Source organism: Enterobacteriaceae bacterium ESL0689 (genome assembly GCA_029433525.1).
Taxonomy (GTDB): Bacteria; Pseudomonadota; Gammaproteobacteria; order Enterobacterales; family Enterobacteriaceae; genus JAQTIF01.
In genome coordinates this window covers 1,903,160-2,018,502 of the sequence record JAQTIF010000001.1, presented here as the reverse complement: position 1 = coordinate 2,018,502, position 115,343 = coordinate 1,903,160, and the positions used below count along the sequence as shown (strand labels likewise).

Sequence of the window (115,343 nt, the reverse complement as noted above, 5' to 3'; positions counted from 1 at the left end):
CTTTCGGTCTGCATCATATTCTGGTCGCGCTGATTCGCTTTACTGAAGCAGGTGGTACCATGGATGTGTGCGGTCATAGTGTCAGCGGCGCACTGACTATTTTTCAGGCGCAATTAAGCTGCCCACAAAATCACGGTTTTTCAGAAAGCGCAACCCGCTTTCTTTCACAAGGAAAAATGCCAGCATTTCTTGGCGGTCTGCCTGGCGCAGCACTGGCGATGTATCACTGTGCCCGCCCGGAAAATCGCCCTAAAATTAAGGGATTAATTATTTCCGGAGTCATTGCCTGTGTGATCGGTGGCACCACTGAACCGCTGGAATTTTTATTCCTGTTTGTTGCACCGGTGCTATATGTCATTCATGCGTTACTGACAGGCCTCGGTTTTACCGTTATGGCGATGCTGGGGGTCACGATTGGTAACACGGATGGCAATCTTATCGACTTCGTGGTATTTGGCGTATTGCATGGTTTATCAACACGCTGGTATCTGGTTCCGCTGGTTGCTGCGATCTGGTTTGCGGTGTATTACTCTATTTTCCGCTTCGCCATTACACGCTTTAATCTGAAAACACCGGGACGCGAGATTGAAAACAACGCGACGGCTGAGAAAACCACCGTCAATAATACCAGTAAGTCCGGTTATGACGTTGTGGCAATCCTTGCTGCACTGGGTGGTGCGGAGAATATCATCTCTCTTGATAACTGTATTACCCGTTTGCGTCTGTCAGTACATGACATGAGTAAAGTCGATAGCGCTGCACTGAAAGCCCATCGTGCTATTGGTGTGGTACAACTGAATCAGCACAATCTACAGGTCGTTATCGGTCCTCAGGTGCAATCAGTGAAAGATGAGATGGCCGTATTAATGAATATCGTTCAGCAATAAACCTGATGCTCTCCCTGCGGGGAGAGCGACAGATTTGAGGAAATTAAGATGTTTGATTTTTCAACACCTGTCGATCGCCATGGCACCTGGTGTACGCAATGGGATTATGTTGCCGACCGATTTGGCGCCCCGGATCTTCTTCCTTTCACTATCTCTGACATGGATTTCACTACCGCGCCCTGCATTATCGACGCAATGAGCCAGCGTCTGACACATGGCGTTTTCGGCTATAGTCGCTGGAAAAATGATGATTTCCTCGATGCCATTGCGTACTGGTATCGTACTCGTTTTCATACCATCATTGACCCGCAGGCTATCGTCTATGGCCCATCGGTCATTTATATGGTGTCAGAAATGATCCGCCAGTGGTCAAAGGCGGGCGACGGTATTGTCATACATACCCCCGCGTATGACGCCTTTTACAAAACAATTACCAGCAATCAACGGCATATTGCGGCTGTCCCACTCATCCAGCGCGATCAGCAATGGTATTGTGATATGGATAAACTTGAGCAAGTGCTGGCGCAGCCACAGAATACTATTTTGCTGTTATGTAACCCACAGAATCCAACCGGGAAAGTATGGTGTCGTGAAGAGCTTGATACGATGTCCCGCTTATGCGAAAAGCATGGCGTGAAAGTGATCAGTGATGAAATTCATATGGATATGGTCTGGGGAACACATCAGCATACACCGTGGAGCCATGTCGCACGTGGTACCTGGGCATTATTTACGTCAGCGTCGAAAAGTTTCAATATTTCTGCGCTGACCGGTGCTTATGGTCTGATCAATGATCTTACTGCGCGTGAAGCTTATCTGACGGCGTTGAAGAACCGTGATGCGCTCTCTTCACCTTCGGTACCCGCACTGGTCGCCCATATTGCCGCTTACCGTAAAGGGGCTCCCTGGCTTGATGCCTTGCGACTCTATTTAGAAGATAATATGCGTTATATTGCTGACAGACTTAACCACGCCTTTCCGCAACTGAACTGGCAACCCCCACAAGCGACGTATCTGGCGTGGATCGATTTGCGTCCATTGCGCGTTAATGATCATGCACTACAGAAAAATCTTATTGAAGAGCAGAAAATCGCTATTATGCCCGGCTATACCTATGGCGAAGAAGGCGCGGGTTTTGTGCGTCTGAACGCAGGTTGTCCTCGTGTGAAGCTGGAAAAAGGTATTGATGGGTTAATTGCCGCCTTACGAACACACTGGTCATAATCTGCCTGTTTTCGCACATTCCGTGAAGAGTGTGCGAAAACAATTCGCTTTCTTCTGTGGATACCAGCAAACATATATTCTATGACCCGATAAAGAATAAGCCTTATTTTTATAATAGCGTCCATTCCCCCCGGCGTTACTGGCACTGTTCGGCGCAATATCGCTTCAGTTATCTGATTAAAAATTAACAGACAACCTCCGGCCACATCTGTGTCCCTGTGAAACCAGCTAAAAAGTCTGACATTGATCAAAAACAAAAAAAATCTGTGAGAAAGGTGTAATTATACTGCGCTCGTTACTGGTCGCTGACTGGCATTGCCAGCTAAGTTTCCACTATACCACCACAAAAAGGAGGGAGTATGATAATCACTTATGATCGCAACCGCAATCCCATTACCAATGGTAGCCAGGTGATGATTAATGGTACCGGCGGAACAGGCCGAATCATTGCCATACATAGTGACGGACTAACTGCAGCACAATTACGTCGCAGCAAAACCGTCGAAATAGAAGGTCATGAAGGTAAATTTGAACCTGTGGAACTCATCCGCCTAGGGCTTCATTAACTGGCAGAATGCCGTTCCGACGGCATTCCAATGTGTTCTTCTTTTCACTTATAACTTATCTGTAATTGTTATTCAATAAGACTATTAAAAACAAGTAACTGTATAATTTAAATAACATTACAGTAATGGTAAAGATATATGCTCTTATATGAACAAGAACATGTATGTTTATAATATTTGACCTTTTCATATCATATCGATCACATTCATTTTTTAATGTAAAAACAATATTGCATATTTTTAATCGCATGGCTGAATGAGTCAATAATGTCATCATTGACTCGGTCACACTAAAGCGCCATGCACTAATAATGAACTATTTTTGATACGCTGATGTTAGGTGAATTGTCTTATTTCAGACCTGTCAGACTCTGAGATTGGTTCCAGTAATGATATTTTTCTCTTAGAAGGGCATTGCCAGTTTAAGCAAATAGCGTTACTCTTCCAACTATATTATCGAACTTCTGTTTTAGCTATTATTAATTGTATCGGGTAGCATAAATTCATTAGTGAAATGAATTTATCTGATCAAGCATGTTACATTCAGACCAACAGAAAGGTTAATCGACATTGAACTATTCACATACTAAGCAGTTCCAATTGTATCAAGATAATATGACTGAACCAGGGTGATGCCTTTAAGATTCAATCCCATCGTGGTTCGAGAGAACAAGACCGATATGCCAGCCAAAGCATACCCGTGTTATTTCAGGTATAAAAAATGGAAACACAAATGACTGTTCAGGATTATTTATTAAAATTTCGCAAAATTAGCTCTCCTGATAATCTCGAGAAAGTTTTTGATTATCTTAACGACTCCCTGATTGATAGCACAGAAATTGTTAATATGTATCGCGCTGCTGATCATCGCCGGGCAGAACTGGCTTGCGGTGGGAAGTTATTCGATATTGGCCAGGTGCCTAAAGCCGCCTGGCGCTATGTAAAATAAGCCTTATCAGCACTTATGCTACGCTATCTCTCGTATATGCGGTACCTTATTTGTCGATTCCTGATTGATGATACCAGCACTATGGAGGGCGAGTTCATATTCACGACAGCTATAATAGCGCCAGAGAGCTATACCTGACGATCGGTTTTTTTCAGTGGTGAAGAATATTATCAGTACACTATATTACCCAGGCTAACTGGCTATCTATTATATTATTCCTGAATTGCACTATTAACTATCGTACCCGTCTTCAGTATGTTGCTCATGTATATCACTCTACTGCTCTCCGTAGCCATACTGATAGCGCTCAACCAGTCTGAACACCGACAGCGTGGAGAAACCGCAGGGTACAGGTTGTACGTAAGGATTTCGAGTATAGCTCAGAGCCAGAATAACAAGTAAAATGGCCTGATGGACCAAGCTCTGAGTACGCTGTATGTATTAAATATATCTTCATCATTCAGCCTCCGATCTGCTCGTTATGACCGACAAATCAAGACTGAGCGGAAAAAAGGCGGTTATGAAAGCGTTGTATACTCTCCCGACAGTATCATCAGTGAAAGCGATTTATCCCGGCAGAGGTTGAAAAATAATCTTACTGTTAATCTATTGTTATCAATATTCATTTATTTGATAATATTCTGGCTCGCAGTCAGGTGGGGATTTCAACCTCTTTTCGGGAACCAGCATATCTCAGTGATCGGAGAAACAAGGAAAGCTAACATCCTCGTCATTTGCAGTATAATGGAAATAAGTGCCTGTCCCATCAAACATTGCCGGCACAAAGCGCGTCTGGATGCTGATAACACAGAGAAAACTCAGTGTGTATGTCAATGGACATGATCCATCAGCAATGTAGCAGGTCAATCCTTATGGATCAGGCGCTAACTGTTTTTTCTGTTTCAGGGCGGATGATGACTGATTATTTACTACTTTTTATTGGAACCATCTTTGTTAATAACTTCGTGCTGGTGAAGTTTCTTGGTTTGTGCCCGTTTATGGGCGTTTCTAAAAAACTGGAAACGGCTATCGGCATGGGATTAGCCACCACGTTTGTCATGACAGCAGGTTCTGTCTGCGCCTGGGTGATTGATAACTGGCTGCTGATACCGTTAAATCTGGCCTATTTACGTACACTGGCCTTTATTATGGTCATCGCGGTCGTGGTGCAGTTGACTGAGATGATCGTGCATAAAACCAGCCCGATGCTGTATCGTCTGTTAGGTATCTTTTTACCCTTGATCACCACTAACTGTGCGGTACTCGGTGTCACAATTTTAAATGTTAATCTCGGACATAATTTTTTGCAGTCGACGCTATATGGCTTTTCCGCAGCACTCGGTTTCTCGCTGGTCATGGTTCTGTTCGCAGCGATGCGTGAACGCCTGGCTGCCGCAGATATTCCCGCCCCCTTTCGCGGTAACGCTATTTCGCTAATCACTGCAAGCTTAATGTCGCTGGCATTTATGGGTTTTAATGGTCTGGTAAAATTGTAAAAATGAGTACTATCTGGATAGCTATCTTCGCCATGAGCTTGCCTGGTTTAATTTTTGGTTTGTTGCTGGGATATGCTTCCCGTCGTTTTGCGGTGACAGAGGATCCTGTTGTTGAAAACATTGATAAACTTCTTCCGCAAAGTCAATGTGGGCAGTGTGGCTATCCGGGCTGTCGGCCCTATGCGGAAGCTATCAGTCATCAGGGGGAGAAGATCAACTGTTGTACGCCAGGCGGGGAAGCGGTAATGCTAAAAATCGCTGACTTATTAAACCTCCCTCCGCTATATGAGGACAATCATCATGAAGCATTACCAGAACCGGTACTGGCACGGATTGATGAATATCACTGTATCGGCTGCGCAAAATGCCTCCAGGCTTGCCCTGTTGATGCCATTATCGGTGCTCCACATGTCATGCATACGGTAATGCATGATCTCTGTACCGGCTGTCAGCTTTGCATTGCTCCCTGCCCAACGCAGTGTATCACGCTGGTTCCAGTTGCAGTGACACCGGCTACCTGGAAGTGGGATCTGGGTACGGTTCCACGCCATCAGATGGCGGTGAAACACCATGTTTAAACGATTTTCTGCTGCCAGAAAAAAAGCTGAAATCCATGATTTCAAAGGTGGCATTCATCCACCCGACATGAAAAGCCAGTCTAACGGTACACCATTGCGTCATGCCTCACTACCGCAGCATTTTGTTATCCCCTTAAAGCAACACAGGGGGACGGAGGGTGAAGTCTGTGTCCATCCGGGCGATCATGTATTACGTGGTCAGCCGCTCACCCTTGGCTGGGGGAAGATGTTGCCGGTTCATGCGCCAACATCCGGGATTATCAGCGCCATTGAGCCACGCACCAGTATGCACCCTTCTGCACTGGCGGAATTATGCGTTATCATGGAAGCGGATGGTGAAGATAACTGGATCGAACGTGACGAGTGGCATGATTATGATACTAAAAGTCGCGAAACGCTTATCGAACGTATCCATCAGTTTGGCATCGCCGGGCTGGGGGGAGCCGGATTTCCGAGTGCAGGTAAATTGCGCGCTGGCGGTGATAAAATCACAACATTAATCATTAATGCCGCCGAGTGCGAACCTTATATTACGGCAGATGATCGTTTGATGCGGGATTGCGCGGCGCAGGTTATTGACGGCGTTCGCATTCTTGCTCATATTTTACAACCACAACAGGTGCTGATTGGGATTGAGGATAATAAACCACAGGCCATCGCTATGTTGCAGGCAGTGCCCAGTCAGGTCGACGGTATCGAGCTACGGATCATTCCGACAAAATATCCTTCCGGTGGTGCGAGACAGCTCACTCAAATACTCACCGGTAAAAAGGTCCCACATGGCGGTCGCTCTTCCGATATTGGTGTTCTGATGCACAATGTCGGCACCGCTTATGCGATAAAGCGCGCGATTATCGATGGCGAACCGCTGACTGAGCGTGTCGTGACATTAACCGGTGAAGCAATAACGCGACCCGGAAATGTCTGGGCACGACTGGGGACGCCAGTGGAGCATCTGCTGAAAGAAGCCGGTTTTTGTCCGACAAGCGGGCAAATGGTGATTATGGGGGGGCCGCTGATGGGGTTCACCCTGCCTTCTACTGATATTCCAGTCACCAAAGTCACTAACTGCCTGCTGGCACCTTCAGCACATGAAATGGCGCCAGCTGAAAAACAGCAGGGCTGTATTCGCTGTAGTGCCTGTGCTGATGTCTGCCCGGCCAGTTTACTGCCACAACAGTTATACTGGTTCAGTCAGGGTCAACAATATGATAAGGCGATAAGCTATCATCTGGCGGACTGTATTGAGTGTGGTGCCTGTGCCTGGGTTTGTCCTGGCCATATCCCGCTGGTGCAATATTTTCGCCAGGCAAAAGCTGAAATTGCAGCAATTCGCACTGAACAACAACGAGCAACAGAAGCGAGAGCCCGTTTTGAGGCTCGCCAGGCTCGTCTGGCGCGGGATAAACATGCCCGGGCTGAACGCCATAAGCAATCTGTCATACAACCCACGGTCAAAGATCAGGATGCCATTCAGGCTGCACTGAAGCGTATTCGTCAAAAACAGCAGGCTGCGGCCCAGTCCGGAGTGATTCAGAATGCTATTCCTGTCGATAATCGTCACACTATGACAGACGCTGTGATACCCACTGCATCCTCCGCCGATCTTCGCCCAGCGACTCAGGAAGTCGTTGATCCACGCAAAGCGGCCGTCGATGCGGCCATTGCCCGGGCAAAGGCACGAAAAGCAGCGCAACAATCTGTCAATTCTCCTGCCCCTTGTGACGGGAATCGAAAAGCCGCGGTTGCCGAAGCCATCGCCCGCGTTCAGGCCAGGAAAGCTGCCCGGCCAGTCATCAATGAGGATTAAATGGTTTTCAGAATCGCAAGCGCCCCTTATCTTCACAATCAGCACCAGATATCGCATATCATGCGGCTGGTTCTCCTTGCTACTTTGCCTGGTATCGCGGTTCAAACCTGGTTTTTTGGCTGGGGCAGCGTGTTACAACTCATGCTGGCAGCCCTAACCGCCTGGGGAACAGAAGCGCTGATGCTTAAATTGCGTAAAAAGAGCATTCGCGCGACACTGGCAGATAATTCAGCACTGTTAACCGGCATATTACTGGCTATCAGCATTCCCCCTCTCTCCCCCTGGTGGATGGTCATCTCCGGTACAGCATTTGCTGTGATTATTGCCAAGCAATTATATGGTGGGCTGGGTCACAATCCGTTTAATCCGGCGATGATTGGTTACGTTGTCCTGCTGATTTCTTTTCCGCTGCAGATGACCAGCTGGTTACCTCCCCACGAAATTGCGGCTATCAGCCCCGGCTTTATTGAGAGCTGGCAGATAATTTTCACCGGCCATTCCGTCACCGGTAGCGATATGAATACGCTACGCCTGGGAATCGATGGCATCAGTCAGGCAACGCCGCTCGATACGCTGAAAACCTCGCTTCATGCCGGTCGTGAAATAACAGAGATTATGCAGTACCCGATCTATCATGGTGCATTCGCCGCACAAGGCTGGCAATGGGTCAATATGGCATACCTGGCAGGTGGCCTTTTTCTGCTATGGCAGCGAACGATTCAGTGGCATATTCCTGCCAGCTTCCTGGCGAGTCTTGTGCTCTGTGCCACCCTGGGTTGGCTATATTCACCACACCATCTCGCCTCCCCGCAACTTCACTTGTTTTGTGGAGCGACGATGCTGGGCGCTTTTTTTATTCTGACCGATCCCGTCACCGCCCCGACAACACGATCAGGACGTTTAATATTCGGTGTTCTGGCCGGTTTACTGGTCTGGCTCATCCGTAGCTTTGGTGGTTATCCTGATGGTGTGGCCTTCGCGGTATTACTGGTGAATATGGCGGTTCCGTTAATCGATTACTATACGCGCCCACGTCTTTGTGGCGACATGGAGCGGCGATAATGTTAAAAAACATACGCCAATACGGCATCACGCTGGCACTCTTTGCCGCCGGTTCCGCTGGTTTAACTGCCGCCGTCAATATGTTGACTCAATCACCGATTCAGCAACAGGCCGCAAACCAGCAACGCGCATTATTCAGCCAGATTATCCCGGCTCACATTTATAATAATGATCTCTTAAAAAGCTGTTATCTGGTCACAACACCACTTCTTGGTAAAGGGCAGCATAAGATCTGGATCGCCAGAGATAATACGATACCGGTTGGCGTAGTGATGGAAGCAACGGCACCTGATGGCTATGCAGGTGCTATCCAGCTGCTGGTGGCCGCTGATATGAAAGGCACAATACTCGGTGTCCGGGTGACAGAGCATCATGAAACACCGGGACTAGGCGATAAAATTGAATTACGTCGCTCTGACTGGATAAACCAGTTTGCGGGGAAGACGGTTAATCGCTCCGCTGACCCGCACTGGGCGGTTAAAAAAGAGGGAGGCGATTTTGATCAATTCACCGGCGCGACGATTACCCCACGTGCCGTCGTCAATGCCGTTAAACGTGCCGGCTTATACGCCGGAACACTATCCCAGCCCCATCCTGATTTTGTTACCTGTGGAGCGTAAATAATGTCTGAAGCCAGAGAGGTCATCAGTCAGGGACTGTGGAAAAACAACTCCGCACTGGTACAACTGTTAGGCATGTGTCCCCTGCTTGCCGTCACTTCCACAGCCACCAATGCCTTGGGGCTCGGACTGGCGACAACATTAGTTCTGACACTCACCAATCTGGTGATTTCCTGTCTGCGTCACTGGACGCCAGAGGGGATCCGCATTCCCATTTACGTCATGGTCATCGCCTGTGTTGTCAGTATGGTACAGATGCTGATGAATGCCTGGGCATTGGGTTTATATCAATCGCTGGGCATTTTTATCCCCCTGATTGTCACTAACTGTATTGTCATCGGGCGTGCAGAAGTTTTTGCCTCAAAAACCGGGCCTTTGTTATCCGCACTGGATGGGTTTGCCACCGGGCTGGGGGCGACCTGTGCTATGTTTATTCTGGGAGCGATGCGGGAAATCATCGGTAACGGTACCCTGTTCGATGGCGCAGACAGCCTGTTGGGTCACTGGGCCAGGATATTACGAATTGAAGTTTTTCACACTGATACCCCCTTTTTGCTGGCGATGCTACCACCGGGAGCGTTTATTGGTCTTGGCATGACGCTGGCGATAAAATATCTCATTGATCAACGAATTAAACAGCATTCTGCAAAGCAAGCGAAGATCAACGTCTCCGTTTCAGCGAAAATGACAGGAAAAAACGGCAATGAATAAGAGCAAACGTCTGGAAATACTGATCCGACTGCGTGATGCCAATCCGCATCCGACAACGGAACTCCATTACACTTCACCCTTTGAATTATTGATAGCGGTTCTGCTTTCTGCTCAGGCAACCGATGTCAGTGTCAATAAAGCCACCGCCAGGCTCTGGCCGGTGGCCAATACCCCTGAATCGATGCTGGCGCTGGGTGTCGAAGGGGTGAAATCGTATATCCGGACAATTGGTTTGTATAACAGCAAAGCAGAAAACGTCATTAAGACCTGTCAGCTTCTCCTCGAACGCCATAATGGCGAAGTGCCGGAAGATCGCGCCGCGCTGGAAGCATTGCCGGGTGTCGGGCGCAAAACCGCTAACGTGGTGTTAAATACCGCTTTTGGCTGGCCAACCATCGCGGTCGATACCCATATTTTTCGTGTTTGCAACCGCACAGGGTTTGCCCCTGGAAAAAACGTTGAACAAGTGGAAGAGAAGCTTCTGAAAGTGGTGCCTGCTGAATTTAAGGTTAACTGCCATCACTGGTTGATTCTGCTGGGACGCTATACCTGCATTGCCAGAAAACCGCGTTGTGGCTCCTGTCTGATTGAAGACTTGTGCGAATTCAAACATAAAGTCTATCCATAGCCGCCCAGGCAGACCTCTGTTTTTTTAGCCGGCTAAGTTTGTGGTGATTCTTTAAGCAAAAAAAGTTTTTTTTCACTATGACATCATTCAGGCAATAAAATGTATACTTATTGTTAATAACAATTAAATCAATTAATTTATTTTGTTAAAAATAATCATATATATTTGATATTGAATATAATTTTTAACATCTAATCTATGTTTTTTTGTTTGTAAAAGATCATAATTTGATAAGAATCTGAAAAAAAGTTTAAAGGTTATTAATCTCTGGTGCATCGATGAACAATTCTGCCCTCTTCAATTGTAAAAAATTATTTCTATGTTATTGCCTCAGAGAGCAGGATAGTGAACATTATCCGCCGCTTTTCCTTCCAGAATAACTATAAGTGGCGATTTTCTTAACGTGCGCCCTGAATTAGCCCCATAAATATGGGACAAAAAAAGAGGTTTATGTGTCAACTGCGAACAAAAAAACAACCGAAAGTGTAAGTCTTAACGCATTCAAGCAACCAAGATCGTTCTATCTGATCTTCTCGATAGAATTATGGGAGCGTTTTGGTTTCTATGGTTTACAAGGGATCATGGCTGTTTACCTTGTAAAACAACTCAATATGTCGGAAGCGGATTCCATTACTCTCTTTTCCTCCTTTAGTGCGTTGGTTTACGGCCTTGTCGCAGTTGGCGGCTGGTTAGGCGATAAAGTCCTTGGCACAAAACGTGTCATCATGTTGGGGACGATCGTACTGGCCATCGGTTATGCGTTTGTTGCCTATTCAAGCCATAACACCCATATCGTTTATATGGGTATGGCGACCATCGCTGTCGGTAACGGCTTATTTAAAGCGAATCCCTCTTCTTTGTTATCTACCTGTTATGCCAAAGACGACCCGCGTCTTGATGGTGCATTTACTATGTACTACATGGCGATTAACATTGGTTCATTCTTTTCGATGCTGGCAACCCCCTGGCTGGCGAACAGATATGGCTGGAGCATCGCTTTCTCCCTGAGTGTTATCGGTATGTTGATAACACTGGTCAACTTTATATTCTGCCGGAATTGGGTGAAAGAGTATGGCTCAAAACCCGACTTTGCCCCGCTTCATACCGGTAAGTTACTGGCAACACTCGCTGGGATAATCATTCTGATTGGCATCGCCACCTGGCTACTACATAACCAGAGTATCGCTCGTATAGCACTGGCTATCATTGCACTGGTTATCGTCGTTGTCTTTATCAAAGAAGCTGCCGCCATGCATGGCCCGGCGCGACGTAAAATGATCGTGGCCTTCATTATGATGATGCAGGCTATTGTCTTTTTTGTGCTTTATAGTCAGATGCCCACTTCACTCAACTTCTTTGCCATCCGCAATGTAGAGCATACTATTCTGGGTATCCAGTTTCAGCCCGAACAGTTCCAGGCGCTCAATCCCTTCTGGATTATGATCGGTAGCCCTATCCTGGCTGCTATCTATAACAAGATGGGCGATCGCCTGCCGATGCCGCATAAATTTGCCATCGGTATGGCACTTTGCTCTATGGCCTTTTTTGTGCTGCCACTAGGGGCAAAATTTGCGACTGATGCTGGTATCGTCTCTGTTAACTGGTTAATTTTAAGCTACGCATTACAGAGTATCGGTGAGCTGATGATTTCAGGTTTAGGTCTGGCCATGATTGCCCAGCTGGTTCCACAACGTCTGATGGGCTTTATCATGGGCAGCTGGTTTCTGACGAATGCGGGTGCCGCTATCATCGCAGGCAATGTCGCTAATCTGATGGCTGTTCCGAATAATGTCACCGATCCTTTGCAGTCTCTGGCAGTCTATGGGCATGTCTTCCTGCAAATCGGTATCGTCACTGCCATTATCGCGGTATTGATGTTTATTATCGCGCCAAAACTGAATCGTATGACTCAGAAATAAGCCGCTGCCTGTACCCTGTGTAAAATCTGATGTCAGTCGCCGTATATCGCACGGCGACTGGCAAATCGATAATTGTCTTTCCGCTATATCCCCCTCCCCGCTAACGAATATCTGTCTCTTCCAAATTCGCTGCTATTTTTGTCGCTTCTTTTTTATCGCTAAGGCGGCTACTATGACTAAAACTACCGCTATGAGGAGTGACTGATGAAACTGTTCTATACACCCGGTGCTTGTTCCCTTGCTTCACATATTACCCTGCGTGAAAGCGGCCTCGATTTCACACTACAACGTGTCGATCTGGCGAATAAATGTCTGGAAAATGGTAGTGACTATCTGCAGATCAATCCGAAGGGACAGGTTCCAGCACTGTTGCTTGATGACGAAACACTTCTCACTGAAGGGGTCGCGATTATGCAATATATTGCAGACAGTGTCCCGGATCGTCAGCTACTGGCACCGGTTGGAGTGATGACCCGTTATCACACTCTGGCGTGGCTAAATTATATCGCCACTGAGCTCCATAAAGGATTTTCTCCCCTTTTTCACCCGGATACGCCCGCAGAATATAAAGCACTGGTTAGTCAGCAACTGGAGAATAAACTGCAATATATTAATGCGGCGTTACAGGATAAACAGTGGATCAATGGATATCGCTTCACCATTGCCGATGGTTATCTGTTTACCATACTGCGCTGGGCTGATGCGATGAAACTGATCAAGGCTGACTATCACAATATTGATCGCTGGATGAAACAGGTTGCTGCCCGCCCTGCCGTTGCAGCAGCACTGGATGCTGAAAATCAGTAGAATATGCCAGCTGGTATTGAGATCATCAAACCGCTGGTTTCTGGTGGAAAAGCAGATAACTGCCGTTGCCCGGAAAACAACCTTAACCGGGCAACAGACTGTTTAGATTTGTGTCGCGTGAAACCATTGTGTCGGTTGCGCAATGCGATCCTGGGCAGCGACAATTTGCAGCTCATATTCCTGCATCGTTTTTGTCGTCAGCATAATCTCATATACCGCCGCCGTCACATGTTCCAGCGCTTCACGCAGACTTGCCCCCTGGAGCAATTTAACCAGCAGTAAGCCGCTGGTGACATCCCCGACGCCAACTGGCTGACGTTGACCAAAATCGACCAACGGCCGACTGATATGCCAGGCCTCAGCGTCAGTGACTAAAAGCATTTCAAAACGATCCTTGTCCATCCCGGCACACGCAAGATGCTTCACCAGCACTATCTCTGGACCCTGTGCAATCAGCTCACGCGCGGCAGAAACCGCATCGGTAACAGAAGCCACCGGATGACCACACAGAATCTCCAGCTCAATCAGATTGGGGGCGATGATATCACTGGCGGGGAGTGCATAACGGACATGAAAATCAGCAACACCGGGAGCAACAATACATCCTTTCTCCGGATGCCCCATGACAGGATCACAAAAATATTTCGCCGCCGGATTAACCGCTTTTACCTGACGAACAATATCCAGAATACGTTCGCCCTGCTCAGCCGATCCCAGATAGCCACTTAACACCGCATCACAACGCTGAAGCTGATCAATATCCGCAATCCCCTGAACAATGTCAGTAAGATGTTCTGGCGGCATCACACAGCCGGTCCATTTTCCGTATTGGGTATGATTAGAGAACTGTACCGTATTCAGCGGCCAGACATTGGCACCGAGGCGGCGCATAGGAAATACAGCAGCACTGTTGCCAGCATGGCCAAATACCACATGAGACTGAATAGCAAGAATATCGATCATTGGGGACACCTGATACCAGAAAACAGGGATATCTTTGATATCCCTAAAATTTTACATAGTCACTTCCAGCAAACCAGACAGTAATTTTTCTTACCACGACGGAGTAAAGTGTAGTGGCCAAACAAGCGGTCTGTCTCATTAAATAGATACTCTGGATCAGCCTGTTTTTCGCCATTGACGGTGACGGCGTTAGCGATAACGGCCTTCCGCGCCTGTCCGCGGGAGGGTTGCAATTCAGAATCAACCAGCACCTGCAGAAGATCCGCTGTTTTTTCCGCTTCGATTATCGGCATACCATCCTGAGCCAGCTGGGCAAAGTCCGTCTCCTGCAGATCGCTCAAATGACCGTTAAACAAACTTTCGGTAATACGTTGTGCCGCGGCCAGCCCCTCTTCACCATGTACCAGGCGCGTCACCTGTTCCGCCAGCACATATTGCGCACGCGGTGCTTTACCACTATTTCTGTCCTCTTCTTCCAGTGCCGCGATCGCGTCAATGCTCATGAAAGTGAAAAACCTGAGGAAACGGTAAACATCGGCATCGGCGGTATTAATCCAGAACTGGTAGAATTTATAAGGACTGGTTTTTTTCGGGTCCAGCCAGACAGCACCGCCTTCGGTTTTACCGAATTTAGTCCCATCCGCTTTAGTAATTAATGGCACCGTCAAACCAAATACCTGATTCTGATGTAAACGGCGGGTCAGATCGATCCCCGAAGTGATATTCCCCCACTGATCGGAACCACCAATCTGCAATACCACATTATGACGCTTATTCAGACAGGCGAAATCATACCCTTGTAACAGGTTATAAGAGAATTCAGTAAAGGAGATACCTTGATCATCGCGATTCAGACGCTGTCTGACCGCCTCTTTATTAATCATCTGGTTAACAGAGAAGTGTTTTCCGATATCCCGCAGGAAAGTCAGCACATTCATGCTGCCAAACCAGTCATAGTTATTAGCCATGATAGCGGCATTGTCGCCACAGGTGAAATCGAGGAACGGCGTCACCTGCTGACGAATTTTATCCACCCACTCCTGTACTGTACTTTCGGTATTCAGTTTGCGTTCAACGGCTTTGAAGCTGGGATCGCCAATCAGACCTGTCGCCCCGCCGACCAGCGCCACCGGTTGATGTCCTGCCATCTGGAAACGTTTCAGGCATAGCAAGGGAACAAGATGCCCCAAATGCAAGCTATCAGCGGTAGGATCGAAGCCACAATAAAGGGCGATTGGCCCTTGCGCCAGACGCTCTGCTAGCGCGTTCTCATCCGTGACCTGGGCTATCAACCCCCGCTCCTGCAATTGTTTAATCAGGTTACTGCTTGCCATCAAAGTCTCCATGAATCAAACGACTTCGTTTTTGTCGAATGCAAAATAAAGTCGCGATGTAAAATAGTTGACATAGAATAAAGCGCCAGCCCACTCTGCACCAGCGTTTAACATAACAAATTTGGTGAATTACGGTGCCAGCCGATCAATTTTCCATACATCATTATCGCGCTGATACAAAAAGCGATCATGCAGGCGATGTTCGCCCCCCTGCCAGAACTCTATCTGTTCAATACAGACACGGAATCCCCCCCAGAAGCTCGGTAGCGGGATCTCGCCTTGCCGGAATTTCTGCTTCAGTTCAAGAAACTTGCTTTCGAGAAGAGAGCGGGCAGACACCGGGCTTGACTGTCGGGAAACCCATGCGGCAATCTGACTATCGCGGGGACGGCTGTGGAAATATTTGACCACTTCCAGCGCTGACAGACGTTCTGCTTTTCCTGCGACGATCACCTGACGCTCCAGCATATGCCAGGGAAAAAGCAAACTGACGCGCGGGTTATCAGCAATCTGCCGGGCCTTACGACTCCCCAGATTGGTATAAAACACCAGTCCTTTTTCATCGTAGTGTTTCAGTAAAACGATACGCTGTGAGGGTTGAGCTTGTTCATCAACCGTGGCAACCACCATCGCCGTGGGATCAGCCAGCCGGGCTTCACACGCTTGTCTGAGCCAGCGCTCAAACAACACTAAGGGTTCAGCGGGAAGATCCCGACGACGCAATCCTTCGCGGGTGTACTCCCGACGCAGGGATGCGATTTGCTGCAATTCGTTATCATCAGACATAGCGAGTGAAAAAAAGTGTCATCAATGATCTCATTGTGCGCTACCGGAATATAAATCTCAACGACAAGTCATCGGTAATGATGAATCGCTTATCGGGTCAATTGAGGTTATTCAGGGCGCGGATTAGCAGGGAAAATAGCCCCCAGGACAGAAGCTTCCGTCGCTCCTGTCACTGCCGGCAGATTGCCCGGTAACCCAGAGAGCGTCCGCCATGCCAGCCAGGCGAAGGCCAGTGCTTCCATGTCATCACCATTAACACCTTCGCTATCTGTGGTCACAACATCGGTTTCCGCCAGCAGTGCCGCCAGGCGAGACATCAGCAGTGGATTATGCGCACCACCACCACAAACCAGCAGGCGTTGACAACCGCCATGATAATGTACCTGATCAGCGATAGTCACTGCAGTCAGCTCCACCAGGGTTGCCTGAACATCCTGTGGGCGCAGCTCAGGATAACGCGCCAGATGCCCCTGTAACCAGCGGATATTAAAATACTCGCGTCCTGTACTTTTCGGTGCTGGCAAGGCAAACCACGGATCGCCCAGCATAGATTGCAATAAAGGGTACGACACTTTGCCCTGATAAGCCCATTGTGCATCCTGGTCATAATTTTTACCGCATTGTTGCCAGATCCATGTATCCATTAACATATTGCCAGGACCGGTGTCATAACCTCGTACCGGTTCGCCGGGAAACAGCAGCGATAGATTGGCAATTCCGCCGATATTTAAGACAATCCGTCGTTCATTGGGGTGCGCTAATAACGCATGATGAAAGGCGGGAACCAGGGGTGCTCCCTGGCCACCCAGCGCCATATCACGGCGGCGAAAATCGCCGACCACAGTCACACCTGTACGAGCAACGATCTGATTATTATCACCAAGTTGTAACGTATTTGCCTTCTCCCCCAGCGGCTCATGCCATACCGTCTGACCATGACAACCGATCGCAATAATATCCGCTGGTTGTAAATTTTGCCGTGCCATTAACGCCAGCACGGCTTCCGCGAATAATCGCCCCAGTGATACATCCAGATAGCCGAGTTGCGATAAGGTGAGCGACTGCCCCTGACAAATCGCCAAAATAGCTTCTTTCAGCTGCACCGGCATGGGATGCGACAGCGCAGCCCGCTGAACAACCGTGTTTTCATTCACCGTGGCGAGGACAACATCAACACCATCAAGACTGGTCCCAGACATAACGCCGATAAAATAACCAGATAGCATACCGTTTCTGCACTCCATGAGTTGGGTCTTTTTTCACTCCATCATAAATGAAGGTGCAATGCTATGCTGTTATCCTTTTTTTGGCTCACAGACAAGAAAAAGCGCCGGTGTTTATCTCAGGTTGAGGTGCCCTTTATTACTCTCTTATTATGATCATAATAATAAAGTTATGTGTACCAACAACGGACAAATCCCCTTATAATTGAGATGACGAGCAGTTAACAAAATTGGCTTTAACGAAGGGGTTTCATAAATGATTTTACGTGTTTTGGCTCTCTCTATGATTAGTCTGTCACTTGCAGGATGTGTTAACGACAGCGACCTTGCTGGTGATGTTTACTCCGCGTCGGAAGCCAAACAGGTACGAAACGTTACCTATGGCACTATCGTTAATATTAAAAAGGTTAAAATCCAAAGCGACGATAAAAACGATGCACTGGGTGCCATCGGTGGCGCGGTTCTCGGTGGTTTTCTGGGACATACCATTGGCAGCGGAACCGGGCGTTCACTGGCGACTGCCGCAGGCGCAGTTGCGGGTGGGCTAACCGGTCAGAACGTCCAGGGCGCGATGAACCGGTCACAAGGGCTCGAACTGGAAATCCGCAAAGATGATGGCAACACCATTATCGTTGTGCAGAAACAAGGGGAATATACCTACTCTGTGGGTCAGCGTGTAGCCATTGCTGGCAATCGCGAACGTGTCACCGTCTCTCCCCGCTAACTTTTTGTTCAAGCGGCCATGACGGCCGCTATTGTCCCGTTTCGTGAGTGCTCAATCTTTTGGATGGAGATTAAGGATATTTTTTTCCAGTCTATGAACCAGATTGAGCATGTTTTCTACCTCTTGTGCTGAAATACCAGACAGGATTTCTTCGCGGGTTTTATTGATGACCTCTTCCATCTCCTTAATCAACGGTTCAGCCTTTTCCATTAACAAAATACGTTTCGCCCGGCGATCATTTGCACATATTTGACGAGATATGAGACCTTTCGCTTCCAGCTGATCTAATGTACGCACTAATGAAGGTTGTTCAATACCAATCGCTTTTGCCAGTTGAATTTGTGACTGTTCAGGAGGCAATTGATGGATATTATGCAACGTTACCCAGTGTGTTTGCGTTAATGCCAGAGGTTTTAAGCGCTGGTCAATCAACGCACGCCAAATGCGTACTAAACGTACCAGATCAGAACCAAGTGGTGATTCCAATTTCGTCTCCTTATAATTATCTTACTAAGTTGTTACCCTGGTTATAATGATTGTGCAACATTTAAAGTACCAAAACAAATCAATTATTAGATTCAGGCAAACTAAAACAATAGTTTACAATTTATTGTCATATTTTAATTTAAAATTTCGGCTGGCGAGACCAGAAAAGGTTAATTTGCTCAAACCGAGGGGGCGCTTCCGGGGCTTATGACAGCAGGGTCTAAAGAAGCGCTATCGCGGCTCTTTATATCCCTGAGACCACGCGGAGTACGGGTTCCTGGCGGACATGAATATTCTCCAGTCCGCAATGAAAGCGTTATTGTCACCTGACAAAACAGCCTTCATCATCGATGCCAGTGACAGCATTAAACAGAGACAGAATGACGGAGAATTTTATTACTGTTATTAATATCACTGGCGATGTTGAATAAAAAACGCTGTATTTATAGCGGTTATCGTGTATATGCCGCATCATCCTGCCAGTCTGAATCAGATGTTATTGTCCCGTAACAAAAATGATTTAGAGTATAGTATCATGTTGTAACAAACTATTTGTTTATTTATTACGCTATTGTGTCTCTTTTCGCCAATAGCTCCCCGTGAAAGCGGGTGATAAAAAGGAGTGAAAAAATGCGATTACTTCATACAATGTTGCGCGTTGGTGATCTGCAACGTTCCATCCAATTTTATACCGATGTACTGGGCATGAAGTTACTGCGTACCAGTGAAAACCCGGAGTATAAATATTCACTGGCCTTTCTAGGCTATGGTGAAGAAAGTGACACTACCGTTATCGAACTGACTTATAACTGGGGAGTAGATAAATATGATCACGGCAACGCCTATGGGCATATTGCGTTAAGCGTAGAAAATGCCGCCACCGCCTGTGACCGTATTCGTCAAAATGGTGGTCGCGTTACCCGTGAAGCAGGGCCGGTTAAGGGAGGATCTACCGTTATTGCGTTTATTGAAGATCCGGATGGTTATAAAATCGAACTGATTGAAGCGAAAGATGCCGGTAAAGGTCTCGGTCACTAATTGGTTTCAGACACGCATCAACCGCCATTGTTTTCGCTCCGCTACTGCAAGGCGGAGCGAAATTTGCCATAATGACCGCCATTTTTTTTAGCTAAGAGAATCTCATGTCCGAAAACGTGCAACTTAATGGTCTGTGCGACCGTTTTCGTGGTTTCTATCCTGTAGTCATTGATGTAGAGACTGCCGGATTTAATCCCCGGACAGACGCTCTGCTTGAGATCGCAGCTATTACGCTGAAAATGGATGACCAGGGCTGGCTGATGCCCAATGAAACATTACATTTCCATATAGAGCCGTTCGCAGGCGCGAATTTGCAGCCTGAAGCCCTGGCCTTTAACGGTATTAATCCGCACGATCCTGATCGTGGTGCGGTAAGCGAATATCATGCTCTGCATGCTATTTTCAAGACAATCCGCAAAGGAATGCAATCTCATCACTGCCATCGCGCCATTATGGTTGCGCATAATGCTAAATTCGATCATGGCTTTATGATGTCTGCGGCCGAACGTGCGGGGCTGAAGCGTAATCCCTTTCATCCTTTTACCACGTTTGATACCGCGACACTCAGCGGCCTGGTTTTCGGCCAGACGGTATTATCCAGAGCCTGCCTTGCCGCGGGTATGACGTTTGACAGTGAACAGGCGCATTCTGCCCGCTATGATACCGAACAGACAGCGCAACTATTTTGTGAAATGGTGAATCGCTGGAAACGCCTGGGAGGCTGGCCAGTACCACTGGCAGAGTAAAAAATAGCACTGTTCCATAATCAGAAACCGTTCAGAACAACGCTAGCAACATGCCCCAGCGGCCAGGGGCATGTGTTGTTACGCAGCGTCTGAAATAACAGATGAATGACCGGCGAATGCCGCAATCTGCAGAGTGCTTAGCCAGCGAAAAGCCGTTATCTGTCGGCTGACTCGTTACTCTGATTTGGGTTCATCGCTCTTATATTTAGCCGCTGCCTGCTGAATGAGCGGCAGCAGTTCTCCGCGCTGAAACATTTCAAGCACAATATCACATCCCCCTATCAACTCTCCCTCCACCCAGAGCTGCGGGAAAGTGGGCCAGTTGGCATATTTTGGCAATTCAGCACGGATATCAGGGTTCTGTAATATATCAACATAGGCAAAACGCTCACCACACGCTGACAATGCCTGCACCGCCTGAGCGGAAAAACCACAGGCGGGTAGCTTGGGTGATCCTTTCATATACAACAGAATCGGATTCTCAGCGATTTGACGTTGAATTTTCTCTATAGTCATACTCATTACCGTACTTCCTTAACTTTTATAACTTTTATGTGACAGTGTTCTGCTATTGTAGCGCTCTCAACCACAGACAGATAGTGGCTTTATCCGTCCACTTATTTAAATCCTGAGGCGTCATGTGACATGGCGTGGCGGAGACAAATTTACTTTATTTTTCATAATGAATAATAGCTTGATCGCGGTAGAGTTTTTTCATTTATCATGGCTTAAAAAACCAGTCAGAGATAAAATCTATTAACTTTTCTGGTTTTTATGTTTTAAAATTACCCATATTTTCCTGTATACCATCAGATATACAGGTATGCCCCTTAACAGGAGACGACGCAGTGGCGCAGCTATATAAAATCACGATATCATTCTGTGTATTACTGTTTAGCGCGCTCTCCGTCACACCACTGGCACTGGCTTCAGGGCAGACACCACCTGCAGCTTCATCAAAAAGCCCTCAGACTAAAAATATCAGTGATCGAAAAACACGCCTTAACAGTAAGCAGGCTAAAGCTCCCCGCGCGCAAGTGGCTAAAACGTCAGTGAATAAAACCAGCGCCGCCCTGTCAAAAGAGCGTCAGACTAAACGCACCAGCGAGCAGAAAAGTCAGGCCAGGCAGAGTACAAAACCTCTCGCTGCCCGCCAGACTGCAAAGATCACCAATCAATGCCCACAACGTAAAGGCGATAAAAAACAGTGTGCGAAGTCGGCAAAAGCATCGGCAAAACCGATGCCAGTGGCGATGAATAACGCGCGAAAAAAATGTGCTTCTCGTAAAGGTCAGAACACCAATTGCAAAACAACCCGCGAAAAATCACCATTGACATTATCAGCTGCACATAAAGCGCGTGTTCAGAAAGCCCAGACGATCGCCATGTCAAAGCTGATGGGGCAGATTGGTAAACCGTATCGCTGGGGAGGCACGTCTCCACAAACGGGTTTTGATTGCAGTGGACTGATTTATTACGCCTATAAAGATCTGGTAAAAATTCGCATCCCGCGGACCGCGAATGAAATGTATCATCTGGATGATGCCAGACCGGTGGAACGCAGTGAGTTACAGAGTGGCGATTTGGTCTTTTTCCGCACCCAAAACCGTGGTGTTGCTGATCATGTTGGTGTCTATGTCGGCAATGGCAAATTTATTCAGTCACCGCGTTCAGGCCGCGATATTCAGATAACGTCGCTAAGCGAGGATTACTGGACTCGTCATTATGTCGGTGCCCGCCGCGTGATGACCCCCAAAAATCTCCGCTGATGGACAGGCTCTTATCCCTGTCAGAAAAGAGGAAAGTCATCTGCTGCCCAAAAACCACAAAACGACTTTCCCTTATCAAATAAGATCAGTGCAGTACCGCAATCAGCCCGACCGTCACGATAAGCCCCAGAACGATAACCGTTGTTGTTAACGAAAGCTTTAAATCTGTATCCATCATTTTCCTCTGGCGATTCTTATATCAAAAAACAGGTCTTCTTATTCTGGCACAACAATGAGTAAAAATCTTATGAGATTACCGATGATATCGCCTTTAGCACTTTCCCTTTTCTGTAAGATCAGACAAAATTCACTAAGAGTATGAGTCTATCGACCTGTGATCCCTTCCTGTTGTTCTGCGTCGTTGCCGCGACGCGATGTCTGTATAAAGACAAGTATTTAGCAGACAATCTGATCAAGGTCTGGAGTGAGAAGTAATGGCGACTATTAAAGATGTTGCGAAACGCGCGAACGTTTCAACTACGACAGTTTCACATGTCATCAACAAAACACGTTTCGTTGCTGAAGAGACTCGCAACGCTGTCTGGAAAGCGATCAAAGATCTACACTATTCTCCCAGCGCAGTAGCACGGAGCCTGAAAGTTAACCATACCAAATCCATCGGCCTGTTGGCGACCAGTAGTGAAGCAGCCTATTTTGCAGAAATTATCGAAGCAATAGAAAAGAATTGTTTCCAGAAAGGCTACACGCTGATTCTGGGTAACGCCTGGAACGATCCGGAAAAACAACGCGCCTACCTCTCGATGATGGCACAGAAACGTGTCGATGGTTTGCTGGTTATGTGTTCAGAATACCCACAACCGGTGCTGAAAATGCTGGAAGAGTATCGTCATATCCCTATGGTGGTCATGGACTGGGGGGAATCGAAAGCTGATTTTACCGATTCAGTGATTGATAACGCTTTCGAAGGTGGCTATATGGCAGGACGTTATCTGATCGAACGTGGTCATCGCGAAATTGGGGTGATCTCGGGATCGCTGGAACGTAATACCGGTGCCGGGCGGCTGGCGGGTTTTATAAAAGCGATGGAAGAGGCACAGATTACGATCCCCGATAGCTGGATTGTGCAGGGTGACTTCGAACCCGAATCCGGTTATCAGGCAATGCAGCAGATTCTGAACCAGTCACATCGACCCACCGCTATTTTCTGTGGCGGTGATATTATGGCAATGGGCGCTATTTGTGCCGCGGATGAACTGGGCCTGCGCGTACCCCAGGATATCTCGCTGATTGGCTATGATAACGTGCGCAACGCCCGCTACTTCAGTCCATCACTGACGACCATTCACCAGCCAAAAGATTCGCTGGGTGAAGCGGCGTTCAATATGCTACTGGATCGTATCGTCAATAAGCGTGAAATATCACAGTCGATAGAAGTTCATCCCCGTCTGATCGAGCGCCGTTCCGTTATTGATGGCCCATTTATCGATTATCGCCGCTAAACCTGCCTCCCGTGTCGGTTATTCCGGCACGGATCTTCCGCAATCAGTTAGATGTGTTAATGAATAGTAATTTTTTTGATAATGTATTTTTATTGAAAGCAGGATATCAGCATCCTATACTGAATCCAGCAGGTGGTAATCAGAATATTTATTGATACGGAAAAACTGTGTTAATTCCACTATGGATGGCTTTTGTAGAAAGGCTCCTGCTTTTCTTTTTCCTGCACCAGATGGCAATTTCATGAATTTTCTCACCAGATATTAAAGATGTTCATATTGTTCGCCTGTTTTGAATACCTGGATGTAATGGAGATATTATGAGTTCCTCATGTATAGAAAAAGTAGAAGTGCCACATGATAACTGGTATCGGATTGCAACTGAATTGCTTGCCTGTGCCAATATTGAAATCAATGGTTCCTCTCCGGCTGATTTGCAGATTAAAAACCCGTCTTTTTTTAAGCGTGTTTTACAGGAGGGATCGCTGGGATTAGGTGAAAGTTATATGGATGGCTGGTGGGATTGCGAGCGGCTGGATATCTTCTTTCACCAGGTTTTGCACGCGGGACTGGAAAATCAGTTACCTCATCACTTCAAAGATACCTTACGTATCGCGGGCGCACGCCTGTTTAACCTGCAAAGCAGAAAACGCGCGTGGATCGTCGGGAAAGAGCATTATGATCTCGGCAATGATCTTTTCAGCCGCATGCTCGATCCTTATTTACAATATTCGTGTGGCTACTGGAAAGAAGCGTGCTCCCTGGAGCAGGCACAACTGGCAAAATTAGATCTTATTTGTCGCAAACTGCAACTGAAGCCCGGTATGCGAGTGCTGGATATTGGTTGTGGCTGGGGGGGACTGGCCTGTTATATAGCGAAAAATTATCATGTCAGTGTCGTCGGCGTCACTATCTCTGCCGAACAACAAAAAATGGCGCAGCAACGCTGTGAAGGACTGGATGTCACTATCCTGTTACAGGACTATCGCGATTTAGAGGATTGTTTTGACCGTATTGTTTCTGTCGGAATGTTTGAGCATGTTGGCCCCAAAAATTATGCGGCTTATTTTGATATTGTCGACCGCAATCTGAAGGCTGATGGTCTGTTTTTACTGCATACCATCGGCTCTAAAAAAACCGACCTTAACGTCGATCCGTGGATCAACAAATATATTTTCCCGAACGGTTGCTTACCTTCAGTGCGACAAATTGCTCAGGCCAGTGAATCACATTTTGTCATGGAAGACTGGCACAATATGGGGGCTGATTACGATACGACATTGATGTCCTGGTATCAGCGCTTCCTGGCAAGCTGGCCGGTGATTGCCAGACACTATTCAGAACGGTTTAAGCGCATGTTTAGTTATTACCTCAATGCCTGTGCGGGGGCTTTTCGCGCACGCGATATCCAGCTCTGGCAGATTGTTTTTTCGCGCGGTGTGGAAAACGGGATCCGTGTCGCTCGTTGAGGACAGAGGCACTATCGGCGAGATATCAAATGATTTTTACCATTAACAGCGGAAATCAAATGAATGATTTCCGCTTTCTCTTGTTGATGCCCGCGACAACAGCACTGATAATCCTGGCTGCTGCTACGCCTTTTCTCGTGCTGCCAGCACCCGTTCCACCGTGTCAACCACCGCCTGAGTCTGAGGATCAATCTCAATATTGACACGACTGCCTATCTTTTTCGTGCCCAGTGTTGTCCGTTGCAATGTTTCAGGAATTAGGTGAACACAAAAACGTGTTGCAGTCACTTCACCGACGGTCAGACTGATCCCATCTACTGCGATAAAACCTTTATAAATAATGTATTTCATCAGAGCAGGGTTCTGAACTTTAAACCAAATCTGATGATTATTTTCTGAAGTCATTATTCTGGCAATTTCTGCTGTCGTCATAATATGACCTGACATCAAATGACCGCCAATCTCATCGCTGAATGTCGCCGCACGCTCAACATTGATCTCGTCCCCCTGCTGGAGTTCACCAAGATTAGTAACACGCAACGTCTCTCTCATCAAATCAAAACTGACATGCAAACCATCAATATCAGTCACCGTCAGGCAACAGCCATTATGTGCCACCGATGCCCCGGTCTTCAGTCCTTCAAGCATCGATTCTGGTAGTTCCACGACATGCGTGCGGAAATCAGGTTTCTCATCAATTGATATAACTTTAGCGATCCCCTGTACAATACCCGTAAACATGTTTTACTCCCGCAGGCCGTTACGCCCTACTCTTCATATTCTCTTGACTGGCAACAATAACAGCTGATAACGCAGGTTGCCAGCAGACATTACCGCCAGCAATTTTTTACTGGCTTAATGATATATCCTCGCTACAATAGCCCCGAATATTTTATCATTCTTCCTTTTGCTGCTACCCATAGCGGCTTTTTTAGTCTAAGCGCCTGGCCCACCAGGTTATTAACGCAGCCAGTCTGGACACGGATAGCGCAGAGAAACCGCAGCGTACAGGGAGTACGTGAAGATTTCGGACTCTACCCAGGGATAAAATGGCAAGTAAAATAGCCTGATGGGCCAGGCGCTAAAAATAACAACCAGAGAAAGGTGTACACGTGCAGAAGTATTTTATTGAAGCGCGACAGCTATTAGCACTCGCTATTCCAGTCATCCTCGCTCAGATCGCTCAAACCTCAATGGGATTCGTTGATACCGTGATGGCTGGTGGTTACAGCGCAACTGATATGGCGGCGGTAGCCATTGGCACGTCTATCTGGATGCCCGCTATTCTGTTCGCTCATGGTTTACTACTGGCACTGACGCCTGTTATTGCTCAGCTCAACGGTTCCGGGCGACGTGATAAAATTGCGCATCAGGTGCATCAGGGGTTCTGGCTGGCGGGATTTGCCTCACTGCTGGTGATGGTGGTGCTGTGGAATGCCCATTTTATTATCAAATTACAACATGGTGTCGAACCTGCTCTTGCCGATAAAACGATCGGCTATCTTCGTGCGCTATTATGGGGGGCGCCGGGCTATCTGTTCTTTCAAACTGCCCGTAATCAGTGTGAGGGACTTGCCAACACGAAGCCCGGAATGATCACCGGATTTATCGGTCTGCTGGTTAATATTCCTGTTAATTATATTTTTATCTATGGCCATTTTGGTATGCCGAAACTGGGTGGGGTTGGTTGCGGGGTGGCAACGGCATCCGTTTACTGGGTGATGTTCTTTTGTCTGTTTTTCTGGATGCGTCGTGCCCGCTCTATGCGTGATATCCGCAGTCATGAAAAATTCAGCAAACCCGATTTTAGTGTCCTGAAACGACTGGTTCAGTTAGGGCTACCTATTGCACTGGCGCTTTTTTTCGAAATTACGCTCTTCGCGGTGGTTGCGCTACTGGTTTCGCCTCTGGGAATTGTTGATGTCGCCGGTCACCAGATAGCACTAAACTTCAGCTCACTGATGTTTGTATTACCACTGTCCCTGGCGGCGGCAGTCACTATTCGTGTCGGATTCTGTCTTGGACAAAGGTCGACACAGGGGGCGCAGGTTGCTGCCATAACCGGGCTGGCCGTCGGTATTGGCATGGCGATAATTTCGGCTGTTTTCACTATTTTACTGCGCAAACAAATCGCCCTGTTATATAACGACACACCGGAAGTTATTACTCTGGCTTCTCATCTGATGTTACTGGCGGCGCTATATCAGATTTCCGATTCTATACAGGTGATTGGCAGTGGGATCTTACGGGGATATAAAGATACCCGTTCGATCTTTTTTATTACTCTTATCTCCTATTGGGCAGTCGGATTACCGGTCGGATATCTGCTCGCCCTGACCGATGTCATTGTTCCGCGTATGGGACCTGCTGGCTTCTGGTGTGGTTTTATTGTTGGCTTAACCATTGCGGCCATCCTGATGATGCTACGCATGCGTTTTCTGCAGCGCCAGCCTGCGGCTATTATTTTGCAGCGTGCAGCACACTAACTACCCTGTCACAATATCGCCTCATGATCGCGGAGAGTGCGATCATGAGGCTGATAACATGATTGATTAATATCAGATTGACAGCACTCAAAATAGCGCGTTTGTCAGGCACGATGCGATTTTGGCCTGTCGCAGCAGACCTTGTATCAGAAGAACACACAACAGTGACTGCCAGGGCGATAAAATAACAGCAATATGCATAAAACTTCTTCACTTGTGCGTATTCTGCCACAAAAGTCGGTTTTAACTCTTGCCACAACCTTTCCGGCTCGCTAATATGCGTCCCCGTTGTCACTACAATATTGCGTTCATAGCTCAGTTGGTTAGAGCACCACCTTGACATGGTGGGGGTCGTTGGTTCGAGTCCAATTGAACGCACCATTGTGCGTCCGTAGCTCAGTTGGTTAGAGCACCACCTTGACATGGTGGGGGTCGGTGGTTCGAGTCCACTCGGACGCACCATTTTTCACCACACAATACTTCACGCTCACAACAGGGATAATTTATTCATTCCCGACAGTATCCGGTTCGCTTCCCGCTGAATATTCTTTATTAGCATAAAGTCACATATCGCCTGCGAGCCTGCCTTTGCAAAGAAAAAGCACCTCAGGCCGACATCCTTGTCTGGTGCGATAAACAATTACTGCGAAGCTGATTTTGTCATTATCTTCTGCATAGTGACGATCAAGGCCGTACGTGCCTGCTCTTTCATTGCTTCACGTCTGAGAAACTGACTACGATGCTTGCTTTTGACCTCTTCAATATTTTTCTTTCTCTCCTGCGGCGGTAGTTTATACCAACCGTTACGATACTTTTCACCGCCGACTTCCAGCCACAATCCCGCATAACTGGTTTTTACCTTTTCACTTTTAATATGATGATCTGAATCTATCGCATAAATTTCATTGATATCAGCATACTGTAAAAAAGCATATAGCAGAGAGAGCAACAGATTCTTTGGCCTGGCCCCCTGTAACTCTTTTGTTAATACTTTAATATCATCATTAGTGATATCCTTTCCTCTTTGTAGACCACCGATATAGGCATGATGATCTTCTGTACAGGAAAAGCAGATACTATAAACACGTTTCTTATCGTGGCGCATCAGCAGCATCAGTTCGCCTTCCTGTTGAAAAGGTGAAGCCAGCAATCTGATCTCAATATCTGTCCCATTTTTCAAAGGGATATCTGCTATGTTCACGCCATATTGTTTCATATTGAACAACTGCTGTAATACCGGCGCAGAAAACCTTTTTTCCAGAAACTGCAAAGCACCATAAGCAATATCTAACTTTGTTTTTTTTGATATTGTCTTATTCAGATAGGGTATAAAGGGTTTATCCTGAAACCGATCCAGTCCTTCGGTAGCCGCAGTGAGTCTGGCACACAGATAGCTTTCACAAAGCATCTGATATTCTTTATATTTTTTTCCTTTCAGAGGAATTTCACGACATTTACGTAATACCTTTTTATAGGCAGATTTAGCCTGAATAATATATTTATTATTTTTTCGCCAGGCTTTGAAGGTTTTTATCGCTGTTTGCGTCATGGTTCAGGATCATAGCAGTCAATTATGACTCATATGATATCATAAGCGCTTACATGTTCCCGATAAAATCATGTTTTTAAAAAAATCATTCTATATCAATTTATTATCTTACCTTATCCCAGCAAAGCGTCTGTTATGCTGGCATACGGCAGTGACTGATGACGCAATCGCCTTACCGGCCATTGAGTGGGCTTTTTTCCTTATCGCAAAACCGGTTTCAGCCGGGCTATTTCGCGGGTTATATCGATTAACCGGGAACCGGTTATGTGCTTTATTTTTTCTCAGAATGAAATAATTTTTATTCATAAAATGAGAGTAAAAATTGTTTACTGAGTGACTGTATTGCTCATGATTTTTCCAGAAACCGTCTCTTTTCATGCGTTATTTAAACAAATATAACCTAGTGATATCATTTAATTAACATAATTATCTGCAACAGCAATGTCTGGTGGTTAAGGATTGCTTGATGAATCGATATGTATTTTAATATATTTCGATAATATTCAGTATTCGAGAACTCCCATGCCAGATTTAAGCCGTTTTTTCTCCATATCCAGGGTTATCATCCTCTGTCTAAGCCTGTTTACCGGCCATGCGCTGGCCAGCCGTACTGTTGTCGATCAAATTGGTCGTGAAGTCACACTTCCTGACACGGTGACACGGGTGGTCGTGCTACAACATCAGACGCTAAATCTCCTGGTGCAGCTTAACGCGGCGGATCATATTGTCGGCGTGCTGAATAGCTGGAAAAAGCAGCTCGGGCCCGATTTTGTCCGTTTTATGCCAGAAATAGAACAACTGCCCACCCCTGGTGATTTAACCCAGGTCAATATTGAAAGCCTGCTGGGATTGCGCCCCCAGGTGGTATTTGTCGCGAATTACGCACCACAGGCAATGATCGAACAGATTAACAACGCCGGGATCCCGGTCGTAGCTATCTCACTACGCCAGGATGCCGCTAATGAAAAAACCAAAATAAATCCGCTCATGGCCGATGAAGAGCAGGCTTACAATGAGGGACTCAAACAGGGGATCCGGCTGATTGGCGACGTCGTTAATCGTAAGGATGAAGCCGAAAATCTTATCCGCTACACTTTTCAGGCACGACAGTTAGCCAACGCGCCTGTGGCAGATATCCCCGAGGATCAGCGCGTGCGCGTCTATATGGCTAACCCCGATCTTAATACTTACGGTTCAGGCAAATATACTGGCCTGATGATGAAACATGCAGGTGCGCTGAATGTGGCTGCTGCCTCAATCAAAGGGGCAGCTCAGGTCTCGATCGAGCAGATCTTACAGTGGAACCCTCAGGTTATTTTTGTCCAGCATCGCTATCCACAGGTCATCAGTCAGATTAAAAACGATCCTCAGTGGCAGCACATTGATGCGGTAAAAAACCATCGTATCTGGCTGATGCCGGAGTATGCCAAAGCCTGGGGCTACCCCATGCCAGAAGCGCTCGCGATCGGCGAATTGTGGATGGCGAAAAAGCTCTACCCTGCCCGCTATCATGACGTGGATGTCGATGCCAAAGTACAGGATTATTATCAACGTTTTTATCGCATAAAGTGGTCAACCGATGCCCGGTAATCACCACCCACTTCTGATGCAAAGTGGACTGGCGCTGTTGACATTATTTATCGCCACAACCTCGCTCTGTATTGGCCAGTATCACCTGAGTCTGAGTGAGGTTTTCTTTCAGCTTAAGTCTTATGCGGCGATTGATAGCATCGCGGGCCAGGTGATCTGGTCGGTGCGTCTGCCACGGGTGATCATGGCGCTGTTAGCCGGCGGCGCATTAGGATTGTGTGGCGCGACCTTACAAGGTGTTTTTCACAATCCGCTGGTCGACCCTCATATTATTGGCGTGACCTCGGGATCAGCATTTGGTGGCACCCTGGCTATCCTGCTGGGGCTAAGTATGCCATTAATGATGACGATAATTTTTGGTTTTGGTCTGCTGGCACTGATACTGGTCTGGCTAATCGCCACACTTCAGGGGCGCGAGAGCCGTCTGATATTAATTCTCTCCGGCATTATTCTGAGTGGTTTTTTCTCCGCGCTGGTCAGCCTGATACAGTATCTGGCCGACAATGAAGAAACGCTGCCCAATATCGTTTTCTGGCTACTGGGCAGTTTCGCGACCGCGAACTGGTACAAAGTCTCGGTGATGGCACCACCGGTTATTATTGCTGCTGGCGTTTTATTTAAACTGCGCTGGCGTATTAATCTGCTAGCCCTCGAGGATAAAGATGCGCGTAGCCTCGGCGTCCCCGTCAATGGATTACGCCGTGGTGTCCTGATCTGTTGTGCGGTACTGGTCGCAGCTCAAGTGGCAGTCAGTGGCAGTATCGCGTGGACCGGACTGGTTATCCCTCATCTGGCCAGACTGCTGACAGGTTCTGATCACCGACATCTGCTACCAACCGCTTTCTGGCTAGGGGGCGGGTTTATGATCATCGCAGATAATCTCGCTCGCTCACTGACACAAGCAGAAATCCCTGTCGGGATCATAACTGCACTATTTGGTACTCCACTGTTTGCCGGATTACTCATTTATACTCGTCGCAGGAGTCGCATCTGATGGCACCATCACTTCGCGTGGAAAAACTCCTTTTCGGTTATCGCCAGCCACTCTTTACCGCACTCAGTCTGCAGTGCCAGCCGGGAGAAATCTGGGCGATAATCGGGGCTAATGGCAAAGGGAAAAGCACTTTGTTCCATACGTTAACCGGGATACAGCCGCCATTAGGCGGTGAGTTTTATCAGCAGGGCGGCATCGCTATTGTGCCACAGACCTTTCGTCCGACTTTTGACTGGCGGGTACAGGATGTCGTATTAATGGGGCGCGCTCGCCATATTGGTCTGTTTGCGCAACCGGACAAGACCGATGAGCAACACGCTCTGGACGCGCTCTCTCAGCTGGGGATTGCCCATCTTGCCGCTCAGCGATTTGCTTCGCTTTCTGGTGGTCAGCAACAGTTAGCGTTGATCGCCCGTGCCCTGGTGGGAGAAAACCAGAACATCCTGCTGGACGAACCCTGTTCGGCGCTGGATCTGGCTAATCAGCAAGTTGCTATGCAGCTCATCAGCGATCTGGCCTGTTGTCAGTCTCGTACCGTGCTGTTTAGTACCCATGATCCCAGCCATGCACTACAGGTTGCCAGTCATACGTTGTTGCTGTTACCTGATGGGGAATGGCTGGCAGGGCACTCTGCGCAGGTACTCAGCGAAGCAAATTTATACCGCGCTTATGGGTTACCGGTATACAAAATTTATCCTCCCGGCTCCTCGCTGCCGCTGCTGGCCCCCCAGTTCACGATCCGTCGCTGACAGACAAAAAACCTGCCTGCTGCAGATAGTGCTGACCAATAGAGCCGAGGATAAAACGACATAATTGCTGTGCTTCGTGACTCTTTTCAACCATCGTTAGCTGGTAATCTGCCTGAATATTCCAGGGAGATGGGATAACAAGGGTACGTAGATCGTCAGCGGCCAGCATCTGACGGGCATAGTGCGCGTAGCCAATAAATAGATCGGCGAGATCGGCACGTATCAGCCATGCTCCGGCAGTTTCTCCCGGCGGTATCCGGAGGGAGTATCGGCCACCAACCCGTTGCTGCGCACGTGCGATCATGGCTTTCCCCTGGCCAGGAAAAGCGGCTTCAATTCGGGCAAACAGTTGCCAGCTATAGTCGCCCGCCGGGTCACAACCGGGAGTCGATGTTGCCAGACGCCATTGCGGATTATTAAGGAGTGTCAGCCAGTCAGCCTGATCAGTGGTGACATGGCGGCGTACAGTCAGCATCAATTGATTGCGGGCAAACGAGTGGCACACTCCCGCCAGCCCCGCCTGTTGTAATGCCTGCGGATGCTGACTATTGGCGGAGGCAAAAACAGAACAGCGCATTCCGGCTTCGATTTGCTCACGCAATAGCCCTGCCGGGCCAAAATGCGCCTCGACCAGAATACCGGTTTGCTGCGAGAAATGCGCCAGTAGCGGTGTGAAAGCGCCTTTCAGGCTCCCCGCTGCCAGCAAAACAACTGCTGCGGTCATAAGAATGCTTATTCCCTATCAAATATCAGACACCCAGGTGAGTCAGAGGGTGAGAAATCGCTTTCATCCTCGCTGTTTTAGTCTGCTCAGAGGGCACGATTTTATCATTATTCAGCCAGCTATTTTTTATCTTATCCGCTCATATTTGCGACTAAATTTATCGGCTGGCGAAAAAATGTCTTACACACTACTCTTTAACTTGTTTTTACAAGTTAATGCATTTTCCTTTTCCGCCCCAGCATCGTATAATGCGTAAAAAATATTTCTTGAATGGTTTCAGCACATTGGTGTGGACAACAAACAACGACATAACAGACAGACGCTTTTCGTGGGCTGAGCAACCGGCATATTTTCTTCTGCGCTTACTATTGCTATCACCTGATCCGGGTATATGGCATAACAATCTTAATAATATCGATTTGATTCTGCGGTGCTGCATCTGCGGATCGGAATTTCCCTGTTTTTCACAACTTAAAGACGAAAATTTTCATGAAAAAGACCAAAATTGTTTGTACTATCGGTCCGAAAACCGAATCTGAAGAGATGCTTTCCAGGATGCTGGATGCGGGCATGAATGTCATGCGTCTGAACTTCTCTCATGGTGATTATGCTGAACACGGTCAGCGCATTCAAAATCTGCGTAACGTGGTAAGCAAAACGGGTAAAAACGCCGCTATTTTACTCGATACTAAGGGACCAGAAATTCGTACCATCAAACTGGAAGGGGGTAATGACGTCTCCCTGAAAGCCGGACAAACTTTTACCTTCACAACCGACAAATCAGTCATCGGTAACAACGAAATTGTCGCCGTAACCTATGAAGGATTCCCACAGGACCTCACCCCGGGTAATACTGTTCTGGTCGACGACGGCCTGATCGGCATGGAAGTTATCTCTATTGAGGGGAATAAGGTTATTTGTCGCGTTTTAAACAATGGCGAACTCGGCGAAAACAAAGGTGTTAACCTGCCAGGTGTCTCCATTGCGCTCCCTGCCCTGGCTGAGAAAGACAAGCAGGACCTGATTTTCGGCTGCAAACAAAATGTCGATTTTGTTGCGGCTTCTTTTATCCGCAAACGTTCTGATGTAGAAGAGATCCGCGAATTTCTGAAAACCCACGGTGGCGAACATATCCAGATCATTTCCAAGATAGAAAATCAGGAAGGATTAAACAATTTCGATGAGATCCTTGAAGCATCTGACGGCATTATGGTTGCCCGTGGTGATATGGGGGTTGAAATACCGGTTGAGGAAGTTATCTTCGCCCAGAAGATGATCATCGATAAATGTGTCTGTGCGCGTAAAGTCGTGATTACCGCAACACAAATGCTGGATTCGATGATTAAAAACCCACGTCCTACCCGTGCGGAAGCCGGTGACGTCGCGAATGCGATCCTCGATGGCACGGATGCAGTCATGCTGTCTGGCGAATCGGCAAAAGGTAAATACCCACTCGAAGCCGTGACGATTATGGCAACGATCTGTGAGCGTACTGATCGGGTGATGACCAGTCGGCTGAACTATGCGAACGATAACCGGAAGATGCGTATTACGGAAGCGGTGTGCCTCGGTGCGGTAGAAACGGCGGAGAAGCTGGAAGCGCCATTAATTATTGTGGCCACTCAGGGCGGAAAATCTGCACGCGCAGTACGTAAATATTTCCCCGAATCCATCATTCTGGCATTGACCAGCAACGCGACCACCGCCCGTCAGTTAGAACTCAGTAAAGGTGTGGTGCCACAACTGATAGAGCCATTATCATCCACTGATGATTTTTACGTTCTGGGTAAGAAAGTGGCATTGCAAAGTGGTTTAGCACATGCAGGCGATACCGTTGTTATGGTATCAGGTGCGCTGGTTCCGAGTGGAACAACGAATACAACATCAGTGCACGTGCTGTAATAATTTATCAGCTAATTTTATTTTCAGGCGTCTTATAAGACGCCTTTTCATAGCTGACATTAATAAAAATGCAAATCGGAATTTACTATTTAATAATAGATTATTTAAGATTAATCCGATGAAAGCTAACTGTTTTCACACAAGTTTTTTACCTGCATAAAAAATTCGCTGGTTCTTTGAGCGAACAAGCAAAATTAAGCAAATCAGAATAAAAAAATATTCTCATCCCAAAAAAGTTTGTGTAATACTTGTAACGCTACATGGAGATTAACTCAATCTAGAGGGTATTTATAATGAATCGTACTAAACTGGTACTGGGCGCAGTAATTCTGGGTTCTACTCTGCTGGCTGGTTGCTCCAGCAATGCAAAAATCGATCAGCTGTCTTCTGACGTTCAGACTCTGAACACCAAAGTTGATCAAATGAGCAACGACGTAAGCGCACTCCGCTCTGACGTTCAGGCTGCTAAAGATGACGCAGCTCGCGCTAATCAGCGTCTGGACAACCAGGCTACTAAATATCGTAAGTAATAGTGCCTGGGTAATGAAAATGGCGCGCCGATGTGCGCCATTTTTTTTATCTCATTGATCATCGGACAACTGGTTTTATCCCGTCGTTAGTGTGCTTTTGGTACTGAAACCGTTACCGGATAACCTGCACGCCTGGCAAGCGCTTTTTTCAGTTGTTCACTATCTGTCGCCTTATCTGCGGCAAATTGATCGAATGTTCCCGGAAGTTTGTAGGAGAGCGTACGGGTATCACTGATTTCATCCTGCGATAAAGGCCGATGTACCTCTACATAGTGTCTGCCATCAGGTTCAATCGCAAATTTTACTGGCTGATTAATCACTCGCACCGGGGTTCCGATGCTCACCTGGTCAAATAACGCCTGAATATCAGCACTGTTCATCCGCATACAGCCGGAGCTGGCTCTCAGTCCAACACTGTCCGGCGCGTTAGTACCATGGATCAGGTACTCACCATTTCCATACGCCAGGCGTAACGCATATTGTCCTAATGGATTATTGGCTCCAGCAGGTATTATGGCGGGCAGTATTATCCCCTGCGCTCGTGAACGCTCACGGATACCGGTCGATGGCGTCCAGGCAGGATGACGAATTTTCTGCCCGATATAGGTTGTCATTTCGGGTGTTTCCAGCCCTGACTGACCGATCCCTAAGGGATATACCTGAACCTGATTTTTTGCTGGTGGAAAATAATACAACCGAAGTTCAGCCAGGTTAACGACTATACCTTCACGCGGACTATCAGGTAATAACATCTGAGCCGGAATGAATACCGATGTGCCCGGCTTTGGCTGTCGCGGTGCCAGATTATCATTCGCTTCCAGAATCAGCATCGCCGCTGTATCAAAACGACGCGCGATCGCCTGCAGGTTACGGTCATTTTCCTGCACGACCCAGAATTGATTCTGGCCAATGAGCCTGCTATTTTCCGAAGGTAGCGGGTAATTCACCGCCTGTGCACCATTAGGGACGAAAAAAGACATCAGTAAGATCGTCGTGATGAGAGATATGCATTTCATACAAACTTTCCTTCTTTTACTCATAAAGATGCCCGACTCTGCGGTCAGGTCAACAAGTGTAGTACACCTCCTTTTTTCTGCGCCCGGGTGCAGCCAGCCTGAACACGGACAACCTCAGAGCATTTTAATCGCGGGAGAAGAGTGATGGCGTTGCGAGGATACATGAAGTATCTCCGGCAACACAGACCACAATGCTGCCGGAGTTTAAAAACACAACCAATAAAATAACAAGCTGAAAAATAACACGTGTAACGTTTAATACTTAATTTTTCTGTAGATAAACAGGACAACTAATGCACCGATAACGGCAACGATCAGGCTACCAAAATTAAAACCATTGACTTTACCAAAACCAAAGAACGTACTAATCCAGCCACCAACAACGGCCCCGACAATACCCAGAAGGATCGTCACAATGCAGCCACTCATATCTTCACCTTCACCAGGCGAGATCCACTTCGCCAGAATGCCAGCAATAAAACCAAAAATAATCCAGGAAATAATACCCATCGTTCAATCCACCTTTTCATTATTCGCAATAATATCCATAAGATATATTGCGCCAGTAAAATATTTTCTGTCCTGCAATCTGAGTATAGTTGCTATTATTCATGACTGCCGTCATGTGGGGTGTAGATTGGCATGATCGGTCGATATGGCGATGTGATCGATAAAGGGATGACAGCGATGATTCAGCGCTTCTCCCACCCGGCGTGATTGGCGCAGCCAACCCGGACAGCGCGCAGAAACCTCAGCGTACAGAGGAGGATCTCGCGCACTGTCCTGCGCTACAATTAGCCTGATGGGTCAGGCAGTTATGTCACTATTTCCAGCAACGCCTGTAACGGATGACGAACAATGCAATGATCAATCCGTTTAACCTGACTGCGGCAGGAGTATCCGGTGGTCAGACACCGATGTCGCGGTAAACGCTGGAGTGCCTGTTGCCAGGAGAGAGAATAAATATTCAGCGAATGGCGATGATTTTTGACTTCATGACCGTAAGTTCCTGCCATGCCACAGCACCCTACCCTGACATTTTCCAGTCTGGCACCAAAGTGGGCAAATATCCCGGCCCACTGGCTTGATGCAACGGGCAGTGCCGTGGCTTCAGTACAATGCCCCAGCAGATACCACGTCTCACCAGGGTTATTCTGCGCAGGAATCTCTGGCAATATCCGGGATAACCATTCATGTACCAGCATAACCTCGAAATTGCCGCGTTTATCACCCAGGATTTGATGATATTCATCACGATAACACAGCACCAGCGCCGGATCGACACCCACCATCGGTATTCCCAGCTGTGCCACACGGTTGAGAAATTCGGCTGTTTTTTGTGCTGTTCGCGCAAAGCGTGATAAGAAACCTTTGATATGCTGCGCCTTACCATTAGGCGAGAAAGGCAGCAGCACCGGCTGATAGCCTATCCGGGTAATCAGCGAAATAAAATCAGCGACCACCTGGGCATCGTAATAACTGGTAAATGGATCCTGTACCACCAGCACTATTTTCGCTTTCTGTGCCGCATTCAGTGTTTTTAGCTGCTCAACAGAGATATGTGCTGACGGATGGTCTGCCAGTTGTTGCTTTAATGAAGGCGAGGAGAGGAGCGGCAGATCGACCATACCAATAGACTTTTCTGACAGCTTACGTATCCACGACTGGTGAATAAAAAAATTGCTGATTTTCGGGGCATAAGCCATCAATGGCGCATATGACTCCACCGATGCCACGACATAGTCACGCAGTGGTCGCCAATAGCGGCTGTGATAAAGCTGTAGAAAGCGTGAACGGAACTCTGGCACATCAATTTTAACCGGGCACTGTGTCGAACAGGCTTTACAAGCCAGACAGCCAGACATAGCCTCTTTGACCTCATGGGAAAAATCATACTCTCCCCGCCAGGCATGCCAGCTATGACGCATGCGCGCTATCAGTGTCTGTAGAGGACGCGGACTTGCGACGAGCTCTTGCTCGAGATGATTCAGATCGACGCCACTATCAGCCAGTAAACGTAACCATTCACGTACCAGCGCTGCACGCCCTTTCGGTGAGTGGATCCGGTGTCCACTCACTTTCATTGATGGGCACATCGGGCTTTGTCGATCAAAATTAAAACACAGGCCATTACCATTGCAGGTCATCGCACCACGCCAGGCGCTTCGTATGGCAATCGGGATCTGGCGATCCCAGGTACCCCGTTTCACGGCATCCACTTTCATCAGCGGAGCATCAACCCCTTCTGGCGGGCAAATCTTACCCGGATTAAGACGGTTGTGCGGATCAAATGCCGCTTTGATTTTACGCAACTCCTGATAAAGCACCTCGCCAAAAAAGGCCGGACTATACTGTGCGCGATAGCCCTTACCATGTTCGCCCCATAATACGCCGCCATAACGCATCGTCAGCGCGACCACCTGATCAGAGATCTGCTGCATCAACGCCTCTTGTTGAGGATCACACATATCCAGCGCCGGGCGGACATGCAAGACCCCTGCATCAACGTGACCAAACATGCCATAACTCAGGCCGTGCTGATCGAGCAAGGCGCGAAATTCTGCAATATAATCAGCCAGATGTTCCGGTGGAACACAAGTATCCTCGACAAAAGGGATCGGTTTTGCCAGACCTTTGGCGTTCCCCAAAAGCCCGACGGCCTTTTTACGCATCGCATAGATCCGCTCAATGCCCTCAGGGTCACGACAGATCTGCCAGCCAATCACCTCCGCTTCATTCGCTGTAATCAGCGCATCCAGACGCTGACATAACTCCGCTACCTGGGACTCAATCAGCGCACTATCATCACCCGCAAATTCGACAATGTTCAATCCCAGCATGGTTTTATCCGGGACATCGGTAATCAATTCACTGACCGAATGCCAGACAATATCCTCACGCGCCAGATTAAGCACTTTTGAATCGACAGTTTCCACTGACAACGCTCTAGCCTCGACCAGAAACGGCGCATTACGTAACGCGGAATCAAATGAATTGTATTTGATATTAACCAGCTGACGCACCTTTGGTAAGCGGGTGATATCGAGACGAGCCCCGGTAATAAAGGCCAGCGTCCCTTCTGAGCCGGTTAAAATGCGCGTCAGATCGAACTGGCTCATATCATCATTAAAGACATGGCGCAAATCATAACCGCTCAGAAAGCGATTAAGTCTGGGGAATTTATCGGTAATCAGCTGACGTTGCGTCTTACAGCGCTGATATACCGTGCGATAGATTTGCCCGATAACCGATGGTTGCTGACCCTGTTTTTCGGCCAGTGCCACTGGCATGGCATGAGTATCAAGAATATCGCCGCTCAGTAAGACGGCACGCACTCCCAGAACATGATCCGATGTTTTGCCATACACCAGTGACCCTTGCCCACAGGCATCGGTATTGATCATTCCTCCCAGCGTCGCACGGTTACTGGTTGACAATTCAGGAGCAAAAAAGTAGCCATAAGGTTTCAGATATTGATTGAGCTGATCTTTAATCACCCCCGCTTCCACCCGTACCCATCCCTCTTGCGGATTGATTTCCAGTATTCGATTCATATAGCGGGACATATCAACAATGATCCCCCCATTGAGCGACTGCCCATTGGTGCCTGTTCCACCACCACGCGGAGTAAAGATCAGCGAGCGAAAGCGCTCTTGTGCGGCAATACGGGTCAGCAGCACAATATCGTCGGTCGACCGGGGAAATAAAATGGCCTCCGGCAATAATTGATAAATACTGTTATCGGTTGCCATCGTGAGCCTGTCGGCATAACTGATCGACGTATCCCCGGTAAACCCTTGTTGTTTCAGTGCCTGTAAAAAACTTAATACCTGCGGTGTAACGCCTGGTGCCTGAGCTATTTTTGGGATCATCATGCCTGACCCTGCCTGATTATGTTGTATAATATTGATAAATAAGCTGTTATCGATATATCATTTACTGCATTGTAAAATCATATATAAAATCAATTTATTAATCGCCGGGCAAGAAGTATGGGATTTTTATATCGCTGTCAGTTATCTCATTATTTTTTGCCCATCTTCGTTGTGCAAACAGGGCTGTGTACAGGGTATACCATATTTCTTTTATCTCTACCCCTGCTTTAGCGCCTGGAGGGCCAGGCGCTAAAGCAGGGGCAATAAATTACTGATATTATTATTGGCTCAGGATCGTTACACTACATTGTCATTTTACCACGAAGGAAAGGTAAATTTTCGCTATGACTTATACGCGCCAGTTCTGGAATATACCGCAGATATTACTGTCACTTCTGCTTTTATCCTTGATGATTATCTCTTGCCTATGGATTATTCAGCCCTTTATTCTGTCATTTGCCTGGGCTGGTGCTGTGGTTATCGTCACCTGGCCCGTTCTGCTTCGCCTGCAACGTCTTCTGTTTGGTAAACGATCCCTCGCGGTTATCATGATGACGCTGTTGTTGTTTTTATTATTTATCATTCCCATTGCATTACTGGTCAATAGTGCCGTGGACAATGGCATACCGCTGATAAAATCGATCACCAGCGGTCACTTTATCCCACCGGATCTCGCCTGGTTGAAGAGTATCCCGCTGTTTGGCGATAATCTCTATAGCGCCTGGCATAATTTGCTGGATTTAGGCGGAGCGACCATTATCACTAAAGTGCGTCCCTATCTCGGCACCACCACCACCTGGTTCATCAATCAGGCCGCCCATATTGGTAAATTGCTGGTGTCCTGCGGCCTGATGTTAATATTTAGTGCTCTTCTGTACTGGCAAGGCGAAAAAGTGGCCTATGGCATTCGTTATTTCGCGACACGTCTGGCGGCAAAACGCGGTGATGCTGCGGTGATCCTTGCGGGTCAGGCAATCAGAGCGGTCGCACTCGGTGTGGTGATCACTGCCTTCGCACAGGCGGTATTAGGAGGTATCGGTCTGGCGATAAGTGGTGTCCCTTATGCCACTTTGCTGACGGCGTTGATGATTTTCACCTGTCTGCTGCAACTGGGGCCTTTACTGGTATTAGTGCCCTCGATTTTCTGGCTCTACTGGAGTGGCGATACGACCTGGGGTACGGTACTGCTGGTATGGAGTGGTGTGGTGGCCATGATGGATAGCGTTATCCGCCCGGTTCTGATCCGCATGGGCGCTGATCTGCCAATAATCCTTATCCTCTCCGGTGTTATCGGTGGGCTGATTGCTTTTGGCATGATCGGCCTGTTTATTGGCCCGGTACTGCTTGCTGTCTCCTGGCGTTTATTCGACGCATGGGTGCGTGAAGTGCCACCGCCCCCGCTGGATACCCGTGAACTGCTGGCGGAACTGAACAGTTCTGATGATCAGTAACACCGATAGCCAAAAATAAACGCACACACCCAGGCAGGCTTACTTTATTCTTCGAGCCTGCCAGAATTTTTTATGCCAGTAGGCATTATCCAGTGATGAGCGGGTGACACCCTGACGGGTTGATGCATGGATAAACTGGCCTTCAGTATAATAAATCCCGACATGCAAGCCACTTTCACCAGAGCCGGTTTTGAAAAATACCAGATCACCCGGCAATAACTCACTTTTCTCAACTCTGATGCCCACTTCCGCCAGTCGGCGTGCGTCGCGTGGTAATGGCAGGGAAAATTTATCATGAAAAGTGACGACCACGAACCCGGAACAGTCCACACCGCGTAATGACATACCGCCATAACGATAGGGCACTCCCCGCCAGACCCGAAGTTGTTCATTCAGGTTAGTTATCACGATAATGGGATCAGCCAGCCGGGGATCAGGTGAGCGATCCCGGTGATGGCCACAAGCTGAAAGGAAAAGCGCTACCAGCAATACAAACCCCAACCGCATTTCAGAAACTCCTGTTATTTATCACTCACTGGAAGTGGTCGCTGTCCTTAATGGCGCTTTGTCCTGTTGTAATGCCACCAGCATAAGATGCCCGGCAACCTCAATACGCTGAAAAGGGATCCCATAGGCCAGGGTTAAATTTTCGCGGGTCATCACCACAGATGTCTGACCACAAGCGACGGTTTTTCCACGACAGATCAGCCAGCATTCATCGGCATGTTGTAACGTATGATTAAGATCGTGGCTACTCATCACCACCGTGATCCCGGCAGCACACAATTCACTCAATAGCGGGTCAAGCGCTGCCTGTTGCGCGACATCAAGGCTATTCATTGGCTCATCCAGTAACAGAAGTTGTCCTGCCGGGTTAGCCTGAGGATGTATCTGTAAAATGACGGCCGCCAGCCGCACCCGCTGCCATTCACCACCAGAGATACGGTTAACCTGATGATGGAGCTTATGACTGAGCCCCAGTTTTTTTGTGATGTTGAGAAGCAGCTCCTCTGAGCCATTTTGCCAGTGTAAGGAGAGATAATGCCAGACCGGCATGGCGAAAGGGGGAACTTGTTGCTGGCAAAGATAGGCGCGATGTCGTGCCAAATCCGGCACTGGCCATTGTTCCAGCAAGCGATCATTAAACAGAATACGCCCGGCACCGCGAGTCAGTCCCGCCATTCGCATCAGCAATGTGCTCTTTCCTGCCCCATTGGGGCCGACCAGATGGATCATCTTGCCCGTTTGTAGCTGCGCACAAAATGGTGCCAGCCGATCTTTTTCTGCAACATCATTTAACTGCATTAACAATGACATATTACTGGCGTTCCCTTCATCATCAATCACCGTATTATGCATGCGCTGATTTTAATAATAACCAGATAAAAACCGGTGCTCCCAGTGTGGCGGTGACGACCCCGATGGGTAACTCTGCCGCTGATAGTGTCAGACGCGCAATAATATCTGCCATTAATAATCCACTGGCTCCGGTTAACATACAGGCGGGAAGAAGAACCCGATGATCACTTAAGCCACATAAGCGCAAGATGTGTGGTACCACCAGGCCGATAAAACCAATGGCTCCCGCCAGCGCCACGCTGACCCCAATCAACCAGCCGGTTGCTATCACCAGCACTCTTTGCCATAGCCACAAAGGTAAGCCTAACTGTCGGGCAGATACTTCGCCCAGCACCAGAAGATTCAGTGGCTGTGATTGCAGCGATCCCCAAATAAGTACCGGGATTAACGCGAGCATCAGCCATAATTGTTGCCAGTCAACACCGCCAAATCCCCCCATCATCCAGTACATAAGCTGACGCAAATCAAATGATGTTGAGAAGTAGATAGCCCAGGTCATCAGCGCACTACAGATAATTCCCAGCGCTACCCCGGCCAGTAACAAACGACTGGTTGACAGATGCTGGCGAGCAAAACGGAGTAAAATAAAGGTGATGATCAAGGCACCTGCAATCGCACTCAATCCCATTGCCCAATCGGGCAAGTGACCGTTACCCAATAATACAGCGGCAATGACACCGACCCCCGCACCGTTAGATACCCCCAACAGTCCCGGTTCTGCCAGTGGATTTTCAAACAGTGCCTGCATAATCGCTCCTGAAAGCGCGAGTGCTGCCCCGACCAGTAATACAGCAATCGTGCGTGGCAGACGAATTTGCCAGATAAAGAGTTGTCCTTTCATTCCCCCCCACTGTTGTGGCGCAATCCATTGTTCTCCCGCACAGAGGCTAACGGTGGTCATCATTAATAGTAATAGCAATAATGCTACCAGCCAGCGTCGGCTATAGCGTTGTTGAGTTTTAGCAAAAATTAACATGATTTCTACGATAAGAAAAAGGCCGAATACACGGCCTTTTTTATTTAGTTCAGATCATTTCTCTCTGGGAGTAGCATTTTCGACACGGCTTTTTAGCTTCTGACCGGGCCTGAAGGTCACCACACGCCTGGCAGTAATAGGGATATCTTCCCCTGTTTTCGGGTTACGACCCGGGCGTTGATTTTTATCACGCAAATCGAAGTTACCAAACCCAGAAAGTTTTACCTGTTCTCCATTTTCCAGGGCCAGACGGATCTCTTCGAAAAACAACTCCACCAGTTCTTTGACATCCCGCTTGCTAAGTCCAAGCTTATCAAACAGATATTCTGACATTTCAGCTTTTGTAAGCGCCATAGGCTTAATCCCTCAATGATGCCTGGAATCGTTCTTTTAATGCCGCCACACATTTAGCAACAGTAGCGGCAATCTCCTCTTCCTCGAGTGTACGGTTGACATCCTGCAGAATGAGACTGATCGCAAGGCTCTTCGTGCCGTGGGCAATCCCATTGCCGCGGTACACATCGAATAAGTTTACGTCAACTATATGATCTACGCCAATTTTCTTACATTCATTTAAAATATCCGTAGCAGGCACATTTTCTGCGACAACAACCGCTATATCACGACGGTTAGCAGGAAAACGAGAAATCTCGCGCGCTTCGGGTACTATGCGGTCTGCAAGCTTATCCCATTCCAGTTCGAACGCTAACGTGCGTCCGTTCAGACTGAGTTGACGCTCCAGTTCCGGGTGAATAACGCCAATAAAGCCAATACGCTCATTTTGCAGATAAATTGCGGCTGATTGTCCTGGATGCAGCGCGTTGTTGGCCTCTGCACGAAATTCTATATCAGACAATTTACCCGTTAAATCAAGTATCGACTCCAGATCACCTTTTAAATCATAGAAGTCAACTGTCTCTTTTGCCAGGTTCCAGTGCTCTTCATAACGATTACCGCAAATCACGCCCCCCAGCATCATATCCTGGCGAATTCCTAACGGTGCCTGACTATCCGGCACAAAACGCAGACCACTTTCAAAAACACGCACACGATTTTGCTGACGATTCTGATTATAAATGACAGTCCCCAGTAATCCGGTCAACAAAGACAGGCGCATTGTTGACATCTCACTGCTGATAGGATTTGGCAAAACAAGCGCTTGTTCACCACAATGAAGAAGCTGCTGTATTTTCGGATCAACAAAGCTATAGGTGATCACTTCCTGGTAGCCTTTGTCAACGAGCATCGTTTTCACCCGCCGCAGTGACAAACGGGCTTCACGATGGCTGCCCATTACCAGATTGGCCTGGACAGGAACATCGGGAATATTGTTATAACCATATATACGGGCAACTTCCTCGATAAGATCTTCTTCGATCGCGATATCGAAACGCCAGCCCGGTGTGACCACCTGCCACTGGCTGTGACCTGCGGTTACCTCACAACCCAACCGACTCAGAATATCACTGACCTGAGCATCATCAATATGATGGCCAAGCACCCGATCCAGTTTATGACGACGCAGGGTTATCGTTGCCGCTGTTGGCAGCGTCGCCTGATGGCTGACATCAATAATCGGCCCTGCCACACCACCACAGATATCAATCAGTAAACGGGTGGCACGTTCCATCGCCAGATACTGCAAATGTGGATCAACGCCGCGTTCATAACGATGGGACGCGTCAGTGTGTAAACTATGACGGCGGGCACGTCCGGTGATCGCCAGAGGGCTGAAGAAGGCAGACTCCAGCAAGACATTCTGTGTCTGATGATTAACACCAGAGTACTCACCACCAAAAATTCCCGCCATTGCCAGTGCTTTTTGATGATCAGCGATCACCAGTGTATCGCTATCCAGTTTAGCTTCTGAACCATCGAGTAACGTCAGCGTTTCATCCTGTTGTGCCATCCGTACTACGATCCCGCCATCAATCCGATCATAGTCGAAAGCGTGCATTGGTTGCCCAAGTTCAAGCAGCACATAGTTTGTCACGTCAACAACGGCATCGATGGAGCGAATACCACAACGCCGTAGTTTTTCTTTCATCCACAATGGGGTCGCTACATTAACGTTAATACCTTTAACTATCCGGCCAAGATATCGGGGACAGGCATCGGGGGCTTCAACCACCACTGGCAACGTATCGCTAACGGTTGCAACAACGGGAACGATATCAGGTTGATTCAGTGTTGCTTTATTCAGTACGGCGACATCACGGGCAACACCCATAATACTTAAGCAATCAGTCCGGTTTGGCGTCACGCTAATTTCGATAGTCCGATCATCTAACTGTAAGTATTCACGAATATCAGTACCTATCGGTGCGTCTACTGGCAACTCAATAATGCCATTATGATCATCGGAAATAGCCAGCTCAGAGTATGAACACAACATGCCTTCAGAGGGTTCACCGCGCAATTTCGCCGCTTTAATTTTAAAATCACCCGGCAGAATTGCACCGATGGTTGCGACAGCCACTTTCAGACCCTGTCGGCAATTCGGCGCGCCGCAGACAATATTTAATAAACGCTCGCCACCGGTATTCACTTTCGTGACGCGCAATTTGTCAGCATTTGGATGCGGGCCACATTCGACCACTTCACCAACCACCACACCATTGAAACTACCGGCAACGGGCTCAACACTGTCAACCTCAAGCCCGGCCATGGTTATCTGATTAGCCAGTTCCTCACTACTGATCGCTGGGTTGACCCATTCGCGTAACCACAGTTCACTGAATTTCATTATTCTGCCCTACCCTTATTTAAACTGTTTGAGGAAACGCAAATCATTTTCGAAGAACGCACGTAAATCATTCACGCCATAGCGCAACATTGTCAGACGCTCCATTCCCATCCCGAAAGCAAAGCCAGAATAGATTTCCGGATCAATACCAACATTGCGCAAGACATTCGGGTGAACCATGCCACAACCAAGCACCTCCAGCCATTTACCATTTTTACCCATGACGTCAACTTCTGCTGATGGTTCGGTAAACGGAAAATAAGAGGGACGAAAACGGATCTGCAAATCTTCTTCAAAAAAATTAACCAGGAAGTCGTGTAGCGTTCCTTTCAGATTAGTAAAATTGATATTGGTATCAATAATAAGACCTTCCATCTGATGGAACATCGGCGTGTGGGTCTGATCATAGTCATTACGATAAACCCTTCCTGGCGCAATAATACGAATGGGCGGCTTTTGATTCTCCATCGTCCGTATCTGCACACCGGAAGTCTGAGTGCGTAGCAGACGGGTAGCATCAAACCAAAAAGTATCATGATCAGCCCGTGCCGGGTGATGACGTGGAATATTTAATGCGTCAAAATTATGATAATCATCTTCAATTTCCGGCCCGGTGACGACACTAAAGCCAAGTTCACCGAAGAAATTTTCAATTCGCTCAATAGTACGGTTCACGGGGTGGAGGCCACCGTTCTCAATTCGCCGTCCAGGCAAAGAGATATCAATCGTCTCGGCAGCCAGTCGTGCATTTAATGCGGCCGTTTCGAGAGCGTTTTTCCGTATATTCAATGCCTGCTGAACCTGTTCTTTCGCGGCATTGATAACGGCGCCTGCGGCCGGACGTTCTTCGGCTGGCAATTCACGTAACGTTGTCATCTGTAGGGTTAATTGTCCCTTTTTACCCAGATATTCCACGCGAACATCATCCAGCATGGCAACATCTGATGCCTTATTAATGGCTGCTTTGGCACTGGCAACCAGATCTGCGAGATTTGACATGATTATCCTCATTATATCGATGCAGATACATCGGCTAGAGTTATAGCTTTATTTTATAATTTCTAAACAGTGATACGAAAAAAGCCTCCATTCCGGGAGGCTTTGTGGCGCTATTTTCTGTTTCTTCTTTCACGCATTTGCCTCCTGTATTCAGGTGCCAGAGTAAAAAGAGAAGCGGAAAAGAGCAGCAATCATGCTTGCATTACCTTAGTCCGATACGAAATGTTATTTCTGTCTTAACAGCACATCTCAATCGCGGTTAATATATTGACGATATCAGAACGATAAAGGGGGGAACTCATCCCCCACTTTATCACTGACTTATGCCAGCGCAGCTTTCGCTTTTTCGACCAGTGCAGTAAATGCAACTTTGTCAAATACAGCGATATCAGCCAGGATCTTACGGTCAATTTCAATGGAAGCCTTTTTCAGGCCATTGATAAATTTACTGTAAGAGACACCATTCTGCCGTGCTGCGGCGTTGATACGCGCAATCCATAATTGACGGAATTGACGTTTTCTCTGACGACGGTCACGATAAGCGTATTGACCGGCTTTGATAACTGCCTGAAAAGCAACGCGGTAAACACGAGAACGCGCACCGTAGTAGCCTTTGGCTTGTTTCAAAATTTTCTTATGACGTGCACGGGCAACCACACCACGTTTTACGCGAGCCATATATGCTCTCCTGTCTCTATTCTAATTAAAAAGGAAAAAGTGAACGATTTATGCGTATGGCAGACACGCAATAACCAGGCCCAGGTCGCCTTTAGACACCATAGCTTTTGGACGCAGATGACGTTTACGTTTAGTCGACTTTTTAGTCAGAATGTGACGCAGGTTAGCATGCTTATGCTTAAAACCACCTTTACCGGTTTTTTTAAAGCGCTTAGCAGCACCGCGTACTGTCTTAATCTTTGGCATTGTAATGATTTCCACTTCGCATTGTTAATAAATGAAACTAAGGCGAGCAAAACCTGATCAATTGGCAGGTTTTGCTGCTTGAGCGCCTTACTGTTTCTTCTTAGGGGCGAGCACCATGATCATCTGGCGGCCTTCGATCTTCACCGGAAAGGATTCGACCACCGCCAATTCACTCAAATCGTCACGAATGCGATTAAGCATTTCTATGCCAATCTGTTGATGCGCCATCTCACGACCACGGAATCGTAGTGTGATCTTGGCTTTATCACCCTCTTCCAGAAAACGAACCAGGCTGCGGAGTTTTACCTGATAGTCGCCTTCATCAGTACCAGGCCGGAATTTAATTTCCTTAACCTGAATAACTTTTTGCTTTTTCTTCTGTTCCTTAGAAGATTTGCTCTTTTCATAGAGGAACTTGCCATAATCCATAATTCGGCAAACTGGCGGCTCGGCGTTAGGGCTGATTTCGACTAAGTCTACTCCCGCTTCTTCAGCTTTTTCCAGAGCATCTCTTAGACTCACAATACCAAGCTGCTCGCCATCCAGACCTGTCAAGCGAACTTCCTGCGCGCGAATTTCGCCATTAATACGATTTGGACGCGCCGTTTGAACTCTTTTTCCGCCTTTAATACCTTATTCCTCCAGTTGTTGAAGACTGCGGCTGCGAATTTCTTGTTGCAGCTTTTCGAGCACTTCATTTACGTCCAGGCTGCCGAGATCTTTACCACGACGGGTACGTACAGCCACCTTGCCAGCCTCAACTTCTTTGTCGCCACAAACCAGCATATAGGGAACATGACGTAAAGTGTGCTCGCGAATTTTAAAGCCAATCTTCTCATTTCTCAAGTCTGCTTTTACGCGAATACCCGCATTTTGGAATTGCTGAGTTAATTCATTGACATATTCAGACTGAGCGTCGGTAATATTCATGATCACCACTTGTACAGGTGCCAGCCAGGTCGGGAAAGATCCCGCAAACTCTTCCGTCAGAATACCAATGAAGCGCTCCATCGATCCCAGAATGGCACGATGAATCATAACCGGTATCTGACGTTCATTATTTTCACCAATATAAGAAGCGTTCAGACGAGATGGCAACGAAAAATCCAGTTGAACCGTACCACACTGCCATGCCCGGTTGAGGCAATCATATAGGGTAAACTCAATTTTGGGACCATAAAATGCTCCTTCACCCGGTTGATACTCAAAGGAAATATTATTTTCCTCCAGTGCGGCAGCCAAATCTGCCTCAGCACGATCCCAAATCTCATCACTACCGATCCGTTTTTCCGGGCGCGTGGAGAGTTTGACAACAATTTTTTCAAAACCAAAAGTACTATACATATCATAGACCATACGAATACAGGCGTTAACTTCACTACGCACCTGCTCTTCCGTACAGAAGATATGGGCATCATCTTGGGTAAAACCACGAACACGCATCAAACCATGCAACGCACCTGACGGCTCATTACGATGGCAGCTCCCGAATTCCGCCATCCGCAAAGGCAGATCCCGATAGGATTTCAGCCCCTGGTTAAAAATCTGTACATGACCCGGGCAATTCATCGGTTTGATACAATATTCACGATTTTCAGAAGCGGTGGTGAACATCGCATCTTTGTAGTTATCCCAATGACCGGTCTTCTCCCACAAGACGCGATCCATCATAAATGGACCTTTAACTTCCTGATACTGATACTCTTTGAGTTTAGAACGCACAAAGGTTTCCAGTTCACGGAAAACCGTCCAGCCATCGTTATGCCAGAACACCATCCCGGGCGCTTCTTCCTGCATATGATATAGATCAAGCTGTTTGCCAATTTTGCGGTGATCACGCTTGGCGGCTTCCTCCAGCCGCTGCAGATAGCTATTAAGCGACTTTTTATCTGCCCATGCCGTACCATAAATACGTTGTAACATTTTGTTATTACTATCGCCACGCCAGTAGGCACCCGCCGTTTTCATCAGCTTAAAATGATGGCAGAAATGCATATCAGGCACATGCGGCCCACGGCACATGTCAATATATTCCTGATGATGATATAAACCGGGTCGATCATCACGAGCAATATTTTCATCAAGGATAGCGACTTTATAGCTTTCACCACGTTGCACAAAGGTATCCCGCGCTTCTTGCCAGCTGACTTTCTTTTTGATGACATCATAATTAGTCTCAGCAAGTTCATGCATCCGTTTTTCAAGCGTGTCGATATCTTCCTGAGTCAGCGTATGATCGAGATCGATATCGTAATAAAAACCATTCTCAATAACCGGGCCAATCGCCATTCGGGTATCTGGCCACAGTTGTTTAATGGCATGACCTAGCAGGTGTGCGCAAGAGTGACGAATAATTTCCAGACCTTCATCATTTTTAGCCGTGATAATAGTCAGTGTGGCATCGTTGTCGATAAGATCACAGGCATCAACCAGTTGACCATTGACTCGTCCAGCGATAGTGGCTTTTGCCAGCCCTGCGCCGATACTCTGCGCGACATCCAGTGGGCTAACGGGGTGATCAAAATGGCGCTGACTGCCATCAGGAAGCGTAATTACGGGCATTTCATATCCTTAATTTGCAGTGGTGCCCCATACGAAAGAGCACATGCAAAAGAGCACAATAAAAAATATCAACACGTTCTGTTTCAGTTTTCGCTTTACTCTGCGAAATACAAGAATCCTTTGTTATACCAGCCTATTCCTGCCTGCAACGACCCGTTGATAACATCGGCATTTAGTTTACACATCATTAGTGCGTGATAAAAGACAGAATAAAATAAGCGCCTGACCCATAAGGTGTTGAGTCCGGACACGGACAACGCGGAGAAACCGCAGTGTACAGGACATACCTGAAGATTTCCCAGCATAGCCTGACGGGCCAGGCTCTGAATGGTAACGATAATACACCGGGTCAGACAAGGATCGCTGTAAGGTGTGAGACTAGCCAGAAGTGACCGCTTTCACTCTATCATCTGACCGATAAAAGTCATCAGGTCGCATTCAACGACCTGATATCCATTACATCTTATAACCCAGTGACATGGTAGTACGGCGATCCGTATGGCTGGACGCAGCAGCCGGCGGTTCAGAGTTCCAGGTCAGGTTATAAGCCACACGCAGAGAAAAATGCTCATTCAGCGCAACATGCAGTGCGCTTTCTGAATTCAGCGTTGTATCTTCTGCGGCCAGTACTGAAACCCCCTGAATGAATTTGGTATTATCGGTCATCTGCCATACCCAGGTTCCCGAACCATAACCCAGTGCCTGAGTATTATGACCTTCATTATTAATATATTCGTCATAACGTATCCCAGGACCGAATTCCAGACGCAGACTATGAATCGGACCATTCATAATCTGGCGACCATAACCCGCCGTCAGGTAATCACGCTGCTGATAACCGTTATAGCGATCAGATAACCAGTTTGCCTGACCAAACAGATAATTGTTATCGGCCAGATTATAACGATTACGGCCACCCACGCTGTATTTCTCTGAAGAACGATGGTTATCAGACGATGTGTTACTGGCATTACCCCACAATGACCACGCGGTTATATCACCATACCAGGTCAGCGTAGTATCCGCAGTTAATGAAGAACTTTTCGTATTTCCCGACTGTGCCAGATAACCAGCATTAACACTGCCCTCAAAATCTTTTTTAGCCGTCGAAGGGTCATCCATAGTAGTAAACACAGAATCATCGGCCAGGACATACGCTGACACAACAAGCCCTGCCGTCAGCAATACTACTCCAGGTGCTGTCTTTAGAAAATTCATTTAAATTAAAGTCCGTGCAACAAGAAGAGAGGCCCTGTAGGGGCGGACCTTTCATAAGGAGAGCGATATAAACAACCTGCACGATGTTTGATCAACGTCATCAGAGTGCAACTTCACTACATTTCCTGACTGCTTTTGTATATGACTGCCCTAATGAAATTAGCTAAATTATAAAAAAGCGCGATTGACATAGCAATATATTACTATTGATTTTTTTACATAAAATGACCCAGCAAATAAATTTTACTTCGTCGTCATAAAAGTGATCGGTTGTTAATAAGCACCTGGCTCGACAGGCGTTGCTGACGCGGTCAGTCCAGACACGAACGGCGCGGAGCCCCCCAGCGAACAGGTAGCCGATGAGGATGGCAACCACTGCCGAACGCCAGAATGGCACGCGAAATAACCTGATCGGCCAGGCGCTAAGTGATATCGCCGCTGATCGCTTTCGCTAAAAAGTGCCATGCTTAAAACAATCGTCCATCCTGTATCATGGAGGCTTCGGCATGAATAAAATTTATACCTTAACACTCGCCCCTTCACTTGATAGTTCAACCACGACACCACAAATCTATCCTGAAGGTAAACTTCGCTGCAGCACGCCGGTTTTTGAGCCGGGTGGTGGTGGTATTAATGTTGCGCGAGCGATCATGTTTCTTGGCGCTCAGGCGACAGCCATTTTTCCGGTGGGGGGCGCTACCGGTGCTTATCTTATGACACTCCTGAGTCATGAACAGGTCCCTGTCGAAACCATCAAAACCCAGGACTGGACACGACAAAATCTGCATGTACAAATCAGTTCCAGCGGCGAGCAATACCGTTTTGTCATGCCCGGAGCGACGTTAACCGATGATGAATTTCGACTGATTGAAGAAAAAATCCTCGCGATCCCCGCCGGTTCGCTGTTAGTGATCAGCGGAAGTCTGCCGCCAGGTGTTAGCATTAACCAGCTGATCCAGCTGATAAAAAATGCCCAGCAGCAGCAGATCCGCTGTATTATTGACAGTTCCGGCGAAGCGCTCGCGGCCACACTTGAGATCGGTAACATTGAACTGATCAAACCTAACCAGAAAGAGTTGAGCGCGCTGGTACAACGTGACCTCAGTCAACCCGATGACGTTCGCCAGGCAGCACAAGCGCTGATTCACTCCGGAAAAGTACGTCGGGTGGTGGTCTCGCTGGGTCCACAAGGCGCGCTGGGTTGTGATGCCAGCGATTGTGTTCAGGTTGTTCCACCGCCGATGAAGTCTCAAAGTACTGTTGGCGCGGGAGACAGCATGGTTGGAGCGATGACACTACGACTGGCAGAACATGCTTCTCTGGAAGATATGGTGCGTTTCGGCGTTGCCGCAGGCAGTGCCGCGACCATCAATCAGGGAACACGCCTGTGCTCACGGGAAAATACGCAAAAAATCTATGCTTATCTATGCGATCAATAAAGTGCCGTTCTCTCTGTTGCACAGAGAGAACCCTCTTTATTATGATGATATGGAGCGAGATTGCCGCAGAAACCTTCTCCGTTAAACCATCTGCACACCGCGCAGACGAAACTGAATCGTCATCGTAATACTTCCCGGACTGCCGGGTTTATATCGCCATTTACGCAACGCGATTTTGACTTCCCGCTCAAACATATTGGCAGGCTGTGCGGAGAGAATTTGCACACTGCCCATATCCACACGCCCGTCGGCCATCACCATAAATCGAACTCTGACATCCCCCTCTATATGCAATGCTTGCGCCCGGGATGGATAGACGGGTTCACTACGACTCAGCGCCAGCGGACCACCAGATTCACTGTCGGCTGATTTCCCCTTGACCAGCTGAGTATTCGATGCGGAACCGGACGGCATTCCTGCGGGCTGTGCATCGCCCTTTTCAAATGGCGAAGGGATCAGCGATTCTGCCGGCTGAATATCCCGCTTAGGTTGCTCAACCTTCTCCGGCGGCTGCTTTTTGGGTTTCGGTTTCGGTTTCGGCTTAGGTTTTGGCTTCGGTGCCGGATTGTGGATAACAACAGGCGCTTCTTTCGGCGGCTCTGGTACGACTTCCGGTTCGGGTTCAGGCTCTGGCGCTACAGCCGGTTGTGACGCTTGTGGCGACACCCGCTCAGCGGGCGCCACCATCGTTATCTCAATCGCAGAAGAAGAGGAAGATGGCCGCTCAATCACCTGATGTACCGAGGTATAAAGCAACCCTGCCACAACAGCGCTATGGATCGCCACAGATAGCAATGCTGGCCACGGGAAACGGCGAGGTAGATCAAGAGGCATTGTAGACATAATCGCTTATATAAAAATGGTGATGATTTGATTTTAAATGCAAATAGCAATCATATTCAATAAGACGGGCTTAGCGACAGGATAATTTGTGCTATTAACAGGAAAATCAGAGACAACGTGCTGTGTTAAGCCATAATGCATGTCTTTACATTGCAGTCGACAACGTATTCACTTAACATAATTTCACTGTATATGGCTCAGGCAAGGAGCTTTACCGTGTTTTATGTTATCTACGCTGAAGACAGCGCCCACTCTCTGGAAAAACGCTTATCAGTACGCCCTGCACACGTGGCACGTTTACAACAATTACGTGATGAAGGGCGTTTATTGACCTCAGGTCCCCTGCCTGCAATTGACAGCAATGAACCAGGTATAGCTGGTTTTAGTGGCTCAATAATCATCGCAGAGTTTGAGTCGCTGGCGGCAGCACAAGCGTGGGCGAATGATGACCCTTATTTTGCGGCGGGAGTCTATCAGCGCGTTTCCGTCAAACCCTATAAAAAAGTTTTTTGAAACTCATCTCTTTTCGTAAAACAACAGCGGCAATACAGGAGTGGCTATTGTGCTTATTATCCTGCTTTGTGTCAGTAAACAGTAAAGCGTCATGTTAGCATTTTATCAGTATTTTTCTGATGGTGAGGAGCCGTATGTTACGACGCGACTGCGCCTCCAGCCAGCGGGATCGACGGCGGCTTATCTGTCTTAACATGCGCCAGCGGCTAACTTCGGTTCTGCTATGCTTCATTTCTGTTACGACTCATCAGGTGAAAAACGGCGCCATTATACTCCGGAAATTTCGACCAACCCAGTCGACACGCTGTTTTTATTTACCCGATGAAAGTGGATGCATAAATTCACTGACAGCGATATTCAACAGGATCCTTCATATATGATGACCTTTTATATGCTTATAAATGGGATGGTCATTCTCGGCTACTGGCTACTTATTGCCGCAGTGACATTACGCATATTAATGAAGCGACGCAGTGTCACCTCTGCTATGGCATGGTTATTAGTGATTTATATTATTCCGTTACTGGGAATTATCGCTTATCTCTCTTTTGGTGAATTACATCTTGGCAAACGGCGGGCGGAACGGGCGAGAGCAATGTGGCCCTCCACCGCGAAATGGCTCAGCGAACTGAAATCGTGCAAACATATTTTTGCCCGTGACAACAGCCCGGTCGCTAAATCATTATTCAGACTCTGTGAACATCGTCAGGGTATCCCGGGATTGAAAGGTAATCAACTTCAGTTACTGACTGCCTCCGATGATGTCATGCAGGCGCTGATTGAGGATATTCAGTCAGCCCGCCACAACATCGAAATAGTGTTTTATATCTGGCAACCTGGCGGTATGGCAGATGACGTCGCTAACGCATTGATCGCCGCTGCGCAGCGCGGTATACACTGCCGCCTGATGCTGGATTCAGCCGGTAGCGTGACCTTTTTCCGCAGCCCGTGGGTATCAAAAATGCGTCATGCTGGCGTTGAAGTCGTTGAAGCGCTAAAGGTAAATCTATGGCGTGTTTTTCTGCGTCGCATGGATTTACGTCAGCATCGCAAAATGATTATGATCGATAACTATATTGCTTATACCGGCAGTATGAATATGGTCGATCCTCGTTTTTTCAAACAAAATGCGGGTGTCGGTCAGTGGGTTGATCTAATGGCGCGCATGGAAGGCCCGGTAACGACCGCGATGGGCATCATCTACTCCTGTGACTGGGAAATAGAGACCGGTCAACATATTTTACCGCCGTTGCCGGACAGCAGTATCATGCCTTTTGCACAAGCCAACGGCCATACTATTCATACGATTGCCTCTGGTCCCGGCTACCCGGAAGATCTGATTCATCAGGCGCTGCTTACCGCGGTCTATGCCGCCAGTCATCGTCTGATTATGACCACACCTTATTTCGTCCCCAGCGATGACCTGCTTCATGCCATCTGTACTGCCGCCGAACGTGGTGTCGATGTCAGCATTATTCTTCCCCGTAAAAACGACTCACTGTTGGTCGACTGGGCCAGTCGCTCCTTTTTTACTGAACTACTGGCTGCAGGTGTCAAAATTTATCAATTTGAAGGCGGACTGCTTCATACCAAAAGTGTGCTGGTCGATGACGAATTGAGCATGATTGGTACTGTTAATCTCGATATGCGCAGCCTGTGGCTTAATTTTGAAATCACCCTGGTTATCGACGATAGCGGATTCGGTAGCGCCCTGAAGGATATTCAGGGTAATTATATTTCACGCTCACACAGGCTGGATGCGCATATATGGGGAAAACGCCCTTTCTGGCAGCGACTTGTCGAGCGACTGTTTTACTTCTTTAGTCCATTCCTGTAAAACGTAGCGGGCAAACAGTTGATCAATGGTAATGAGCACAATGGATTTAAATAACCGCCTGACCGAAGATGAAACGCTTGAGCAGGCTTATGATATTTTTCTCGAACTGGCAGCGGATAATCTCGAACCGGCCGATATCATCCTTTTTAATCTTCAGTTTGAAGAGCGCGGTGGCGCTGAATTATTTGATCCGGCCCCGGACTGGCAAGACCATGTTGATTACGATCTCAACCCGGATTTCTTCGCAGAAGTGGTCATCGGACTGGCTGATTCTGACGATGATGATATTACCGATATTTTTGCCCGTATTCTGCTCTGCCGTGATAAAGCACATAAGCTATGCCATATTCTGTGGCGTGAAAAATGATTTTTTCTATCCGGTTAATGGATAACCAACTCCGCCAAATCAACGTGACGTCTGATAAGGCGGATACTCACAGCCTGTTCCATCAGGCTATTTCCCTTACCATCCTGACGCTGAAATTCTTACCTATAACCTCCAGGCAGCGGTTTTTCCGCCCCAGCCATAGCACCTGCGGGGCCAGGCACTAAGTCAGCAATCCAGGGAATAATATTTTTACGCCGGTAACAATAAACTCAATACCTAACGACATGAGTAATAACCCCATAATACGTGTCACGACGTTAATACCGGTTTGTCCCAGCAGACGAACCAGCCAGGGAGCGATGCGGAAAATCCCCCAGCAACATCCAGCGAAAATAATAATCGCGATGGAAAACCCCAAAAGATGGAAAATGGTATGATAACGCGCACCCCAGACAATCACTGAGCTGATAGCACCAGGGCCTGCCATTAACGGCAATGCCAGAGGCACCACACCGATACTATCACGACTCTCTGCTTCTGATTTTTCCTGCTTATTTTGTTTATCTTCTCCCAGTTTACCGCTGACCATCGATATCGCGATAGTCACCACCAGGATGCCTCCTGCAATACGAAATGAATCAATAGATATCCCGAATATTTGTAAAATAGTGTTACCCAGAAAGAGGGATATCAACAGAATAATTGCGACAGAAGCATTCGCAGTCAGATTGGTTTTATTGCACTCCGTAACCGTTTGATCGCGGGTCATACTGATAAAAACAGGGATGATACCAATCGGATTCACCAGAGCAAGTAATCCAATAAAAAACTTAAAATAAATTGAAAAATCAAACAAAAATTGCGTCACGGCAGACTCCCGATATGACTCACGCTAGCGGCGGATGTTATACAGCTAATAGCGCAACCATATAATATCCTGGTAAAAAATACATTCATAAATACCATAACGGCCATAATATAGGGGCATCACACCTTTGATTAGCCATTAACATTTATTTATCAATTTTACATATTTATTAAATCATCACGTTTTTTGTACACAAAATGCGCTTGCTGAAAGGTGTCAGCTTTGTATAAATTTGATCCTGGTCAATAAATAATCCGTTGAAATGGGTAACCATACTAAAAGTACCCGACTTTATGCACGGTGACAGCGTGTCTAAAAATAAACTTTTTTAGTAAATCAATAAAACTAAGCGCCTGACCCACCTGGTTATTGACGCAGCCAGTCTGGATACGGACAGCGTGGAGAAACCCTGTTCTCCGTATGCGCTCTCTATCTACGCTGATGAATCACGCGGTTGATTTGCTAAAAAAGTTTAACATTATCAGGAGAGCATTATGGCTGTTACCAATGTTGCTGAACTTAACGCCCTCGTAGAGCGGGTAAAAAAAGCTCAGCGTGAATATGCCGGTTTCACTCAGGAACAAGTGGATAAGATCTTCCGCGCTGCCGCATTAGCGGCGGCGGATGCGCGGATCCCGCTCGCCAAAATGGCGGTGGCAGAATCAGGGATGGGGATTGTCGAAGACAAAGTCATTAAAAATCACTTTGCTTCCGAATATATCTATAATGCCTATAAAGATGAAAAAACCTGTGGCGTGTTGTCTGAAGATGATACTTTCGGCACCATCACTATCGCTGAACCTATCGGCATTATTTGTGGTATCGTTCCGACCACCAACCCGACTTCCACCGCGATATTTAAATCACTGATTAGTCTGAAAACCCGCAATGCGATCATCTTCTCGCCACATCCCCGGGCGAAAGAGGCCACCAATAAAGCGGCGGCGATCGTGTTACAAGCCGCCATTGCTGCCGGTGCGCCAAAGGATTTGATCGGCTGGATAGATAGCCCGTCGGTTGAGCTTTCTAATGCCCTTATGCACCACCCGGATATTAATCTGATCCTCGCAACAGGTGGCCCGGGTATGGTCAAAGCGGCTTACAGTTCTGGTAAACCGGCTATCGGTGTCGGCGCGGGTAATACGCCAGTGGTGATTGATGAAACCGCCGATGTTAAACGTGCTGTCGCTTCTGTGCTGATGTCTAAAACGTTCGATAACGGTGTTATTTGTGCATCAGAACAGTCTGTTGTCGTTGTTGATGCTATATATGATGCGGTGCGTGAACGTTTTGCCAGTCATGGTGGTTATTTGCTGCAAGGTAAAGAACTGAAAGCCGTGCAGGATACAATCCTGAAAAACGGCGCACTCAATGCTGCCATTGTCGGTCAGCCGGCATATAAGATTGCCCAAATGGCTGGCTTTGATGTCCCGGTGACGACCAAGATCCTGATCGGTGAAGTCACCGACATCAATGAAAGCGAACCCTTTGCCCATGAAAAGCTCTCCCCCACACTGGCGATGTACCGGGCAAAGAACTTCGAAGACGCCGTTGATAAAGCAGAAAAACTGGTGGCAATGGGCGGTATCGGACATACCTCTTGTCTGTATACCGATCAGGACAATCAGCCTGATCGCGTCACCTATTTTGGCCAGAAAATGAAAACGGCACGGATACTGATTAATACTCCCGCCTCTCAGGGGGGTATTGGTGATCTGTACAACTTCAAGCTCGCCCCTTCCCTTACTTTAGGCTGTGGTTCCTGGGGAGGGAATTCCATCTCGGAAAATGTGGGCCCAAAACATCTGATCAACAAGAAAACTGTCGCTAAGCGAGCTGAAAATATGTTGTGGCATAAGCTTCCGAAATCTATCTATTTCCGCCGGGGTTCTTTGCCCATCGCGCTGGATGAAGTGATTACTGACGGACACAAACGTGCGCTTATCGTGACTGACCGTTTTCTGTTTAACAACGGCTATGCTGATCAAATCACCTCGGTCCTGAAAGCCGCAGGGGTGGAAACCGAAGTCTTCTTTGAAGTAGAAGCCGACCCGACATTAACTGTTGTGCGTAAAGGGGCCGATCTGGCCAATTCGTTCAAACCGGACGTGATTATCGCGCTGGGTGGTGGTTCTCCGATGGACGCCGCGAAAATTATCTGGGTGATGTATGAACATCCGGAAACCCATTTTGAGGATCTGGCTTTACGTTTTATGGACATCCGCAAACGGATCTATAAATTCCCCAAAATGGGAGTCAAAGCGAAAATGGTCGCTATCACCACCACTTCCGGTACAGGTTCAGAAGTGACGCCATTTGCGGTGGTCACCGATGATGCAACAGGACAGAAATATCCGCTGGCAGACTATGCTCTGACCCCTGATATCGCCATTGTCGATGCCAATCTGGTCATGGATATGCCTAAATCTTTATGCGCATTCGGAGGGCTGGATGCGGTTACTCATGCGCTGGAAGCTTACGTTTCTGTACTGGCCTCTGAATTTTCCGATGGCCAGGCGTTGCAGGCGCTGAAACTACTGAAGGAAAATCTGCCCGCCTCCTACCATGAGGGAGCAAAGAATCCGCTGGCACGCGAACGTGTCCATAGTGCGGCAACTATCGCGGGTATCGCCTTTGCTAATGCGTTTCTCGGTGTCTGCCACTCTATGGCCCATAAACTGGGATCTCAGTTCCATATTCCGCATGGTCTGGCCAATGCTTTGCTGATCTGTAACGTCATTCGTTACAATGCCAACGATAATCCGACGAAACAGACCGCCTTCAGCCAGTATGATCGGCCACAGGCTCGCCGTCGGTATGCCGAAATTGCCGATCACCTGGGATTGAGTGCACCCGGCGATCGTACCGCAGAGAAAATTGAAAAACTGCTGGCATGGCTGGAAAGTCTTAAGGCTGAACTGGGTATCCCCAAATCGATTCGTGAAGCCGGGATTCAGGAAGCGGACTTCATGGCCCATGTTGATAAATTATCCGAAGACGCATTTGATGACCAGTGTACTGGCGCTAACCCGCGTTATCCTTTAATTTCTGAATTAAAGCAGATCCTGCTGGATACTTTCTATGGTAAAGCGTTTAGTGAAGCGGCCGTCACGGAAGAACCCCAGAAGCCTGTAGTTACAAAAAACGCGGATAAAAAAGCGAAAAAATCAGCTTAATCGACATATCTTGCACTGATAAAAGCCCTGTTTTTTCAGAACAGGGCTTTTTTTCAGCCACCTTCAGTTAATACATCGTTGATTGCCTGGCTTATCGGAGAGATTAGTGACCGGGCACCTGGTCCATCAGGCGTTATTGATACACGGACAACGCGGAGAAACCGTAGCGTACAGGTAGTACGTGAGGATTTCGCGCACTGCCGAGGGCCAAAATAGCCAGTCAAATAGACTGATAGGTCAGGCGCTAATTAATGCACAATCAATATAAAGTGATATAACTATTTCCGCGAAATTTATCTCACAGGTAAAAAAGTCGTATCAACCTGCCATCAGGCGTCAGAAATGCCACTGATAGCCATCGGGAAGCTGTTACTTGCCTGGGGTGTATTTATTCTGTACCTCACTCAATGATGCCAGCTGTAAGGCTTCTTTATAATGCTTACGACAGACAGACACATAGCATTCATTGCCTCCAATAACCACCTGTTCCCCACTATTATAAGGGCGCCCTTGTTGATCGAGACGAAGCACCATGCCAGCTTTACGACCACAAAAACAGATCGTTTTTAATTCAACCAGCTTATCCGCCCACGCCAGCAAATACTGACTACCACCGAATAATTCACCGCGAAAATCCGTTCGCAATCCGTAACACAGCACCGGAATAGCCAGCTTGTCAACGACTTCAGACAATGCAAATACCTGTTCGCGCGTCAGAAACTGGCTTTCATCCACCAGAACACAATGAACCGGCTGCTGTGCATGTGCCGCGGTAATATCCGTCAATAAATCCGTTTGCGGATTAAATAGCCTGGCGGGAGATGACAGACCAATCCTTGAACTCACCTTACCCGCACCAAAGCGGTCATCAATTTCAGCGGTATAAACCAGGGCACGCATACCCCTTTCCTGATAATTATACGCTGACTGCAATAAGGCCGTGGATTTACCTGCGTTCATGGCAGAATAGTAAAAATAGAGTTGAGCCATCAGTGACATAATCCCAATCAAAAGTGTTTCACTTCAATAAAATTGTAACATATTTCCTGTGACACCCTGCCCTTTCCGGCACGCACGTCATGATCGTGACTGACCGACTCTTCTTTAATTGCAGCAACGGTTATCTGCTGAATAATGCCTGTCATCACTGGTCAATAAATGCATGGCTAATCAGCCAACAACGGTTTTGATTTTTACCTGATATGTCCAGCCGGGTAAAGCGCCTGGCAATAAAACCAATATAAAGCTTGTCATCAGGTACCTAATATTGAGTCGTTATCCACTGTATTATATTAGCGACTATCATGCCTAATCCCCTAATTTTGCAAGAGAATATTTATAGCGGAAAAGTATGAATTTGCCGCAGGAGTATCTGAAAATCTAACTTTCCCGGTAGCGTCGGCTTAAGCGTTGCGTAGTTTCAGATGTGAAATTGTACGAAAATTTAGCTTAAATTAAATAAACCAACCGCTAAATAACAATTAATTTGAATTCATATCCCCCTTGCCTATTGCACATCTGATTATATCATTCTATTATTACAGCCATGTTTGTTCTCCCCCAGTATAAATTTGAGATTACTACAATGAGCGAAGCACTTAAAATTTTGAACAATATCCGTACTCTCCGCGCTCAGGCCAGAGAGTGTACCCTCGAAACATTAGAGGAAATGCTGGAAAAATTAGAAGTTGTTGTCAACGAACGTCGTGAAGAAGAAACTGCCGCAGCCGCAGAAATTGAAGAGCGGACTCGTAAGCTGCAACAATATCGTGAAATGTTGATCGCTGATGGTATTGATCTCAATGAGCTAGTTAATACTATGTCAGCGACCAAAGCAGGCACCAAAACTAAACGTGCGGCTCGTCCGGCGAAATACAGCTATATTGATGAAAATGGTGAGACTAAAACCTGGACTGGCCAGGGACGGACGCCGGCTGTAATCAAAAAAGCCATCGATGAAGAGAATAAAACGCTGGACGATTTCCTGCTTTAATAACGTTTTGCATTAAAAAAATCCCGCTAACGCGGGATTTTTCTTATCCGATTCGCATAGCTAACGTTGCATCGCCAAAAACTGACATACCACGATTATTATCGCTATTGAAAACAATTACTTTTCGATAGTTTCTTTCAGCCAGGCTTTAAAGTCCTCTCCCAAAGCGTCATGGCGAATACCATACTCGACGAAAGCTTCCATATAACCCAGCTTATTTCCGCAGTCATGGCTTTTGCCTTTCATATGATACGCTTCAACGGTTTCTTGCTCTATCAGCATATCAATAGCGTCTGTTAACTGAATTTCATCACCCGCACCTGGAGGCGTCTTGGCTAATAGTGGCCAGATATCAGCACTTAATACATAGCGACCGACAATGGCAAGATTCGAAGGTGCCACATCTGCTTTCGGTTTTTCCACCACACCCACCATGGGAATACTTTCACCAGGCTGTAACGATTCACCTTTACAATTAACGACACCATAAGCAGTGACATCAGCGACAGGCTCCACCATAATCTGACTGACACCGGTTTCATCAAACCGGGCAATCATCTCTGCCAGATTGTCACGGCACAGATCCGATTCATATTCATCCAGAATAACATCCGGCAAAACAACGGCGACTGGCTCATCTCCGACCACCGAATGTGCGCACAGAACCGCATGACCAAGACCTTTGGCCAGCCCCTGGCGAACCTGGATAATCGTGACATGGGGTGGGCAAATAGATTGAATTTCTTCCAACAACTGGCGTTTAACACGTTTTTCCAGCATGGCTTCCAGTTCAAAACTGGTGTCAAAATGGTTTTCGATCGAGTTTTTCGAAGAGTGAGTAACCAGAACAATTTCTGCAATCCCGGCGGCGATACACTCATTAACAACATACTGAATTAAAGGCTTATCGACTAATGGCAACATTTCTTTTGGAATAGCCTTAGTCGCAGGAAGCATCCTGGTACCTAATCCTGCAACCGGGATAACCGCTTTTTTTACTTTAGAATGAGAGGCAGTCATCGATATCTCCTTGTCTGTTTGTTTTTCAAACTTTTATTAATCTGCTCATTATCTCAGTTCACTCAGACAGAACTGGGGTAAAAAGATTCATATTTTATTGATTCAGGGCTTTTACTTATCAGCCCAAATAGTAGCACCACAGAAGAAAGTTTGATATTGATATCGTTATTCCCTGCTATCCCGATGACGGCAAATCATGAAAACAGATATAGATACCGATATAACTGTTCATTTCGCAGACAACATTAAACGCAGACGTCCTCCCTTTCCCCAGACCAGGCATTCCCATGAACGACAGTGCTCACTTATTTGATTGAAATAAACCTCACCTAATGTGCCTAAGGGAACCCCGACACTAAGCGGAATCTGTTGCCCACCGGTATTCAAAATAGCGTCCAGGCCGGCGGAAGCTAATGTTAAATTTTGTGAATCGTGACGATAATAGCCTGCCAGCAGAGGAAATTGCCCCGGTAAACTCGCCTGCCGCAGTAATTGATTCACTTTATTTAACAAATCTGCCATCTCGGGTAACTGTTGTCCCTGATGAATTAATGGTTTTTGTAACAGACTATTAAATAATACCCGTAGCAATAATGCTGCCAGAACACCATTATCACCCGCTCGCGTCACATCCAGACAATAAAAAGCCACATCGTTTTCCGATAATGGTGCAATATCAAGCACCAGCCCCGGCCTGTCGGCCAGAACCAACTGACGATAACGAATATGGCACTGTGAGACTTCCTGTTGCACGGGGGGCTGCAGGTTCTGCAACAGCCGTGATGCCGCTGAGGGATCATTCACCAGTGCATCCCAGTCAGCAAATAAATGCGCTTCTTCTTTCACCCGTGAATTGAACATGGTGGGATATAAACAGGCGTAGACCGTTTCGCGCAATAAATTAAAATCTTTTATCGGCTTTAAGATTATATCCTGCACTCCCAGACGCATCGCTTGCGCGACATCGGTCATATTTTCGGTTGCTGAAATCATCAGCACTGGCAGTTGATTGCCCTGATTACGCAAACTCTCAACCAGTTGCAAGCCATCCATTCCTGGCATTGAGATATCACAAATCATCAAATCAGGTTCCGACTCAGCCACTTTTTTCAGCGCTTCAATACCTTCCGAAGCCAGCACCGTTGTCGCCCCTAATGAAACCAGCCAGCTCTGCAAAAGCGTGCTGAAAACGGCTTCGTCTTCCACGATCAGAATCTGTTTTCCTGCCAGTGGCTGTGTCATAGCGTCTCCTCTGACTGCCGAAATAAAATAGTGGTATCTCACTGATACTATCTTCTCTTCATATTGACTGAGTATGAGGAGATAGACAACGCGGAAAGAAGTCCAGCCCTCTGCCAACACGATAACGTTATCACAAGGTACTAAGCGCCTGGCCCATCAGGCGTTATTGGCGCAGCCAGTTTGGACACGGACAGCGCGGAGAAACCGCAGCGTACACGGAGTACGTGAGGATTTCGAGCACTGCCCAGGGCCAAAATGGTAAGTAAAATAGCCTGATGGGCCAGGCGCTAAGGATATATATTTTCTGCTATGCATATAGGCACAACTTCAGCAACTCTGTTAACATCGCGCAACAGGCCGGAAGATTCCCCGTGGAGACCCAATGTCACTATTATGCCCTTGCGGTAGTGCCCTGGAGTATAACGCATGTTGTCAGCAATATCTGAGTGGCAGATTACTGGCACCCGATCCCGCAAAACTGATGCGTTCCCGATACAGCGCTTTCGTGATGAAAAACGCCGATTATCTCATCAGCACCTGGCATCCCAGCTGTCAGGCACAACAATTTCACGCTGACTTAGAAAAAGGGTTCACCACCACGCACTGGCAGGGTTTGACTGTTTTTGCCATCGAAAAAGGTCGCACCCCTGATGAAGGCTTTGTCAGTTTCATCGCACGTTTTATCGATGATAAACACCCTGGGGTTATTATTGAGCGGTCACGATTCTTAAAGGAAAACGGACAATGGTACTATATCGCGGGCAGTCGGCCGTCACTCTGTCGTAATGCGCCTTGTCCATGTGGTTCAGGTAAAAAATTCAAAAAATGCTGCGACCAGTAACAGGGTACCAGCCATAGAAAAAAAGAAAGGATTTTCCTCGCGATGCACTTATCACAACGAAAAATACTACGCACGATTTGCCCCGACCAAAAAGGACTCATCGCGCGTATCACCAATATTTGTTACAAACACGAACTCAATATTATACAAAACAACGAATTTGTTGATCATCGTACCGGGCGCTTTTTTATGCGTACTGAGTTAGAGGGGATTTTCAATGATGCGGTGCTGCTGGCTGATCTTGATAGTGCTCTCCCGCAAAGCTCTATCCGTGAGCTGGTACCGGCTGATCGCCGCCGTATCGTAATTCTGGTAACAAAAGAGGCTCACTGTCTCGGTGATCTATTAATGAAAGCCAGCTACGGTGGCCTGGATGTTGAAATTGCTGCGGTTATTGGCAACCACGATACCCTACGTGCGCTGGTTGAGCGTTTTGATATTCCCTTCCGCCTGATCAGTCATGAAGGGTTAACGCGCGAAGAGCATGACCAGCAAATGGGTGATGCGATTGATTCTTATACTCCCGACTATGTGGTTCTGGCCAAATACATGCGTGTTCTGACGCCAGAGTTTGTTTCCCGCTTCCCACAACAAATTATTAATATCCATCACTCATTTCTGCCCGCTTTTGTCGGTGCGCGGCCTTATCACCAGGCTTATGAGCGCGGTGTAAAACTTATCGGTGCTACCGCCCACTACGTTAATAATAACCTCGATGAAGGTCCGATTATTATGCAGGATGTGATTCACATCGATCACACCTATACCGCTGAAGATATGATGCGTGCAGGGCGTGATGTAGAGAAAAATGTTCTGAGCCAGGCGTTATATCAGGTTTTAGCGCAACGTGTATTCGTCTACGGCAATCGGACGATTATTCTTTAATCATTGGCATAACAGGCCGGATCATTCTGGCGCTGAATGGGTAAAATTCGGGCAATCAACTGACTTTTACCCGCTCAACGCTTTACAGAAAGCTGTTATCTGATATAATGCGCGCGCTTTCTGAGGAGAAAGCGGCTTAGCGCCTGTGGTGGGGTTCCCGAGCGGCCAAAGGGAGCAGACTGTAAATCTGCCGTCTTCGACTTCGAAGGTTCGAATCCTTCCCCCACCACCATCACTTTTTATTTATCTAAAATACCCTTCATATCCTGTTATATTCCCGCGAACGCTCACAACGAACAGCACTGAATGGCAAGCCCTCCCGCGATGTTGCCCGGCTGTTTATTTATTAAGAGTCTATCCCACCAGGCGTTATTGGCGCAGCCAGTTTGGACACGGACAGCGCGCAGAAACCGCAGCGTACATGTTTTCGAGCATGGCCCAGGGCCAAAATAGCAAGTAAGATAGGCTCTAAGAAGCGCATAACAACCATATTAAGCGGGCATGGCATCGATCTGATGGAATAAATGACCTAATCCAGTGATCACGCTTGCCATACCCGTACTGTTTTTGCCGCTAAATGGCTGAAGACACTTCAGCACAACGCGGCATCAGGCAGATAATGAAGCGCCCTGTCAGCGACGGGCGCGGACAATCTGATATTGCCGACTCAGATACCCCACCGGCGCACTCCAGATGTGTACCAGCCGGGAGAACGGGAATAACAGGAATAACGTCATCCCCAGCACCAGATGCAGCCGGAAGATAAATGCAACCCCCTCCAGATGCCCGGCAGCATTGCCGTGGAAAGTCACCACCGCTTGCGCCCAGGCAACCAGTTTCATCATTTCGCTGCCATCCCTATGATGGGCAGAGACCGGAATAGTGAGTAATCCCAGCACGCACTGCACCACCAGCAATATCAGGATCAGGATATCGGCGCCTGTCGTGGTGGCCCGTATCCGGGGATTCAACAGGCGACGTTTCAGCAATAGCGCCCCGCCCACCAGCGTCATCACGCCACAGACTCCGCCACCCAGCATCGCCATTTTTTGTTTCACCGCCACCGGCAGGAACGCTTCATACATCCAGTGTGGCGTTAACATGCCGAAAAAATGCCCGACAAAAATGCCAAGGATACCGACGTGAAACAGATTGGATGCCAGATGCATCCCTTTTTTATCCAGCATCTGACTGGAACCTGCCCGCCAGGTGTATTGGCCATAGTCATAACGCAGCCAGCTGGCGATTAAAAACACCGATCCCGCAATATAGGGATAAATGTCAAAGAAGAACATATTGAGGAAATGCATTATGGTTGCCCTCCAGCAGAGATATCCAGATATTGCGGAGCTACCGCCCCGGCAAAACGCCGCTGATGAGCCGCCATAGCAGACGAATCACACCCTTTATCGGCAAAGAATTTCACCTGCTCCTCTTCCCATACCGCATCCAGTGCTTGCGGCGTATCATCGCGGGCCTCGGTGCTGATTTTTTCCGCCACTTTCTGGCTATCCACCGCTGTTTGTCCCAGATTCAGCAACAGCTCAAATAACAGAGCATAGCGGCTATCACGCTGTTGCAGACGGGCATGGAGTAGCGCCAGGATCGGCGCGACATCCCGTAATCCGCGCAAGGCCTCCTCTTGCGGTAACTGAGCCAGATACTCCAGATACAACGGTAAATGGTCAGGTAACTCGCGACTATCGAGGATCAGGCCATGACGTTCATATTGCGCCAGCAGATCTACCATCGCCTGACCCCGATCACGGGACTCGCCGTGGACATGCTCAAACAGCAGCAGTGAGGTCGCCCGTCCCCGATCAAACAGTTCACTGTAAGCGGCCTGCGCATCTAACAGATCCTCGCCCGTCAACTGATGCAAAAAAGCATCCAGCCGCCGGGCATCCTCGTGGCTGAACGTTTCACCCGAAGCGATGGCCTCGGCGATCTCCTGCTGATGCTGCCATAAACCGGCATCAGGATACTCAAGCAGACGAGAAACAATGATAAGTTCGATCATGACTGTGTCTCCTCGGTTTTGCTGGTGACGTCAATGGCATCAATACGTCGGCTATTGAAAAGATTGAAAGTCGTATCGGAACCATGACAGCCATCACCAAACGTAAAACCACAGCCCCCCTGTTCCGGGAACGCATTGCGTGCCAGTTCACGATGATCACCCGGCACCACAAACCGATCTTCGTAGTTGGCTATCGCCAGATACCGGTACATCTCCTGAGCCTGCGCTTCGCTCAGTCCGGCTTCTTCCAGCGCACGGGTATCCACCACCCCGTCCACGGTTTCGGCTCGTTTAAAATGACGCATTGCCAGCATCCTTTTTAACGCCAGCAGCACCGGTTGGGTATCGCCAGCGGTTAATAAGTTCGCCAGATACTGGAGCGGAATACGCAAACTTTCGACATCCGGCAGAATACCGTTACTGCCCAGTTCCCCGGCATCCGCGGCCGACTGGATCGGTGACAGCGGCGGCACATACCAGACCATCGGCAGTGTGCGATACTCAGGATGCAGCGGCAGCGCCAGCTTCCACTCCACCGCCATTTTATAAACCGGCGACTGCTGCGCGGCGCTAATCACCCCCTGCGGTATCCCCTGTTTGAGCGCTTCTGCCATCACCTGTGGATCATGCGGATCGAGGAATATCGCCAGTTGGCGCTGATATAAATCCTTTTTATTTTCACTACTGGCCGCCTGCTCAATCGCATCGGCGTCATACAGCAGCACACCGAGATAGCGAATACGCCCCACGCAGGTTTCAGAACATACCGTTGGCATTCCGGACTCAATACGTGGATAGCAGAAAATACATTTTTCTGACTTACCGCTCTTCCAGTTGAAATAGATCTTTTTATAAGGACAGCCGGTAATACACATCCGCCAGCCACGACATTTATCCTGATCGATCAGCACAATGCCATCTTCCTCACGCTTGTAGATAGCGCCACTCGGACAAGTGGCAACACACGCCGGATTGAGGCAGTGTTCACACAAACGCGGCAGGTACATCATGAAAGTATTTTCGAACTGACTGTACATCGCTTTCTGGACATGGGCGAAGTTGCTATCTTTCGCCAGGCTGGCGAACTCTCCGCCTAGATCATCTTCCCAGTTTGGGCCGTGGGTAATTTTATCCATCCGTTGCCCGGTGATCCGCGAACGGGGACGGGCCACAGGCTGATATTGACCTTCTGGCGCCACATGCAGATGCTGATAGTCGTAATCAAACGGCTCATAGTAATCATCCATCCCCGGCAAATCAGGGTTAGCAAAAATTTTGCCTAACAGCGTAACCCGGTTGCCCATCCGTGGCTGCAAGCGACCATTGATTTTACGAATCCAGCCCCCTTTCCATTTCTGCTGGTTTTCCCAGTCATGGGGAAAACCGACACCCGGCTTGGTTTCTACATTATTAAACCAGGCGTACTCTGTCCCTTCGCGGCTGGTCCAGACATTTTTACAGGTAACAGAACAGGTGTGGCAACCAATGCATTTATCAAGATTCAGCACCATGCCCACTTGTGAACGAATTTTCATTTTACGCTCTCCTGTACCTGGTCACGACCTTCATTATCTAACCAGTTAATATTCTTCATCTTACGAACTACAACGAACTCATCACGGTTCGAGCCCACGGTTCCGTAATAGTTAAAGCTATAGGCCAGATGCGCATAGCCGCCAATCATATGGGTCGGTTTGGGGGTAATACGGGTAACGGAATTATGAATACCACCACGTTGACCGGTAATTTCCGAGCCAGGCAAATTCATAATTCGCTCCTGTGCGTGATACATCATCGTCATCCCGGCTGGCACCCGCTGACTGACCACTGCACGCGCAGTCAGCGCACCGTTACTGTTAAACACTTCAATCCAGTCATTATCGGCAATGCCGAGTTCCTGCGCATCGGCTTCACTTAACCAGACCACCGGGCCACCGCGACCCAGGGTCAGCATTAACAGATTATCGCTATAGGTCGAATGGATACCCCACTTCTGATGAGGAGTAAGGAAATTCAGCGCTTTTTCCGGATGACCATTCGGCTTTTTACCCATCACCGCCTGCACCGAACGGGTATCGATCGGTGGACGGTAAACCAGCAGGCTTTCCCCGAAGTCCCGCATCCACTGATGATCCTGGTACAGCGACTGGCGGCCAGAGAGGGTACGCCAGGGGATCAACTCATGCACATTGGTATAACCGGCGTTATAAGAAACATGCTCATCTTCAAGACCCGACCAGATAGGGCTGGAGATAATCTTGCGCGGTTGTGCCTGAATATCGCGAAAGCGGATTTTTTCATCTTCTTTATGGATCGCCAGATGGGTCAGATCACGACCGGTAATCTGACTGAGCGCCGCCCAGGCTTTCACCGCCACCTGACCGTTGGTCTCTGGTGCCAGCGTCAGGATCATTTCTGCGGCATCAATCGCCGTGCTGAGCATCGGCTGACCTTTGGCGGGCCCTTCCATTTTGCAGCGGTTAAGCTGACGCAGAAAATCGATTTCACTTTCTGTATTCCAGGCAATGCCTTTACCACCGTTGCCGACTTTCTCCATCAACGGGCCAACCGAAGTGAAGCGTTCATAAGTCGCCGGATAGTCCCGTTCCACGGTCATAATATGGGGCGCCGTTTTGCCAGGAATCAACTCACACTCGCCCTTCTTCCAGTCCAGCACCCCCAGTGGTTGCGCCAGCTCCGCAGCAGAGTCGTGCTGAATCGGCAGGGTCACCACATCGGTCTCTTTACCCAGATGACCGACGCAGAGTTGTGAAAAGGTTCTGGCGATCTCTTTATAAATCTCCCAGTCACTTTTTGACTCCCACGCCGGATCCACAGCCGCTGAGAGCGGATGAATAAACGGATGCATATCCGAAGTATTCATATCATCTTTTTCATACCAGGTGGCGGTGGGCAGCACAATGTCAGAGTACAGACAGGTACTCGACAGACGGAAATCCAGCGTCACCACCAGATCCAGTTTGCCTTCCAGCCCCTGCGGGTGCCACTCCATCTCTTCTGGCTTAACGCCCCCCTGCTGACCCAGATCTTGGCCCTGAATACCATGCTCCGTACCCAGCAGATACTTCAGCATATACTCATGGCCTTTCGCGGAAGAACCCAGCAGATTTGAACGCCAGATAAACAGATTACGCGGATGGTTTTTGCCATTTTCCGGTTGTTCTGCGGCAAAACGCAGCGTGCCTTCCTTCAGCGATTTCACCGTATATTCGACTGCGGTCATGCCGGCTTTTTCCGCTTGCGCGGCGATGGTCAGTGGATTGGTGCCAAGCTGTGGCGCAGAGGGCAGCCAGCCCATCCGTTCTGCACGCACATTAAAATCGATCAGATGACCGCTGTAGCGTGTGGGATCGGCCAGCGGGGACAACAGCTCCTGAGCGGTCACGGTTTCGTATCGCCACTGACTGGAGTGATTATAGAACCACGAAGTGCTGTTCATATGGCGCGGTGGCCGTTGCCAGTCAAGAGCAAAGGCCAGCGGTAACCAGCCGGTTTGTGGCCGCAACTTCTCCTGGCCAACATAGTGCGCCCAGCCGCCACCGCTCTGTCCGACACAGCCGCAGAAGATCAACATATTGATCAATCCACGATAGTTCATATCGAGGTGATACCAGTGGTTAAGTCCGGCACCGAGGATAATCATCGATCGGCCATGAGTCTTATTAGCATTATCGGCAAACTCGCGGGCGATACGGATGATATGACTGCGCGAAACGCCAGTGACCTGCTCAGCCCAGGCGGGCGAGTAGGCTTTGACCTGATCATAAGAAGTTGCGCAGTTTTCGTCCTCAAGGCCACGATCAAGGCCGTAATTGGCCAGCGTCAGATCATAAACCGTGGTAACCAGCGCCGTTGACCCGTCGGCCAGGATCAGCCGTTTGACCGGCAGTTTGTGCACCAGGGTATTTTGTAAGGTCACTTTATTGAAAAATTCACTGCCATCGCCGCCAAAATAGGGAAAGCCCACATCCGCTATCTCATCATGCTGACCCAGCATACTGAGGGAGAGTGTCACCTCATCACCGCTGTGGCTGTCGCGCTGCTCAAGATTCCACTTGCCTTTATCACCCCAGCGAAAGCCGATCGAACCATTCGGCACCGTGAGATGGCCCTGCTGATCAAAAGCCACCGTTTTCCATTCTGGATTATGTTGCTGGCCGCAGGCATCGGTTAAATCAGCGGCGCGCAGCATCCGACCGGCGGCATAGTAGCCCTCCCGTGGCTCCAGCATGACCAGCATTGGCATATCGCTATAGCGGCGCACATAATCGGTAAAATAGGGGCTCGGTTTATCGAGATGGAACTCACGCAGGATCACATGGCCCATTGCCAGCGCCAGCGCCGCGTCAGTACCCTGTTTGGGTGCCAGCCACAGATCACATAATTTGGCGATTTCAGCGTAGTCAGGAGTGATGGCGACGGTTTTCGTTCCTTTATAGCGCACCTCAGTGAAGAAGTGTGCATCCGGGGTGCGGGTTTGCGGCACGTTGGAGCCCCAGGCGATAATATAACTGGCGTTATACCAGTCGGCTGATTCCGGCACATCGGTTTGTTCCCCCCAGGTCTGCGGGGAGGCGGGTGGCAGATCACAATACCAGTCATAAAAACTCAGGCAATTGCCACCAATCAGTGACAGGTAACGGGCACCTGCGGCATAAGAGACCATCGACATCGCCGGGATCGGCGAAAAACCGGCCACCCGGTCGGGGCCGTAGGTTTTCACGGTATACACATTTGCCGCCGCGATCAGCTCATTAACCTCCTGCCAGGAGGAGCGCACGAACCCTCCATGACCACGCGCCTGTTTGAAACTTTTAGCCTGCTCGGCATCTTCGATAATCGATGCCCAGGCGACAACCGGATCAGGATGCTGCGCTTTTGCTTGCCGCCACATCTTCATCAGCCGTTTACGCATTAAGGGATATTTCAGCCGGTTTGCGCTGTAAAGATACCACGAATAGCTGGCACCCCGCGGGCAGCCACGCGGCTCATGATTGGGCATATCCGGGCGAGTGCGGGGATAATCAGTCTGTTGTGTCTCCCAGGTGACGAGGCCATTTTTTACAAAAATCTGCCAGCTACAGGAACCAGTACAATTGACACCGTGAGTGGATCGTACCACCTTGTCATGCTGCCAGCGCTGACGGTATCCCTCCTCCCAGTCACGATTGGTGTTAATAAGCTGACCATAGCCATTGGCAAAGGCTTCGCCCTTCTGTCTAAAGTAACGAAACCGGTCCAGGAATTGACTCATTGGTTTTCTCCTGTATGGAGCCTGATAGCTCTCTGATTAAATCGACATTGCTGAAACTGGCAGTGAAGGTAACGCGATAAAAACAAAGCAAAATTGATAATGATCAATGCAGAATAAGTTATAAATTGCAGTATCCTGCTCACTACTCCTGAAGGAGTATAGCTACTTTTTTCTATCACTTTGTTTTTTAAAGCATTACATGAAAATATCGTCGCTAACAGAGCAATCTGTTATTTATCAGGGTATTAAGGGGTAGAAAAAAGGGCGCCATGTTTGCGCCCATGATGCTCACTGGATACGGCGATTCAGGTGTTGAATTTACGCCCGTAAACCGCCCAGGTGATGATGATGCAAATGACATAGAAAATGAAAAACACTTTCATCGCATCGGTCGGCGAGCCACTCAGCTTGACGGAAAAACTAAATCCTTGTGAGATCAGGAAGCCGCCAATGGCACCAATCGCGGAAATAAAGCCTAATGCCGCGGCGGTATCCGTGGTCGCAACATGCGCCGCCTGTTCGTCACTGCCACCCTGCGCCTTAACCCGATCAGCCGTCATTTTACGGAAAATAACCGCGATCATCTGAAAGGTAGAAGCACTTCCCAGACCGGAGGTCAGAAACAGAACGATAAATACGGCAAAATAGATCATAAAGTTTCCACTCTGGCCCTCTGCAGGTAGTGTCAGGAATAACAGGCCGCTGAAAAGCGCCATCACCACGAAATTGATCAGCGTGACACGAACCCCCCCCAGCCGATCAGAGATCGTACCGCCCACTGAGCGCGCCAGCGCACCGATAAAGGGGCCGAAAAAAGCGTAATGCAGCACTTCGACCTGTGGGAACAAACCTTTTGTCAGGATTGCAAAGCTGGAACTAAAACCGATAAACGATCCAAATGTGGCCAGATATAACAGCGACATGATCCACAAATGCCCGCGTTTCAGTACCGGTAACTGATCGCGTAATGAGGCTTTCGAGGTCGCCAGATCATTCATAAAGAACCAGGCGGCGAGGGTCAGGATCAGCAGAAACGGTATCCAAATCCAGGCGGCGTTTTCCAGATACAGCTCAGAGCCATTCGGTTGCATCGTGCCACTCGCGCCGAAAACGGCAAAAATGGACACTGAAATCACCAGCGGTGCGACGAGCTGCATGACACTGACGCCCATATTACCGAGGCCGCCATTAATTCCCAGCACTCCCCCCTGCATTTTTTTCGGGAAGAAGAAACTGATATTGGCCATACTGGAAGCAAAGTTAGCCCCGGCAAAGCCACACAGCAGCGAAATAATCACAAAAGTGCTGTATGAGGTTGTCGTGTCCTGCACCGCGAAACCGAGCCACAGACAGGGAATGATCATGATCCCGGTGCTAAACGCGGTCCAGCGACGACCACCAAACAGCGGCACCATAAACGCATACGGCACGCGCAATATGCCGCCCGCCAGTGCAGGCAGTGCGGTCAGTGTCAGTAACTGATCGGCGGTAAAATGAAAACCCACCTTATTCAGATTGACGGTCACCACACTAAACACGATCCAGACACAAAACGCCAGCATCAGACAGGGAACCGAGATCCATAAATTACGGTTTGCAATACGATGACCGTACTGTTGCCAGAACTGGGGATCTTCCGGTCGCCAGTCAGTGATCACAGCATGATGACCCGGTTCCGTGGGGGAAGTTTGACTCATAAGTACCTCTGATTATTGATATATCTTGCCGTTACCTTAGAAGGTATAGAGGGTGATAGTTTGATATAAATCAAAGACAAAGTTATCATTTATTTCCTGACAGGCGATAATTACCCCAAATGAGTAGTCTTTTGGCAGCAAAAAAACCTGACTTTTCACATGGCTACCTGAATGGCGTTACGCTGTTGCTGACAGCGATCCGCTCCCGGCAATTAGTAGGTAATACGTTATAGGTAGCGATGAAGATACACGGCGCTTTCTGCGCACTGTCGGTGTCCAGACTGGCTGCGCCTGACAGGATAGACGCTAAGTATACTTGATAAAACATGTTACCACTGACGCCACTGGCTAATGATTTGCTGCTCAGGACCCACGCATGATATGTTAAAACGTTTTTTTACCCCGCTGACACTGGTCAATCAACTGGTGTTCATTGTTCTGCTCTCGACCTTCACTGGCATCACCGGGATCGGGATATCGGCTCGCCTGATGCAGGGTGTCCAGGGGAGCGCTCATGCGATCAATAAAGCCGGTTCACTACGAATGCAAAGTTACCGTTTGCTGGCCGCGATCCCGCTGCAGGAACGTGATAAGGAATTGCTCGCTGAAATGAACGCGACGGTATTCAGCGTCGAACTCCAGGATGCCGCCCGCCAGGATGGTCAGGAAAAGCAACTGTCCGCCCTGCAGCAATACTGGCAACACCATTTAGCCCCAGGCCTGAAACAGGCGCGGCACCCGGCCAGTGTCGCTGCGGATGTCGCCCGTTTTGTTAACCAGATAAATCACCTGGTGACCGACTTTGATCATACCGCTGAGCAGCGCATTCGTTACGTCGTGTGGCTGCAGCGCATTATGGCCATCGGCATGACACTGTTATTACTGTTCACCATTATCTGGCTCCGCATGCAGTTGCTGCGTCCGTGGCAACAGTTACTGGCGATGGCCAGAGCGGTCAGTCGTCGTGATTTTAGCCAGCGTATCCCGATGAGTGGCTGTAATGAAATGGCGACGCTTGGGATGGCACTGAATAATATGTCCGCCGAACTGGCACAAAGTTATGCCGTGCTTGAACAGCGGGTACAGGAAAAAACAGCCCGCCTGGAGCAGAAAAACAAGATCCTCGCCTTTTTATGGCAGGCCAATCAGCGTCTGCATACCCGTGCGCCGCTTGGTGAACGCATTTCTCCGGTGCTCAATGAGTTACAGGGACTGACATTATTGCGTGATATTGAAGTGCGTGTTTATGACTGTGAAGATGAAGAAAATCATCAGGAATTTGTCTGCCATTCTGATCTGCCATGTGATGATCAAGGCTGTCACTTATGCCCACGCCATCTCTCTTCGCCATCAAAGCGTGACACCACACTAAAATGGCGGCTCGCGGATGCCCATCACCAGTATGGCATCCTGCTGGCGACACTGCCTGACGGGTATCATCTGAGTTATGATCAGCAACAGTTAGTCGGCACCCTTGTCGAGCAGCTGACCGCCACGCTGGCGCAGGACAGACATCAGGAATATCAGCAACAGCTTATCGTCATGGAAGAGCGCGCGACGATTGCCCGCGAACTGCATGACTCCATCGCCCAATCGCTCTCCTGCATGAAGCTTCAGGTCAGCTGTCTGCAAATGCAGGGGCAAACACTTTCAGAACAGAATCGCCAATTGCTGAGCCAGATACGTAGTGAACTGAACTCCTCATGGACACAACTGCGCGAGCTTCTGACCACCTTCCGCCTGCAGTTAACCGAGGCGGGATTACGCCCGGCGCTGGAAGCCAGTTGCCAGGAGTACAGCGCCCATTTTGGCTTTACGGTCGTGCTGGATTACCAGCTTCCGCCGCGCTTTGTGCCTTCACATCAGGCGATTCACTTACTGCAAATCACCCGCGAAGCACTGAATAATGCCTTAAAACACGCCCAGGCGAGCAAAATCACCATTACGGTGGCACAACAAAATCATCAGGTTCGCCTGGTCATTGCCGATAATGGCAAGGGTATCGCTGAGCAGAGCGAACGCAATAACCACTACGGCTTAATCATTATGCATGACCGTGCACAAAGTTTGCGTGGTCAGTGCGAGATACGCCAGCGGGAGAGCGGTGGTACAGAAGTGGTGGTGGTCTTTACCCCGGAAAAATCCGTTTCAATCTGATAAGGAATACCTTATGAAGCAACAGGAGCAGGCAACCATTCTTCTCATTGATGACCACCCGATGCTACGTACTGGCGTCAGGCAGCTGATTAGTATGGCCAGTGATATTCGCGTGATTGCTGAGGCGGGAACCGGCGAACAGGGGATCAGACTCGCGGAAACCTGGGACCCGGATCTGATTTTACTGGATCTCAATATGCCCGGCATCAATGGCCTGGAAACGCTGGATAAATTACGCGAAAAAGCACTCTCTGGCCGGATCGTGGTCTTTAGCGTCTCTAATCATGAGGAGGATGTCGTCAGCGCCCTGAAACGCGGTGCTGACGGTTATTTACTGAAAGATATGGAACCGGAAGAGCTGCTCAAAGCCTTACAACAGGCTGCGGCGGGTGAAATGGTACTGAGTGAGGCACTGACCCCGGTTCTGGCAGCCAGCCTGCGTGCTAATCGTGGTACGGCTGAGCGCGATATTAATCAGCTTACGCCACGCGAGCGCGATATCCTCAGGCTGATTGCCCAGGGATTACCGAATAAAATGATTGCCCGACGACTGGATATTACCGAAAGCACCGTAAAAGTGCATGTTAAGCATATGCTGAAAAAAATGAAACTCAAATCACGGGTTGAAGCAGCAGTCTGGGTTCATCAGGAACGGCTACTGTCATAACCCATCCGGATTTTGTTACCCGGCAGCAGCAACTACCGGGTAACAGCGGGGCAACGGATTAATCAATAACCCAGAAAAAACGCCAGGTTTTACTCATCTTTATTAACATAATTAACTGATGAGCGCGTCGCGATACCGTTTAAGGTCGCAATCAGATCCTTATAATTGGTTGCCAGAAAAATGTTATTTTTCCCGGCACAGTGATCACCCCACATCTCGAAAGAAGCGCCCGCTTGACTATTATTGACAGTAAAAATAAAGAAGATATCGGCCTTTTTTGTCGGCGTGCCGGCCGGATAGCGTGTTAATCCCTCTTTTATTTTGTTACATAAATCATAGTTTACAAACAACTCTTTAGTCAGACCAAGATTGTCACTATCGATACCATCCGATATCACAATGATCACTTTACGCGGGCTCTTACCTTTTGCCAGAACCGGCACCGCGCGCAACATTCCCAGTGAATTAATATTTTCCGCTCCCCATAGCGCAGTCATTGAGTTTACCTTCTGGATTTCAGATATATTATCAGTTAAATCGATCAGATAAGAGTATGGCAATGCCGATGGACTGGTTAACAGACGTCTTGATTCTGCGATAGATGGCGAACCAAATGCCGAATAACAGTCATAATAAAAGGGTCTACGGTTATCACCACCATTTACCATATAGTTATAAGTGAATACCGAACGATCGGTAAACATATAATCCCCCTCAACCAGGCCAGCAAAATCCATGGTATAGCGGTTGAAAGTGACATACCTTTGAGTGTTATATGTAGCGAGTTTACTGAATGCAGGATATTCGTTAAGATACTTATCATAGTTTTTATATAAATTAGCATTAGGGTCCGCATCACAACTATATTGCGGATTGGTCCCTGGTTGATTTTTCACACACCAGCCCTTTGTTGTCATCTCATCCAGAGATAACCCCATAGCCGGTCCAACGACATCATTATACCAGGAAAATAAATTAGTATCAGCAGCAGAAGCAAAGTTTCCAGGCGTGGGACTACCAGAGTAGCGACGACCATACGCTTTATTGTACCAGAAGTTCATATCGACTTTTTCATACTCGGGTTTAAATTTACCGACATAGGAGCAGCCAAAATTCCTGCCACCAAACGCGTTGGTACCTGGCAGGATCACTGGCACACCGATACTAAATGGTACAATGCTAATCTTGTTATTGACCACGGGATTACTTAATATGCTAGTGGAAAAATCCGTTACCACTTTTTTCAGCAACTCAATTCGCTTCATACCCCGTTCAGCGGAATCATGATTCATCGAACCAGAAAAATCCAGTACCAGCGCGTAATCGGTCGCTATAGCGGTTTCTTCTATTGTTCTGCGCACTGTCCCGGCACTGTCACTGGCAGCCACTTTAATCTTGTCTTCAAAGCCGACATCCATCATGATATCGCTATTACTGTTCTCTTTATTGCCGCTGATTTTCGGATGCACGGCCACCGTACCTTTGGCACTGTAATCGACCGCCACCAGTTTTGTGCTGCCAGATGATTTATAATGTAGTGTTTCGACGACCGCCAGATCCCGGTCAGAAATAACGGCATCAGGTAAATACCAGGCAATATAATTATGTAACATTTCAACATTCTGTTTTTTGTTTTCCGCGCTGGTATTACGATTATCGGTCATCGCGACGGCCATGATCCCCTGATTCACCGCATCTGCCAGCCTGGCGCGCGCACTTTGTGCATTGGCACCATCAAAGGCTACCGAATAAAACAGGATTAACAACGGTAACATGATGGCAAATGCGACGATGACGGCACCCGATTCACGGCACCAGAAATGAACAATACCACGTAACAAGTGATTACGCATAATTCTTTCCTCCCAGGACAAAATCTCCGCTATAAAATAAATATTATTGTTTATCGGCATCAATTATTTGTTAACATTAAACACACGATAAAGTTATTAATATTTAAACGTTATGTCATATACAAATAGCAGATATTTTCACCTTGTAAGATAATATCGAAAACATCTATTTCATTAATATGATAACTTTGTGTGTTGCTGGCCAAAAAAACATCACAGGACATCATCGTGCCTGCATGACAGAATATGCAACATTAGTCAAAGCATTTATTAACGCTTAAGGATATCCTGAAAATGATAGTAACATATAATACATATTGACGATTTATAAGCATAAAATAATTGATTATCTCTATCGCTTAATAAATTATGTTCATCTATTCTACAAAATTATCCTCTTAAAATAATATTAATCATGTTAATTATGAAAATATAAATAGTTAAAATAACAGAAAGTTATGATTAAATTTATACGCCGCCTATTCGATTCGCATGATATAATTATCATCAAACTCAAATAACACACTAGCTAATTATTTAATGCACATAATGGGAAAAATAGATAACTGCGACAGATAGAATTAGAATAAGTAAATATCAGTGAGGCCGTGCCAGTAGCGCCAGGTGGGCCTGGCGCTTAGTCAGGATAACAGAAAAGTGACTGATTTTATTCTTTATCATTAACATAATTAATCGATGATCGGTTAGTAATGTTATTTAATGTGGTTATTAGCTGCTGATAATTGGTCGCGAGAAAAATGTTATTTCTTCCGGCACAATGATCACCCCACATCTCGAAAGAAGCGAGCGCTTCTTCATTATCGACCGTAAAAATAAAGAAGATATCAGCTTCTGTGGTCGGTGTACCGGCGGGATAGCGTTTTAGCCCGGATTTTATCTTTTCACATAAATCATACTTAACAAACAACTCTTCAGTCAGACCAATATGATCAGGATAGTGGTTATTAGATGAGCCAGAATACTCGGTATCGATACCATCCGATATCACAATGATCACTTTACGTGGGTTCTTACCTTTCGCCAGAACCGGCAGCGCACGTAACATTCCCAGCGAGTTAATATTTTCCGCTCTCCACACTGCCGCCATCTGCTGAATCTGATCAATAACCGAAATATCATCTGTTAAATCGATAAGATATGACTCAGGCTTTACCGATCTATCGGTTAGTGCACTTTTTGCGGTGGTGATGTTCACGTTGCGGCCAAATGCCGAGACACAATCCTCCACAAATGGTCTGGTAATATCGCTATTGACGACATAGTTATAAGTGAATATCGAACGGTCGGAAAACATATAGTCCCCCTCCACCAGACCAGCAAAATCCATGGTATATCGGTTGAAGGTGGCATATGTTTGACGGTGATAGTCGATAAGTTCTTTAACTAAAGGAAATTCAGCTCGAAACTTCGCTTCATTTTCAGATAAACGGGCATAGCGATCGGCATCACAGCTATATTCTGCTCGCCCGCCATTGATGCCCATGACTGATTGTGGATTTTTCACGCACCAGCCTTTTGTCACCATCTCAGCCAGCGATTGCCCGGTTGCTACCCCCACAACATTTTTATACCAGTTAAACAAGGTGCGATCCGCATTGTAAGAGAAGGCCGGAAATCGACTGTTGGTATTTTCTGCTTTGTTATACCAGAACTTCATATCCAGATTTTCATATTTCGCTATAAATTTACCAACATATGAGCAGCCAAAGTTATTGCCGCCAAAAGGATTGCTGCCAGGCAGGATCACTGGTACACCGATGCTAAACGGAACAATACTGATCTTATTGGCTAGCGTACGGTTACTTAACATATCACTGGAGAATTTTTGCACCACTTTTTTCAGCAAAGCAATTCGCGTCATACCGGGTTCAGCGGATGAACGATTCATCGATCCCGAAAAATCCAGCACCAGCGCATAATCTGTCGATACCGCGTTGCCTTTAATAAATCTTCGTACTTTCCCGTTATTGCCGCCGCCATTCACTTTAACTGATTCTTCAAATCCGACCCCGGTTGCAGCGGATCCTGTGCTCCTGTTGCCAGATATTATCGGTCGTAAATTAACCACCCCGCTGGCATTGTATTCTATGGATGCCAGTTTTTCGCTACTGCTAGCGTGATACTGTAATTTTTCGCTGATGACCAGATCCTGATCAGACACTGTAGCATCGGGTAAATACCAGCTAATGTAATTATGTAATAACTCAATATTTTGTTTTTTGTCTTCTGCACTGAGATTGCGATTATCGGTCATCGCCACAGCCAGCGCCCCCTGATTGATCGCATCCTCCAGCCTGGCGCGCCCGCTTTGCATTCTTGCACCATCGAAAGCAACGGAATAAAACAGTATTAATAACGGTAGCATGATGGCAAATATTACCGTTACCGCGCCATGTTCATGGCGCCAGAAATGAATAATAAAACGTAATAAGCGATGACGCATGATCCCTGCCTCTCAACACAAAAATCCGCGTTACAAAACAATCAGTAAAAAGCAACATCTAACCATTCCGGGTTGACATTTATTGATTAAATATATTAGTTTAGTTACCTTTGTATTTTATTTATTAACATTAAGAACGAATCATTCTTAATAGTGATAAAATAATCACAAAAAAATAACATTTAATTATATTTAAAGCTCCATGAGCGATAATATCAACACGACTAATGTCACAGGGTTACTGATTATTTCACGTAAATATTAGTTTAAAATGATATCAACATTGCAATTAATAATAAAGCATTAGTCATTTATTATATTTCTTATCTTTATTTTACAATATTATATTAACAACAAATATACATATAAAATTCAACTTGATTATATAATAGATACTTAGTGGTAAAAATAAATAATCATAATAATATTTTTATCATCAACTCAGTCAGTCATTGCAATAAAATTTACATCATAAATTACATCTGATAATCATTCATAACGTTAAGAGCCTATCCCATTAGGCGTTATTGGCGCAGCCAGTTTGGACACGGACAGCGCGCAGAAACCGCAGCGTACACGGAGTACGTGAGGATTTCGAGCACTGCCCAGGGACAAAATGGCCAGTAAAATAGCCTAATGGGATAGGCTCTAAGCGCCTGATCGATCAGGCGCTTAATGATAACAGGATAATCCTGTACGGATGGCTGGCGTCTCACCGATGGCGATTCATGAAGGGGGTGGCGATCATTATCCGGTACAACACGGCAGACATCACATCCAATTTAATTTTTATTTATAAAAAATAACCATATGAATTTAAACATAAAAATTAAGATAATTGATATTTATGATGATTTTGAATAAAAATTAAACAATATCGGTAAATTTAGGTAAAACCCAGTCCATATTATGTCCGTTATTTTAGTAAGTTATATATACTTATCTATAATTCGAATAGCGGTCTGGATGGAGAAAGCCCATAATGCATACAAATGAAGCGGTGAAAACCCGCCATAAGGAAACTTCGCTTTTATTCCCGATTCTGGCACTGACAGCGCTGTTTTTCTTCGGAAGCAGTCAATCGCTCCCGGCAGTTATCGCTGTTAATCTTCTGGCTCTTGTCGGTATTTTATGTAGTGCATTCAGTGTTGTTCGTCATGCTGATGTGCTGGCTCATCGGTTAGGGGAGCCTTATGGATCGCTGATTTTAAGCCTTTCAGTCGTTATTCTTGAGGTAAGTCTTATTTCCGCATTAATGGCTACCGGAAATGCCGCTCCCACGGTGATGCGCGACACACTCTATTCGATCATTATGATCGTCACCAGCGGGCTGGTCGGCTTTGCGCTGCTATTAGGCGGCCGAAAATTTGCCACCCAGTATATGAATGTGCTGGGCATTAAACAGTACTTAATTACCTTGTTTCCTCTCGCCATTATCGTGCTGGTCTTTCCAATGGCGCTGTCAAAGGGCAATTTCAGTACTGGGCAGGCGTTGCTGGTCGCCCTGATTTCTGCTGCGATGTATGCCGTCTTTTTGTTAATTCAGACCAAAACCCACCAGAGCCTGTTTATTTACGAACATGAAGATGACAGTGATGATGATGATCCGCATCATGGTAAATTATCAGCTCACAGTAGCGTCCGGCATACGGTATGGCTATTAATTCACCTGATCGCGGTTATTGCCGTCACCAAAATGAATGCCACGCCGCTTGAAACGTTACTTTCCAGCATGAACGCCCCGGTCGCCTTTACCGGTTTCCTGGTGGCACTGCTGATCCTCTCACCGGAGGGACTGGGTGCGATGAAAGCGGTGCTGAATAATCAGGTGCAGCGGGCGATGAATTTATTTTTCGGTTCCGTACTGGCTACGATCTCGCTGACGGTCCCTGTCGTCACCGTGATCGCTTTTTTTAGTGGTAAAGAGCTGCATTTTGCGCTGGGAGCAGCAGAAATGGTGGTGATGGTCGCCGCGCTGGTGCTGTGTCATATCTCCCTTTCATCGGGGCGTACCAATGTGCTTAATGGCGCTGCACATCTGGCACTTTTTGCCGCCTATCTGATGACCATCTTTGCCTGATTGAGGCATCGCGCGATAGATAAAAGAATGGCCTGGCATCACCAGGCCGTTATTTCAGTCACTGGTATCCAGTTCAGCGAAACTTTTCACCAGTTCATCAATCGCTTTCATCTGTTTGAGAAACGGTTCCAGTTTATTCAGTGGCAGTGCTGAAGGCCCGTCACATTTTGCCTGGCGGGGATCAGGATGCGCTTCCAGAAATAATCCTGCCAGCCCTACGCCCATTCCGGCACGCGCCAGTTCGCTCACCTGTGCCCGACGACCACTGGATGCGGCACCAAACGGATCACGGCACTGTAAGGCATGGGTGACATCAAAGATAACCGGTGAATAACCAGAAACCTTCTTCATCACGCCAAAACCCAGCATATCAACCACCAGGTTGTCATAGCCAAAGTTCGCCCCACGATCACATAAAATTACCTTATCGTTCCCGCCTTCGATAAACTTATCGACAATATTTCCCATCTGTCCGGGGCTGACAAACTGCGGTTTCTTGATGTTGATAACCGCGCCGGTTTTCGCCATCGCAGCCACTAAATCGGTCTGACGGGCAAGGAACGCCGGTAGCTGAATCACATCAACCACCTCGGCAACCGGCTGCGCCTGGCTGGCTTCATGGACATCGGTAATGATTTTCACCCCGAACGTTTGTTTCAGTTCGTGAAAAATTTTCATTCCCTCTTCCAGCCCGGGGCCACGATAGGAGTGAATCGAGGAACGGTTGGCTTTATCAAAAGAGGCTTTGAACACATAAGGAATGCCCAGTTTTTGTGTCACCGTGACATAGTGTTCACAGATACGCATCGCCAGATCACGGGACTCCAGCACGTTCATACCACCAAACAGCACGAACGGCAGATCATTGGCGACCTTGATATCACCAATGTTAACCACTTTTTGTTTCATAAAATCGCCTTATCAGAGGAATCACCAGAATCATTTCAGCCGCAAAAGGAGCCTGCGCAGGTTATCGGTGCGCTCTGATGACCGTTCAGGTCGCCATCAGACTTATCGGATCGATAACCCCTTGCTGGCCCGGATGTTTAATGAAGAATAATGTGTTTATGCGAGATTGTATTAATTTGCGCCCGGATCATTTCGCTTATCGGATCTTCGGGACATTGTTCGATAAAATAGCTGAGATCGCGCAAGGCAACATGCTCACACTCAAGCTGGGCGTAAATCAGCCCACGATCACGGATTTCATAAGGATCTTCAGGGTTAATCTGGAGTAACACTTCGCTGACACGTAACGCCAGCTCCATTTGCTGTTCTGCCACCAGCGCTGATTTTAACGTATCCAGTAGTTTATCAATCACTTCAGCGTTATCGGCCTCTTCCAGATCTTCGTTGAACAGTTCAGCAAGCGGACTGATGTTGCCCTTCAGCCAGACTTCCAGCGTGTGTTCGTCCAGCGTGTCACCATTAAATGGATTGATTAACCAAATTTGCTGGCTGCTTTCCAGGTCTGCCCGCAGTAACATCTGTGTCGGAAAAATAACCGGCACCAGTGGCAGTGACAGACGCTGAGCGATCCATAACAGGATCGCCCCTAAAGAAACAGCACTTCCCTGACGATTTAACAGCACTTTATCTATCCATAAGGCATCTGATAGCCGATAAACCCCCTCAGAACCCCGGAATCCCCATTCGTAATAGAACAGATCGAGTAATCGCTCTAACTGACGCTCCTGATCCCAGCATCCGGCAATTTCTTCCTCTGCCAGATGTAATAAACGCTCAAGCTCATGCTGTACATAATGGGTCGGAAAATCGTCACGGATTAATTCAGAAATAAGGACCATCCCGTCACACAACAGCGCCTTATTAAATTCGAAATCAGCTAATGATCTCATGCTTACTCCAGTAACGCTCTTCTTACGATGGCGAGTGGTATCATGCTGAATATCAGCGCTAACGTGATATATCACCACTGACCTGCACAGGTACGATAAAATCTCATATTTTCTGGTATGATAACGCCAAACCGCTTTTCAGTCAGCCCTTTCCCTGTTCGAAGCCCATCCCAGCGTCAGGCGCTCATTGTCACCATAGTCACGACAGGTGGTGATATCACTGTAACCCGCCTCGCGAAACAGTGCCCGTACCGCTGCCCCCTGTTGCCAGCCATGTTCCAGTAGCATCACACCATCGGGTGTCAGGAAATGGCGACCTTCGGCAATAATATGCGCGAGGTCAGCAAGCCCCTTATCGGCGGCAACCAGCGCACTTCTCGGCTCAAAGCGCACGTCACCCTCGGCAAGATGGGGATCGGCTTCATCAATATAGGGGGGATTGCTGACAATCATGCTGAACGGTTGCCTCGCCAGGGCGCTGAACCAGTGACTCTGCTGGATGCGGACATTGCTTATCGCCAGCCGTTCGGCATTTTGCCTCGCCAGCATTACCGCTGCGGGCATAACGTCAACCGCCGTTATCTGGCAGTCCGGCCGTTCACTGGCTAACGCCAGCGCAATCGCCCCGGTGCCAGTGCCTAAATCCAGGATCTGACACGGCGTGGCGGGCAATCGCGCCAGCGCCTGTTCGACAAGGCATTCACTATCCGGACGTGGTATCAGTGTGGTCGCGGAGACACGCAAGGGTAACGACCAGAATTCACGCTCACCGACCAGATAAGCGATCGGTTCACCGCGCTGACGACGCGCCAGTAACGCCTCAAGCATCGTCAGTTGCTCTGTCGTCAGCACCGTCTCATCAAAGGCGATGATCGCCGTTCGCGATTTCCCGGTGACATGCCCGAGCAAAATTTCCGCATCACGCCGTGGGCTTTCACTGGCGACAAGCGAGGCCGCAGCCTGCTGAAGCCATTGACGAAAGGTCATCATTCCTGTTCAGCGAGTGCAGCGAGTTGATCCGCCTGATGTTCCTGAATAATCGGCTCAATCAGCATATCCAGCTTGCCCTCCATCACTTCATCGAGGCGATAGAGCGTCAGATTGATACGATGATCCGTGACCCGTCCCTGCGGGAAATTGTAGGTGCGATTGCGATCACTGCGATCACCGCTGCCCAGTAAATTGCGTCGGGTGGAGGCTTCCGCCTGTTGTCGTCTGGCCACTTCTGCGGCGTGAATACGCGCCCCAAGCACGGACAATGCTTTCGCTTTGTTTTTATGCTGCGAGCGTTCGTCCTGACACTCCACCACAATACCGGTCGGTAAGTGAGTGATGCGGATCGCCGAATCGGTGGTGTTAACATGTTGTCCACCAGCACCGGAGGATCGGAAGGTATCAATACGCAGATCGCCGGGATTGATTTCCGGCATTTCTGTCTCGGGCAGCACCGGCATCACCACCACCGTACAGGCCGAGGTGTGGATCCGCCCCTGCGATTCGGTAGCCGGAACACGCTGGACACGATGGCCGCCTGACTCGAACTTCAGTCGGCCGTAAACATCATCACCACTGATTCTGGCGATGACCTCTTTAAAACCCCCGTGCTCACCGTCGCTGGCGCTCATAATCTCTACCTGCCAGCGCCGGGATTCTGCGTAACGGCTGTACATCCGGAACAGATCCCCGGCAAACAATGCCGCTTCATCACCGCCAGTACCGGCACGCACTTCAATAAAGGCATGGCGTCCATCGTCCGGGTCCTGCGGCAACAATAGCACCTGTAATTGCTGTTCCAGCTGGTCATTTTTATTTTTCGCGACGGCCAGCTCTTCCTGTGCCATCTCACGTAATTCGGCATCGTCAAGCATCGTCTGCGCCGCAGCGATATCCGCCTGGACGCTGCGCCATGCGTTATAACAACCTGCGACGCTATCCAGTTGCGCATATTCCCGTGACAGGGCACGAAATTTATCCTGATCGGCAATAATCTGCGCCTCTCCTAACAGCGCCTGAACTTCCTCATGGCGTTCGTTGAGAGCTTCCAGTTTGGCAATGATAGACGGTTTCATCGGTGTCAATTCACCCTGTTGTGAAAAAAAGAACTGCGCTATTCCAGCCCGAGGCTATTACGCAGTATTTGCAGACGTTCGTCATTTCCGTCACGTGCCGCCTGTTGCAACGATTTAGTCGGCATGTGGATCAGGCGATTGGTTAACTTATGGGTAAGATCTTCGATAACTTCCCGCATATCGCCCCCTTGTGCCAGTACCGCCAGCGCTTTCGCCGTCAGCTCTTCTCGCGTCTGTTCGGCGCGGGAACGATATTCACGAATGGTTTCGCTGGCCTCCTGAGCACGTAACCAGGCCATAAATTCATCTGTTTCCTGTTCCACAATCGCTTCTGCATGCACCGCCGCGACTTCACGCCGGGCGCGGTTATGCTGAATAATATTTTGTAAATCATCGACACTGTACAGGTAAGCATTGGCCAGCTTACCCACCGCAGGCTCAACATCTCTCGGTACCGCAATATCGACCAGCAACATCGGCTGGTTACGCCGTGCTTTCAGCGCACGTTCGACCATCTCTTTCTTAATGATCGGCAGTGGGCTGGCTGTGGCACTGATAATAACATCGGCCTCTTTCAGTCGCTGATCAATATCGCTCAGCGCGATAATCTCCGCCCCCACCTCTCCGGCCAGCGTTTTTGCCCGTTCACGGGTTCGGTTGGCGACGATCATTTTCCGCACCTGACTTTCCCGTAAATGCCGGGCAACCAGCTCGATAGTCTCGCCCGCGCCCACCAGCAACACCGTTACACTGTTCAGTGATTCGAAGATTTGTTGTGCCAGAGTACAGGCGGCGAAAGCGACAGAAACGGCGCTGGCACCGATATCGGTTTCAGTGCGTACCCGTTTGGCCACCGAGAAAGACTTCTGAAACATCCGATCCAGTTCACTGACTTTGCCGTGCCCGCGGCTGGAGTCAGCAAAAGCCTTTTTTACCTGTCCGAGGATCTGTGGTTCACCCAGTACCAGTGAATCGAGGCCGCTGGCGACACGCATCAGATGGCTGACCGCATCGTTGTCCTGATACCAGTACAGGCTATAACGCAGATCTTCCTCATTGAGATGATGATAATCACATAACCAACGAATCAGGGCTTCACGCAAATTATCCTGTTGCGCAACACTGAGATATAACTCCGTCCGATTACAGGTTGAAAGCACCACCCCACCCTGTACCATTGGCTGAGCCAGTAAGCTCTCCAGCGCTTGATCGAGCGTATCAGGCGAAAACGCAACGCGTTCCCGCAGCGCGACAGGGGCTGTTTTGTGATTAATACCAAGAGCTAAAAGGGTCATAGTGAGGGAATAGTACCAATATTACCAGGGTTAGTCCGCGCTATCATACAGGATGCGCAGAATCAATAAAAGAGAAGCCCACGTTTGCCATCGTCCCAGCCAGATAACGGAAACAATGAATGATAATTTTTTCAATTTCAGCGGGTTTGTACATGGACTCCATCATCGGGTAACGCTAAATGGTGGCGCCGAACAGTTGATCCCTTTAAGCGCACTCTGCACGGAGTGTGTGATCTGATCAACTGCCAGAAGAATACCGATCATAGCATCTGTTCTCCGTAACGAACGACGCCTGATGCGGAAAATGATTCATAAAACCTGCGATAAAAATCATGCCCGCCGACTGACCACCATGCTGATGCTGCATCGGGGTGGCCCAGCGCTGTCTTCGCTGCCGGTTGTTACCTGCGCGGTGTGATTCCCGTTGTGGGAATCGGCCTGCCATGCCCTGTACGTCGGTCAGTTCGCGTGGCAGGCCGGAGGCGTCGTTGTGATACTCGTAGACCCGTGCCTCTTTTTTATCTTCGCCTGCCCGGTGGGTGACCTGCGCCAGCGGGGCGAAGCCGTGCTCGTCTTCGTCAATCCACAGATGGCTGCGCGGGTCGCTGATTTCATTCAGCAGCCGGTCGCCGTCCCAGATAAAAACGGTTATCCCGCTGGCGTCCTGTTTCCACGTCCGGCGGCCAAAGACATTATAGGCACCGTGCGGTGTTGCTTTACGGTGATATTTAGCTGGATGCGATTATAGTTATACAGAATGATTTACAAGAGTTGATGGATATACAGAATTATTTACAAGATCTCTTTAAACAATCAATTAATCGTTGCACCTCTTGATACTCTGAATCAGCAAATTCTCTGACCCTGTAAATCATTCTGTGTAACTGCCACCGTATTAAAGGACCCGCTCAGGCGATCACCAAACTCAATAATAAAGCGACTCATTGCCAGTCGCCAGTTCTGGATCGGCATACTCCATTTTTTTGAGGCTGACTGGATTGCCAGATAAATCACTTTCCGTACCGAGTCGTCTGACGCCTCCTTGAGGATGCCGGGGGTAACTTCTTTGCCTATTGCGACCGAAAGGTCTCGCAAAATCCGATAAGTCAAACGACGCGTGGAAGTTCGCTTTTTCCTGCCCAGCGGCTGACAGCTTGGGTGACTGTTCGTGGCTCATAGCCCGCGTTAAGCGCGAACTGGCGCAAGCTACTGCCTCGTTCACCGGTATCGCGCCGACGATATCGAGCCCGCTGTGCACCATCTCGCCCCACTCGGCTCACCAGTCGTTCTTCACCGGCGGATTAGCGCTGCCGCCATCGACCGTGTCGAGCGGCGGCGGCACATACTGCAGTTTTCCGATGGTGTTGCCTTTGCGCATGACCGTTCCCTGTGCTGAAGTAAGGCGTGGATGATTAACCTTTTATTATTTACGGATTTACCAGCCAGGTACCCGGTTGTGTAATATTCAGCACCTGCGTGCGGGTTTTGCCATTGTCCTGTAGATCTATCGTGAACTCACCCACAGGCAGACTGAGCATCGCATAACCATCCGATGCCGGATGCACGGTTTTCAGCTCGCCATTGACCGTCAGGGTCTCACCGTCCAGCATACGAATATAGACTTGTGCGATCGGGCTGGCAGCCACTGAAAGCGGAGCGTTCTCCCCGTCTGACGGCGGCGTCTGATCGTTAAGCGGAGCCACTTCGGGGGCATGTGTCGCGTCCTCAACTGGCGGCGTTGCGCCAGGTGTGCCAGCAATGTGCGCTGGCGTATCATGACCGCCACCACTCAACAGTATTGCGCCTGTGGTAATGCCCACCAGCAGTACAGCAGCGATAATTGCCGGGATCTTATAGCGTCGCCAGTCTGGCGACGGGACTATTTTTTCTGCCACTGGCACCGGCTCCTTCGCCGGTTTTTTTGTGACCAACACCTCTTCAATCCCGGCGACCGGCATCTCAATCAGCGCGGCAAATTGATCAATAGATTGTGGCCGATCAGCGATATTCAGTGCCAGCGCACGGTCAATGGCGTTGAGTAGCGACAGGGAATATCCCTGTGGTCGCAGCTCCACCAGTGGTTGACAGGTATCCTCAATCGAACGTACCACGCTAACCGGCGGCGGCGAGCCAACGATCAGGGTATGTAATACCGCACCGAGCGCATAGATGTCAGTCCACGGCCCCTGTTCGCTTTCATTATCGTCAGTATACTGTTCGACTGGCGCAAAGCCGGGTCGCAACATGGTTTCGGTCTCATCAGAAAGGCTTCCGATAGTGCGACGGGCTGAACCGAAATCGAGCAGGATCGGCAAGCCGTTATCCTGTATTTGAATGTTATCCAGCGAGATATCACGGTGCAGGTAGCCTTCATCGTGGAGCGTCTTGATGGCTCCCAACAGCATTGGCAATATATGGCGGATCCAGGTTTCGTTGATGATTTCCGGTCGCTCTTCACGCAGACGCGAAAGTGTCGTACCGCTATAAAATAACGTTCCCATATACGCGGTATCGTTTTGTACCCAGAAACGCAGCACATGCAACAGGTTTGGGTGATTAAAACGCGCCAGCAGTCGTGCTTCCTGTATGAAACTGTTCAACCCAACGGAAAACGCTTTGCTGAAGCGCTCACTGCGCAGTACCAGCGCCATATTCTCACCACGTACCGCCAGTGAGGCAGGCATAAATTCTTTAATCGCGATCGTGCGTTCGAGCTGATGGTCCCAGGCCTGGTAGACAATGCCGAAGCCACCACCACCAATCACTTTTTTGATTTCAAACTCATTAAAACGATACCCGACCGGTAGTGCGTTCGGGACAGCCCGATTATTATCCGTCATCTTTTCCAGCTCTCTTGATGATTATTACACAGCAAACTGACAGTGAAATTCACCCTGCTCACAGCGCACAGACAGATGTCGGTACTGTTCGTCGCTGCGACTGGCGGTAAGCAAAATCTGGCTTATCCGCGGTAGCAGGGTGTTGGTCAGGATCGCGTCCACCATTCGTCCCCCTGACTCTACCTCGGTACAGCGCTGAACAATCTGTTCCACTACACTGTCATCAAATACTGAAATAATGTTGTGGTTTTCTTCCAGTCGACGCTGAATGCGTTTGAGTTGCAGATGTACGATCTGCCCCAGCATCGCATCACTGAGCGGGTAGTAAGGGATGACCAGCAGGCGTCCCAGTAGCGCCGGTGGAAATACCTGTAATAGCGGCTGACGCAGCGCACCACTTAACGCTTCCGGTTCAGGCATCAGTTGCGGATCGGCACACATGGCGCTAATGAGCTCCGTTCCGATGTTGGTGGTCAGGATAATAATCGTATTACGAAAATCAATGTGACGATCCTCACCATCCTCCATCCAGCCTTTGTCGAACACCTGGAAGAAGATCTCATGCACATCCGGGTGCGCTTTTTCGATTTCGTCCAGCAATACCACGCTATAGGGGCGACGGCGCACGGCTTCTGTTAACACACCGCCTTCGCCATAACCGACGTAACCCGGCGGGGCACCTTTTAAGGTAGAGACGGTGTGTGCTTCCTGAAATTCACTCATGTTAATGGTAATCACGTTCTGCTCACCGCCATATAGCGACTCGGCCAGCGCCAGTGCGGTTTCGGTTTTGCCGACCCCGGAGGGGCCACACAGCATAAATACGCCAATCGGTTTGTTGGGGTCGTCGAGCTTTGCCCGCGAAGTTTTTACCCGCCGGGCGATCAAGTCGAGGCCGTGGCGCTGCCCGATGACCCGCTGATTGAGGGTATCGGCGAGGTTCAGTATCGCATCGATCTCGTTTTTTACCATCCGCCCCAGCGGGATACCGGTCCAGTCAGAGACCACCGCCGCGACGACGTTTTCATCCACCGCGGTAAACAGCAGTGGCTCATCGCCCTGTAGACTGTTCAGCGCCTGTTGCTGGCTGGCAAGCTGAGTGCGCAGTTCCGATGCTTCGCCCTCATCGGCGGCAAACAGCGCGGCCCGCAGACGGATAATCTCACTGACCAGGCTGCGTTCCTGTTGCCAGCGTTGTTTTAAGCTATCCGCCAGGATCTGGCCGCTGTCGCGCGCCGCAGTGAGTGTCGCGATGCGTTGTGGATCGCCCACCCCCATACGCGCTTCACGTTCAGCAATCGCCAGTTCGGTCTCCAGCGCAGTAAGCTGGCGCAGGCAATCCTCCAGTTGTGCCGGTGGCGCACTCTGGCTGACGGCGACCCGGGCGCAGGCGTTATCCAGTAAGGCGACGGCTTTATCCGGCAACTGGCGGGCCGGAATGTAGCGATGCGAAAGCTTGACTGCCGCGCTTACCGCTTCATCCAGCAGCAGCACCTGATGATGGGTCTCCAGTGGCGAGACGATACTGCGCAGCATCCGTATCGCTTTCGCTTCGTCCGGTTCGTGAACCTGCACCGTCTGGAAGCGGCGGGTCAGCGCCGGATCTTTCTCAATATATTTTTTGTATTCGGCCCAGGTGGTGGCGCCGATAGTGCGCAACTGTCCCCGTGCCAGCGCCGGTTTGAGCAGATTGGCCGCATCGCCGGTTCCCTGCTGTCCCCCGGCACCAATCAGGGTGTGGATTTCATCGATAAATAAAATTATCGCAGTCGTACTGGATTGCACTTCATTAATCAGTGCCTGCAGACGGGCTTCAAATTCCCCTTTCATTCCCGCGCCAGCCTGTAACAGTCCGATATCCAGTAACCATAACTGGATATTCTGTAGTGGCTCTGGCACATCCCCTTCAACAATACGACGCGCCAGCCCTTCGACGACCGCGGTTTTACCGACCCCGGCCTCCCCAGTCAGTAACGGGTTATTCTGGCGACGTCGCATTAAAATATCGATCATCTGGCGGATCTCTTCATCGCGGCCGACGACCGGATCGATTTTTCCTTCACGCGCCCGCGCCGTCAGATCCTGGCCATAGCGAGTTAATGAGCTCTGCGCGACAGGCGGCGCATCGGCAGGGATCGCCTGGCTGGCATCGTCCGGTTGCGCCTCTTTGCTGTCTGCACAAATGGTCGCAAACTGTTCAATCAACATGCCGCTGTTAATCCGGCTGAACTGCCCGGAGATGCTTTTCAGTACATTGGCCAGATTGCCGCTTTTGAGTATGCCGATCAGTAAATGGCCGCCGCGAATACGGTTGACCGCAAATTTGAGCGAGCCATATACCCAGGCACATTCCACCGCACTGTCGATATGTTCTGACAGGTCGGAGACCGAGCTGGCGCCACGCGGCAGCATATCCAGCGCGAGCACAATATCGTCGGTCAGCTGTTGCTCATCAAGTGCAAAGTAGCGGATCACCTGTTGTAGATCGCCATCCTGCTGTTGCATCAATTGATGCAACCAGTGTACCAGCTCGACATAGGGATTACCGCGCAGCTTGCAAAATGCGGTAGCACTTTCCAGCGCGGTAAATAAGTGTGTATCCAGTTTGCCGAACAGCACGGCACGGCTGATTTCTGACATGTTGGCTTCCGTTGGTTTGAAATTTATTTTTCTGCGCGATAAATCAGATCACCACGCGCGATCGGCTGTGGCTGATTCCCCAGCCAGGTGCTATATCCCAGCCGTCCGCCAGTGCCACCCAGCGTGACACCCCGCACCGCATCGGCGCGTAATATCACACGAATTTCTCATTCAAAATCGATGCCAGCGTACTGGCGTACCCAGTCTCGTAAGGCAGTGACACTGGCTTCGCCCGGCAGAAAGCGGTCATACGCTTCTGCGCTGAGCGGGCCCATGTCGAGCCGAAATTTGTGCTGTACATCACGCACGGCGATGCCGAGAAACGCCGACTCTCCGAGGCGCGGCAGACGCCGTCCCTGACCTAACTGCGCCTGTTCATCACGGGTGAGCGGCATCCATTGCGGCACATTCGCGACCAGTTTGACCGGAATGTTAAAATAGCCGCTCAGGATCTTTTCCAGTCCTTGTGGATCGCGTCCGTGGCGCGAGAGATGCCCGGTCCAGGTAAAGCGTGCATGGCTACTTAAGCTCCCTTTCTTCATCTGACCCGGCTGGCCCATCCCAATCAGCGAGGCCAGATAGCCCTCAAACCGATTGTTATCGCTGCGATCAAGCGAAATAGCTGGCTGAGCATCCGCCCAGGCATGGTAAAACAGTAGCGTCAGACGGTGGTGGAACAGGTCAGCAAAGGCGCTCAGGCTGGCATCCTGGTGATGCTGGAGACGTTCGCGGGCATATTCTGTGATATGCAGCGGTAGCGGGCCGTTAGGGCCAAACAGGCCAAAACTCAGGATCGCTATCTCATGCAAGCCGTTTTCGCCGCGCTGGCGAGCAGCGGCCAGGTTGGCATATAATCCCAGCAACTGCCGTAGTGCTGCAGCGCCCTCTTCATTTTCGCCATCCATCAGGCTGAGGTAGTTCATCTGTAGCTGGCTGATGAGCCGCCAGGTGCTGAACCCTTCCGCCAGTGCCGGTATCGGTGAGGTCGGGCCTTTACGCAGGGTGAGGGATTTTACCGGCATCGAGTCAGCCACAATGAATTGCCCCAGCTCCTGCTGTAACATTAAAGGCAAGTCACGGCTGGTACAGAGCACTTCGGCGGAAATATAGCGCAGCGTATCCTGCCAAGGCGCATGCTGGGCATCCACCAGCGAGGCGAAGACTTCGGAACCGATATACCCGGTGCGGGTGCCATAATGCAACGCATGTTCAGACAAGACACGCTGTTCACGGCGTAAGGAAAAATAGGCGCCATAATTGCCGCTATCGCCGCTCCAGGTGTGCCAGAACGGGCGAAAGGTCTGGTCGTCGTGCTGGCCATCCTGACTGCCATAGATTTTGTTTACCGCGTAAATTTCATAATCCAGTGGCCGGATGTTATCCACCACCAGGTGATATTCGTGCTGCCCTTCATTGAGCTTCTGGCGGCCCCCATCTTAGGAAACAGGTTGATCACCGGGGTGCAGTGCAGTGCCAGATGGCTGGCATCGATGATGCGTTCCAGTTGCTCGTCAGATTTATCGAGCAGGATAAAGATATCGAACGCTTTTTCGCTGTCACAGCGCTGAATGAATTTGTCCAGTCCGCTAAGAAGGGGAGCCAGAAATAACGACCATTAACGATGGTTTCGCACACCGGCCCGAGACGCGCATCACCATCCATCAGCCAGGCAAATTGTTGTGGCGGCGCGTCTTCAAACGTGAGCTGACCACGGTGAGCCGTTGCCTGCTCCAGCGCGGTCAGGCGCAGGGTCTTTGCCTGGGCGTCGTCTGCGCTGAAGGCATCCATGAGCAGGGTCATCCATCCGTCATCGGATACCGGCATGATCGGCCGAGCCTTACCAGCGAAAACCTGCTCCCGTTGCAGCTCGCCTTGTATTGATTGCTTAAGTAACGTCACCGTCGGTTTGGTCTGCGGTTTTAGCGCCAGCCAGCTTTTTAACTGGGTCAGCGCCCGTGTCCAGTTGCCATCGAGGATCAGCAGCTGGACGAATGCAGCACGCAGATCCGCGTCAGCCGGTTTGGCTTTGATATCGGCTTCCAGTCGCAATAAGGTATTGCTGAGCGAGTCACCCGCCAGGTATTGATAAAGCGAATTCATAGCCATTCCTTACTCTGCCGTCCGCCAGACACCGACCGCCGGATCACGTAACTGAGGGCGGAGCGTGTCAATCAGGATAATATTCAAGGGGGTTTCCGGGCTAATCCACCGTTGCCAGATCTGTTTGACAGCGGTAATATGTGCCTGCAGCTTGGCGTTATCACGGGCGGTTTCTGGCGAGATCGCCATCGCTATTGTGCCGTTGCTTTTCCAGACATTGAGGGTGTTGTCATAGGGCAGGATCATCCAGCTTTGCCCGCTCTCCTGGGTGCTGAACACCATCCGTTCGTTATTTACCGAGGCGATTAATGCGTTTTTCGCATCGACACGGCTATCCAGCCCGACCACCGGAAAGCCGTGAACATAGGTGACGGCGAGCTCTTCCTGCACACCGTTGCGGATCTGTGAGATCACGGTGTGACCATTCAGCCAGCTACCGTCACTGCAGCGTGCCAGGCCGGAATCGGGGATAAACAGCGCCGAGGCGGTAGCGCCTCCCTGCCAGAAGGTGCGCAGATGACAACCATCCTGGAGGGTAAACTCCTGCCACGGTGTCCGGTCGGCAGCCACGGTATGGGATTCCGGGTCCTGCTCCGGCGGCAGTAACGGGTCACTGGTCGCCGCATAGACCGGTGCGCTCTCCGGCGACTGGACTATCGGCCCCCATCCCTGCGCCTGACTGGCGCTACCCTGCATGAGCATGACGCCTGCCGGGTTATTGAGTGTCCAGTGCAGGGTATTCAGTTTGCCGCACTGATGTTCGAGCAGTGAACCGAGACGCGGCAAAAAGTTTTTCAGCACCGACAGATCTTTCTTACCGTGCGCCACGATACGCAATGTTACATCAGACTGACACCAGCTTTCGGGCGTATTGTCCCTGATGTCGTCGATCCAGATATCCAGTTTTTGCATCGGCGACTGCACGATGCGAAAATTTTCAGCTGCTGCGCTCAATGTCACCGCAACAAGTGCCAGAGCCGATAGCCAGAGTTTCATATCACTCCTTGTGTGTTTAATCTGTGCTGCAGGAAAAGAATTGTGCGGCATCAGAGAGAGTATGTAACAACGTGGTATCCTGGGGATCACCCATCCATACCGCCACTGCGGTATAGTTATCCTGGGCACTCCCCTCCTGTTCGCTATTCTTTTCAATCAGCTGACTCATTAATGTCAGCCACTCCTGGGGCGTTTTGACCATATGCAGCGACTGTTTCATCTGCTCTTCACTGACGCCATGCCAGAAACCATCGGTGCAGAGCAAAAAGACATCGCCATCTTCCACCGGCACGACATCGCTATAACTGGCTTCCGGGCCACCGGTTTCAATACCCAGCGCCAGATAAAGCAGATTGCTATTGAGGTTCTCGGTCTGTTGCCCGGCATCTTTCATCTGCTGCACAAGGCTGTGGTCGGTAGTGACATGCCATAGCCAGCCACGACGAAACAGATACAGGCGGCTGTCACCGGCGTGTGCCCAGTAGGCCAGACGGTAATCACGATCAATAAACAGGCTGACCAGCGTCGTCCCCATCCGGCGATAATTCTCTACGCTCTGCTGTTCACCAAGGATAGTGCGGTTTGCCGTTTGCACGTAGTCGCGGATATGCTGGGCGTTAAGATGTTTTTCACCATCAAAGCGAGAAATAATGCTGTTACGCGCCAGCTCAGCCGCCACTTCACCGCCAGGCAGACCGGCGATACCATCACAGACGACAAAACAAGCGGCATGTTTACCGATGTTTTCTCCGGTCTGATCCTGATTGCTGGCGCGTGTCCCCTGGCGGGAGAGAGAAGCCGTTACAATATTCATTGTTCTTCTGATCCACTTTGTGAGTCTTTGTACTGATTAACCTCCATGTCATAAGCATGGAGGAAGGCCTCGCCAAATAGCGTATGAAAATCATCTTCAATCTCGCCCGCCGTTTCACCATAGTGACGGACAAAATAGTCCCACAGTGCGGCTTTCCGGCTACCAGGCAGCGCGAGGCGCGATGTCACACCATGCTGCTTCGCCTGTTCCTCCAGCTGTTCCGGATTAAAGGATTGCAGCATCGCGGCGATGATGGCGCGAATGCCGGAAATCATCCCCAGCTGATGCGCCTGCAGATCAATCAGCGCATCGCGCACCGATTTGGTCGGCGACATAAAACCCGGCATCAGTGTGCCAAACATCTGAATAAGCACCGTTTTTCCGGTTGGTAACAGTTTGAACGGGTTATTCGCATCATCCAGTACCATCGTCATATCTGCTTTGACGCCACGTTTGAGAATCGAACGCGACGAGAGCAGTGCCACCGTTCCCTGCGAGAACATGCCCAGTATCTGCCCCAGCTGATACATGTTTTGCCGGTCGAATTGCGGTACTGGCTGCATGTCGTTTAATCCCATCCCTTCCAGCAAGGCGGTCAGCAGCTCTCCCTGCAGGATGTCACCCTTTTCAGCGTTCTGGTCGGGCGCGGTGGCGGCGGTGGCATTTTTGACCGGGTCGATTCGCAGGCGCCCTTTCGGTGTTTGTGTCGTGTTACGGGCGATCGCCTGTGGGGTTGGCAGGATAAAAGCGGCCGGTTCTTCATGGACTGGAGCGTCATTACTGACCTCTGGCTGTGGTGCTTCCTGGGGGGGTGGTGAGACAAACGGCGCCTCACTGACGAGTGGCTGTTCGTTCTGTTTCGGCTCTGAGATGCTACTCAGAATATCATCGGGATGGGTGAGCGGTGCCCCGGCCATTAAACCAAGCGGATCATGATGACTGCTGGTCGGCGCACTGGCATTACCGTCAAACAGAGCCAGCGGATCAAGCCCATCAACCACCTCTTCTAAGGGCGTCGGTTTATTCTCAAACGGTGGTTGCAGGGTGGAGGGGGTGACATCGTCAAGAATGCTCTCGCTGTTAAATAAGCCATCATCGTTAAAGAAGGTACTGGGATCGACATTTTTATGCTCAAGCTGCGGATCGCTGTCCTGATATATCGCCAGCGGATCTTCTGCGTTACGTGACGGGAGGGTCGGTTGTGATAACGGGTCAGGTAACGCCGTTGCGGATGGCTGCGCACGATGGTTATGAGAGATACTGTCCGAGATGGAAAACTCCTGCATCAGGCTATCCCATATTTCCGTCGGCACGGCGGCAGGCTTCCCTTGCGGGCTATCCGGGACATGCTCTGGCGCAGGTGCCGTGAGCAGCGCGGGAGCGGTTTGCGCGGGCTCACTCGCCGTCTGCTGACTGGCGGATGACGTATCTCTGCTGATAGCGGTAACTTCGATGCGATAATCATCAATCGCGAGGATATCGCCTTCCTGCAGCTCCACCTGACGTCCTCGTTCCAGCGGAATATTATTCATCACCACACTGGTGACGCTACCGCGATTGGTGACGCTACATCTTCCCTCAGAATCAACGTGTACTATCGCCTGCAAACGCGAGATAGCGCGGTCATTATCCGGCAGCACCAGATTATTATCCGAACTGCGACCAATGGTGCCGCCAGGGGTATAGAAATCACAGCGGCTCTGGGGTGGCTGATGACCGGCTTTCGTTGCAATAATCGTGAATCGCATGACATTTTCCTGCTGAAATCATTAATGCTTAAACGTTGCGACCCCCAGGGTGAGAATAGCAACATCAGGGGCACTGTTTTCTGCCACGTATCGCGCTTGCGTGGCATGGCCGAAATGACAAAATAGCCTGATGGGCCAGATATTTATTCCGGGATAGCTCGACAGATATAACATCTTATTTCCCTGAATCTGTTCCCGCTGGCAGCAAAAGCAACCACAGATAAAACATGCTTTTTTCTCTTATGAAGAAGTTAAAGATGCGCAGAGCCACTTTTTTATATTTTTCATTGATGACGATATGACGATGACCTTGCCACCGTCTGTCATGTATTCATCACGGCCACGCGCTGTCAGCAAAATAGCAGGAGACCGGGACAGATATTATCTGCAGCATGTTTTAGCATAATGATAGTGGATTTGTCGATCAACCAGTGACGCTTTCATCGATTACGCTATCGGCACTATAACAGGAAAAAATAGTGAGATATAGCATATTATTTTAGATAATCAGTATCTTTAGCTTAAAGGTGTATCAATAGCAATAATATCTGCTATAAATTTCTGTTTTTATCCGCCATCTCGCATAGTAAAAAAAATAGCTTATGTCTCATTTTTGTTAGCAAATATTCGCCTGGCGCTTAACCAGATTTTTACTTTATCACTTTTTTATATCATTAATTATCACGCAGTTATGATCAACCATGTGATCGCTTATTAGCCTGAAATCAGTAGTTTTTCGACGATGACGATTTTTTGATTGTCATCGGGCAGATATTTAATCGTGGACAGATTACCCTCTTTATACATCTCTATCTCCTTAAATGTTAATGCTTTTAATAACGATGCGGTGACTGTTTTGCCCTCTTCGGTATTGAAGCGGAAGTGGCGATAATATCAGCATGGGCAACAAGGCCTTTTTCTAAAGCTTCGTCCTGGGATGAAGCGTCTTTAAAGTAGGGATAGATATCTGTGTACAGATACCTTGCTAACGGGAATGCCCAAAACACAAGCATGAAGATCACTATTGCTATAATAATACCCGTACTCATTTTTCCTCCTGCTTTTATAAAAATAATGTCAGTAATTTAGACGATATAGACACACCACCAGACTTGATAAGCGCCTTTATTTGCTTAACTTCCATACCCTTATTACTGGAAACAAATGTATCATGCTTGAAAACAACATTAGTGTGCGACAGTGAAACACCTATCCTCGAACCTGCTACTGCTGTAGCAGTTTCAGAAGCTCCATTAATACTCAATGAGTTCCCCGTAACGCTTTCACTCAATGCCGTCATTGAAAATTTATGAAATTCGGGATGAAATTCTGCCTTTGGCGCATGAAAATTAATAGCCTCATCGCTAAAAATATCGATAGCCTGCTTACAGTAAAGGGCTATCTTTCCATTCTCAATTTTTTGCGTCCAGTTACCACTCTGAACCAGAGTATTTATTCCGCCATCAATGATCTCTTTTTTCCCTGCCGCAGAAATTGTTGTCTCTTGTCCATTTTCATAGGTTTCGGTGAGTTTATCAGTGACATGATGAATTTCTTTGCCTGTAATTTTCGTGTTCCGCCCCTCGTTCACGGTTATCTTAATCGCCGCCGGAGGTGATATTTATTTCTCGTCCATTTTTTATGGTTTCAGTCTGGCTATTATTGAAAACGCTGGTTTCTTCCTGATCCACCTGCGTCGCTCGTTTTGCCCGATAGTAAAATATTCCGTCACCGGTCACATCATCCTGTTGTTCCTTGAGGATCACGGTCGTTCGGCTGCCATCAATACTAACCGCCTGATCATTCTCCACCGAAACACGCATATCTTTTTCAGCATGCAAATCTACCGACTCTTCTCCGGCCTTGTCTTCGAAGAACAGGAAGCTGGCGTTATCGACATGGCCATCCTTGCTGCGTGTCATAAAACCCATGCGGGTGGCGTTAGCGGGCAATTGCCACGGCGGCATGCTCGCTTCGTTATACACCCGGCCAGTGACCAGCGGGCGATCAGGATCACCGTTGATAAAATCAATCACCACTTCATCGCCTACGCGCGGTATCTGCACGCTGCCAAATCCCTGCCCTGCCCATGCGCTCGATATATGCTTCGGCACGGGTTTTGGCATCACGTTCCTTGAGCATGGTTTCCGGCAGACCAGCATCGAGGCGCTGTTGTAACAGCGAAAACTCCTGCTGGAAGTTGGTCATCAGATCATAATCGGTGTGTTTGGTCTGCTCCCACGGCAGAGTAAAGCCCCAGATCTGGTCGCGTTGACTTTTATCGTAATCGGTAAACCACGCGCGGAAGCCTTTGAGCAGGTCAACTTTGGTGACGATAACGTAAACCGGGAAACGGATGCCCAGTTGTTCATGCAGTTCCGAGAGCCGTTGACGGAGATCGGCCGCCTGCTGCCGGGAGACCTCGGCGGAATGGGTCAGTAGATCAGAGATGCTGATGGTGATGATGACACCGTTAATCGGCTGGCGGCGGCGATATTTACGCAATAAGCCGACAAATTTCAGCCATTCATTGGCATCCTGAATCTGTTCGCTATCCTGGGTGGTATAGCATCCTGCGGTATCAAGTAATACTGCCTCGTTAGTAAACCACCAGTCGCAGTTACGGGTGCCACCAATTCCCCGCAATGCGGTCTTACCAAAGTGATCCGCCAGCGGGAATTGCAATCCGGAATTGGCCAGTGCAGTCGTTTTACCGGAGCCGGGAGCGCCAATAATCACATACCAGGGCAACTGATAGAGATATTGGGTACCGAAGCGCTGGATCCACTTTGCACCATGCCCCGCTTTACTGAAGTGAGCCTTTTTCAGTATCTGAGCGGCTTCATCAAAACGTCCGGCGAGGATCTGTTCTTCGCTGCTCAGTCGCTTTTGTGGCTCGGCCGTTTCCCGGTTGCGGCTGTTTTCATTGAGCTTATCCATCAGCTTGTGGTTGAGCCAGGCATTATAGAGCTGGGGCAGAATATAGCTCTGTGCCCAGAGCAGATACAGCACCACAATGGTGATAATACGGCTCAGTTCGGATTCGAGCGGTCGGATATCGGCGATGGATAAAAGCGGGCCCATTATCCAGATCACTGCCGCAAGCGCAGTGACGCCCAACAGACTCCACAGAATGCGACTGGTCAGTATAGAAAGAAGCGTCATCAGCATTCTTAGTTTCCTTGCGGCAATTCATTCAGTTCCGCACGCGTATTTTCAGGCGACACCAGCAGCGTAATTTCTACACGGCGGTTACGGGCGCGGTTTTCCGGCGTATTATTCGGGACCAGTGGACTGGCGTCACCACGCCCTTCCGCCTTGACACGTTCTGGTTGTGACAGATTTTCCTGTAACTGTTTTTGTACCGCCCTGGCACGATCGAGAGAGAGTTCATAGTTGGAGGCAAAACGCGCACTCCGTATCGGAATGTTATCGCTGTATCCAACCACCAGTATTTTGCCGCTGACGTTGTTCATTGCCTGCGCGATACGGTTGATGACCGGCTCATAACGGTCGCGCACCACGGTGGAGCCAGAAGCGAATAATCCATCGCCTCTCAGTAATACGACGCTACGATCCGCCTCATCTTTCACCGTCACCAGACCGGCATCGATTTCAGGTTTCAGGAAACCGCGCAGGTTGAGCATCGCTGGCTGTTGTCTGGCCGGTTGCTGAAGGGGAATATCCGGCAGCTGAGACTGATAAATCTTTGCCAGCACCGGATTGGTGTTGTCGCTGAGACTCCAGTTAAGAAAAATATAAAGCAGGCAGGCAGGCAAGGAACCCAACCAGCGCGACACAAGCCCATAGCGGTATCATCGGGCGCCATAATTTATTCTGGATCGGGCCGTCTTCCGGGTGCGAAGAAAGCGGCAGCGGGCAACTGCCACGCACACTACGGATCATCTGCCATAGCCGCTGCTTGATGGTTTCAAGCTGGGTGCGGCCATTATCCAGTATCTGATAGCGCCCTTCGAAACCCAGTAACAGGCAGTAGTTGATCATTTCCAGCAGCAGAATATGTTCGCGTGGGTTTTGCGATAAACGCGCCAGTAACTGAAAGAACTTTTCGCCTCCCCAGGTTTCGTTATGAAGGGTGACCAGCAACCCGCCGCTGGACCAGACACCGCTGTTTCCCCACGGAGTGAGTGCTGCAGCTTCATCCAGTGCGGTACATAAGCAGTAACGCGCACCGATGATCATCTCATAGGGCAATCCTGCCTGCTGACAGCGAACTTCGAAACGGCGAATTTCATCGATCAGATACTGACGCAACGCCTCCTGATCCTCATGGGAGACTGAATGACGAATTTGCGGGATCGCGTTGAGCAGCGGATTGGCCGCCGCTACCAGTAGGTTATTGCCATTGACTCCGCTAAACAGAGTATCACTTCCCGTATCCTGTCGTTCCTGCATATTCAGCGCTCGCTTTGTTATTCTGTCTGACTACGGAAGGCCCAGAACTCCATCTCAAGACCGGGAAACTCGCCAGCGAGATGCAGCGCAAAAGCACCGGATTTATCCATTTCCTTCCACAGCTCACTGCCTTTCTCCAGTTCGAAGTAGCTGTAGCCTGCATGCCAGGGAAGTTGCGGCAGCGCGCGCAGCACAATACCGGGCAGTTGCAGCTGTACCAGGTTGCGAATTTTAGATACCGGCGCTACTTTCATCTGCGCCGGGAAATGGGTGCGCAGATGGTCACCCGGTACATTGGCTTTCACTGCCAGCACGAAGCCAAACTCATGAACCATGTTGACTTCCGGCACCGTGGCAATATTGAGGCCATGAGAACGTTCATGCAGTGGCAATTGAATGGCGTGATCTTCGATCACCAGCGACAGCCCCTGACGTAACATCAGCATCAGTTTAGCGAAGCAGACCGCCAGGGCGTCATGATCATACACCGGCAGCGCATGTTCCGCGGTACGCTGAGAAGTCCAGGTGGTCAGCTCAGTGGCAAACGGTAACCAGCTACGCCAGAGCGTTTCCGGATGCAGGAGCGGCAGCGCTTTTAAATGTGAGATTTCACCGAGATGGCGGTTAATCAGTGAGAGCAAGGTAAACTCAGTCAGCTCAGAGGTGTTAAAACGCCCAGGCTGACGCAGGCGGACAGCAATTTGCTGGCTACGCTGTGTCAATAAACTGTATAGATCGTTGATCATGCTATAGAGTTGTGGGCTATTATTAGCATTCAGCATCGGCGGGATGTAGCTGTTATCCAGCGGCACCTGATTGTCATTGCGTTTTTCGCTCACCATGGCTACACCAATCGCAGACCATTCCGCCGTCAGATCTTTTTCCAGCATTAATGTCAGACGCAGACGGCCAAACTGTACCGTGACCTCGCCTGTCGAGATGGCGTTATCGTCTTCAACCTCTTGTTCATCGCGCCAGTGAGGCTTTTTCCTCGCTGAAAATCACCTCTTCACGATCACCTCGCCGTACCGGCAACGCCAGCACCACTTTTTCATTGCTGATATTGTCAGGAATTTTCAGTGGCACCGGGCCGTGGCGAGTACGACGCACCTCGAAAAAGGTGCCGTCCGGCAGTAATCCACTGCAGTAGCTGAGGGCAATACAGCCCTGACGCAACATCGCCTCGTCCAGTTCAAGATCAAGAAACCCCCAGAGATAGGATCGTTGTAACGCCCCTCATTGACGAACATGGTTGAGCAGGTAACTTTCTGTTCGCTGAAAATGGTGTGGACGCAGGAACATCCCTTCTGTCCAGACAACCTTTTCTGCTTTCGTCATGATGATCTGTATCCTGTGTAGGAGGCCGCATTACTGCCGGATGATCCGAATGCCATTGACATCAAGAAAGACCGTGGCCTCAAGTTCATCATCCGACCACTTCCAGAACTGATAGATATGCTTTTCGCTGGGGTCGGGCAGTGGCAGTGAGACACGCCATTTTTTACCATCCAGCGTCTGATATTCCGCCATCACCCCGATATAACGCGCTTGTGGATCGCTTTTCCCGCTCAGGGTTTTCGCCAGTGCACCGGGCATCAGGAAGAACACATCACTGTTCAGCAGATTGGCGCCCAGTGTGGCAGTGGCGTTATTCTGCAACGAGTAGAAATCGCTGGACATGAACTCAGCATCGGATTTCAGCAATAACATTCTGACCTTGAGCGGGGCAGAATGATTGACTTGTGGATTAGCCCGAAACTGCAACGTATAGCGGGATGGCGTGCTGTTTGAAGATGTGGTACAGCCACTGACCAGGGCGATTAACACCAGATAAAGGGTCAGCCACATCTTATGAAAATTTTTATTATTCATAGAAACAAGCCCATAAAATCTGCTTAGTCCAGAATCCAGGTGCCGTTTACGCTGTCTTTGCAGGCCTTACTATTGCCATCGACATCGACGCAGGTTGTCTTCTTGCGTGCCTTGGGACGCCGTGCCTGTTTACGCACATTGGCTTCATACTGATCCGCTTTGATTACCGCCCGCATGGGGACATAACCGATAAGCTGATCACCGTCTTCATCCGCGAGAGCCATCCAGAACTGTTCCGTCTGCCCTAGTACCACGTAGGTTTTTCCCGTTTCCAGGGTGCGCAGCACTTTGCCACCAAAGTTAGTACGACTCATCAGCGAAGCGGGATACATGGCACGATAAGGTTCATTAATCTGAGTGAATTCAACAGGTGGCGTAATAATATGCCGGTGTTTTAACGTCACGCCATTGACCTGAGTGGTCTCAATGGTATCGTCGGTTATTATGACTGGCTTCGGCGTTTTACAGCTCGATACTGCCATGACAGATAAGAGTAAAAACAGTACGCGCATTATCATAATGCTTTTCCACAGCGATAGTTAAATGATGACAGATAAAATTAATGCTGGATATTTAACAAATAATTTTACCCTATGGCTATTCGGTGTCAGAGTACAGCTACCGCACAAACCCAACAGAACAAGATTTGTGCTCATATATTTTTATATTAATTAATATGATATAGAGCAATATAATTGGCGAGTTTACATTGGCTTTTTATCAATTGTCAACGGCGGATAAATCATGACTCCGATCATGCGCAATGCGCGGATGAGTACGGCTTTCAGGCCATGATATCAACTTGCTGATTTCCTGCATGATGATGAATCTGCGCTGCCTGATCACCTCGTTTCCTTCATTTTTTATATCACCGCCGAAAATAGTATGCGCAACGATAAAAATATATCCTGATCGCGGTGCGCACCATGCCCCACGGCAAACGCACCCTCAGAGACCCTGCCATTATCGTCCCTTTTTTGATATTAAAAAATACCAGTTCACAGTCAGTGGTACAGAAAAGATGAATATAAATAGAACTAAAAATGGATAGATCGTGGGATCATCAACATGGTAAGCCGTAAGTATTCCACTGTATTCAACGGCTGGCTGATATTATCAGTCAGCCGTTGAGAAAAAATAATAGCCACGACGGTTATCAATACTTAAATTTATCTCAGCATGAAGAAGTTAATTGTTTTTTATCATTAAGTTTTAATGACTGCTCAGCAATAAAAGAACAATTTAATATCAGAAGATACATTTGCATAAAATAACGGCTTTGTTGAATAAATAGATATTATGTTGCGTGCCTACAAAAACATCGGTCTTCCTCAACGTAAAATCAGAAGGTTAAGGTCAGGGTCGGAAGCTTCTCGCAGTAGAGACCAGCATTTATGACCAAAACAGGTGTGATAAAACAGCATGGTTCACTATTATTCAACAAAGCCTAAAATAACCTAAATTGCGCTTTCTTTTTTAACAAAGTGTTGCCAATGTTCCCGGCAGCCGTTCAGCATGACCACCATAAGTCACATGACTGAATGTCATCAGTTTTTATCGATAACAGAAGCAGAGAGGCAATACCGACGTATATCAAGGACAGTCACGATCTGTTTCGCCAGCAAGCGGTTTACTCTCCTTAACCACAACGCTACAATGCCGCCACCTGGAGTGATTCCCCTTCCAGCTCGCCCCATTGCATGAGGCGAATCTGACCTGTCATCAGAATGAGAACATCATGTTTAAACCAGAGCTTCTTTCCCCCGCTGGCACGCTTAAAAATATGCGTTATGCTTTCGCCTATGGCGCAGATGCCGTATATGCTGGCCAGCCACGTTATTCCCTGCGTGTCCGCAATAATGAATTCAACCATGAAAACTTACAGCTTGGCATCCATGAAGCCCACCAGGCTGGGAAGAAATTCTATGTGGTGGTTAATATTGCGCCCCATAACGCCAAGCTGAAAACGTTCATTCGCGATCTGCAACCGGTGGTGGATATGGGGCCGGATGCGCTGATTATGTCCGATCCGGGGTTGATTATGCTGGTACGGGAAAACTTCCCGGCGATGCCTATTCACCTGTCGGTACAGGCCAATGCGGTCAACTGGGCGACCGTGAAATTCTGGCAACAGATGGGGCTCAGTCGGATTATTCTCTCGCGCGAACTCTCCCTCGAAGAGATCGCTGAAATTCGCCGTCAGGTTCCGGATATCGAGATCGAGATTTTCGTTCATGGCGCTTTATGCATGGCCTATTCCGGACGTTGTCTGTTATCGGGCTATATTAATAAGCGTGATCCGAACCAGGGAACCTGTACTAATGCCTGCCGCTGGCAATATAAGGTTCAGGAAGGAACAGAAGATCTGGTGGGCAATATCGTGCCAGTTCAAAATAGTGAACCTGACCTCGGCATCGGTGCGCCAACGGATCGGGTTTTTATGCTGGAAGAGAGCCAACGTCCGGGTGAGTATATGGCGGCTTTTGAGGATGAACATGGCACCTATATCATGAATTCGCGCGATCTGCGCGCGGTTGCCCATGTCGGACGGCTGACTGAGATGGGCGTCCATTCACTCAAAATCGAAGGCCGTACCAAATCATTTTACTATTGTGCCCGTACCGCTCAGGTGTATCGTAAAGCCATCGATGACGCGGTGGCCGGAAAACCGTTTGATCAAAGCTTACTGGCCACTCTGGAAGGGTTAGCGCACCGTGGTTATACCGAAGGTTTTCTGCGTCGTCACAACCATGATGAGTATCAGAATTACGAGTATGGCTATTCGGTATCAGAACGCCAGCAATTTGTGGGAGAGTTTACCGGTGAACGCAACCACTACGGCGCTGCTGTGGCGGTGAAAAATAAGTTTTCTGTTGGCGATAGCCTTGAGCTAATAACGCCACAGGGTAACATTAATTTCACCCTTGAACAGATGTTCAACGGGAAAGGCGAAGCGATCTCTGTCGCTCCCGGTGATGGCTATACCGTCTGGTTACCAGTGCCCGATAACATCGTGCTGGATTACGCCCTGCTGATGCGTAATCTGTCTGGCCAGACAACTCGCGATCCGCATGCTTAACTTTCTGTCACCATAAATTAGAAACTGATCACAAACTGTCTGACCGCAAGCCGTGTATGATTGTCGCCAGTAAAAGCATAATCAATAAACTCTGCGTCTGAAGTAATCTCCCTGACCTGCGTAACCTTCTGTTACGCAGGTTTATTTCTCCAGCGGATGTCCATAATAATCACGCTTGCCGATCGGTTATGTTACCCATCGGCACATTTTTTTCCTGCTCAGGCAATGGTGACTTTACTGTCGAGATAGACATCCTGTACCGCATTAATCAGTTTCACCCCCTCTGCCGTCGATTTTTTAAACGCTTTACGTCCCAGAATCAGCCCCATTCCCCCGGCACGTTTATTGATCACCGCAGTGCGTACAGCATCAGCCAGATCGTTCTCTCCACTTGCGGCTCCGCCAGAGTTGATCAGCCCGGCACGTCCCATATAACAGTTGGCTAACTGATAACGCACTAAATCAATGGGATTGTCGCTGGTTAGCTGGTTATAAACGCGATCATCTGTATAGCCAAAATTCACCGCTTTATAGCCGCCATTATTGTCAGCCATCTTCTGCTTGACGATATCGGCACCAATGGTGGCCGCCAGATGGTTAGCCTGGCCGGTTAAATCAGCGGCGGCATGGTAATCCACCCCGTCTATCTTAAACGCCGGATTGCGCAGATAAGCCCACAGTACGGTAACCAATCCCAGTTCATGTGCGCGCTCAAAGGCGGCAGAGATCTCTTCAATCTGGCGACGGGATTCCGCAGAGCCAAAATAGATTGTCGCACCGACTGCTACCGCGCCCATATTGAACGCCTGCTCCACACTGGCATATAACGTCTGATCGTATTGCGTTGGATAACTCAGGGTTTCATTGTGGTTGAGCTTCATCAGAAAGGGAATGCGGTGCGCATAACGACGGGAGACCGAGGCTAGTACGCCATAAGTCGATGCCACGCAGTTACAGCCCGCCTCAATGGCCAGCTCAACAATATTTTTGGGGTCAAAATAGCGCGGGTTAGCGGCAAAAGAGGCACCGGCTGAGTGTTCTACTCCCTGATCAACAGGAAGAATAGAGAGGTATCCGGTTCCCGCCAGGCGTCCGGTATTATACAGCGTTTGCATATTACGCAGCACCGCTGACGGACGATTGTTATCAATCATCACCCGGTCAATATAATCTGCCCCAGGCAGATACAACTGATCGGCGGGGATCGTCTTACAATGGTGCTGTAAAAGGCTATCGGCATCTTTGCCAAGTAACGATGTAATATCAGTCATAAGTCATAACTCCTGTTAATGCAGGCCGAAACCTGCCTGTCTTCCTGCCCGGCGATGAGGGCAAGTTAATCGATTACCAGACGCACCTGTGTTCTGGCAAACGTACTATCCTTTAGTTTAGAGGCTATCCCAGCCTGGGCCTGACAGCGCGGAGAAACCACAGCGTACACCTGTTTCGGTCACGGCCGGAGACCTGAATAGCCACGCTCTTAATATGACGCATTGTTGTCCCTATGTTAATCCGCCAGAGTGATTAATGTTACCTGGCCACCCTTTTCTGACAATTTTGCGCAAATGACTGCTTGCCATCGCTCCCCTGTTTCAGGAATGATACCAGGCTATGACGGTATAGTCATAATGATAGAGGACGAATAATGAGGGTGTTATGGGTAAAGTAAAGCTACTGCTGCTGAGCGTGTTATTGATCGGTGCCGGTTATGGATGGGCGGCCAGTGTAGAAAAGTTCGAGCTGGATAGTGTCATCGCCGATTTCGTCTCATACCATCGCGGTGATGCCGTTCCGCCGTTGTATCTCACCCCGGAATACGCGATTACACAATGGCAGCTACGCAATCTGCCTGAGCCGATGGCGGACACCCACTATACCTATCTGGGCGGCAGCTATGTGCTGATCAGTGATAATAGCGGTGAAATTGTCAAAATTTATGATGGCGATATTTTCTATCGTCATTAATATCACAAACAAAATGCCCTGTATTTTCCCGTGCCTTACCGGCGCACAAAGACACAGGGCATACTGCCAGCGATCAGGTGAGATCACAATGCGCGAAAAGCAATCTCTCCGGGAATGACTTCCCCTTGCCAGTAAAGCTGTGCTACCACGCGATCCGCCAGCTGACGATAGATCGTGGTGAACTCACTCTCCGGACGGGCAATGACCGTCGGTGTGCCATTATCCAGATCCTCCCGCAGCTGGATATGCAGCGGTAAACGGGCCAGAAGCTGGGTATGATATTTTTCGGCCAGCTTCTCTGCCCCACCACTGCCGAAGATAGCTTCATGATGACCACACTGACTGCAGATGTGTGCGCTCATATTTTCGACGATACCGGATACCGGCACCCCCGCTTTTTCAAACATGACAATCCCTTTTTTGGCATCAATCAGCGCGATATCCTGCGGTGTGGTCACCACCACGGCACCGGTGACGGGTATATTCTGCGCCAGAGTTAACTGGATGTCACCCGTGCCTGGCGGCATATCGAGTACCAGATAGTCGATGTCCGGCCACAGGGTTTCCTGAAGCATTTGCATCAGCGCTTTGCTGGCCATCGGACCACGCCATATCATCGCATTGTCATCCGCCACCAGATAGCCGATCGAGTTAGTGGCGAGTCCGAATTTCATGATCGGTGCCATATGAGTGCCATCGGGAGAGGTCGGGCGCTGATCTTCCGCTCCCAGCATAGCGGGCACGGATGGGCCGTAAATATCCGCATCAAGAATGCCGACTTTCGCCCCTTCCATCGCTAATGCCAGTGCCAGATTAACCGCAGTTGAGGATTTACCGACTCCGCCTTTACCGGAGCTCACCGCAATAATATTTTTAACGCCATTGATTCCCGGCTGATTGTTGACCCGCTTCAGAGTCGCGATATGGTATGACAGTTTCCAGTCAAGCGCCTGAGCACCAGTGACCCGCAGTAGTTCTGCGGCACATTGCGCCTGCAGCTCAACAAAAGCGCTGTGCCAGACAAAAGGCATCTGGATTTCAATATGTACGGTATCATCAAGCCAGGCAACATGATGCAGGGCTTTCAGATCGATCAGATTATGTTGCAATGTCGGGTGCTGAAAATTAGTCAGTATTCCGGCGACCATCGCCCGCAGCTGTTCGGGGGATTTAGTCTGGGATTGTGCAGTCATCCCAACTCCTTTGTTATTATGAAAATTCTTCACTCTTTTTGAGTCTATCATAACTGGCGGTTTTCCAGATAGTCAGCCATTTATGGCGCACTCAATACCCTTTTGATAATATCAAAAGCCCTTTTCCTAACCAAAGATGCAATACCCATTATGACTCAAGTCGTGAAAAAAATTCTGGTAACGTGCGCCCTGCCTTACGCCAACGGCTCTATCCATCTCGGCCATATGCTGGAACACATCCAGGCTGATATTTGGGTTCGTTACCAGCGAATGCGCGGCAACGAGGTCAACTTCATCTGTGCCGATGATGCCCACGGTACGCCGATCATGTTAAAAGCCCGGCAGCTTGGCATCTCT

At 48.7% G+C, this 115,343-nt stretch carries 98 protein-coding genes, 3 tRNA genes, 8 pseudogenes and 1 other annotated feature (2 of these 110 running past the window's edge); of the genes and pseudogenes, 45 read left to right on the top strand and 64 right to left on the bottom strand.

Translation table 11 applies throughout. The annotated features are described in order from the left end of the window. The 13 genes from malX to gstA form a co-directional block, all read left to right on the top strand. On the top strand, positions 1-887 hold the 3' portion of the coding sequence (malX, locus tag PT300_09740; GenBank protein MDF7680843.1) for a maltose/glucose-specific PTS transporter subunit IIBC. The gene continues 706 nt to the left of window position 1, outside the view; 887 of the gene's 1,593 nt are visible here — the last part of the coding sequence; the start codon falls outside the window, past its left edge; the stop codon is at positions 885-887. Between the two features lie 48 nt (positions 888-935). Then, positions 936-2,111, top strand: coding sequence for a pyridoxal phosphate-dependent aminotransferase (locus PT300_09735; protein MDF7680842.1), 1,176 nt, complete (start codon positions 936-938; stop codon positions 2,109-2,111). 362 nt (positions 2,112-2,473) lie between these two features. Further along, on the top strand, positions 2,474-2,677 hold the full coding sequence (gene ydfZ / locus PT300_09730; protein MDF7680841.1) for a putative selenium delivery protein YdfZ: 204 nt from the start codon (positions 2,474-2,476) through the stop codon (positions 2,675-2,677). Between the two features lie 733 nt (positions 2,678-3,410). After that, complete coding sequence (ydgT, locus tag PT300_09725; GenBank protein ID MDF7680840.1) at positions 3,411-3,626, top strand: transcription modulator YdgT; 216 nt, start codon at positions 3,411-3,413, stop codon at positions 3,624-3,626. A 914-nt stretch (positions 3,627-4,540) separates the two neighbouring features. After that, positions 4,541-5,122: an electron transport complex subunit RsxA gene (rsxA, locus tag PT300_09720; protein ID MDF7680839.1), complete on the top strand. Its 582-nt coding sequence runs from the start codon at positions 4,541-4,543 to the stop codon at positions 5,120-5,122. A 2-nt stretch (positions 5,123-5,124) separates the two neighbouring features. Continuing rightward, positions 5,125-5,700, top strand: a complete 576-nt coding sequence (gene rsxB / locus PT300_09715; GenBank protein ID MDF7680838.1) for an electron transport complex subunit RsxB — start codon at positions 5,125-5,127, stop codon at positions 5,698-5,700. Then, entirely contained in the window at positions 5,693-7,510 is a 1,818-nt protein-coding gene (gene rsxC, locus PT300_09710; protein ID MDF7680837.1) for an electron transport complex subunit RsxC, read from the top strand. Before rsxB ends, rsxC begins: the two co-directional genes overlap by 8 nt. Beyond that, positions 7,511-8,572 (top strand): electron transport complex subunit RsxD, encoded by a 1,062-nt coding sequence (gene rsxD / locus PT300_09705; protein ID MDF7680836.1) that lies wholly within the window; start codon positions 7,511-7,513, stop codon positions 8,570-8,572. Then, positions 8,572-9,192 carry an electron transport complex subunit RsxG gene (gene rsxG, locus PT300_09700; protein ID MDF7680835.1) on the top strand — a complete coding sequence of 207 codons (621 nt, stop codon included), beginning with the start codon at positions 8,572-8,574 and terminating at the stop codon, positions 9,190-9,192. Before rsxD ends, rsxG begins: the two co-directional genes overlap by 1 nt. A 3-nt stretch (positions 9,193-9,195) precedes the next feature. After that, positions 9,196-9,903 (top strand): electron transport complex subunit E, encoded by a 708-nt coding sequence (locus tag PT300_09695; GenBank protein MDF7680834.1) that lies wholly within the window; start codon positions 9,196-9,198, stop codon positions 9,901-9,903. Beyond that, entirely contained in the window at positions 9,896-10,531 is a 636-nt protein-coding gene (gene nth, locus PT300_09690; GenBank protein ID MDF7680833.1) for an endonuclease III, read from the top strand. Before PT300_09695 ends, nth begins: the two co-directional genes overlap by 8 nt. Before the next feature lie 452 nt (positions 10,532-10,983). Beyond that, positions 10,984-12,450, top strand: a complete 1,467-nt coding sequence (gene dtpA, locus PT300_09685; protein ID MDF7680832.1) for a dipeptide/tripeptide permease DtpA — start codon at positions 10,984-10,986, stop codon at positions 12,448-12,450. 204 nt (positions 12,451-12,654) lie between these two features. Beyond that, positions 12,655-13,257, top strand: coding sequence for a glutathione transferase GstA (gene gstA / locus PT300_09680; protein MDF7680831.1), 603 nt, complete (start codon positions 12,655-12,657; stop codon positions 13,255-13,257). A gap of 102 nt (positions 13,258-13,359) precedes the next feature. Here the strand turns inward: gstA and pdxY are convergent, their stop codons facing one another. The 4 genes from pdxY to anmK form a co-directional block, all read right to left on the bottom strand. Beyond that, entirely contained in the window at positions 13,360-14,220 is an 861-nt protein-coding gene (gene pdxY / locus PT300_09675) for a pyridoxal kinase PdxY (GenBank protein ID MDF7680830.1), read from the bottom strand. 59 nt (positions 14,221-14,279) lie between these two features. Then, on the bottom strand, positions 14,280-15,554 hold the full coding sequence (tyrS, locus tag PT300_09670; protein ID MDF7680829.1) for a tyrosine--tRNA ligase: 1,275 nt from the start codon (positions 15,552-15,554) through the stop codon (positions 14,280-14,282). Between the two features lie 129 nt (positions 15,555-15,683). Then, complete coding sequence (gene pdxH, locus PT300_09665) at positions 15,684-16,340, bottom strand: pyridoxamine 5'-phosphate oxidase (GenBank protein ID MDF7680828.1); 657 nt, start codon at positions 16,338-16,340, stop codon at positions 15,684-15,686. Between the two features lie 107 nt (positions 16,341-16,447). Continuing rightward, positions 16,448-17,566 (bottom strand): anhydro-N-acetylmuramic acid kinase, encoded by a 1,119-nt coding sequence (gene anmK, locus PT300_09660; protein ID MDF7680827.1) that lies wholly within the window; start codon positions 17,564-17,566, stop codon positions 16,448-16,450. Between the two features lie 253 nt (positions 17,567-17,819). Between anmK and PT300_09655 the strand changes: the two genes are divergently transcribed. Further along, positions 17,820-18,287 carry a glycine zipper 2TM domain-containing protein gene (locus PT300_09655; GenBank protein ID MDF7680826.1) on the top strand — a complete coding sequence of 156 codons (468 nt, stop codon included), beginning with the start codon at positions 17,820-17,822 and terminating at the stop codon, positions 18,285-18,287. 51 nt (positions 18,288-18,338) lie between these two features. On the opposite strand, the gene slyA is transcribed toward PT300_09655, so the two are convergent. Continuing rightward, complete coding sequence (gene slyA, locus PT300_09650; protein MDF7680825.1) at positions 18,339-18,773, bottom strand: transcriptional regulator SlyA; 435 nt, start codon at positions 18,771-18,773, stop codon at positions 18,339-18,341. 630 nt (positions 18,774-19,403) lie between these two features. On the opposite strand from slyA, the gene gloA reads away from it, so the two are divergent. Next, complete coding sequence (gene gloA, locus PT300_09645; protein MDF7680824.1) at positions 19,404-19,811, top strand: lactoylglutathione lyase; 408 nt, start codon at positions 19,404-19,406, stop codon at positions 19,809-19,811. 104 nt (positions 19,812-19,915) lie between these two features. Beyond that, positions 19,916-20,557 (top strand): ribonuclease T, encoded by a 642-nt coding sequence (gene rnt, locus PT300_09640; protein ID MDF7680823.1) that lies wholly within the window; start codon positions 19,916-19,918, stop codon positions 20,555-20,557. Positions 20,558-20,731: 174 nt separating this feature from the next. Here rnt and PT300_09635 read toward each other — a convergent pair whose 3' ends face one another. After that, positions 20,732-21,079 carry a Grx4 family monothiol glutaredoxin gene (locus PT300_09635; GenBank protein ID MDF7680822.1) on the bottom strand — a complete coding sequence of 116 codons (348 nt, stop codon included), beginning with the start codon at positions 21,077-21,079 and terminating at the stop codon, positions 20,732-20,734. A 326-nt stretch (positions 21,080-21,405) separates the two neighbouring features. Between PT300_09635 and PT300_09630 the strand changes: the two genes are divergently transcribed. Then, complete coding sequence (locus PT300_09630) at positions 21,406-22,326, top strand: C40 family peptidase (protein ID MDF7680821.1); 921 nt, start codon at positions 21,406-21,408, stop codon at positions 22,324-22,326. 85 nt (positions 22,327-22,411) lie between these two features. On the opposite strand, the gene PT300_09625 is transcribed toward PT300_09630, so the two are convergent. Further along, the gene (locus PT300_09625) at positions 22,412-22,504 is read right to left on the bottom strand and encodes a YnhF family membrane protein (protein ID MDF7680820.1); all 93 of its coding nucleotides are present in this window, start codon (positions 22,502-22,504) and stop codon (positions 22,412-22,414) included. 256 nt (positions 22,505-22,760) lie between these two features. Between PT300_09625 and purR the strand changes: the two genes are divergently transcribed. Both purR and cfa read left to right on the top strand, forming a co-directional pair. Continuing rightward, positions 22,761-23,786: an HTH-type transcriptional repressor PurR gene (gene purR / locus PT300_09620; protein MDF7680819.1), complete on the top strand. Its 1,026-nt coding sequence runs from the start codon at positions 22,761-22,763 to the stop codon at positions 23,784-23,786. Positions 23,787-24,103: 317 nt separating this feature from the next. Further along, positions 24,104-25,252, top strand: a complete 1,149-nt coding sequence (gene cfa, locus PT300_09615) for a cyclopropane fatty acyl phospholipid synthase (protein MDF7680818.1) — start codon at positions 24,104-24,106, stop codon at positions 25,250-25,252. A gap of 123 nt (positions 25,253-25,375) precedes the next feature. Here the strand turns inward: cfa and PT300_09610 are convergent, their stop codons facing one another. Beyond that, entirely contained in the window at positions 25,376-25,993 is a 618-nt protein-coding gene (locus PT300_09610; protein MDF7680817.1) for a riboflavin synthase subunit alpha, read from the bottom strand. A gap of 371 nt (positions 25,994-26,364) precedes the next feature. Here PT300_09610 and mdtK point away from each other — a divergent pair, with 371 nt between their 5' ends. The 3 genes from mdtK (at position 26,365) to PT300_09595 (ending at position 28,200) form a co-directional block, all read left to right on the top strand. Next, positions 26,365-27,738, top strand: coding sequence for an MdtK family multidrug efflux MATE transporter (gene mdtK / locus PT300_09605; protein ID MDF7680816.1), 1,374 nt, complete (start codon positions 26,365-26,367; stop codon positions 27,736-27,738). 304 nt (positions 27,739-28,042) lie between these two features. After that, a tRNA-Val gene (locus PT300_09600) sits at positions 28,043-28,119 on the top strand. A gap of 4 nt (positions 28,120-28,123) precedes the next feature. Further along, positions 28,124-28,200 (top strand) — tRNA-Val (locus tag PT300_09595). Between the two features lie 178 nt (positions 28,201-28,378). Here PT300_09595 and PT300_09590 read toward each other — a convergent pair. Further along, positions 28,379-29,287, bottom strand: a complete 909-nt coding sequence (locus tag PT300_09590; protein MDF7680815.1) for a DUF535 family protein — start codon at positions 29,285-29,287, stop codon at positions 28,379-28,381. A 522-nt stretch (positions 29,288-29,809) separates the two neighbouring features. Between PT300_09590 and PT300_09585 the strand changes: the two genes are divergently transcribed. Genes PT300_09585 through PT300_09575 form a run of 3 tightly spaced genes read left to right on the top strand, consistent with a single transcriptional unit; the run spans position 29,810 to position 32,620 of the window. Next, the gene (locus tag PT300_09585) at positions 29,810-30,877 is read left to right on the top strand and encodes an ABC transporter substrate-binding protein (GenBank protein ID MDF7680814.1); all 1,068 of its coding nucleotides are present in this window, start codon (positions 29,810-29,812) and stop codon (positions 30,875-30,877) included. Continuing rightward, positions 30,867-31,871 (top strand): iron ABC transporter permease, encoded by a 1,005-nt coding sequence (locus tag PT300_09580; protein ID MDF7680813.1) that lies wholly within the window; start codon positions 30,867-30,869, stop codon positions 31,869-31,871. The genes PT300_09585 and PT300_09580 overlap by 11 nt, the downstream gene beginning before the upstream one ends. After that, the gene (locus tag PT300_09575; GenBank protein MDF7680812.1) at positions 31,871-32,620 is read left to right on the top strand and encodes an ABC transporter ATP-binding protein; all 750 of its coding nucleotides are present in this window, start codon (positions 31,871-31,873) and stop codon (positions 32,618-32,620) included. The genes PT300_09580 and PT300_09575 overlap by 1 nt, the downstream gene beginning before the upstream one ends. Here PT300_09575 and PT300_09570 read toward each other — a convergent pair. After that, positions 32,604-33,344, bottom strand: coding sequence for a substrate-binding domain-containing protein (locus tag PT300_09570; GenBank protein ID MDF7680811.1), 741 nt, complete (start codon positions 33,342-33,344; stop codon positions 32,604-32,606). The genes PT300_09575 and PT300_09570 overlap by 17 nt on opposite strands. Before the next feature lie 489 nt (positions 33,345-33,833). On the opposite strand from PT300_09570, the gene pykF reads away from it, so the two are divergent. Both pykF and PT300_09560 read left to right on the top strand, forming a co-directional pair. Continuing rightward, positions 33,834-35,246, top strand: coding sequence for a pyruvate kinase PykF (pykF, locus tag PT300_09565; GenBank protein MDF7680810.1), 1,413 nt, complete (start codon positions 33,834-33,836; stop codon positions 35,244-35,246). 293 nt (positions 35,247-35,539) lie between these two features. Continuing rightward, complete coding sequence (locus PT300_09560; GenBank protein ID MDF7680809.1) at positions 35,540-35,776, top strand: major outer membrane lipoprotein; 237 nt, start codon at positions 35,540-35,542, stop codon at positions 35,774-35,776. Between the two features lie 104 nt (positions 35,777-35,880). Here PT300_09560 and PT300_09555 read toward each other — a convergent pair. From PT300_09555 to PT300_09545, 3 genes and pseudogenes are all read right to left on the bottom strand, one after another. Then, positions 35,881-36,792 (bottom strand): annotated as a pseudogene (locus PT300_09555) (L,D-transpeptidase family protein). A gap of 255 nt (positions 36,793-37,047) precedes the next feature. Then, on the bottom strand, positions 37,048-37,302 hold the full coding sequence (locus PT300_09550) for a GlsB/YeaQ/YmgE family stress response membrane protein (GenBank protein MDF7680808.1): 255 nt from the start codon (positions 37,300-37,302) through the stop codon (positions 37,048-37,050). A 305-nt stretch (positions 37,303-37,607) separates the two neighbouring features. Then, entirely contained in the window at positions 37,608-40,664 is a 3,057-nt protein-coding gene (locus PT300_09545) for an FAD-binding and (Fe-S)-binding domain-containing protein (protein ID MDF7680807.1), read from the bottom strand. A 347-nt stretch (positions 40,665-41,011) separates the two neighbouring features. Here PT300_09545 and ydiK point away from each other — a divergent pair, with 347 nt between their 5' ends. Beyond that, positions 41,012-42,118: an AI-2E family transporter YdiK gene (gene ydiK / locus PT300_09540; protein ID MDF7680806.1), complete on the top strand. Its 1,107-nt coding sequence runs from the start codon at positions 41,012-41,014 to the stop codon at positions 42,116-42,118. Between the two features lie 39 nt (positions 42,119-42,157). Here ydiK and PT300_09535 read toward each other — a convergent pair whose 3' ends face one another. The 11 genes from PT300_09535 to PT300_09485 all read right to left on the bottom strand — a co-directional run bounded on the left by PT300_09535 (position 42,158) and on the right by PT300_09485 (position 52,902). Next, complete coding sequence (locus tag PT300_09535) at positions 42,158-42,625, bottom strand: NlpC/P60 family protein (GenBank protein ID MDF7680805.1); 468 nt, start codon at positions 42,623-42,625, stop codon at positions 42,158-42,160. 21 nt (positions 42,626-42,646) lie between these two features. Beyond that, positions 42,647-43,435, bottom strand: coding sequence for a vitamin B12 ABC transporter ATP-binding protein BtuD (gene btuD, locus PT300_09530; protein MDF7680804.1), 789 nt, complete (start codon positions 43,433-43,435; stop codon positions 42,647-42,649). Positions 43,436-43,469: 34 nt separating this feature from the next. Next, the gene (btuC, locus tag PT300_09525) at positions 43,470-44,453 is read right to left on the bottom strand and encodes a vitamin B12 ABC transporter permease BtuC (protein MDF7680803.1); all 984 of its coding nucleotides are present in this window, start codon (positions 44,451-44,453) and stop codon (positions 43,470-43,472) included. A 54-nt stretch (positions 44,454-44,507) separates the two neighbouring features. Then, positions 44,508-44,807 carry an integration host factor subunit alpha gene (gene ihfA, locus PT300_09520; GenBank protein MDF7680802.1) on the bottom strand — a complete coding sequence of 100 codons (300 nt, stop codon included), beginning with the start codon at positions 44,805-44,807 and terminating at the stop codon, positions 44,508-44,510. Positions 44,808-44,811: 4 nt separating this feature from the next. Continuing rightward, the gene (pheT, locus tag PT300_09515) at positions 44,812-47,199 is read right to left on the bottom strand and encodes a phenylalanine--tRNA ligase subunit beta (GenBank protein ID MDF7680801.1); all 2,388 of its coding nucleotides are present in this window, start codon (positions 47,197-47,199) and stop codon (positions 44,812-44,814) included. 15 nt (positions 47,200-47,214) lie between these two features. Then, positions 47,215-48,198, bottom strand: coding sequence for a phenylalanine--tRNA ligase subunit alpha (gene pheS, locus PT300_09510; protein ID MDF7680800.1), 984 nt, complete (start codon positions 48,196-48,198; stop codon positions 47,215-47,217). A gap of 74 nt (positions 48,199-48,272) precedes the next feature. Beyond that, positions 48,273-48,398, bottom strand: a sequence feature (Phe leader region). A 121-nt stretch (positions 48,399-48,519) separates the two neighbouring features. After that, positions 48,520-48,876, bottom strand: coding sequence for a 50S ribosomal protein L20 (gene rplT / locus PT300_09505; protein MDF7680799.1), 357 nt, complete (start codon positions 48,874-48,876; stop codon positions 48,520-48,522). A gap of 48 nt (positions 48,877-48,924) precedes the next feature. Further along, on the bottom strand, positions 48,925-49,122 hold the full coding sequence (gene rpmI / locus PT300_09500; GenBank protein MDF7680798.1) for a 50S ribosomal protein L35: 198 nt from the start codon (positions 49,120-49,122) through the stop codon (positions 48,925-48,927). Positions 49,123-49,209: 87 nt separating this feature from the next. Next, on the bottom strand, positions 49,210-49,752 hold the full coding sequence (infC, locus tag PT300_09495) for a translation initiation factor IF-3 (GenBank protein ID MDF7680797.1): 543 nt from the start codon (positions 49,750-49,752) through the stop codon (positions 49,210-49,212). Positions 49,753-49,755: 3 nt separating this feature from the next. Further along, entirely contained in the window at positions 49,756-51,684 is a 1,929-nt protein-coding gene (thrS, locus tag PT300_09490) for a threonine--tRNA ligase (GenBank protein ID MDF7680796.1), read from the bottom strand. A 456-nt stretch (positions 51,685-52,140) separates the two neighbouring features. Then, positions 52,141-52,902: a DUF481 domain-containing protein gene (locus tag PT300_09485; protein ID MDF7680795.1), complete on the bottom strand. Its 762-nt coding sequence runs from the start codon at positions 52,900-52,902 to the stop codon at positions 52,141-52,143. 506 nt (positions 52,903-53,408) lie between these two features. Between PT300_09485 and pfkB the strand changes: the two genes are divergently transcribed. Next, positions 53,409-54,341 (top strand): 6-phosphofructokinase II, encoded by a 933-nt coding sequence (gene pfkB, locus PT300_09480; GenBank protein ID MDF7680794.1) that lies wholly within the window; start codon positions 53,409-53,411, stop codon positions 54,339-54,341. 81 nt (positions 54,342-54,422) lie between these two features. Here pfkB and PT300_09475 read toward each other — a convergent pair whose 3' ends face one another. Then, the gene (locus PT300_09475; GenBank protein ID MDF7680793.1) at positions 54,423-55,184 is read right to left on the bottom strand and encodes an energy transducer TonB; all 762 of its coding nucleotides are present in this window, start codon (positions 55,182-55,184) and stop codon (positions 54,423-54,425) included. Positions 55,185-55,400: 216 nt separating this feature from the next. Here PT300_09475 and PT300_09470 point away from each other — a divergent pair, with 216 nt between their 5' ends. After that, positions 55,401-55,697 carry a YciI family protein gene (locus tag PT300_09470; GenBank protein MDF7680792.1) on the top strand — a complete coding sequence of 99 codons (297 nt, stop codon included), beginning with the start codon at positions 55,401-55,403 and terminating at the stop codon, positions 55,695-55,697. 94 nt (positions 55,698-55,791) lie between these two features. On the opposite strand, the gene PT300_09465 is transcribed toward PT300_09470, so the two are convergent. Then, the gene (locus PT300_09465) at positions 55,792-55,929 is read right to left on the bottom strand and encodes a YciY family protein (protein ID MDF7680791.1); all 138 of its coding nucleotides are present in this window, start codon (positions 55,927-55,929) and stop codon (positions 55,792-55,794) included. Between the two features lie 144 nt (positions 55,930-56,073). On the opposite strand from PT300_09465, the gene cls reads away from it, so the two are divergent. Together cls and PT300_09455 are read left to right on the top strand one after the other, a co-directional pair. Further along, positions 56,074-57,534: a cardiolipin synthase gene (gene cls, locus PT300_09460; GenBank protein MDF7680790.1), complete on the top strand. Its 1,461-nt coding sequence runs from the start codon at positions 56,074-56,076 to the stop codon at positions 57,532-57,534. A gap of 40 nt (positions 57,535-57,574) precedes the next feature. After that, on the top strand, positions 57,575-57,901 hold the full coding sequence (locus PT300_09455) for an HI1450 family dsDNA-mimic protein (protein ID MDF7680789.1): 327 nt from the start codon (positions 57,575-57,577) through the stop codon (positions 57,899-57,901). Between the two features lie 181 nt (positions 57,902-58,082). On the opposite strand, the gene PT300_09450 is transcribed toward PT300_09455, so the two are convergent. Beyond that, the gene (locus tag PT300_09450; GenBank protein MDF7680788.1) at positions 58,083-58,730 is read right to left on the bottom strand and encodes a YchE family NAAT transporter; all 648 of its coding nucleotides are present in this window, start codon (positions 58,728-58,730) and stop codon (positions 58,083-58,085) included. Between the two features lie 494 nt (positions 58,731-59,224). On the opposite strand from PT300_09450, the gene adhE reads away from it, so the two are divergent. Further along, a complete protein-coding gene (gene adhE, locus PT300_09445) occupies positions 59,225-61,906 on the top strand; it encodes a bifunctional acetaldehyde-CoA/alcohol dehydrogenase (protein ID MDF7680787.1) in 2,682 nt (893 codons plus the stop codon). A gap of 369 nt (positions 61,907-62,275) precedes the next feature. On the opposite strand, the gene tdk is transcribed toward adhE, so the two are convergent. Then, positions 62,276-62,896 carry a thymidine kinase gene (tdk, locus tag PT300_09440; protein MDF7680786.1) on the bottom strand — a complete coding sequence of 207 codons (621 nt, stop codon included), beginning with the start codon at positions 62,894-62,896 and terminating at the stop codon, positions 62,276-62,278. A 595-nt stretch (positions 62,897-63,491) separates the two neighbouring features. Between tdk and hns the strand changes: the two genes are divergently transcribed. Beyond that, complete coding sequence (gene hns, locus PT300_09435; GenBank protein MDF7680785.1) at positions 63,492-63,899, top strand: DNA-binding transcriptional regulator H-NS; 408 nt, start codon at positions 63,492-63,494, stop codon at positions 63,897-63,899. 117 nt (positions 63,900-64,016) lie between these two features. Here the strand turns inward: hns and galU are convergent, their stop codons facing one another. Both galU and rssB read right to left on the bottom strand, forming a co-directional pair. Further along, positions 64,017-64,919: a UTP--glucose-1-phosphate uridylyltransferase GalU gene (gene galU, locus PT300_09430; protein ID MDF7680784.1), complete on the bottom strand. Its 903-nt coding sequence runs from the start codon at positions 64,917-64,919 to the stop codon at positions 64,017-64,019. Between the two features lie 228 nt (positions 64,920-65,147). Then, positions 65,148-66,161 (bottom strand): two-component system response regulator RssB, encoded by a 1,014-nt coding sequence (gene rssB / locus PT300_09425; protein MDF7680783.1) that lies wholly within the window; start codon positions 66,159-66,161, stop codon positions 65,148-65,150. Positions 66,162-66,543: 382 nt separating this feature from the next. On the opposite strand from rssB, the gene PT300_09420 reads away from it, so the two are divergent. From PT300_09420 to PT300_09410, 3 genes are all read left to right on the top strand, one after another. After that, the gene (locus PT300_09420) at positions 66,544-67,002 is read left to right on the top strand and encodes a YchJ family protein (protein MDF7680782.1); all 459 of its coding nucleotides are present in this window, start codon (positions 66,544-66,546) and stop codon (positions 67,000-67,002) included. A gap of 42 nt (positions 67,003-67,044) precedes the next feature. Next, positions 67,045-67,887 carry a formyltetrahydrofolate deformylase gene (gene purU / locus PT300_09415; GenBank protein ID MDF7680781.1) on the top strand — a complete coding sequence of 281 codons (843 nt, stop codon included), beginning with the start codon at positions 67,045-67,047 and terminating at the stop codon, positions 67,885-67,887. A 147-nt stretch (positions 67,888-68,034) separates the two neighbouring features. Then, positions 68,035-68,119 (top strand) — tRNA-Tyr (locus tag PT300_09410). 400 nt (positions 68,120-68,519) lie between these two features. Here the strand turns inward: PT300_09410 and narI are convergent. The 6 genes from narI to PT300_09380 all read right to left on the bottom strand — a co-directional run bounded on the left by narI (position 68,520) and on the right by PT300_09380 (position 77,038). Continuing rightward, positions 68,520-69,197 carry a respiratory nitrate reductase subunit gamma gene (gene narI / locus PT300_09405; protein ID MDF7680780.1) on the bottom strand — a complete coding sequence of 226 codons (678 nt, stop codon included), beginning with the start codon at positions 69,195-69,197 and terminating at the stop codon, positions 68,520-68,522. Then, a complete protein-coding gene (gene narJ, locus PT300_09400) occupies positions 69,197-69,907 on the bottom strand; it encodes a nitrate reductase molybdenum cofactor assembly chaperone (GenBank protein MDF7680779.1) in 711 nt (236 codons plus the stop codon). The genes narI and narJ overlap by 1 nt, the downstream gene beginning before the upstream one ends. Beyond that, complete coding sequence (gene narH / locus PT300_09395; GenBank protein MDF7680778.1) at positions 69,904-71,442, bottom strand: nitrate reductase subunit beta; 1,539 nt, start codon at positions 71,440-71,442, stop codon at positions 69,904-69,906. The genes narJ and narH overlap by 4 nt, the downstream gene beginning before the upstream one ends. Continuing rightward, positions 71,439-75,182: a nitrate reductase subunit alpha gene (locus PT300_09390; protein ID MDF7680777.1), complete on the bottom strand. Its 3,744-nt coding sequence runs from the start codon at positions 75,180-75,182 to the stop codon at positions 71,439-71,441. The genes narH and PT300_09390 overlap by 4 nt, the downstream gene beginning before the upstream one ends. A gap of 305 nt (positions 75,183-75,487) precedes the next feature. Continuing rightward, positions 75,488-76,879 (bottom strand): NarK family nitrate/nitrite MFS transporter, encoded by a 1,392-nt coding sequence (locus tag PT300_09385; protein ID MDF7680776.1) that lies wholly within the window; start codon positions 76,877-76,879, stop codon positions 75,488-75,490. A 36-nt stretch (positions 76,880-76,915) separates the two neighbouring features. Next, positions 76,916-77,038: a hypothetical protein gene (locus PT300_09380; protein MDF7680775.1), complete on the bottom strand. Its 123-nt coding sequence runs from the start codon at positions 77,036-77,038 to the stop codon at positions 76,916-76,918. 222 nt (positions 77,039-77,260) lie between these two features. On the opposite strand from PT300_09380, the gene narX reads away from it, so the two are divergent. After that, positions 77,261-79,036 (top strand): nitrate/nitrite two-component system sensor histidine kinase NarX, encoded by a 1,776-nt coding sequence (gene narX / locus PT300_09375; GenBank protein MDF7680774.1) that lies wholly within the window; start codon positions 77,261-77,263, stop codon positions 79,034-79,036. A 13-nt stretch (positions 79,037-79,049) separates the two neighbouring features. Next, positions 79,050-79,703 carry a two-component system response regulator NarL gene (gene narL, locus PT300_09370; GenBank protein MDF7680773.1) on the top strand — a complete coding sequence of 218 codons (654 nt, stop codon included), beginning with the start codon at positions 79,050-79,052 and terminating at the stop codon, positions 79,701-79,703. Between the two features lie 89 nt (positions 79,704-79,792). Here the strand turns inward: narL and PT300_09365 are convergent, their stop codons facing one another. Both PT300_09365 and PT300_09360 read right to left on the bottom strand, forming a co-directional pair. Beyond that, positions 79,793-81,556 (bottom strand): hypothetical protein, encoded by a 1,764-nt coding sequence (locus PT300_09365; GenBank protein ID MDF7680772.1) that lies wholly within the window; start codon positions 81,554-81,556, stop codon positions 79,793-79,795. A gap of 667 nt (positions 81,557-82,223) precedes the next feature. Then, the gene (locus PT300_09360; GenBank protein MDF7680771.1) at positions 82,224-84,020 is read right to left on the bottom strand and encodes a pilus assembly protein; all 1,797 of its coding nucleotides are present in this window, start codon (positions 84,018-84,020) and stop codon (positions 82,224-82,226) included. A 979-nt stretch (positions 84,021-84,999) separates the two neighbouring features. On the opposite strand from PT300_09360, the gene chaA reads away from it, so the two are divergent. Continuing rightward, positions 85,000-86,100: a sodium-potassium/proton antiporter ChaA gene (gene chaA, locus PT300_09355; GenBank protein ID MDF7680770.1), complete on the top strand. Its 1,101-nt coding sequence runs from the start codon at positions 85,000-85,002 to the stop codon at positions 86,098-86,100. 54 nt (positions 86,101-86,154) lie between these two features. Here the strand turns inward: chaA and kdsA are convergent, their stop codons facing one another. The 5 genes from kdsA to hemA form a co-directional block, all read right to left on the bottom strand. Continuing rightward, positions 86,155-87,009 (bottom strand): 3-deoxy-8-phosphooctulonate synthase, encoded by an 855-nt coding sequence (kdsA, locus tag PT300_09350; GenBank protein MDF7680769.1) that lies wholly within the window; start codon positions 87,007-87,009, stop codon positions 86,155-86,157. A gap of 137 nt (positions 87,010-87,146) precedes the next feature. Further along, a complete protein-coding gene (sirB1, locus tag PT300_09345; GenBank protein MDF7680768.1) occupies positions 87,147-87,959 on the bottom strand; it encodes an invasion regulator SirB1 in 813 nt (270 codons plus the stop codon). Between the two features lie 138 nt (positions 87,960-88,097). Then, positions 88,098-88,946, bottom strand: a complete 849-nt coding sequence (gene prmC / locus PT300_09340) for a peptide chain release factor N(5)-glutamine methyltransferase (GenBank protein MDF7680767.1) — start codon at positions 88,944-88,946, stop codon at positions 88,098-88,100. Then, positions 88,946-90,028 carry a peptide chain release factor 1 gene (gene prfA / locus PT300_09335; GenBank protein ID MDF7680766.1) on the bottom strand — a complete coding sequence of 361 codons (1,083 nt, stop codon included), beginning with the start codon at positions 90,026-90,028 and terminating at the stop codon, positions 88,946-88,948. The genes prmC and prfA overlap by 1 nt, the downstream gene beginning before the upstream one ends. Positions 90,029-90,066: 38 nt before the next feature. Next, the gene (hemA, locus tag PT300_09330) at positions 90,067-91,323 is read right to left on the bottom strand and encodes a glutamyl-tRNA reductase (protein MDF7680765.1); all 1,257 of its coding nucleotides are present in this window, start codon (positions 91,321-91,323) and stop codon (positions 90,067-90,069) included. 253 nt (positions 91,324-91,576) lie between these two features. Between hemA and PT300_09325 the strand changes: the two are divergent. Both PT300_09325 and PT300_09320 read left to right on the top strand, forming a co-directional pair. Continuing rightward, positions 91,577-91,711, top strand: a pseudogene (locus PT300_09325) (hypothetical protein). A gap of 102 nt (positions 91,712-91,813) precedes the next feature. Then, positions 91,814-92,071: a hypothetical protein gene (locus PT300_09320; protein MDF7680764.1), complete on the top strand. Its 258-nt coding sequence runs from the start codon at positions 91,814-91,816 to the stop codon at positions 92,069-92,071. Positions 92,072-92,169: 98 nt separating this feature from the next. Here the strand turns inward: PT300_09320 and PT300_09315 are convergent. From PT300_09315 to PT300_09225, 19 genes and pseudogenes are all read right to left on the bottom strand, one after another. Beyond that, a pseudogene (locus PT300_09315) lies at positions 92,170-92,358 on the bottom strand (hypothetical protein). Positions 92,359-92,750: 392 nt separating this feature from the next. Next, positions 92,751-94,163, bottom strand: a complete 1,413-nt coding sequence (locus PT300_09310) for a serine/threonine-protein kinase (GenBank protein ID MDF7680763.1) — start codon at positions 94,161-94,163, stop codon at positions 92,751-92,753. 24 nt (positions 94,164-94,187) lie between these two features. Next, positions 94,188-96,803 carry a type VI secretion system ATPase TssH gene (tssH, locus tag PT300_09305; GenBank protein ID MDF7680762.1) on the bottom strand — a complete coding sequence of 872 codons (2,616 nt, stop codon included), beginning with the start codon at positions 96,801-96,803 and terminating at the stop codon, positions 94,188-94,190. 23 nt (positions 96,804-96,826) lie between these two features. Then, positions 96,827-97,633, bottom strand: a pseudogene (gene tssG / locus PT300_09300) (type VI secretion system baseplate subunit TssG). A gap of 51 nt (positions 97,634-97,684) precedes the next feature. Continuing rightward, positions 97,685-98,188: pseudogene (locus PT300_09295) on the bottom strand (type VI secretion system baseplate subunit TssF). Further along, positions 98,146-98,334 carry a type VI secretion system baseplate subunit TssF gene (locus tag PT300_09290; protein ID MDF7680761.1) on the bottom strand — a complete coding sequence of 63 codons (189 nt, stop codon included), beginning with the start codon at positions 98,332-98,334 and terminating at the stop codon, positions 98,146-98,148. Before PT300_09290 ends, PT300_09295 begins: the two are co-directional and overlap by 43 nt. Continuing rightward, positions 98,256-98,903 carry a type VI secretion system accessory protein TagJ gene (locus tag PT300_09285; protein MDF7680760.1) on the bottom strand — a complete coding sequence of 216 codons (648 nt, stop codon included), beginning with the start codon at positions 98,901-98,903 and terminating at the stop codon, positions 98,256-98,258. Before PT300_09285 ends, PT300_09290 begins: the two co-directional genes overlap by 79 nt. A gap of 9 nt (positions 98,904-98,912) precedes the next feature. Then, the gene (locus tag PT300_09280) at positions 98,913-99,899 is read right to left on the bottom strand and encodes a hypothetical protein (GenBank protein MDF7680759.1); all 987 of its coding nucleotides are present in this window, start codon (positions 99,897-99,899) and stop codon (positions 98,913-98,915) included. Between the two features lie 16 nt (positions 99,900-99,915). Next, complete coding sequence (locus PT300_09275; GenBank protein ID MDF7680758.1) at positions 99,916-100,713, bottom strand: protein phosphatase 2C domain-containing protein; 798 nt, start codon at positions 100,711-100,713, stop codon at positions 99,916-99,918. Beyond that, positions 100,710-102,461, bottom strand: a complete 1,752-nt coding sequence (tagH, locus tag PT300_09270) for a type VI secretion system-associated FHA domain protein TagH (protein MDF7680757.1) — start codon at positions 102,459-102,461, stop codon at positions 100,710-100,712. Before tagH ends, PT300_09275 begins: the two co-directional genes overlap by 4 nt. Before the next feature lie 21 nt (positions 102,462-102,482). Continuing rightward, on the bottom strand, positions 102,483-102,635 hold the full coding sequence (locus PT300_09265) for a hypothetical protein (GenBank protein MDF7680756.1): 153 nt from the start codon (positions 102,633-102,635) through the stop codon (positions 102,483-102,485). A 659-nt stretch (positions 102,636-103,294) separates the two neighbouring features. Continuing rightward, entirely contained in the window at positions 103,295-103,510 is a 216-nt protein-coding gene (locus tag PT300_09260) for a hypothetical protein (GenBank protein ID MDF7680755.1), read from the bottom strand. A 14-nt stretch (positions 103,511-103,524) separates the two neighbouring features. Further along, positions 103,525-104,052, bottom strand: a complete 528-nt coding sequence (locus PT300_09255) for a hypothetical protein (protein ID MDF7680754.1) — start codon at positions 104,050-104,052, stop codon at positions 103,525-103,527. A gap of 7 nt (positions 104,053-104,059) precedes the next feature. After that, positions 104,060-104,527, bottom strand: coding sequence for a phage baseplate assembly protein V (locus PT300_09250; protein ID MDF7680753.1), 468 nt, complete (start codon positions 104,525-104,527; stop codon positions 104,060-104,062). A 31-nt stretch (positions 104,528-104,558) separates the two neighbouring features. Further along, positions 104,559-105,632, bottom strand: a pseudogene (tssM, locus tag PT300_09245) (type VI secretion system membrane subunit TssM). 2 nt (positions 105,633-105,634) lie between these two features. After that, positions 105,635-106,877: pseudogene (locus PT300_09240) on the bottom strand (DotU family type VI secretion system protein). 17 nt (positions 106,878-106,894) lie between these two features. Next, positions 106,895-108,215, bottom strand: a pseudogene (tssK, locus tag PT300_09235) (type VI secretion system baseplate subunit TssK). Between the two features lie 30 nt (positions 108,216-108,245). Then, the gene (tssJ, locus tag PT300_09230; protein MDF7680752.1) at positions 108,246-108,749 is read right to left on the bottom strand and encodes a type VI secretion system lipoprotein TssJ; all 504 of its coding nucleotides are present in this window, start codon (positions 108,747-108,749) and stop codon (positions 108,246-108,248) included. Between the two features lie 23 nt (positions 108,750-108,772). Further along, the gene (locus PT300_09225) at positions 108,773-109,267 is read right to left on the bottom strand and encodes an SH3 domain-containing protein (GenBank protein ID MDF7680751.1); all 495 of its coding nucleotides are present in this window, start codon (positions 109,265-109,267) and stop codon (positions 108,773-108,775) included. A gap of 1,220 nt (positions 109,268-110,487) precedes the next feature. On the opposite strand from PT300_09225, the gene yegQ reads away from it, so the two are divergent. After that, positions 110,488-111,828, top strand: a complete 1,341-nt coding sequence (yegQ, locus tag PT300_09220) for a tRNA 5-hydroxyuridine modification protein YegQ (protein MDF7680750.1) — start codon at positions 110,488-110,490, stop codon at positions 111,826-111,828. Positions 111,829-112,046: 218 nt separating this feature from the next. Here the strand turns inward: yegQ and fbaB are convergent, their stop codons facing one another. Then, a complete protein-coding gene (gene fbaB / locus PT300_09215) occupies positions 112,047-113,099 on the bottom strand; it encodes a class I fructose-bisphosphate aldolase (protein MDF7680749.1) in 1,053 nt (350 codons plus the stop codon). A 385-nt stretch (positions 113,100-113,484) separates the two neighbouring features. Between fbaB and PT300_09210 the strand changes: the two genes are divergently transcribed. After that, the gene (locus PT300_09210) at positions 113,485-113,793 is read left to right on the top strand and encodes an RcnB family protein (GenBank protein ID MDF7680748.1); all 309 of its coding nucleotides are present in this window, start codon (positions 113,485-113,487) and stop codon (positions 113,791-113,793) included. A gap of 83 nt (positions 113,794-113,876) precedes the next feature. On the opposite strand, the gene apbC is transcribed toward PT300_09210, so the two are convergent. Then, positions 113,877-114,986, bottom strand: a complete 1,110-nt coding sequence (gene apbC / locus PT300_09205) for an iron-sulfur cluster carrier protein ApbC (protein ID MDF7680747.1) — start codon at positions 114,984-114,986, stop codon at positions 113,877-113,879. Positions 114,987-115,136: 150 nt separating this feature from the next. On the opposite strand from apbC, the gene metG reads away from it, so the two are divergent. Further along, positions 115,137-115,343, top strand: partial view of a methionine--tRNA ligase gene (gene metG, locus PT300_09200; GenBank protein ID MDF7680746.1) — the start only. Its footprint extends 1,827 nt past the window's final position; the window shows 207 of its 2,034 coding nt (coding positions 1-207); its start codon is at positions 115,137-115,139; its stop codon lies beyond the right edge, outside the window.

What these genes read in the sequence shown, in the direction of transcription:
- PT300_09735 (MDF7680842.1), top strand. Translation starts at nt 936, where the DNA reads ATGTTTGATTTTTCAACACCTGTCGATCGCCATGGCACCTGGTGTACG.
- ydgT (MDF7680840.1), top strand. Translation starts at nt 3,411, where the DNA reads ATGACTGTTCAGGATTATTTATTAAAATTTCGCAAAATTAGCTCTCCT.
- rsxA (MDF7680839.1), top strand. Translation starts at nt 4,541, where the DNA reads ATGACTGATTATTTACTACTTTTTATTGGAACCATCTTTGTTAATAAC.
- rsxB (MDF7680838.1), top strand. Translation starts at nt 5,125, where the DNA reads ATGAGTACTATCTGGATAGCTATCTTCGCCATGAGCTTGCCTGGTTTA.
- rsxC (MDF7680837.1), top strand. Translation starts at nt 5,693, where the DNA reads ATGTTTAAACGATTTTCTGCTGCCAGAAAAAAAGCTGAAATCCATGAT.
- rsxD (MDF7680836.1), top strand. Translation starts at nt 7,511, where the DNA reads ATGGTTTTCAGAATCGCAAGCGCCCCTTATCTTCACAATCAGCACCAG.
- rsxG (MDF7680835.1), top strand. Translation starts at nt 8,572, where the DNA reads ATGTTAAAAAACATACGCCAATACGGCATCACGCTGGCACTCTTTGCC.
- PT300_09695 (MDF7680834.1), top strand. Translation starts at nt 9,196, where the DNA reads ATGTCTGAAGCCAGAGAGGTCATCAGTCAGGGACTGTGGAAAAACAAC.
- nth (MDF7680833.1), top strand. Translation starts at nt 9,896, where the DNA reads ATGAATAAGAGCAAACGTCTGGAAATACTGATCCGACTGCGTGATGCC.
- gstA (MDF7680831.1), top strand. Translation starts at nt 12,655, where the DNA reads ATGAAACTGTTCTATACACCCGGTGCTTGTTCCCTTGCTTCACATATT.
- pdxY (MDF7680830.1), bottom strand. Translation starts at nt 14,220, where the DNA reads ATGATCGATATTCTTGCTATTCAGTCTCATGTGGTATTTGGCCATGCT.
- tyrS (MDF7680829.1), bottom strand. Translation starts at nt 15,554, where the DNA reads ATGGCAAGCAGTAACCTGATTAAACAATTGCAGGAGCGGGGGTTGATA.
- pdxH (MDF7680828.1), bottom strand. Translation starts at nt 16,340, where the DNA reads ATGTCTGATGATAACGAATTGCAGCAAATCGCATCCCTGCGTCGGGAG.
- anmK (MDF7680827.1), bottom strand. Translation starts at nt 17,566, where the DNA reads ATGCTATCTGGTTATTTTATCGGCGTTATGTCTGGGACCAGTCTTGAT.
- PT300_09655 (MDF7680826.1), top strand. Translation starts at nt 17,820, where the DNA reads ATGATTTTACGTGTTTTGGCTCTCTCTATGATTAGTCTGTCACTTGCA.
- gloA (MDF7680824.1), top strand. Translation starts at nt 19,404, where the DNA reads ATGCGATTACTTCATACAATGTTGCGCGTTGGTGATCTGCAACGTTCC.
- rnt (MDF7680823.1), top strand. Translation starts at nt 19,916, where the DNA reads ATGTCCGAAAACGTGCAACTTAATGGTCTGTGCGACCGTTTTCGTGGT.
- PT300_09635 (MDF7680822.1), bottom strand. Translation starts at nt 21,079, where the DNA reads ATGAGTATGACTATAGAGAAAATTCAACGTCAAATCGCTGAGAATCCG.
- PT300_09625 (MDF7680820.1), bottom strand. Translation starts at nt 22,504, where the DNA reads ATGATGGATACAGATTTAAAGCTTTCGTTAACAACAACGGTTATCGTT.
- purR (MDF7680819.1), top strand. Translation starts at nt 22,761, where the DNA reads ATGGCGACTATTAAAGATGTTGCGAAACGCGCGAACGTTTCAACTACG.
- cfa (MDF7680818.1), top strand. Translation starts at nt 24,104, where the DNA reads ATGAGTTCCTCATGTATAGAAAAAGTAGAAGTGCCACATGATAACTGG.
- PT300_09610 (MDF7680817.1), bottom strand. Translation starts at nt 25,993, where the DNA reads ATGTTTACGGGTATTGTACAGGGGATCGCTAAAGTTATATCAATTGAT.
- PT300_09590 (MDF7680815.1), bottom strand. Translation starts at nt 29,287, where the DNA reads ATGACGCAAACAGCGATAAAAACCTTCAAAGCCTGGCGAAAAAATAAT.
- PT300_09585 (MDF7680814.1), top strand. Translation starts at nt 29,810, where the DNA reads ATGCCAGATTTAAGCCGTTTTTTCTCCATATCCAGGGTTATCATCCTC.
- PT300_09580 (MDF7680813.1), top strand. Translation starts at nt 30,867, where the DNA reads ATGCCCGGTAATCACCACCCACTTCTGATGCAAAGTGGACTGGCGCTG.
- PT300_09575 (MDF7680812.1), top strand. Translation starts at nt 31,871, where the DNA reads ATGGCACCATCACTTCGCGTGGAAAAACTCCTTTTCGGTTATCGCCAG.
- PT300_09570 (MDF7680811.1), bottom strand. Translation starts at nt 33,344, where the DNA reads ATGACCGCAGCAGTTGTTTTGCTGGCAGCGGGGAGCCTGAAAGGCGCT.
- pykF (MDF7680810.1), top strand. Translation starts at nt 33,834, where the DNA reads ATGAAAAAGACCAAAATTGTTTGTACTATCGGTCCGAAAACCGAATCT.
- PT300_09560 (MDF7680809.1), top strand. Translation starts at nt 35,540, where the DNA reads ATGAATCGTACTAAACTGGTACTGGGCGCAGTAATTCTGGGTTCTACT.
- PT300_09550 (MDF7680808.1), bottom strand. Translation starts at nt 37,302, where the DNA reads ATGGGTATTATTTCCTGGATTATTTTTGGTTTTATTGCTGGCATTCTG.
- PT300_09545 (MDF7680807.1), bottom strand. Translation starts at nt 40,664, where the DNA reads ATGATCCCAAAAATAGCTCAGGCACCAGGCGTTACACCGCAGGTATTA.
- ydiK (MDF7680806.1), top strand. Translation starts at nt 41,012, where the DNA reads ATGACTTATACGCGCCAGTTCTGGAATATACCGCAGATATTACTGTCA.
- PT300_09535 (MDF7680805.1), bottom strand. Translation starts at nt 42,625, where the DNA reads ATGCGGTTGGGGTTTGTATTGCTGGTAGCGCTTTTCCTTTCAGCTTGT.
- btuD (MDF7680804.1), bottom strand. Translation starts at nt 43,435, where the DNA reads ATGTCATTGTTAATGCAGTTAAATGATGTTGCAGAAAAAGATCGGCTG.
- btuC (MDF7680803.1), bottom strand. Translation starts at nt 44,453, where the DNA reads ATGTTAATTTTTGCTAAAACTCAACAACGCTATAGCCGACGCTGGCTG.
- ihfA (MDF7680802.1), bottom strand. Translation starts at nt 44,807, where the DNA reads ATGGCGCTTACAAAAGCTGAAATGTCAGAATATCTGTTTGATAAGCTT.
- pheT (MDF7680801.1), bottom strand. Translation starts at nt 47,199, where the DNA reads ATGAAATTCAGTGAACTGTGGTTACGCGAATGGGTCAACCCAGCGATC.
- pheS (MDF7680800.1), bottom strand. Translation starts at nt 48,198, where the DNA reads ATGTCAAATCTCGCAGATCTGGTTGCCAGTGCCAAAGCAGCCATTAAT.
- rplT (MDF7680799.1), bottom strand. Translation starts at nt 48,876, where the DNA reads ATGGCTCGCGTAAAACGTGGTGTGGTTGCCCGTGCACGTCATAAGAAA.
- rpmI (MDF7680798.1), bottom strand. Translation starts at nt 49,122, where the DNA reads ATGCCAAAGATTAAGACAGTACGCGGTGCTGCTAAGCGCTTTAAAAAA.
- thrS (MDF7680796.1), bottom strand. Translation starts at nt 51,684, where the DNA reads ATGCCCGTAATTACGCTTCCTGATGGCAGTCAGCGCCATTTTGATCAC.
- PT300_09485 (MDF7680795.1), bottom strand. Translation starts at nt 52,902, where the DNA reads ATGAATTTTCTAAAGACAGCACCTGGAGTAGTATTGCTGACGGCAGGG.
- pfkB (MDF7680794.1), top strand. Translation starts at nt 53,409, where the DNA reads ATGAATAAAATTTATACCTTAACACTCGCCCCTTCACTTGATAGTTCA.
- PT300_09475 (MDF7680793.1), bottom strand. Translation starts at nt 55,184, where the DNA reads ATGTCTACAATGCCTCTTGATCTACCTCGCCGTTTCCCGTGGCCAGCA.
- PT300_09465 (MDF7680791.1), bottom strand. Translation starts at nt 55,929, where the DNA reads ATGAAGCATAGCAGAACCGAAGTTAGCCGCTGGCGCATGTTAAGACAG.
- cls (MDF7680790.1), top strand. Translation starts at nt 56,074, where the DNA reads ATGATGACCTTTTATATGCTTATAAATGGGATGGTCATTCTCGGCTAC.
- PT300_09455 (MDF7680789.1), top strand. Translation starts at nt 57,575, where the DNA reads ATGGATTTAAATAACCGCCTGACCGAAGATGAAACGCTTGAGCAGGCT.
- adhE (MDF7680787.1), top strand. Translation starts at nt 59,225, where the DNA reads ATGGCTGTTACCAATGTTGCTGAACTTAACGCCCTCGTAGAGCGGGTA.
- tdk (MDF7680786.1), bottom strand. Translation starts at nt 62,896, where the DNA reads ATGGCTCAACTCTATTTTTACTATTCTGCCATGAACGCAGGTAAATCC.
- hns (MDF7680785.1), top strand. Translation starts at nt 63,492, where the DNA reads ATGAGCGAAGCACTTAAAATTTTGAACAATATCCGTACTCTCCGCGCT.
- galU (MDF7680784.1), bottom strand. Translation starts at nt 64,919, where the DNA reads ATGACTGCCTCTCATTCTAAAGTAAAAAAAGCGGTTATCCCGGTTGCA.
- rssB (MDF7680783.1), bottom strand. Translation starts at nt 66,161, where the DNA reads ATGACACAGCCACTGGCAGGAAAACAGATTCTGATCGTGGAAGACGAA.
- PT300_09420 (MDF7680782.1), top strand. Translation starts at nt 66,544, where the DNA reads ATGTCACTATTATGCCCTTGCGGTAGTGCCCTGGAGTATAACGCATGT.
- purU (MDF7680781.1), top strand. Translation starts at nt 67,045, where the DNA reads ATGCACTTATCACAACGAAAAATACTACGCACGATTTGCCCCGACCAA.
- narI (MDF7680780.1), bottom strand. Translation starts at nt 69,197, where the DNA reads ATGCATTTCCTCAATATGTTCTTCTTTGACATTTATCCCTATATTGCG.
- narJ (MDF7680779.1), bottom strand. Translation starts at nt 69,907, where the DNA reads ATGATCGAACTTATCATTGTTTCTCGTCTGCTTGAGTATCCTGATGCC.
- narH (MDF7680778.1), bottom strand. Translation starts at nt 71,442, where the DNA reads ATGAAAATTCGTTCACAAGTGGGCATGGTGCTGAATCTTGATAAATGC.
- PT300_09390 (MDF7680777.1), bottom strand. Translation starts at nt 75,182, where the DNA reads ATGAGTCAATTCCTGGACCGGTTTCGTTACTTTAGACAGAAGGGCGAA.
- PT300_09385 (MDF7680776.1), bottom strand. Translation starts at nt 76,879, where the DNA reads ATGAGTCAAACTTCCCCCACGGAACCGGGTCATCATGCTGTGATCACT.
- narX (MDF7680774.1), top strand. Translation starts at nt 77,261, where the DNA reads ATGTTAAAACGTTTTTTTACCCCGCTGACACTGGTCAATCAACTGGTG.
- narL (MDF7680773.1), top strand. Translation starts at nt 79,050, where the DNA reads ATGAAGCAACAGGAGCAGGCAACCATTCTTCTCATTGATGACCACCCG.
- PT300_09365 (MDF7680772.1), bottom strand. Translation starts at nt 81,556, where the DNA reads ATGCGTAATCACTTGTTACGTGGTATTGTTCATTTCTGGTGCCGTGAA.
- PT300_09360 (MDF7680771.1), bottom strand. Translation starts at nt 84,020, where the DNA reads ATGCGTCATCGCTTATTACGTTTTATTATTCATTTCTGGCGCCATGAA.
- kdsA (MDF7680769.1), bottom strand. Translation starts at nt 87,009, where the DNA reads ATGAAACAAAAAGTGGTTAACATTGGTGATATCAAGGTCGCCAATGAT.
- sirB1 (MDF7680768.1), bottom strand. Translation starts at nt 87,959, where the DNA reads ATGAGATCATTAGCTGATTTCGAATTTAATAAGGCGCTGTTGTGTGAC.
- prmC (MDF7680767.1), bottom strand. Translation starts at nt 88,946, where the DNA reads ATGACCTTTCGTCAATGGCTTCAGCAGGCTGCGGCCTCGCTTGTCGCC.
- prfA (MDF7680766.1), bottom strand. Translation starts at nt 90,028, where the DNA reads ATGAAACCGTCTATCATTGCCAAACTGGAAGCTCTCAACGAACGCCAT.
- hemA (MDF7680765.1), bottom strand. Translation starts at nt 91,323, where the DNA reads ATGACCCTTTTAGCTCTTGGTATTAATCACAAAACAGCCCCTGTCGCG.
- PT300_09310 (MDF7680763.1), bottom strand. Translation starts at nt 94,163, where the DNA reads ATGACGGATAATAATCGGGCTGTCCCGAACGCACTACCGGTCGGGTAT.
- tssH (MDF7680762.1), bottom strand. Translation starts at nt 96,803, where the DNA reads ATGTCAGAAATCAGCCGTGCCGTGCTGTTCGGCAAACTGGATACACAC.
- PT300_09285 (MDF7680760.1), bottom strand. Translation starts at nt 98,903, where the DNA reads ATGAATTCGCTTTATCAATACCTGGCGGGTGACTCGCTCAGCAATACC.
- PT300_09280 (MDF7680759.1), bottom strand. Translation starts at nt 99,899, where the DNA reads ATGAAACTCTGGCTATCGGCTCTGGCACTTGTTGCGGTGACATTGAGC.
- PT300_09275 (MDF7680758.1), bottom strand. Translation starts at nt 100,713, where the DNA reads ATGAATATTGTAACGGCTTCTCTCTCCCGCCAGGGGACACGCGCCAGC.
- tagH (MDF7680757.1), bottom strand. Translation starts at nt 102,461, where the DNA reads ATGCGATTCACGATTATTGCAACGAAAGCCGGTCATCAGCCACCCCAG.
- PT300_09265 (MDF7680756.1), bottom strand. Translation starts at nt 102,635, where the DNA reads ATGTTATATCTGTCGAGCTATCCCGGAATAAATATCTGGCCCATCAGG.
- PT300_09260 (MDF7680755.1), bottom strand. Translation starts at nt 103,510, where the DNA reads ATGAGTACGGGTATTATTATAGCAATAGTGATCTTCATGCTTGTGTTT.
- tssJ (MDF7680752.1), bottom strand. Translation starts at nt 108,749, where the DNA reads ATGAATAATAAAAATTTTCATAAGATGTGGCTGACCCTTTATCTGGTG.
- PT300_09225 (MDF7680751.1), bottom strand. Translation starts at nt 109,267, where the DNA reads ATGATAATGCGCGTACTGTTTTTACTCTTATCTGTCATGGCAGTATCG.
- yegQ (MDF7680750.1), top strand. Translation starts at nt 110,488, where the DNA reads ATGTTTAAACCAGAGCTTCTTTCCCCCGCTGGCACGCTTAAAAATATG.
- fbaB (MDF7680749.1), bottom strand. Translation starts at nt 113,099, where the DNA reads ATGACTGATATTACATCGTTACTTGGCAAAGATGCCGATAGCCTTTTA.
- PT300_09210 (MDF7680748.1), top strand. Translation starts at nt 113,485, where the DNA reads ATGGGTAAAGTAAAGCTACTGCTGCTGAGCGTGTTATTGATCGGTGCC.
- apbC (MDF7680747.1), bottom strand. Translation starts at nt 114,986, where the DNA reads ATGACTGCACAATCCCAGACTAAATCCCCCGAACAGCTGCGGGCGATG.